Annotated in this window: 85 protein-coding genes, 1 pseudogene and 1 riboswitch (1 of these 87 running past the window's edge); of the genes and pseudogenes, 46 read left to right on the top strand and 40 right to left on the bottom strand. The window is 73.5% G+C overall.

Annotation, left to right across the window (positions count from 1 at the left end; genetic code table 11):
- From EV567_RS14695 to EV567_RS14685, 3 genes are all read right to left on the bottom strand, one after another.
- Positions 1-466: the 5' end (the start) of a TauD/TfdA family dioxygenase gene (locus EV567_RS14695; protein ID WP_130440050.1), read on the bottom strand. Its footprint begins 542 nt before the window's first position; only the first 466 of its 1,008 coding nucleotides appear in the window; its start codon is at positions 464-466; the stop codon falls past the left edge of the window.
- Positions 467-543: 77 nt separating this feature from the next.
- Positions 544-3,144 carry an amino acid adenylation domain-containing protein gene (locus tag EV567_RS14690; RefSeq protein WP_130440048.1) on the bottom strand — a complete coding sequence of 867 codons (2,601 nt, stop codon included), beginning with the start codon at positions 3,142-3,144 and terminating at the stop codon, positions 544-546.
- 6 nt (positions 3,145-3,150) lie between these two features.
- Positions 3,151-5,700: a Pls/PosA family non-ribosomal peptide synthetase gene (locus EV567_RS14685; RefSeq protein WP_130440638.1), complete on the bottom strand. Its 2,550-nt coding sequence runs from the start codon at positions 5,698-5,700 to the stop codon at positions 3,151-3,153.
- 386 nt (positions 5,701-6,086) lie between these two features.
- Here EV567_RS14685 and EV567_RS14680 point away from each other — a divergent pair, with 386 nt between their 5' ends.
- From EV567_RS14680 to EV567_RS14655, 6 genes are all read left to right on the top strand, one after another.
- Positions 6,087-7,619, top strand: a complete 1,533-nt coding sequence (locus EV567_RS14680) for an acyl-CoA carboxylase subunit beta (protein ID WP_130440636.1) — start codon at positions 6,087-6,089, stop codon at positions 7,617-7,619.
- A 75-nt stretch (positions 7,620-7,694) separates the two neighbouring features.
- Entirely contained in the window at positions 7,695-9,473 is a 1,779-nt protein-coding gene (locus tag EV567_RS14675) for a fatty acyl-AMP ligase (protein ID WP_130440046.1), read from the top strand.
- Positions 9,470-13,792 carry a type I polyketide synthase gene (locus EV567_RS14670; RefSeq protein WP_242620808.1) on the top strand — a complete coding sequence of 1,441 codons (4,323 nt, stop codon included), beginning with the start codon at positions 9,470-9,472 and terminating at the stop codon, positions 13,790-13,792. The genes EV567_RS14675 and EV567_RS14670 overlap by 4 nt, the downstream gene beginning before the upstream one ends.
- A 15-nt stretch (positions 13,793-13,807) precedes the next feature.
- Positions 13,808-14,755, top strand: a complete 948-nt coding sequence (locus EV567_RS14665) for an alpha/beta hydrolase family protein (protein ID WP_130440044.1) — start codon at positions 13,808-13,810, stop codon at positions 14,753-14,755.
- 122 nt (positions 14,756-14,877) lie between these two features.
- Complete coding sequence (locus EV567_RS14660) at positions 14,878-16,203, top strand: CdaR family transcriptional regulator (protein WP_130440042.1); 1,326 nt, start codon at positions 14,878-14,880, stop codon at positions 16,201-16,203.
- A gap of 82 nt (positions 16,204-16,285) precedes the next feature.
- Entirely contained in the window at positions 16,286-16,927 is a 642-nt protein-coding gene (locus EV567_RS14655; RefSeq protein WP_130440040.1) for a cutinase family protein, read from the top strand.
- A 69-nt stretch (positions 16,928-16,996) separates the two neighbouring features.
- On the opposite strand, the gene EV567_RS14650 is transcribed toward EV567_RS14655, so the two are convergent.
- Entirely contained in the window at positions 16,997-18,742 is a 1,746-nt protein-coding gene (locus tag EV567_RS14650) for a hypothetical protein (protein WP_242620807.1), read from the bottom strand.
- Positions 18,743-18,953: 211 nt separating this feature from the next.
- Between EV567_RS14650 and EV567_RS14645 the strand changes: the two genes are divergently transcribed.
- Entirely contained in the window at positions 18,954-21,917 is a 2,964-nt protein-coding gene (locus tag EV567_RS14645; protein ID WP_130440038.1) for an RICIN domain-containing protein, read from the top strand.
- Between the two features lie 67 nt (positions 21,918-21,984).
- Here EV567_RS14645 and EV567_RS14640 read toward each other — a convergent pair whose 3' ends face one another.
- Together EV567_RS14640 and EV567_RS14635 are read right to left on the bottom strand one after the other, a co-directional pair.
- Entirely contained in the window at positions 21,985-31,581 is a 9,597-nt protein-coding gene (locus EV567_RS14640) for a hypothetical protein (protein ID WP_130440036.1), read from the bottom strand.
- 140 nt (positions 31,582-31,721) lie between these two features.
- Positions 31,722-34,106, bottom strand: coding sequence for a CHAT domain-containing protein (locus EV567_RS14635; RefSeq protein ID WP_130440034.1), 2,385 nt, complete (start codon positions 34,104-34,106; stop codon positions 31,722-31,724).
- A gap of 156 nt (positions 34,107-34,262) precedes the next feature.
- Here EV567_RS14635 and EV567_RS14630 point away from each other — a divergent pair, with 156 nt between their 5' ends.
- The gene (locus tag EV567_RS14630; RefSeq protein ID WP_130440032.1) at positions 34,263-36,386 is read left to right on the top strand and encodes a CHAT domain-containing protein; all 2,124 of its coding nucleotides are present in this window, start codon (positions 34,263-34,265) and stop codon (positions 36,384-36,386) included.
- 86 nt (positions 36,387-36,472) lie between these two features.
- Here the strand turns inward: EV567_RS14630 and EV567_RS14625 are convergent, their stop codons facing one another.
- Positions 36,473-37,192 carry an alpha/beta fold hydrolase gene (locus EV567_RS14625; RefSeq protein WP_130440030.1) on the bottom strand — a complete coding sequence of 240 codons (720 nt, stop codon included), beginning with the start codon at positions 37,190-37,192 and terminating at the stop codon, positions 36,473-36,475.
- An 18-nt stretch (positions 37,193-37,210) separates the two neighbouring features.
- The gene (locus EV567_RS14620) at positions 37,211-38,182 is read right to left on the bottom strand and encodes an alpha/beta hydrolase (protein WP_130440028.1); all 972 of its coding nucleotides are present in this window, start codon (positions 38,180-38,182) and stop codon (positions 37,211-37,213) included.
- A 238-nt stretch (positions 38,183-38,420) separates the two neighbouring features.
- On the opposite strand from EV567_RS14620, the gene EV567_RS14615 reads away from it, so the two are divergent.
- Complete coding sequence (locus EV567_RS14615; protein ID WP_130440026.1) at positions 38,421-39,083, top strand: hydrolase; 663 nt, start codon at positions 38,421-38,423, stop codon at positions 39,081-39,083.
- A gap of 14 nt (positions 39,084-39,097) precedes the next feature.
- Here the strand turns inward: EV567_RS14615 and EV567_RS14610 are convergent, their stop codons facing one another.
- The 4 genes from EV567_RS14610 to EV567_RS28600 form a co-directional block, all read right to left on the bottom strand.
- Entirely contained in the window at positions 39,098-39,961 is an 864-nt protein-coding gene (locus tag EV567_RS14610; RefSeq protein ID WP_130440024.1) for a helix-turn-helix domain-containing protein, read from the bottom strand.
- A 117-nt stretch (positions 39,962-40,078) separates the two neighbouring features.
- Positions 40,079-41,956 (bottom strand): BTAD domain-containing putative transcriptional regulator, encoded by a 1,878-nt coding sequence (locus tag EV567_RS14605; RefSeq protein ID WP_242620806.1) that lies wholly within the window; start codon positions 41,954-41,956, stop codon positions 40,079-40,081.
- Positions 41,946-44,858, bottom strand: a complete 2,913-nt coding sequence (locus EV567_RS14600) for a BTAD domain-containing putative transcriptional regulator (protein ID WP_130440022.1) — start codon at positions 44,856-44,858, stop codon at positions 41,946-41,948. The genes EV567_RS14605 and EV567_RS14600 overlap by 11 nt, the downstream gene beginning before the upstream one ends.
- A 66-nt stretch (positions 44,859-44,924) precedes the next feature.
- A complete protein-coding gene (locus tag EV567_RS28600; protein ID WP_407071590.1) occupies positions 44,925-45,335 on the bottom strand; it encodes an ANTAR domain-containing protein in 411 nt (136 codons plus the stop codon).
- A 239-nt stretch (positions 45,336-45,574) separates the two neighbouring features.
- Between EV567_RS28600 and EV567_RS14590 the strand changes: the two genes are divergently transcribed.
- Positions 45,575-46,531, top strand: a complete 957-nt coding sequence (locus EV567_RS14590; RefSeq protein ID WP_130440018.1) for a helix-turn-helix domain-containing protein — start codon at positions 45,575-45,577, stop codon at positions 46,529-46,531.
- A gap of 30 nt (positions 46,532-46,561) precedes the next feature.
- Here EV567_RS14590 and EV567_RS14585 read toward each other — a convergent pair whose 3' ends face one another.
- A complete protein-coding gene (locus tag EV567_RS14585) occupies positions 46,562-47,650 on the bottom strand; it encodes a YihY/virulence factor BrkB family protein (RefSeq protein ID WP_130440016.1) in 1,089 nt (362 codons plus the stop codon).
- A gap of 52 nt (positions 47,651-47,702) precedes the next feature.
- Positions 47,703-47,900, top strand: a riboswitch (cobalamin riboswitch).
- A gap of 29 nt (positions 47,901-47,929) precedes the next feature.
- On the opposite strand from EV567_RS14585, the gene EV567_RS14580 reads away from it, so the two are divergent.
- The 4 genes from EV567_RS14580 to EV567_RS14565 are packed head-to-tail and all read left to right on the top strand — an operon-like array spanning position 47,930 to position 50,634.
- Positions 47,930-48,649 carry an energy-coupling factor ABC transporter permease gene (locus tag EV567_RS14580; RefSeq protein WP_130440014.1) on the top strand — a complete coding sequence of 240 codons (720 nt, stop codon included), beginning with the start codon at positions 47,930-47,932 and terminating at the stop codon, positions 48,647-48,649.
- The gene (locus EV567_RS14575) at positions 48,646-49,023 is read left to right on the top strand and encodes an energy-coupling factor ABC transporter substrate-binding protein (protein ID WP_130440012.1); all 378 of its coding nucleotides are present in this window, start codon (positions 48,646-48,648) and stop codon (positions 49,021-49,023) included. Before EV567_RS14580 ends, EV567_RS14575 begins: the two co-directional genes overlap by 4 nt.
- 7 nt (positions 49,024-49,030) lie before the next feature.
- Complete coding sequence (cbiQ, locus tag EV567_RS14570) at positions 49,031-49,780, top strand: cobalt ECF transporter T component CbiQ (RefSeq protein ID WP_130440010.1); 750 nt, start codon at positions 49,031-49,033, stop codon at positions 49,778-49,780.
- The gene (locus EV567_RS14565; protein WP_130440008.1) at positions 49,777-50,634 is read left to right on the top strand and encodes an ATP-binding cassette domain-containing protein; all 858 of its coding nucleotides are present in this window, start codon (positions 49,777-49,779) and stop codon (positions 50,632-50,634) included. Before cbiQ ends, EV567_RS14565 begins: the two co-directional genes overlap by 4 nt.
- Positions 50,635-50,671: 37 nt before the next feature.
- Here the strand turns inward: EV567_RS14565 and EV567_RS14560 are convergent, their stop codons facing one another.
- Both EV567_RS14560 and EV567_RS14555 read right to left on the bottom strand, forming a co-directional pair.
- Entirely contained in the window at positions 50,672-52,735 is a 2,064-nt protein-coding gene (locus EV567_RS14560) for a discoidin domain-containing protein (protein ID WP_130440006.1), read from the bottom strand.
- 174 nt (positions 52,736-52,909) lie between these two features.
- Positions 52,910-55,075 (bottom strand): SpoIIE family protein phosphatase, encoded by a 2,166-nt coding sequence (locus EV567_RS14555; protein WP_130440004.1) that lies wholly within the window; start codon positions 55,073-55,075, stop codon positions 52,910-52,912.
- A 228-nt stretch (positions 55,076-55,303) separates the two neighbouring features.
- On the opposite strand from EV567_RS14555, the gene EV567_RS14550 reads away from it, so the two are divergent.
- On the top strand, positions 55,304-57,349 hold the full coding sequence (locus EV567_RS14550; protein WP_130440002.1) for a SpoIIE family protein phosphatase: 2,046 nt from the start codon (positions 55,304-55,306) through the stop codon (positions 57,347-57,349).
- A 29-nt stretch (positions 57,350-57,378) separates the two neighbouring features.
- On the opposite strand, the gene EV567_RS14545 is transcribed toward EV567_RS14550, so the two are convergent.
- Together EV567_RS14545 and EV567_RS14540 are read right to left on the bottom strand one after the other, a co-directional pair.
- Complete coding sequence (locus EV567_RS14545; protein ID WP_130440000.1) at positions 57,379-58,485, bottom strand: sugar ABC transporter substrate-binding protein; 1,107 nt, start codon at positions 58,483-58,485, stop codon at positions 57,379-57,381.
- A complete protein-coding gene (locus EV567_RS14540) occupies positions 58,482-61,025 on the bottom strand; it encodes a SpoIIE family protein phosphatase (RefSeq protein ID WP_130439998.1) in 2,544 nt (847 codons plus the stop codon). Before EV567_RS14540 ends, EV567_RS14545 begins: the two co-directional genes overlap by 4 nt.
- 234 nt (positions 61,026-61,259) lie before the next feature.
- Here EV567_RS14540 and EV567_RS14535 point away from each other — a divergent pair, with 234 nt between their 5' ends.
- From EV567_RS14535 to EV567_RS14505, 7 genes are all read left to right on the top strand, one after another.
- The gene (locus EV567_RS14535; RefSeq protein WP_130439996.1) at positions 61,260-62,366 is read left to right on the top strand and encodes a sugar ABC transporter substrate-binding protein; all 1,107 of its coding nucleotides are present in this window, start codon (positions 61,260-61,262) and stop codon (positions 62,364-62,366) included.
- A gap of 73 nt (positions 62,367-62,439) precedes the next feature.
- Positions 62,440-63,222, top strand: a complete 783-nt coding sequence (locus EV567_RS14530) for an ATP-binding cassette domain-containing protein (protein ID WP_130439994.1) — start codon at positions 62,440-62,442, stop codon at positions 63,220-63,222.
- A 5-nt stretch (positions 63,223-63,227) separates the two neighbouring features.
- Positions 63,228-64,517, top strand: coding sequence for a sugar ABC transporter permease (locus EV567_RS14525; protein WP_130439992.1), 1,290 nt, complete (start codon positions 63,228-63,230; stop codon positions 64,515-64,517).
- Positions 64,518-64,682: 165 nt separating this feature from the next.
- Positions 64,683-65,216: a DUF2617 family protein gene (locus tag EV567_RS14520; RefSeq protein ID WP_130439990.1), complete on the top strand. Its 534-nt coding sequence runs from the start codon at positions 64,683-64,685 to the stop codon at positions 65,214-65,216.
- Complete coding sequence (locus tag EV567_RS14515; RefSeq protein WP_130439988.1) at positions 65,213-65,617, top strand: DUF4247 domain-containing protein; 405 nt, start codon at positions 65,213-65,215, stop codon at positions 65,615-65,617. The genes EV567_RS14520 and EV567_RS14515 overlap by 4 nt, the downstream gene beginning before the upstream one ends.
- A gap of 60 nt (positions 65,618-65,677) precedes the next feature.
- Positions 65,678-66,115 carry a DUF350 domain-containing protein gene (locus EV567_RS14510; RefSeq protein ID WP_130439986.1) on the top strand — a complete coding sequence of 146 codons (438 nt, stop codon included), beginning with the start codon at positions 65,678-65,680 and terminating at the stop codon, positions 66,113-66,115.
- A 10-nt stretch (positions 66,116-66,125) separates the two neighbouring features.
- Positions 66,126-67,763, top strand: a complete 1,638-nt coding sequence (locus EV567_RS14505; RefSeq protein ID WP_130439984.1) for a polyamine aminopropyltransferase — start codon at positions 66,126-66,128, stop codon at positions 67,761-67,763.
- Here EV567_RS14505 and EV567_RS14500 read toward each other — a convergent pair.
- On the bottom strand, positions 67,757-68,230 hold the full coding sequence (locus tag EV567_RS14500) for a hypothetical protein (RefSeq protein ID WP_130440628.1): 474 nt from the start codon (positions 68,228-68,230) through the stop codon (positions 67,757-67,759). The two genes, EV567_RS14505 and EV567_RS14500, sit on opposite strands and share 7 nt — an antisense overlap.
- Before the next feature lie 115 nt (positions 68,231-68,345).
- On the opposite strand from EV567_RS14500, the gene EV567_RS14495 reads away from it, so the two are divergent.
- A complete protein-coding gene (locus EV567_RS14495; RefSeq protein ID WP_130439982.1) occupies positions 68,346-69,878 on the top strand; it encodes a hypothetical protein in 1,533 nt (510 codons plus the stop codon).
- Positions 69,879-69,902: 24 nt separating this feature from the next.
- On the opposite strand, the gene EV567_RS14490 is transcribed toward EV567_RS14495, so the two are convergent.
- A complete protein-coding gene (locus EV567_RS14490) occupies positions 69,903-70,643 on the bottom strand; it encodes an NIPSNAP family protein (protein WP_130439980.1) in 741 nt (246 codons plus the stop codon).
- A 120-nt stretch (positions 70,644-70,763) separates the two neighbouring features.
- Here EV567_RS14490 and EV567_RS14485 point away from each other — a divergent pair, with 120 nt between their 5' ends.
- The 3 genes from EV567_RS14485 to EV567_RS14475 all read left to right on the top strand — a co-directional run bounded on the left by EV567_RS14485 (position 70,764) and on the right by EV567_RS14475 (position 75,574).
- Positions 70,764-71,741 carry a YafY family protein gene (locus EV567_RS14485; RefSeq protein ID WP_130439978.1) on the top strand — a complete coding sequence of 326 codons (978 nt, stop codon included), beginning with the start codon at positions 70,764-70,766 and terminating at the stop codon, positions 71,739-71,741.
- Positions 71,742-72,077: 336 nt separating this feature from the next.
- On the top strand, positions 72,078-74,504 hold the full coding sequence (locus tag EV567_RS14480) for a SpoIIE family protein phosphatase (protein ID WP_165430379.1): 2,427 nt from the start codon (positions 72,078-72,080) through the stop codon (positions 74,502-74,504).
- Positions 74,505-74,641: 137 nt separating this feature from the next.
- Positions 74,642-75,574 carry a ribosome-inactivating family protein gene (locus EV567_RS14475; protein WP_165430378.1) on the top strand — a complete coding sequence of 311 codons (933 nt, stop codon included), beginning with the start codon at positions 74,642-74,644 and terminating at the stop codon, positions 75,572-75,574.
- Positions 75,575-75,601: 27 nt separating this feature from the next.
- Here EV567_RS14475 and EV567_RS14470 read toward each other — a convergent pair.
- Positions 75,602-75,921 (bottom strand): annotated as a pseudogene (locus tag EV567_RS14470) (molybdopterin dinucleotide binding domain-containing protein); the annotation flags it as partial.
- Between the two features lie 126 nt (positions 75,922-76,047).
- Between EV567_RS14470 and EV567_RS28395 the strand changes: the two are divergent.
- The 3 genes from EV567_RS28395 (at position 76,048) to EV567_RS14455 (ending at position 79,193) form a co-directional block, all read left to right on the top strand.
- Positions 76,048-77,223, top strand: coding sequence for a bifunctional class I SAM-dependent methyltransferase/NUDIX hydrolase (locus EV567_RS28395; RefSeq protein WP_130439972.1), 1,176 nt, complete (start codon positions 76,048-76,050; stop codon positions 77,221-77,223).
- Between the two features lie 40 nt (positions 77,224-77,263).
- On the top strand, positions 77,264-77,806 hold the full coding sequence (locus EV567_RS14460; protein WP_242620805.1) for a GNAT family N-acetyltransferase: 543 nt from the start codon (positions 77,264-77,266) through the stop codon (positions 77,804-77,806).
- A 151-nt stretch (positions 77,807-77,957) separates the two neighbouring features.
- A complete protein-coding gene (locus tag EV567_RS14455; RefSeq protein ID WP_407071589.1) occupies positions 77,958-79,193 on the top strand; it encodes a phosphodiester glycosidase family protein in 1,236 nt (411 codons plus the stop codon).
- A 10-nt stretch (positions 79,194-79,203) separates the two neighbouring features.
- Here EV567_RS14455 and EV567_RS14450 read toward each other — a convergent pair whose 3' ends face one another.
- The 5 genes from EV567_RS14450 to EV567_RS14430 form a co-directional block, all read right to left on the bottom strand.
- Positions 79,204-79,398 carry a hypothetical protein gene (locus EV567_RS14450; protein ID WP_130439968.1) on the bottom strand — a complete coding sequence of 65 codons (195 nt, stop codon included), beginning with the start codon at positions 79,396-79,398 and terminating at the stop codon, positions 79,204-79,206.
- Between the two features lie 153 nt (positions 79,399-79,551).
- Entirely contained in the window at positions 79,552-80,634 is a 1,083-nt protein-coding gene (locus tag EV567_RS14445) for an acyl-CoA dehydrogenase family protein (RefSeq protein WP_130439966.1), read from the bottom strand.
- Entirely contained in the window at positions 80,631-81,812 is a 1,182-nt protein-coding gene (locus tag EV567_RS14440; protein ID WP_130439964.1) for an acyl-CoA dehydrogenase family protein, read from the bottom strand. Before EV567_RS14440 ends, EV567_RS14445 begins: the two co-directional genes overlap by 4 nt.
- Positions 81,809-82,804, bottom strand: coding sequence for an NADPH:quinone oxidoreductase family protein (locus tag EV567_RS14435; protein WP_130439962.1), 996 nt, complete (start codon positions 82,802-82,804; stop codon positions 81,809-81,811). Before EV567_RS14435 ends, EV567_RS14440 begins: the two co-directional genes overlap by 4 nt.
- A gap of 110 nt (positions 82,805-82,914) precedes the next feature.
- Positions 82,915-83,481 (bottom strand): helix-turn-helix domain-containing protein, encoded by a 567-nt coding sequence (locus EV567_RS14430; RefSeq protein ID WP_130440624.1) that lies wholly within the window; start codon positions 83,479-83,481, stop codon positions 82,915-82,917.
- A gap of 137 nt (positions 83,482-83,618) precedes the next feature.
- Here EV567_RS14430 and EV567_RS14425 point away from each other — a divergent pair, with 137 nt between their 5' ends.
- From EV567_RS14425 to EV567_RS14410, 4 genes are all read left to right on the top strand, one after another.
- Positions 83,619-85,157, top strand: coding sequence for an ATP-dependent DNA ligase (locus tag EV567_RS14425; protein ID WP_130439960.1), 1,539 nt, complete (start codon positions 83,619-83,621; stop codon positions 85,155-85,157).
- A complete protein-coding gene (locus EV567_RS14420) occupies positions 85,154-85,618 on the top strand; it encodes an NUDIX domain-containing protein (RefSeq protein ID WP_130439958.1) in 465 nt (154 codons plus the stop codon). The genes EV567_RS14425 and EV567_RS14420 overlap by 4 nt, the downstream gene beginning before the upstream one ends.
- A 161-nt stretch (positions 85,619-85,779) precedes the next feature.
- Positions 85,780-87,165 (top strand): NADP-dependent succinic semialdehyde dehydrogenase, encoded by a 1,386-nt coding sequence (locus EV567_RS14415; protein ID WP_130439956.1) that lies wholly within the window; start codon positions 85,780-85,782, stop codon positions 87,163-87,165.
- A 25-nt stretch (positions 87,166-87,190) separates the two neighbouring features.
- Positions 87,191-87,427 (top strand): DUF6213 family protein, encoded by a 237-nt coding sequence (locus EV567_RS14410; protein WP_130439954.1) that lies wholly within the window; start codon positions 87,191-87,193, stop codon positions 87,425-87,427.
- A gap of 135 nt (positions 87,428-87,562) precedes the next feature.
- Here EV567_RS14410 and EV567_RS14405 read toward each other — a convergent pair whose 3' ends face one another.
- Positions 87,563-88,789 carry an acyl-CoA dehydrogenase family protein gene (locus EV567_RS14405; RefSeq protein ID WP_130439952.1) on the bottom strand — a complete coding sequence of 409 codons (1,227 nt, stop codon included), beginning with the start codon at positions 88,787-88,789 and terminating at the stop codon, positions 87,563-87,565.
- 190 nt (positions 88,790-88,979) lie between these two features.
- Between EV567_RS14405 and EV567_RS14400 the strand changes: the two genes are divergently transcribed.
- Entirely contained in the window at positions 88,980-89,624 is a 645-nt protein-coding gene (locus tag EV567_RS14400) for a TetR family transcriptional regulator (protein ID WP_130439950.1), read from the top strand.
- Positions 89,625-89,631: 7 nt separating this feature from the next.
- Here the strand turns inward: EV567_RS14400 and def are convergent, their stop codons facing one another.
- Entirely contained in the window at positions 89,632-90,171 is a 540-nt protein-coding gene (gene def / locus EV567_RS14395) for a peptide deformylase (protein ID WP_130439948.1), read from the bottom strand.
- Positions 90,172-90,327: 156 nt separating this feature from the next.
- Here def and EV567_RS14390 point away from each other — a divergent pair, with 156 nt between their 5' ends.
- From EV567_RS14390 to EV567_RS14370, 5 genes are all read left to right on the top strand, one after another.
- Positions 90,328-91,566, top strand: a complete 1,239-nt coding sequence (locus EV567_RS14390) for a MurT ligase domain-containing protein (RefSeq protein ID WP_130439946.1) — start codon at positions 90,328-90,330, stop codon at positions 91,564-91,566.
- Positions 91,567-91,586: 20 nt separating this feature from the next.
- The gene (locus tag EV567_RS14385; RefSeq protein ID WP_130439944.1) at positions 91,587-92,315 is read left to right on the top strand and encodes a type 1 glutamine amidotransferase; all 729 of its coding nucleotides are present in this window, start codon (positions 91,587-91,589) and stop codon (positions 92,313-92,315) included.
- Between the two features lie 214 nt (positions 92,316-92,529).
- Positions 92,530-93,555 (top strand): 6-phosphofructokinase, encoded by a 1,026-nt coding sequence (locus EV567_RS14380; RefSeq protein ID WP_130439942.1) that lies wholly within the window; start codon positions 92,530-92,532, stop codon positions 93,553-93,555.
- 107 nt (positions 93,556-93,662) lie between these two features.
- Entirely contained in the window at positions 93,663-94,613 is a 951-nt protein-coding gene (locus EV567_RS14375) for a cytochrome c oxidase assembly protein (protein WP_130439940.1), read from the top strand.
- 69 nt (positions 94,614-94,682) lie between these two features.
- Positions 94,683-94,853, top strand: coding sequence for a hypothetical protein (locus EV567_RS14370; protein WP_130439938.1), 171 nt, complete (start codon positions 94,683-94,685; stop codon positions 94,851-94,853).
- Here the strand turns inward: EV567_RS14370 and EV567_RS14365 are convergent, their stop codons facing one another.
- From EV567_RS14365 to EV567_RS14350, 4 genes are read right to left on the bottom strand one after another with little or no spacing between them, the layout of a single operon-like run.
- Positions 94,854-96,056 carry a sensor histidine kinase gene (locus EV567_RS14365; protein WP_130439936.1) on the bottom strand — a complete coding sequence of 401 codons (1,203 nt, stop codon included), beginning with the start codon at positions 96,054-96,056 and terminating at the stop codon, positions 94,854-94,856.
- Positions 96,053-97,777: a cation acetate symporter gene (locus EV567_RS14360; protein WP_130439934.1), complete on the bottom strand. Its 1,725-nt coding sequence runs from the start codon at positions 97,775-97,777 to the stop codon at positions 96,053-96,055. Before EV567_RS14360 ends, EV567_RS14365 begins: the two co-directional genes overlap by 4 nt.
- 46 nt (positions 97,778-97,823) lie before the next feature.
- The gene (locus EV567_RS14355) at positions 97,824-98,195 is read right to left on the bottom strand and encodes a hypothetical protein (RefSeq protein WP_130439932.1); all 372 of its coding nucleotides are present in this window, start codon (positions 98,193-98,195) and stop codon (positions 97,824-97,826) included.
- A gap of 2 nt (positions 98,196-98,197) precedes the next feature.
- Positions 98,198-98,947, bottom strand: a complete 750-nt coding sequence (locus EV567_RS14350) for a LytTR family DNA-binding domain-containing protein (RefSeq protein ID WP_130439930.1) — start codon at positions 98,945-98,947, stop codon at positions 98,198-98,200.
- Positions 98,948-99,050: 103 nt separating this feature from the next.
- On the opposite strand from EV567_RS14350, the gene EV567_RS14345 reads away from it, so the two are divergent.
- The 6 genes from EV567_RS14345 (at position 99,051) to EV567_RS14320 (ending at position 106,555) form a co-directional block, all read left to right on the top strand.
- Complete coding sequence (locus EV567_RS14345; protein WP_130439928.1) at positions 99,051-99,554, top strand: Lrp/AsnC family transcriptional regulator; 504 nt, start codon at positions 99,051-99,053, stop codon at positions 99,552-99,554.
- 164 nt (positions 99,555-99,718) lie between these two features.
- Positions 99,719-100,531 (top strand): dimethylargininase, encoded by an 813-nt coding sequence (gene ddaH / locus EV567_RS14340; protein WP_130440622.1) that lies wholly within the window; start codon positions 99,719-99,721, stop codon positions 100,529-100,531.
- A complete protein-coding gene (gene rocD, locus EV567_RS14335) occupies positions 100,528-101,757 on the top strand; it encodes an ornithine--oxo-acid transaminase (RefSeq protein ID WP_130439926.1) in 1,230 nt (409 codons plus the stop codon). The genes ddaH and rocD overlap by 4 nt, the downstream gene beginning before the upstream one ends.
- Positions 101,758-101,874: 117 nt before the next feature.
- Positions 101,875-104,337, top strand: a complete 2,463-nt coding sequence (locus tag EV567_RS14330) for a SpoIIE family protein phosphatase (RefSeq protein ID WP_130439924.1) — start codon at positions 101,875-101,877, stop codon at positions 104,335-104,337.
- Between the two features lie 90 nt (positions 104,338-104,427).
- Positions 104,428-105,672, top strand: coding sequence for a PP2C family protein-serine/threonine phosphatase (locus tag EV567_RS14325; RefSeq protein ID WP_130439922.1), 1,245 nt, complete (start codon positions 104,428-104,430; stop codon positions 105,670-105,672).
- 160 nt (positions 105,673-105,832) lie between these two features.
- Positions 105,833-106,555, top strand: coding sequence for a 1-acyl-sn-glycerol-3-phosphate acyltransferase (locus tag EV567_RS14320; protein ID WP_130439920.1), 723 nt, complete (start codon positions 105,833-105,835; stop codon positions 106,553-106,555).
- 73 nt (positions 106,556-106,628) lie between these two features.
- On the opposite strand, the gene EV567_RS14315 is transcribed toward EV567_RS14320, so the two are convergent.
- The 8 genes from EV567_RS14315 to EV567_RS14280 form a co-directional block, all read right to left on the bottom strand.
- Positions 106,629-108,254: an alpha/beta hydrolase gene (locus tag EV567_RS14315; protein ID WP_130439919.1), complete on the bottom strand. Its 1,626-nt coding sequence runs from the start codon at positions 108,252-108,254 to the stop codon at positions 106,629-106,631.
- A gap of 139 nt (positions 108,255-108,393) precedes the next feature.
- Positions 108,394-109,149 (bottom strand): urease accessory protein UreD, encoded by a 756-nt coding sequence (locus tag EV567_RS14310; RefSeq protein WP_130439917.1) that lies wholly within the window; start codon positions 109,147-109,149, stop codon positions 108,394-108,396.
- Between the two features lies 1 nt (position 109,150).
- Positions 109,151-109,828, bottom strand: a complete 678-nt coding sequence (gene ureG, locus EV567_RS14305; RefSeq protein ID WP_130439915.1) for an urease accessory protein UreG — start codon at positions 109,826-109,828, stop codon at positions 109,151-109,153.
- Positions 109,829-109,975: 147 nt separating this feature from the next.
- The gene (locus EV567_RS14300) at positions 109,976-110,650 is read right to left on the bottom strand and encodes an urease accessory protein UreF (RefSeq protein WP_130439913.1); all 675 of its coding nucleotides are present in this window, start codon (positions 110,648-110,650) and stop codon (positions 109,976-109,978) included.
- A 12-nt stretch (positions 110,651-110,662) separates the two neighbouring features.
- Positions 110,663-112,384, bottom strand: a complete 1,722-nt coding sequence (locus EV567_RS14295; protein WP_130439911.1) for an urease subunit alpha — start codon at positions 112,382-112,384, stop codon at positions 110,663-110,665.
- Positions 112,377-112,688 carry an urease subunit beta gene (locus tag EV567_RS14290; RefSeq protein WP_130439909.1) on the bottom strand — a complete coding sequence of 104 codons (312 nt, stop codon included), beginning with the start codon at positions 112,686-112,688 and terminating at the stop codon, positions 112,377-112,379. Before EV567_RS14290 ends, EV567_RS14295 begins: the two co-directional genes overlap by 8 nt.
- 9 nt (positions 112,689-112,697) lie before the next feature.
- Positions 112,698-113,000, bottom strand: a complete 303-nt coding sequence (locus EV567_RS14285; protein WP_130439907.1) for an urease subunit gamma — start codon at positions 112,998-113,000, stop codon at positions 112,698-112,700.
- 127 nt (positions 113,001-113,127) lie between these two features.
- On the bottom strand, positions 113,128-113,790 hold the full coding sequence (locus EV567_RS14280) for a TetR/AcrR family transcriptional regulator (RefSeq protein ID WP_130439905.1): 663 nt from the start codon (positions 113,788-113,790) through the stop codon (positions 113,128-113,130).
- A gap of 119 nt (positions 113,791-113,909) precedes the next feature.
- On the opposite strand from EV567_RS14280, the gene EV567_RS14275 reads away from it, so the two are divergent.
- Entirely contained in the window at positions 113,910-114,944 is a 1,035-nt protein-coding gene (locus EV567_RS14275) for an ABC transporter permease (protein ID WP_130439903.1), read from the top strand.
- A gap of 57 nt (positions 114,945-115,001) precedes the next feature.
- On the opposite strand, the gene EV567_RS14270 is transcribed toward EV567_RS14275, so the two are convergent.
- A complete protein-coding gene (locus EV567_RS14270; protein ID WP_130439901.1) occupies positions 115,002-115,283 on the bottom strand; it encodes a type II toxin-antitoxin system Phd/YefM family antitoxin in 282 nt (93 codons plus the stop codon).
- Between the last annotated feature and the right edge of the window lie 60 nt (positions 115,284-115,343).

Here is a 115,343-nt window from a genome sequence, read left to right as displayed (position 1 = left end):
GGAAGCGTTCGACGAGGTCGGTGGGCAGCGCGCCGAGGACGGTCGTCGCGTCGGCGAGGGCGGTGGCTCCGCCGGCGACGGGGGCCTCGATGCAGGCGAACAGCATCAGCCCGGGGAACTCCAGGGTGTAGCTGAGTTCGTGGTGCATGCACATGGGCTGGCTGGGCGGCCACTTGGCGGAGGAGTAGACGCCGCCGGGGTAGGTCCGCCGGGCCGCGAAGGCCTCCCTCTCGGTCATGGGCGGGCCGCCGGCCAGCTCGCGCAGGACGGCCCCGGCCGTGTCCGGGTCGCCGAGCGCGAGGCCGCGGACGAGGACCGCGCCGTGCTCGGTGACGACGGCGCGCAGCGCGTCCCGGTGCTCGGCGGCCCAGCTCGCCGCGTCGCCGGTGAGGTCGGCGCGCAGGACGGGAGGTCTGCCGGGCCGCAGGTCGACGCCGGGCGGCGACAGGGGGATCGAGGACGGCATCTCGGTCTCCTTCCGGAGGCGGTGAGGCGGTGGGCTCTGTCGGTGGCGTCCGGGCCGTGTGGTCCGCGCCGTGCGGTCTACGTCGTGGTCGTACGGTCCGGGCGGCGCGGACCGGGGGAAGCGGGCGCCGGCGTGCTCTGCCGTTCGTCGACCGTGCGGGCCAGGTCGGCGAGGACCGGGTGGCGGGTGAGGTCGGTGAGGTCCACCGCGCGGTCGAGGGCGATCGCGAGCCGGACGGCGGCGAGGGAGGTGCCGCCCTGGTCGAAGAAGTGGTCGTGGCGGCGGACGCGGTGCTCGGGTACGTCCAGCACCTGGGCCCATGCTGCGGCCAGGCGCCGCTCGGTCGGGGTGCGGGGGGCGTCCCGTTCCGGGCCGCCGGCTCCGGACTCGGCGGTGGTGGGCGCGCCGGCGGGTTCGTCCGCGCCGAGCCGGGCGGCGAGCGCGGTGAGCGCCTTGCGGTCGGTCTTGCCGTTGGCGGTCAGGGGCAGTTCGTGCCGCCAGTGGAAGTCGGAGGGGACCATGTAGGCGGGCAGGGACTCGCCGAGCCGGGCGCGCAGGGCGGCGTCGTCCAGCGGGTGCGGGCCGGCGTAGAAGGCCGCCAGGCGTCCGCCCCTTCCGGCGCCGTCGGTGGCGACCACCGCCCCGTCGCGTACCCCGGGTACCCGCAGGAGGGCGTTCTCGACCTCGCCGATCTCGATGCGGAAGCCGCGGATCTTGACCTGGCTGTCTCGGCGGCCGAGGAAGTCGAGCTTCCCGTCGGGCAGCCAGCGGCCGTGGTCGCCGCTGCGGTAGAGCCGTTCGCCGGGGCGGTGCGGGTCGTCGGTGAAGGCGATCCGGGTGCGCTCGGGGTCGTTGACGTAGCCGCGTCCGACGCACACCCCGGAGAAGACGATCTCGCCGGGCGCGCCCAGCGGCACCGGCGCCAGGTGCTCGTCGACGACGTACACGCGGACGTTGTTGACGGGGCGGCCGAGCGGGACGCGGTCGCCGTCGGGCGGCCGGTCCATCACCTCGTGGTTGGTGTCGTCGGAGGTCTCGGTGAGCCCGTAGGCGTTGACCAGCGGGATCCGGGGCTGGGCCGCGAACCAGCGCTGGGCCTGCTCCTTCTTCAGGGCTTCGCCGGTGACCGACACGCGGCGCAGGGCGGGCAGGGTCCGCGGGTGGCGTTCCAGGTAGGCGAGGACGGCGTCGAGATACGAGGGGACGACCTGGAGCACGCCGACGCGGCCGCGTTCGACGGTGTCGACGAACCGGGGGACGTCGAGGATCGCCTCCTGTTCCACCAGCAGGGTGCTTCCGCCGGCCAGGAGCCCGGCCAGCAGCTGCCACAGGGAGATGTCGAAGCACTGGGGCGCGGTCTGGGCGACCACGTCCTTCTCGCCGATGCCGAGGTCGTCGATCTTGGCGTGGAGGTGGTTGAGCAGGCCGGCGTGCTCGCACATGGCGCCCTTGGGTTCGCCGGTGGAGCCGGAGGTGAAGAAGAGGTAGGCGAGCTGTCCGGCGGCGACGGGCACGCCGAGGTCGCCGGCGGGGTGGTCCTCCGCGTACGCCTCGCCCACGGGCAGCGCCCGGACGGCGGGCAGGGCGTCCAGGGCCCGGTCGAGGGTGGCGGCGGCGCCCTCCTCGGTGAGCACCAGGCGGCAGCCGGCGCGGGAGAGCATGGTGGCGATGCGGTCGGCCGGGAAGTGCGGTTCGACGGGCAGGTAGGCGCCGCCCGCTTTGAAGACCGCGAGGACGCACGCGGCCCAGTCGAGGGTGCGTTCGGTCACCACCGCGACCACGTCCTCGGGGCGGAGGCCGCGCGCGAGCAGGGCGCGGCCCAGCCGGTTGGCCCGCTCGTCGAGTTCGCGGTAGGTCCAGCGGTGGTCGCCGCGGGCGACGGCGACGGCGTCGGGGTGGGCGCGAACGCGTTCCTCGAACAGTTCGTGGACGCGGCGGTCGGGCAGCTCGCGGCGGGGGCCGGCGAGGCCGTCGAGCTGGAAGCGGAGCTCCTCGGGCGACAGCAGGCTCTGCCGGTCGTGCGGGGCGTCCGGGTCGGCGGCGATCAGCCGGAGCGCGGTGAGGTGGTAGCCCGTGATGCGGGCGGCGCTCCCGGCGTCGAGCGCGTCGGTCCGGTAGCGCAGGCGCAGCAGGGGGCGGCCGTCGTGTCGGGGGAGTTCCAGGCGCAGCACGGCGTCCTCGGGCAGTTCGCCCGCCGCGCCGGTCGGGTCGAACACGGCCTCGGTCGAGGGCCCGGTGCGGCCGAGTTCCCTTCGGAGCGCGTCCACGGGGAAGTCCTGGTGGATCACCAGGGCGACGGCGGCGCGGTGGGCGTGTTCCACCAGCGTGCGCCAGGGGCCGGGGTCGACGGTCAGCGGGCAGGGCAGCGGCCGGCCGCCCTCGGCGACGACGTGCGCGGTGGTGACCTCCCGCTCGCCGGAGAGGGCGGCGAGCACCTTGGCGTGGGCGGCCAGCAGCACCGAGCCGAGGAGCGGGTCGCCGGGCAGGCCGGTCGTCCGGAGCGCGGTGAGCAGGTCGTCGGGGATCGGGGTCTCGTGCACGGCGGTCCCGTGGGCGGCCGTGCGGCCGGCGCCGGCGGTCCGCCACCGGGGGACGGTGGTGGCCCCGCCCGAGGCCAGGACGTTCTGCCAGTGCTCCCGGCCGGCCTGGGTGATGAGCGTGGGTGTCGATGTCGCCATGCGGACCTACCTCCCCTCGCCGCTGCGGGACGGGCTCAGCGGCGTGGCCGGGTTGCCGCCCCACCGAGCGTCCTGGGGGACGAGCTCCCCCTTCATCAGGAAGGAGTCGGGGGCGAGGACCGCGCCCTCGCCCACCATGACCCCGTAGTGCACGAACGCGCCGACGCCGAGGGTGCAGCGGGAGCCGAGAGCGCTGCGGTCGGACTTGAAGGTGCCGTCCTCCTGCGAGTGGCACTGCACGACGGTGCCCGCGTTGAGCGTGCACGCGTCGCCGAGGGTGACCAGGGACCGTTCGGTCAGGTAGCAGCCGTCGTCGAAGACGCGGCGGCCCAGGCGGACGCCGAGCAGCCTCCAGACGAGGTTCTTGTACGGGGTGCCGTTGAAGATGCGCAGGTAGGTCTCTGAGGGCACCTTCCAGTAGCGCTCGTGCCGCCAGAAGCGCGGGTCGTAGATCGAGCAGAGCAGCGGGCGCAGCGGGACGACGGCTGTGAGGGCGCGCTCCAGGAGCACGAAGTACGCGACGGTGAAGACCAGGCCGAGCACGTCGGCCAGGGCGATCGCCGGCGCGCCGAAGGCGCTGTACCACTCGGTGGCGGCGGACGCGAGCAGGACGAGGCCGAAGGCGTACATCCACCGGGTCCCGAGGTACCACAGCATGGTGGAGGCGTTGTGCCGGTTCTTCGCGGCTAGGGCGGGCCGCAGCTCCTCGGGGTTCTTGAACCGGTCGCACCGGCTGTCCCTGAGGACGGTGCGGGGGATCTCGAAGCTGGGCGAGCCGAGCAGTCCGACGCCCTCGCGGACCTTCCCGTCGACGGGCACCATGACCTTCGTCGCCAGGAGGCAGTTCTCGCCGGTTCTGCCTCCGGCGGGGTAGGCGATGCGGTTGCCGAGGAAGTTGCGGGGGCCGATCTCCGCCCGGGAGACGCGGAAGGCGCTGCCGGAGTAGTCGGCGTTCATGATCGACAGCCCGTCGGCGACCATCGTGCCGCGTCCGACGCGGCTCAGGTAGGGCGTCTCGTGCTTCATCTCGGTGCCGAAGTTCGATCCGGTCTGCTCGACCCTGGACAGGTCGTAGCCGAGGCACCGCAGATAGTGGACGATGGCGGAGCTGTCACCGAACAGGCGCTTGAGGAAACGCCAGTTGGTGAGGAGCGTGATGGTCCGGTGCACCCCGTGGTGGAAGCCGTACAGGGGGTAGACCCGGTCCGGCTTCACGGCCTTGGCGAGCAGGCGGGGCACGGTGGTCATCACGAGGAGTCCGGCGGGGACGGCTCCGAAGACGAGCACGAAGGAGAAGGCGAGGGCGTCTCGGTAGAACGTCCAGTCGCCGAAGACCGCGGGTCCCGGTTCCAGGGCGGTTCGGATGTCCGGGGTCCCGGTGAGCAGCGCGTACAGGCCGCCGACCGCGATCGGCAGGTACACGGCGAGGGCGACCAGGAGTTGCAGCACGCTGTGGACCGTCCGGCGCAGCGGGCCGCAGGGGACCGGGCCCACCCTCCGGTAGTCGGCGTCGGCCGGCTGGGCCGGGGAGCCGTGCCAGTGCTCCCCTGCGGGCACGGTCTGCCCGCGGTGCAGCGAGGAGGCGTGGCCGAGCTGGGCGCCGTCGCCGAGACGGGTGTCGATGTCGAGCACCGTGGCCTCGCTGACCAGCACGTCGTTGCCGAGGGTGACGGGGCCGGTCTGGATGAGTCCGTCGTGGGCCCGGTAGCAGGTGAAGGAGGAGTCCTTGCGGACGACGGTGTCGTCGCCGATGGTGAGCAGGTCGGTGCAGACGGGCACGGTCCGGGAGAGGACGACGGAGCCCCGCCCCACCTTCGCTCCCAGGGCTCTCAGATAGACGAGGTAGAGCGGCGATCCGTGGAACAGCACGAGCGGGTCGGAGCGGATGAGCGCCTTGACGATCCAGAAGCGGACGTAGGCGAGGCTCCAGACGCGGATCTCCTGGGGCTTCCACCGGCCGACGAGCGCCCACTTGGCGACGACGGGCAGCGTGCACAGGGTCACGAAGACGGCGGCGCCGAACAGGACCGACCGCAGGTACACCTCGGCCGCCGAGGAGCCGGCGGAGATCCACTCGTAGCCCCGTTCGGCGATCAGGGCGATGAGGTAGGCGTAAACGAGGAAGGCGAGGAGCTGGAGGGCGCCGCACAGGACGTAGTGCGGGGCGCCTGCCGGGGGCGGTGCCACCGGCCCCGCAGGGGCGGGGGCGGTCCTCGGGGCCGGCTGCGCGTCCGGGGCTGCCGCGGTGGCCGCCTCTGCCCGAGCGGCGGTGGCCGTCGCGAGGCTGCGCAGCGTCGGATGGCGGTACACGTCCTTCATGGACACCGGTGGCAGGTCGCCGCGTTTCCTTATCCTGGCGCAGAAGTGGGCCATGACCAGCGAGTCGGCGCCCAGCTCCTCGAAGAAGTGGGCGTCGGCCGGTATCCGCTCCATGCGGACGACGTCGGCCAGTACGGGGGTGAACTCTTCTTCGAGTACGGCCGGGTCGCCGTACCCGTCCAGCAGGACCGTGGACTCCCGTGCGGGAGGCAGTGTCTCCACCGGCTTGTCCGCCATGTCAGCTCCGAAGGTTCCGAGGAAGTGCCGCTCGGCACTGGCCGGTTCGCGTGGCACACCGGTGTCGGCCAGGGTCGTGGTCGTACCCATGTCCTTCATTCGGCACGAAAGGGTGGGCAGATCTCCGAACCGGTATTTTTCTCGCATTCCGGACATCGTCTCGGGTGGTGGGACGGCGTCGGCGGAGCGGGCGCGCCGACGGGCCCTTGTCACCCAGGCACGAACCCCGGCCCCGGGAGACTCACCTCTCGCACACAGAACGGCCAACCACTCGGCCCCTCCCCGCCCCGCTGCCATATTCGGTAGCCACTTCGGAGGTGGCTGTGACACCAGAAGCGACGACGTCCCCGACCAGAAGCTCCCCCACGGGGACGCCCCCGCCCGCGATCCGGGCGCCCGACTGCACCGCCGAGCGCATCGCCGCCCTGGAACGGCGCCGGGCGCGGGCGCTCTTCGGGGGCGGCCCGAGAAGACGGGGCGAGTTCGGCGCCCGGGAACGGATCGGCCTGCTCCTCGACGAGGACTCCTTCACCGAGACCGGTCAGTTCGTCCGGGCCCGCGCCACCGGCGACGGCGCCGACCGCCCGTACGGCGACGGGGTGGTCACCGGGCACGGCACGATCGACGGCCGGCCCGTGTGCGTGTTCGCGCAGGATCCCACCGTGTTCGGCGGCAGCATGGGCGAGGCCTTCGGGGAGAAGACCGTCGCCCTGATGGACCTCGCCCTCAAGACGGGCTGCCCGGTCATCGGGCTCAACGACGGCGGCGGCGCGCGCATCCAGGAGGGCGTCGCCTCGCTCGCCCTCTACGCCGAGCTGGTCCGCCGCAACGTGCGGGCGTCCGGGGTGATCCCGCAGATCTCGGTCGTCCTCGGGCCGTGCGCCGGCGGGGCCGCCTACTCCCCCGCCATCACCGACTTCACCGTGATGGTCGACGGCGCCTCGCACATGTTCGTCACCGGGCCCGACGTCATCGAGACCGTCACCGGCGAGCGGGCGAGCGCCGAGGAGCTGGGCGGGGCCCGCACCAGCAACTCCGTGAACGGCAACGCCCACTTCCTCGCCGCCGACGAGAAGGAGGCTCTCGACACCGTCCGCGACCTGCTGTCGTACCTGCCGGCCAACAACATGGAGCGGCCCCCGCGCTACACCCCGGGCGACGCCCCCGCCGGCGCCGCGCTCGACGAGGTGGTGCCCGACCGGCTCGGGCAGGCGTACGACATGCGCGACGTCCTGCGCGCGGTCGTCGACGACGGGGAGCTGCTGGAGGTGCAAGAGCTGTTCGCGCCGAACATCGTCTGCGCGCTCGCCCTGGTCGAGGGCGGCCCCGTAGGCGTCGTCGCCAACCAGCCGCTGCACGCGGCCGGCGTCCTGGACATCGACGCCTCCGAGAAGGCGGCGCGCTTCGTGCGCTTCTGCGACGCCTTCGGGCTGCCCTTGCTGACCTTCGCCGACGTCCCCGGCTATCTCTCCGGCGTGCGCCAGGAGCAGGCCGGCATCATCCGGCGCGGCGCGAAGCTGCTCTACGCGTACGCCGAGGCGACCGTCCCCAAGGTCACCGTGGTGGTGCGCAAGGCGTACGGCGGCGGCTACGCCGTGATGGGCTCCAAGCACCTTGGCGCCGACGTCAACCTCGCCTGGCCCACCGCGCGCATCGCCGTGATGGGCGCAGAGGGCGCGGTCGGCGTCCTGCACCGGCGCGACCTGGCCGCGGCTGCCGACCCCGGTGCGTTGCGCGCCCGTCTGGTCGCCGCGTACGAGAACACGCACGGCACGCCCTACCTCGCGGCCGAGCGGGGTTACGTCGACGCCGTGATCGCTCCGCGCGACACCCGCGCCCATGTCTGCCGCGCCCTGCGCGCGCTGCGCGGCAAGCGCGCCCCGGCCCCGGAGCGCCGGCACGGCAACATCCCCCTCTGACTCCCCCCTCGGCCCCCTGGATCCCCCTCCGGGTCATCCCGGCAAGCGCCCCCGCGACGTGAGGAGCCCCGCTCGATGGACAACCGCCGCCCCCCGCTCGCCCCCGCGTGCAGCACTCTGCCGGAGTACGTGCGGCACTGGGCCGAGCACACTCCGCAACGCCGGGCGTTCACCTTCGTCGACCATCCCGCCCCGCACGCGCGCGGCGTCCACCGCACCCTGACCTGGCGCCGTCTGGAGCTGCGGGTGCGGGCGGTGGCCGGCCGGCTCGCCGAGGAGGCCGCACCCGGAGCGCGGGTCGCGCTGCTGTGCCCCCAAGGCCCCGAGTACGTCACCGGCTTCCTCGCGGCGCTCACGGCCGGGCTGGTCGCCGTACCGCTGTATCCGCCCGGTCTGCCGGGGCACGGCGACCGGCTCTCCGCCGTGCTCGCCGACGCGGATCCGGAGCTCGTGCTGACGTCCCGTCATGCGCTGGATGAGGTACGGGAGTTCTGTGCGGGGCGGGCGGTGCGGGTGCTCGCGGTGGACGACGTGCCCGACGCCGCCGCCGACGAGGCACGGCCGGGCACACCGGTCGCGTCGGCGGTGGCCTACCTCCAGTACACCTCCGGTTCGACCCGCACGCCGGCGGGCGTGGAGATCACCCATGCGAACGTGGTCGCCAACGCCCTTCAGGCGCTGACCGCTTACGGCGCGGAGACGGATCCGGTGACCTGTGTGGGGTGGCTGCCGCTGTACCACGACATGGGGCTGGTGCTGAGCGTCGCCGCCCCGGTGGTGCGGGGCCTGCTGTCGGTGCTCATGGATCCGGTCGCCTTCCTCCACGAACCCGCGCGCTGGCTGCGGCTGCTGGCCGCCCATCCGCGCGCGGTGAGCGCGGCGCCCAACTTCGCCTACGACTTCTGCGCCGCGGCCGTGACCGACGCGCAGAAGGCCGGCCTGCGGCTGGACGGGGTCGCCGCGCTGATCAACGGCAGCGAGCCGGTGCGGCCCGGCACCGCCGACCGCTTCCACGCCGCCTTCGCCGCACAGGGCCTCCCGCCCGGCTCGCACTGCCCCTCGTACGGGCTGGCCGAGGCCACCGTGTTCGTCAGCGCCGCCCGTCCCGGGGAGCCGTTGCGGCGGTTCGCGCTCGACCGGGACGCCCTCGCCTCGGGTAAGGCGCTGCCCGCGCGCGCCGGGGACCCCACGGCGGTCCTGCTGGCCGGCTGCGGCGCTCCGGCGGGCCAGCGGGTCCGCATCGCCGATCCGGTGTCCCGTGCGGCCCTGTCGGAGGGTGAGGTGGGCGAGATCTGGGTGCAGGGGCCCAACGTGGGACGCGGCTACCGGGGGCAGGACGGGCTGACCCGGCGGGTCTTCGGCGTGCCGCTCGCCGAGGAGGCGGGTGCCGGGGGAGGTCCGGAACGGAGCGACGGCGGTTCGGGGGGCTGGCTGCGCACCGGGGATCTGGGGGCCTTCCTGGAAGGGCAGTTGATCGTCACCGGCCGGCTGAAGGACCTCATCGTGGTCGACGGCCGCAACCACTATCCGCAGGACGTCGAGGCCACCGCCCAGGAGGCGCACCCGGCCGTGCGGCGGGACCGGCTGGCCGCGTTCGGGGTGCCGGGCGACGCGGGCGAGCGGGTCGTCGTCGTGGCGGAGCACGCGCGGACCGCGCTCCTCGCGGACATCGACGTGCCGGAGCTCACGCGCGCGGTGCGCGCCGCCGTCTCCGCCCGGCACGGACTGCGGCTGGCGGACGTGGTGCTCGTCCCGCCGGGGACCGTGCCGCGCACGTCGAGCGGCAAGGTCTCGCGGGCGCTGACCCGGGAGCGCTATCTCGCCGGCGCCTACCTGACGGAGGCGGCGGGATGACGGCGGCCGGAGCGGGCGGGCGGCGGCCGGGTGCGGGTGACTTGCGCCGGCTGGTCGCGGCGCGGGTGGCCGAGCGGGTGGCCGGCTGGAGCGGGGCGGCCGTCGCGGACGTCCCGATGGACCGGCCGCTGGCGGATCTCGGCATGTCCTCCCGGGACGCGGTCGTGCTGGCCGGGGAGCTGTCCGAGGTGGCGGGGCGGGAGCTGCCGGCGACGCTGGTGTGGGAGGCGGCCACGGGCGACGACCTCGTGGCGCGAGTGTGCGACCCGGCGGCACGGCCGGATACGCGCGTGGGCGACCCGGCGGTCCGCGTGGGCGACCCGGCGGCACGGCCGGATACCCACGTGGGCGACCCGGCGGCACGGCCGGATACCCGCGTGGGCGACCCGGCGGCGCGACCGGATACGCGCGTGGGCGACCCGGCGGTGCGGCCGGGCGCCTCCTCTGCGGGCCGGTCGGACTTCCCTGCCGTCCCCGCCGCGGGCGCGGCCGGTGAGCCGGTCGCTGTGGTCGGGGTGGGCTGCCGGCTGCCGGGCGGTGTGCACGGGCCGGACGACTACTGGCGGCTGCTGTGCGAGGGGCGTGACGGGATCCGGCGGGTGCCGGAGGACCGGTGGCGGGACTTCACCGCCTTCCCGCCCGCCGACGCGCCCGGGTACGGCGGCTATCTCGACGACGTCGCCGGCTTCGACGCGGACTTCTTCCGCATCACCCCGCGCGAGGCCGCGGTGATGGACCCGCAGCAGCGGATCCTCCTGGAGGTCGTCCACGAGGCCCTCGACCACGCCGCCGTCCCGGCCGCGTCCCTCGCGGGCACGGCGACCGGCGTCTTCGTCGGCGTCTCGGCCCCGGAGTACGGGCAGCTCACCGGCGTGGACCCGGCCGGCGTCGATCCGTGGGCTCCCGCCGGCGGGGCGCTGAGCGTGGCCGCCGGGCGGCTCGCGTACGTGCTGGACGCGCGCGGGCCGGCGATGGCCGTCGACACCGCGTGCTCCTCGTCGCTGGTCGCCGTGCACCAGGCGTGCGTCAGCCTGCGCTCGGGCGAGTGCGACACGGCGATCGCCGCGGGCGTCAACCTGCTGCTCTCCCCCGCCGTCACGGTCGCGTTCCGGCGGGCGGGGGCCCTCGCGCCGGACGGGCGGTGCAAGCCGTTCTCCCCGGCGGCCGACGGTATCGGTCGCGGCGAGGGCTGCGCGGCCGTGCTGCTGAAGCGGCTGTCGGACGCCGAGCGGGACGGCGACCGCGTCCTCGCCGTCATCCGCGCCACGGCCGTCAACTCCGACGGCCGCTCCAACGGGCTCCTGGCCCCCAACCCCGCAGCCCAGCAGGCCCTGTTGGCGACGGCGTACGCGCGGGCCGGGCTCGCCCCCGCACTCGTGGACCTCGTCGAGGCGCACGGCACGGGCACCCCGCTGGGCGATCCGATCGAGGCGGGCGCGCTCGGCGCGGTCCTCGGGGCGGGACGCGAACCCGACCAGCCTCTGCTGCTCGGCTCGGTCAAGGGCAACCTCGGGCACCTGGAGTCCGCGGCGGGCGTCGCCGGGCTGGTGAAGACGGTGCTCGCGCTGCACCACGACCTCGTCCCGCCGTCCCTGCACTGTGCCGGGGGCAGCGCCCTCACCGACGAACGGCTGCGGGTGGTGACCGAGCCGGAGCCCTGGCCGCGCTACAGCGGCACGGCCACCGCCGGGGTGTCCGGATTCGGCTTCGGCGGGACCAATGCCCATGCGGTGCTGGAGGAATGGCGTCCCGGCGCAGGGTCCGGGGGATCTGCGGGGACCGGGGACTCCGAGGCATTCGGCGTCTTCCTGGGCCCTGTCGGCTTCCTGGGCTCGCGGCCCGCGCGGGAACATGCCGCCAGGCTGCATCTGCTCAGCGATCTCGACGCGGTCCGGATCCGGGACACCGCCGCCCGGCTCGCCGTACGGCTCGGCACGCCCGAGGGGAGCGCCCTGGACCCCGCCGACGTGGCGCGCACCCTCGCCGGGCGGACGGGCCGGGGGCCCGTGCGGGCCGCCGTGGTCGCGCGGGACCAGGGCGAACTCGTCGACGGGCTGGAGGCGTTGGCGCGGGGAGACGCGCAACCGCGGGTCGTGACCGGGGAGCGGGATCTCGTCGGGCCGCGCGGGCCGGTGTGGGTGTTCTCCGGGTACGGCAGCCAGTGGGCGGGGATGGGACGCCGACTGCTGCGCGAGGAACCGGCCTTCGCCGCCGCCGTGGAGAAGCTCGACGGGCAACTGGCCGCCGAGTGCGGTGTGTCCCTGTACGGTCAGCTGGCGTCCGGGCTGCCGCTGGACCGACTGGAGGTGTGCCAACCGGTTCTGTTCGGCTTGCAGTTGGCGCTGGCGGAGTTGTGGCGCTCCTACGGCGTGGAGCCCGCCGCCGTGATCGGTCACTCGCTCGGCGAGGTGGCCGCCGCGGTGTGCGCGGGCGCCCTCGAGGTGTCGGACGCGGCGCGGATCGTCGCCGTACGGGCCCGGCTGCTCAGCGGGCTGCGCGGCGGGGCGATGGCGGTCGTCGACCTCGAAGACGGTGAACTCGTCACACTGGAGCGGGACTTCCCCGGAGTGCAGGTCGCCGTGCACTCCTCGCCCGGGCAGAAGGTCGTCACCGGGGACGAGCCGGCGGTGGACCGGCTGGTGCGCCGACTGGAACGGGAGGGGCGGGCCGCGCGTTCCCTGCGCGTGGCCGGCGCCGGACACTCACCCCAAGTCGAGCCGTTGTTGACCGAGTTGATGAGCCAGTTGTCGGATCTCCCGGCTCGGCGGCCCGAACTGCCCGTCTACTCCACGGTGCTGGACGACCCGCGCGGCGACTGCGTCTTCGACGCGGGACACTGGGCGGCGAACCTGCGGCGGCCCGTGCGCCTGGACCGGGCCGTCGCGGCGGCCGTGGCGGACGGCCACAGCGCCTTCGTCGAGATCTCGCCCCACCCGGTGCTGACCCGGGCCGTCGCCGACAACGCGCCCGGCGCCCTCGCCGTCGGGACACTGCGCCGCGACGCCGACGGCTCGGCCGGATTCCTGACCCAGGTGGGCGCCCTGTACGCGGCGGGCGGGCGGCTGCCGCTGCCGCCCGGCCGGGTCGTCGACCTGCCCGCGCCGCGCTGGCGGCACGTCCGCCACTGGTGGACGGACGGACGCGCGCCCACGACGGCCTCCCCCGCTGTCGGCGGGCCCGCCGAACCACCGCCACCGGCCGCACCGACGACGCGGACGGCGGCCGCGGCGGCCTCACGGGAGGCCGACGCGGCGCGGGACGCCTCGGTCGCCGGCCGGCTCTGTCATCACATCGTCTCCGTCACCGGCCATCCGCCGGCCCGTGTCACCCCTGCCACCGCGCTCGCCGACCTCGGCTTGGACTCGCTGATGGCGGTCCGCGTCCGTGCCGCGCTGCAAAGGGAGCTGGACATCGAGCTGCCGCTGCGGGAGCTGCTCGGCGCGGCCACCGTCGCGGAGGCGGCGGCGTCCGTCGAGCGGGCGCTGTCCGTGCGGCCGGAGGGCCCGCTGCGGGTGCTGAGCGCCGTCGGCTCGCGTGCCCCGCTGTTCCTCTTCCACGCCGCCGGCGGCAGGTGCGACGTCTACCGAGGGCTCGTCGAACGGCTCGGCTCCCGGCCCGGGGGGCGGCGGCCGGTGTACGGCCTCGACCGGCTCGACGACGTCCACACGATCGCCGGCAAGGCCCGCCGCTACGCCGACGCCATCGCCGCAGCCCACCCCGACGGGCCCTGTGCGCTGGGCGGTTGGTCCTTCGGCGGCTTCCTCGCCCAGGAGACCGCGCGGCAACTCGCCGCCGCCGGCCGTGAGGTGGAGCTGGTGGCGCTGATCGACTCCGTGCGGCCCCTCCCCCGGCCCGACCGCGCCCCGGCGGACCTGGCGCGCGACCGCTTCGAGGGGTTCGCCCGGCACGCCGCCGACGCCTACGGGGTCCGGCTGGAGCTGCCGTACGACGAGCTCGTGGCGATGGACGACGACGGCGACCGCGTCGACGCCGTGCTGCGGGCGCTGCGCGAGGCCGCCCCCGGCGTGCCGCCGGCCGCGCTGGAGCACCAGCGCGCCTCCTACCTGGACCTCGGCATCGGCGAGGCCCACCGGCCGGGACGCTACGAGGGGCGCGTCGTCCTGTACCGGGCTGCCGAGCCCGCCCCGCACACGGTGCGCGATCCCGCGTACGAGCGCGAGGACGAGGCGCTCGGCTGGGACGAGGTGTGCCCGGACCTGACCGTCGTGACGGTGGGGGGACACCATCTGTCACTGCTCGACCCGCCGCACGTCGACGAGATCGCCGACCGTCTGCACCGCGAACTCAGCCGCACCTGACCCGAGGAGAGCCGCATGTCCCACCGCACCCGCGACGGCGTGTCACGGCGCGCCGTCGCCAGAGCCGCGACGGCCGCCGGCCTGAGCGCCCTGTTCGCCGCCGGGGGCGGCGCGGCGCGGGCCGCCGCGACCCGGCTCGGGCCGCGTACCGTCGACGTGTCGGTGCCGTCCGTCGCCCTGGGGCGCAGCGCGCCGGTGCGGCTGATCCTGCCGTCGGGCTTCGACGCCAGGGCATCGCGGACCTACCCGGTGCTCTACCTGCTGCACGGCGCCCACGACGACTACACCTCCTGGACCCGGGAGACCGACATCGAGGCCTTCACCGAGGGCCGGGACCTGATCGTCGCGATGCCGGACGCGGGCCCGACCGGCATCCCCAGCGACTGGCGCGCGGGCCCCGACTACGAGACGTTCCAGCTGGCCGAGGTGCCCGCGCTGCTGACCCGCTCCTACCGGGCCTCGGGCGTGCGGGCCGTCGCCGGGGTGTCCACCGGCGGATACGGCGCGATGGCGCACGCCGCCCGCCACCCGGGGGCGTTCGCCGCCGCGGCCTCCTACAGCGGCATCCTCGACACGACCGCGCCGGGCGTGCCCGCTCTGATGGACGCCATCGTGGCCCGCGAGGGCCTGCTGCCGCCCTCCCTGTGGGGCAACCCGGTGCTCAACCTGCTCACCTGGCGGGACTTCAACCCGCGGTCCCGCGCGGAGGGTCTGCGTGGGACCCCCCTGTACGTCTCCAGCGGCAGCGGCGTGCCCGGCGGTGGCGCCGGGGACTGGCTGCCGGGGGCGCTGGAGAGTCTGCTGTGGCCCTCGGCCCACCTCTTCGCCGACGCCCTGGCGCTGCTGCGGATCCCGGTCACCACCCACTTCTACGCGGGAGGGGCGCACGACTGGGCCTATTGGAAAGGGGAGTTCACCGCCTCGTGGCCGATGCTCGCCCGTGCGCTGGGGGTGCCGGTGTGAGGCCGGCGGCGTCGGGGCACGGAACGGAGCGCAGGGGACGTCCGTCCAACCCGCAAGTCGTCCCTCGCGCCGCGGGCAACGGCCCGCGGGTGAGCCGCTTCCGGGTGAAAGGAGGGTCCGCCGTGGCCGCCCCCACCCCGCACGGCGTACCGGACGGTCTCGGAGCCGCCGCGGTGCCGCCGGACCTCGCCCTGCTGCTGCGCGATCAACTGGAGGCCGTCGCCGACGAGGTGGAGGAGGAGGTGCGCAGACAGGTCCCGGAGTACGCCCGGCCGGCCGACGGAACGTATCGCGCGCATCTGAGGGCCGGGGTGGTGCAGGCGCTGACCCTGTTCGTGGACCACATCGCCGATCCGCGCGGCCAGGGCGCCGCCATCACGACGACCTACTACGAGCTGGGGCGCGGTGAGGCGCTGGAGGGCCGCGGCCTGGACGCGCTGCAGTCCGCGCTGCGGGTGGGCGGGCTGCACGCCTGGCGGCTGATGGGCCGCACGGCGGAGGAACTCGGGCTGGACTCCTCGGTCGTGGCCGCGCTGGGCGAGCTGGCGTTCCGGACCGTGCACGAGGTCGCCGAGGCGGCGGCCGCCGGGTACGCGGAGGCCCGGCTGCGCAGCACGGACGAGCTGGAACGGCGTCGGCGGCGACTGCTCGACCTGCTGCTGAGCGACCCGCCGGCGTCCCCGGAGGCCGTGCAGGACCTGGCGCACGCGGCGCGGTGGCCGGTGCCCCGGCAGGTTGCCGTGGTGGCGCTCGCGGCCACCGCGGACCGGCGTGAGGAGGAGCGGCCGCTGGCGTCGGCGGGGGCGCTGGTGGACATGGGCTCCCGGCCGCCGCGCATGCTGGTGCCCGATCCGGAGGGCTCCGGCCGGTTCGGCGGTCGGGCGTTCACCCTGGCGCTGCGGGGGCGTCCGGCCGCGATCGGGCCGACGGTGCCGCTCGAGGAGGCCGCCCGGTCGCTGCACTGGGCAAGCCGGGCCCTCGGGCTGATGGGCCGGGGAATCCTGCCCCGGCAGGGCGTGGTGCGCTGCGCCGACCACTTGTCGACGCTGCTGCTGCACAGCGACGAGCCGATCCTCGCGAGGCTGCGGTCGCAGTGTCTCGCGCCCCTGGACTCCGTCTCGGAGGGGCAGCGCGGGCGGCTCGCCGAGACGCTGCTCGCCTGGCTGCTGAGCGGCAGCAACGTGCCCGACGTCGCCGCGCGGCTCCACGTCCATCCGCAGACGGTCCGTTATCGCCTGCGCCAGCTGGAGAAGCTCTTCGGCGACGCGCTGCACGATCCCGACGCGCGTCTTGACCTGATTCTCGCGCTGCGCGCGGAGTCACTGCACGCTCAATCGCTGCGGGCGCCGTCGCCAGGCCCGCGATCGCCTGGCACGGAATCGCCGGAAGCGAATTCATCACTCACCGCGGCAACAAAATCCGAGACGTTTATGAATTCCCGTCCATAACACTTCGACGGTCCACGCGCATACGTTCGGGGCGTCCTTTTCCGCAGGCGCTTTCCAGCGCCCCACCCCAAAGGATTCCCCCATGCGCATCCGCTTGTGCCTCGCCGCGCTGTCGCTGCTCGGCGGGGCCTCACTGGCCACCCTCTCGGCACCCGCCGCTTCCGCCGCCGCCTGCACGGCCGTCGACGTCGTCGCCGCCCGGGGCACTTTCGAGCCGGGCAATCTCGGTCTCATCGTCGGCGACCCGGTCTATTCCGCACTCCAGCGGAAACTGCCGGGCGTCTCCCTTTCCAGCTACAAGGTGAATTACCCCGCCGACCTCTCCCTGACGTCGGCGGCGCAGGGAAACGCGGATCTGGTGAACCATGTGCGTGCCCAGGCCGCCGCCTGCCCGAACCAGCGTTTCGTGCTGGTGGGCTATTCGCAGGGCGCGAACGTCGTCGACAACTCCATCGGCGTCAGCAGCGCCGGCGCCGTGGTCGGCAGCCCGATCGTGGCCACCGTCCCGGCCGCGCTGGAGCCGAGGGTGGCCGCGGTGCTGCTGTTCGGCAACCCGATCCGCGCCCTCGGCAAGAGCGTCACCGGCACCTACCAGAGCCGTACGGCGGACTTCTGCGCCGCGGGCGACCCCATCTGCGTGAACGGTGGGGACGACGTGCTGGCGCACCTCGGTTACACCGCGAACGCGGACGCGGCGGCCACGTTCGCCGCGGGCAGGCTGTGACCGGCCGTCGGTGACACGGGGCGGGCCCGGGAGGAAGTCCTCCCGGGCCCGTCTCGTGTCATGCCAGGGCTACTCCGGTGCGCGGGCGAACTCGGTGAGGGCCCTGGAGACCGGCTCGGGCCGGCCGTCGTTCTGCCGGGGCGCGGCGGTGAGCACGTCGAGGTGCTGGTAGCCGTCGGCGACCACGGGATCGAGGCCGTCCGGGACGCGGCCGGCCAGCAGGCCGTCGCCCGCGAGGACCGTCAGCGTCGGCCGGGCGGTGAGTCCCGCGGGGTGCGCGAGGAGCCGCTTCACCTGCGGTGAGTCGGCCAGTTGGAGATCGGTGACGAGTTTCGTCGGGAAGTACTGTTCCGTGAAGTCGAGCGGCTGCTCGGCCAGGCTGCGGGCGAGCTCCCGGATGGAGGTGACCTCCTTGCCGGCGCCGGTGAACGGCGTGCCGTCGGCCGACCGGTACCCGGGGTCGTCGGGGGCGCCGACGCGGTCGTAGTCGCGCCACGTGTAGAGCGGGCCGTGCGGGCGGTCGGGGATGGCCTTGTACTCGCGGCCGAACAGCGCCGGCAGTTGTCCGCTGCCGTTGGCGGCGGGGAAGCTCTTGTCGGCGATCGGCCCTCCGTCGAAGAAGCCGACGCTGCTCTGCAGGAAGGCCAGCGGCACCGAGTGGTCGTCCATCAGCGCGCCGAGCACGGCGTCGTTGGTGAGCCGGAAGTCGCGGACGGCGGGGGTTCCGGTGAGGAACGCGGCGGCGTCCTCGGAGAACAGGAAGCGGTTGGTGGCCTCGATGTTGCCGTTCCGGGGGAGATAGGAGGGCAGGTCGGCCTCGCCGCCCGGGTCCTGGAGCGCGCCGAGGCCCGCGATGGCGAGCAGGGTCATCGTCTCGGGGTTGAGCAGGACGGGCGCGGAGAGCGAGCGCGGGAGCAGTCCGGTGTCGAGACCGGCCTGCACGGCGCCGTAGCCGAGACCGATGTCGGGCAGGTCGGTGTCGTCCGGGATGCTGCCGCTGAGGTCGGCGAGGGAGGTGGAGACGGTGGTGTCGAGGGCGAAGTAGCCGGCGCACTGGTTGTAGCCGGCGTCGGCGGTGGTCCTGCGGTCGCCGTCGAAGTCGGCGGTGGCGAAGTAGCCGGTGACGACACCGCCGAGCGAGTGCCCGCCGCACAGCACCTTGCGCTGCCGCAGCGCCTGGTCGGGGAGTTCGGCGGTGAGCAGGTCGTACTGGTCGCGGACGGTCTGCTCGATGCCGAGCCTCGCCATCCAGCCGAGTTCGCCGTTGCCGGTGAACCCGGCGAAGGTACGGCCGGCGACCTGCCGGCCTCGGTAGTAGTAGTCGACGGCCGTGTGCTGGTCGCCGGAGGCGATCCCGGTGCGGTCCTCCAGGCAGTTGGAGCGCCGGTCCAGGGCCCAGAACTCGATGTGCCGGCCCTGGGCCGCCGCGCGGGCCACGGTGTTGCGGGCGACGCTGTCGAAGGCGCCGGCGCCCTCCAGGATGCCGGGCTGGGCGAGGAGGACGCGGTCGGCGTCGGCGGAGTCGGCGGGGCCGGCAGCCGACCGGTAGCGCAGGTACGACAGCCAGTCGCAGGCCGCCGGGCGCGCCCCGAAGGACGCCGGCAGGGGCGACCGTACGCGCACCACGGTCTCGGTCACCCCGGTGACCGGGCTCGTCGAGGTCACGGGCGTCTCGGTCCGCGCGCTCGCCGCACGGGCGCCCGAGGCCGTGTCGGCGTACGGGGCCGGGGTCGCGGCGGTGAGCGTCGCCGTGGTCAGCAGCGCCGCCAGGGCGACGCCGGGCCACGTTCTCCTTCTGCTGTGTGTCGTGTTCATGGGCGGACCGTAGGACCGCGCGGACCGGGTGACCGGGCGATGCTCACAGATACGCAGCGACGGGTGGCGCGTTTGTCACCGGTCGCCGACCGCGTCGTGGGAGCGGTTCCCGCCCACCGTCTTGACGTGTTCATTTCTGTCGTCAAGCATGCCCTGAGCGCGGTTCCTTCTGATCGGTTCTGTTCGCCCTCGTGTGGTGAAAGGGAGTGTCGTGACCCAACGGCAGCTCATCGTCCGGGGCTTGGCGGCCACGGTTCCTCTCGTGCTCGGCGCGGGCCTGGTCGCCGCGCCGACGGCGTACGGGGACCCGTCGCCCTCGCCGGCGGCATCGGCGGCGTGGGCCCCGTCACCGCTGAACGCGGTCACCGTGCGCGTCGACCCGTCGTACCGCCAGCAGAAGTTCGAGGGGTGGGGGACGAGCCTGGTGTGGTTCGCCAACGCCACCGGCGGCTACCCGGACGCCCTGCGCAACAGACTCGTCGACCTGCTGTTCGGCGAGGACGGGCTGCGGCTGAACATCGCGCGGTACAACATCGGCGGCGGCAACGCGCCCGACGTCCGCACGGACTACATGAAGGCCGGCGCGACCATGGAGGGCTTCTGGAAGGCCCCCGCGGGAACCACCCGGCAGGACATGGACTGGTGGAACCCCGACGACCCCGGCCATTGGAACTGGAACGCCGACGCCGGCCAGCGCTGGTGGGTGGACCAGGTCAAGGACAAGGTGACCCGCTGGGAGGCGTTCAGCAACTCGCCGCCGTGGTTCCAGACCGTCAGCGGCTACGTCTCCGGGGGCTTCGACTCCGGCGCGGACCAGATCCGCCCGGACCGCGTCGACGAGTTCGCCTCCTACCTGGTGCGCGTCACCGAGCGCCTGGAGCGCGAGCACGGCATCTCCTTCGACACCATCGACCCGCTCAACGAACCCAACACCACCTATTGGGGAACCCAGTTGGGCGTCGACGGCCAGCCGACCGGCGGACGCCAGGAGGGCGCGCACGCCGGTCCGGCGCTCCAGCAGAAGGTGATCCTCGCCCTGGACGAGGCGCTGAAGCACACCACCACCGGCGCGAAGGTCTCGGCGATGGACGAGACCAACCCGGGCATCTTCACCCAGAACTGGAACGCCTACGCCGCCCCCGCGCGCGCCGCCGTCGACCAGCTCAACGTGCACACCTACGGCACCGGCATGCGCACCAGCGCCCGCGACATCGCCAAGGGCGCCGGAAAGAAACTGTGGATGAGCGAGGTCGAGGGCACCTGGGGCGCCGGAACCGACTTCACCGGCATGGAACCCGGCCTCGGGATCGCCACCCGCATGGTCGGCGACATGCGCGAACTGGAGCCGTCCGCCTGGGTGTTCTGGCAGCCGATCGAGGACGCCCTGCCGCAGGCCGCGGCCGGCAAGAACTGGGGCAGCATCCACGTCCCCTTCAACTGCACCTCCAGGGACACCCCGCAGACCTGCCCGATCCGCACCAACTCCAAGTTCCACACGATCCGCAACTTCACCCACTACATCCGCCCCGGCGACCGGTTCGTGAAGGTCGACGACACCGACACCGTCGCCGCGGTGCGCGCCTCGGGCGACGCGGCGAGCGTGGTGCACGTCAACAGCGGCACGACGGCACGCTCGGTCACCCTCGACCTCTCCCGCTTCCGGAAGATCTCCGCGCAGGCCACCGTCACACCCGTGGTGACGAGCGCCGACGGCGCCCTCGTGCGGGGCGCCCCGGTCACGGTCGCCGGCGGCTCGGCCACGCTCACCGTCCCCGCCAAGTCGGTCACCACCTTCCTCGTCGACGGCGTCAGCGGCGTGGCGAAGGACGCCGCGCTCGTCCAGCCCGGACACGTCTATCGGCTCACCGGAGCGCAGAGCGGCAAGTCGCTCGCACCGGCCGCCGACGGCAGCGGCGTCGCCGTCCGCACGGCCGACCCGGCCCGCGCCGAACAGCTGTGGAACGTGATCCCGTCGGCCGGAACCGACCACCGGGCGCGGTACTCCCTCACCGGCGCGAGCACGGGCCGCAGGCTCGCCGTGCGGGACGGCCGGGCCGTCCTGGAGGACGCGGCCGGAGCAGCCGACGACGCGGCGCAGTGGATCATGTCGACCACCGGCGACGGCAGTTGGACGTTCGTGAACGCCGCGACCGGCCGACTGCTCGACGTCAGCGGCCAGTCCACGGCCGACGGCGCCGAAGTGTCGGTGTACACGCCGACTTCGGCGGCGAACCAGCGCTGGACGGTGACCGACGAGACGGTGCGGAGCACCGAGACCGCCGAGGCGTTCACCGTGCCGGGGCTGCGGCCCGGGCTGCCGTCCACGGTCACGCCGGTGTTCCCGGACGGCGCCCGGGGCTCCCTCCCCGTGGTGTGGCGTCTCCCGGCGGACCGGGCCTGGCGCAAACCCGGCAGCGTACGCGTCAAGGGCCGGGCGACCGACGCGCTCGGGCGTGAGATCGCCGCGACGGCGGTCGTCACCGTGGACCGGATCGTCTCGACGCTCCCCGGCGGCGCCACGACCTACGCGGGCGGACGGCCGGAGCTGCCCACGACCGTCGTCGGCGTCGGCTCGCAGGGCGGCCGGGCCGTCCTGCCGGTGACCTGGGACCCGGCGCCCGAGGGCGCGTTCGACACGGTCGGCGTCGTGACCCTGCACGGCGTCGCACGGGTCGTCGACGGGAGCACGGTCGACGCGAGCGTCCAGGTGCGGGTCACGGAGGCGGTGGAGACCAACGTGGCCCCGGACGACGGCGTCTCGGTCGACGCCACGTTCACCGAGAGCGGGTACTCGGCGGAGCGGCTGCGCAACGGCGACCTCACCGAGAAGGCCTGGTCCAACTGGAAGCCGGGGACCGCCAAGAACCCCTCCGACACGATCACCTTCACCCTGCCGAAGGCCCGCGACCTCACCCGGATCGTCGCCCGCTTCCACCGGGACGGGACCAACGCGTCCTTCCCGGAGAGCCTCAAGGTGCAGGTGCGGCCGGCCGACGGCGTCTGGAGCGACGCGAGCGACGCCGTCCCCGTCGGCACCGAGGGCGCACCGGTCGTCTCCGTACCGGTGACGGCCGCTCCCGCGACGGCCGTCCGCGTGGTCATGACCGCCCGCCCGGGCGGATACATCACCCTGAGCGAGATCGAGGTGTACGCCAAGGCGCCCCTCACCCGGTGACGTGGCCCGCCCGGCGCCGGGGGCGGGTGACCGTGGGCCCGGCGAGGCGGCGGGCCCACGGGGCGGTTCAGCCGCCCTGAAGACGCCGGCCGGCGTCCCTGAGCAGCTCGTGACCGAACTTCCGCGCGGCGGGGGTGAGGGGGGCGTACGCGGGGAGCAGGGTCAGGGGGATGTCGTCGCGGAGGACCTTGGCGGTGACGGCGCGCAGGGTGTCGTACTGCTCCTTCTGGAGGTTCCAGCGGGGGACGGCGCGGCCCCGCGCGGGCCGCAGCCCGGCGCCGAGGTCGGCGAGGGCGCGCAGGAGGGGGGAGTCGACCGGCCGCTGGCGGGTGTCGAGGACGATCCGGTCCGCCGAGGGCAGTCGTCCCACGGCGGCCAGCAGGGCGCGGGCGACCGGCGCGGCCTCCCGCTCCCCCTGCTGTCCGGCGGGCCCGCCGTCCCAGACCGCCAGACCGTAGTCGACGAGACTGCCCAGCTGGTTCTGCGTCAGCTTCGGCCGGATCTCCACCGAGCGGAGCCTGCGCCAGTCCCCGCCCGTCGCGCGGTGCCGCTCCGGGCGGGTCAGCCACTCGGTGACGAGCGCCTCCACGTGCAGCGAGCTGACGGCGCGGTCGCCGAGCCGGCTGAGGAGGTAGGCCTGCCATCCCCAGCTCAGGCCGAAGGCCTGCTGCGGAATCCGGGTGCCCAGGGAGCACGCGGCGAGGGCGGGGGCGAGGTCGACGGGGGCGTCGCGTTGCAGGACGAAGGCCCTTCCCTCCGGCGAGCGCAGCCAGTCGAGGACGGCGCGGACGGCCTGCTCGCGCACGTCGGCGGTACGCGCCGCCTCGCCCGCGTGGCCGTCATGACCGTCGTGGAGGGTCTCCGTCGCGCCCATGGCGCGCAGCAGGAGGTACGCCGGGGAGGGCGCTGGGTCGGTGAGCGCCGTGCCCTGCCGGCCCTCGTCCATCGCCGCCCCGTACTCGGCGAACCTCGGCGGGATGAGGTTCGGCTGCGCTTCCGCCTTCGCGAGCTGATGGGGGACGTACAACTCGCCCATCGAGCTGGACATCCACGCGGGCAGATCGACCACCGTCAGCCTGCTGCCCTGTTCGACGAGGCGGAGGGCGGTGCGGCCGGGGCCGCGTTCCAGGCGTGACACCTCGGCCATGAACGTCTCGCCGGGCGCCGGGAGTGCGTTGCCGTCGGCGGGCGTGTACTCGGCGAGCATGCCGAGCGGCTCGACCGAGACCAGGCAGCGGTCGGCGGCCTGCGACGCGTCGGCCGCGGCAGCGTTCTCGTCGTCGCCGGCGTCCGTGACCGGCGCGGCGGTCTCCGACAGGACGACGCGGACGTGGCGCAGTTGCCCGGGCTCCAGCCGGTCGTACTCGCGGGCGACCGGCGGGTGCCCGCACAGGGTCACCGTTCCCGGTGCGCCGCGCAGGGCGGGCAGGTGCTTCACGGCGCGCAGGTGGGCGAGGAGGACCTCACCGGGGATGCGACGGGTCCAGGCGGCCTCGCCGGCCGGCAGCCAGCACAGCTGCTGGGTCTGTTCGTCCCGGCAGACGAGACCGAGGCAGCCGTCCTGCGGGGTGTCCACTGCGGCCAGCGGGACCACGCCGGTCTCTCGCCCGTCCCGGTCCTGCGGCCCGGCCTCGGGGCCGCAGGTGAGCGTGGCCGTCTTCGGGTCCCAGTGCAGGCGGAGCAGTCCGCCCCGGGCGACGAGCGCCGCGGCGGCGGCCGACGCGGCGGCCGCCCCGCCGGGCAGGCCCCGCAGGAGCGTGCGGACGGGGACCTGGATCAGGGCGGAGCCCGACCGCACCGCCAGGTCGCCCTTGCCCAGGTCGGCGACCGGCTCGGCCAGCACGGAGCCCTTGGGCCAGGTGCCGCGCGGCTGTGCCCGCCGGGACACGGTGAGCACGGGCTCGGCCCCGGTTTCGACGCGTTCGACGGTCATGGGCACACTGCCGAGTTTCGCGAGCAGCCGGCCCGTCCCGGCGGCGACCGCCGCCAGCGCGTCGCGCAGCCACTGTGTGCGGGGTGGCCAGGCGCCCTGCGCCGATTCCGGCGCCAGCCTCACCAGCGCGGTGGGCAGTCCGAGGACGCGCAGCTCACCGGGCACGTCCGACGCGGCGACGAACACGACGTCGCCCTCGCGCACGGGCGACTTGTCCAGCGGGGTCAGCGTGTTGGCGTCGTCGAGCCACACGGCGCCCCCGGCCGGGTGGGCGTCCAGGACGTCCTGGGCCGCGGGATGGCGGACGGTCATGGGGCCCTCGCCCAGGTGCAGGGCGCCCTTGACCTCGTCGGTCTTGTCGACCGGGAGGAGCATCCGGCGGGCGGCGGACGCCGCGAAGGCGCCGCGCGGGCCCGGCCGCCACCGGGTGAGGACGAGGTGACCGCACTCGTTCACCCCGCCCTCCACCCGTCCCTGTACCAGGTCGCCCGGGCTGAACAGGGAGCAGTCGAGGTCGGCGAGGGAGCGCCCGTCGGTGAACTGGAGGAGTTCGGCGGACACTTCGGCGATCCGCCCCGGGGCCAGCTCCAGCCAGAGGCTGTCCCGGCCGCCGGCGGCGACGACCCAGCTCCCCCGGGTCCGCGAGGCGCTGTCCTGGTGGGTGCCTTCCAGGAGTTCCGCCGCGGGGAAGCCGAACTGGCGCAGGGTGTTCTTCCGGTGCCGCAGCGTCCACCCGGCGGCGGTGCGGGAGAAGAAGACCGGTTCCTCCACGGAGCGGGCGGGCTGCCTGAGCCAGGGGCGGTCGTACTTCTTCCGGGCCGGCAGCCAGGTCCTGGTCCGGGTGTCGTGGTAGAGCCAGCCCCGGTCGTGGCAGGCGGCGGCGATCTCCTCCGCGGTGACGTCCATGAACGACAGCTGGGCCCACTGCACGACCGTGTCGGAGGCGGCCGGTTCGGTGCCGGCTGCGCCCTTCCAGAGCACCCGAGCGCCCCGTACGGCCTGCCCCTTCCTGCAGGAGACCACACCGCCCTGCCCCTGCCCGAGCGGCACCAGCCGTACCTCGGGACGGCCGCCGTCCGGCCCCTCGCGGACCACTCCGGCGATCTTGGGATGGTCGCCGCACAGCAGGACCTTCGCCAGGTCCCCCGGTGCGGTGGCGCTGATGCCGGGCAGCCCGGCGACGGTGAAGCCGCCGCGACGCGTCCCCGCCTTCAGGTAGTCCTGCTCGGTCCGGAAGTCGTCCTTGGGGAACACCACGGCGGGACGCGGCCGTTCGTCGAGATAGCTGATCTCCGAGGCGATCGCCTGACGCGCGGTCACCCCGTCGGTCCCGTGGAGCCGCAGGCGCACCACGGAGCGGGGGGCGAGCCGGTACGGGGTGTGCATGCCGGCCACCGGGAAGAGCACGCCGGGACGGATCTCCACCTGTTTGCCGGTGTCGGTGACCACGGCGAAGCAGTCACCGCCGCGGCTCACGAGATGGCTGCGCAGAACGTCGAGGCGGCGTTCGGGCGCCTGTTTGGTCGCGCCGTACCAGTGGTTGTCGCCGCCGGGCCCGCGATCGGTGAGGCGGACCAGCATCTTCGCGTGCTCGTACTGCTTCTCCGCGGCGAGCCGCAGGGCGCTCTCCCGGTACGAGAAGTGCCGCCGGCTCACCGTCACCTGCAGCGGATCGCCGTCGACGGCGGTGAGTTCGGGAAGGGTGAAGGGCAGCAGACGGTCGTTGGCCGTCTGCACGATCAGGCCGGCGACCAGGTAGAGGCTGTCGCCGGCGCGCAGTCCGGGCTCGTCGCCGCCCTCGGGCGCGGCACGCGGGGGGACGAGGACGAAGCCGAGCCGCGGCCCGGACTCCCCGGCCCGCTCGGGGCGGACCCTGGCCAGGACGCGCTGCTCGCGGGCGGCGTCGGGGCCGAACAGGGCGATCAGTTTGCGCACGCTGTCTTCGTCGAGGAAGGCGCTGATCTTCACGGGTCTCACCTCGGCGTCCTCGCCGCGCCGGGCGCGCTTCGGGTTCGCCGTGTGGGCGCGCAGGACCAGGACCCGGCTCCTGGCGTGGTCGATCTCCACGTCCAGCAGATGGACGACGGGCCTGCGCTTGTCGGTGCCTTCCAGATAGAGGTGGTGCTCGTCGCCCTTGTCGATGTCCCCGGGGGCGATGTCCACGGTGACGGCTCCGGCCGTGGCGGGGTCGTCACCGGGGTGGAAGGACATGGCGTCGACGCGGTCGCCGTGGAAGAGGGTGATGCCGGTGGGGTCGACGGGTTCCCCGCCGACGGTGAGCCCGCCCCCGGGGATGTCGAGGAACCAGCCGTACCCGAACTCGAACCGGTGCACGGTGTCCTGGCCGACGGCGGTGGCTCCCACGTAGTAGGGGCGGCGTTTCCTGCCGTGCTGGTCCTTGATCTCGTGACGTCGTCCGTCGACCCGCGCTCGCGGCATGACCTCCTTCATGAACTCCGCGAGGGACACCGGCGGTACGCGCAGGAAGGACGCCCGGGCTCCGCGGCCGTGTGCCACGGGCACGGCGCGGACAGGGTCGGTGAGGTAGTCCTCGACGGCCCGCCCCGCGACCAGCGTGCGCGGCTCGTCGCACAGCGCCAGCCAGGGCTGGTGGCGGCCGTCGTCGTCAGGGGCCAGGCGGGGGGCGGGGGCGCTCGGTTCGACACGGTTCCGGGCGAGGGAGCCGGTGACCGTGGGCGCCGGTCCCGCCATGAAGAGGTTCCACTCGGAGGCCGGGTCCAGGACGCGCCGGGGCGCGGGCTTCGGCGCGGCGGACCGCGACCGGGCGGCGGGCGAGAGGAGGAACATCCTGCGGACGTCCAGGTGGCCGGCCGGCGCCTGGGACGCGGCGTCACCATGCCCGTACGCCTCCAGCCAGGTCCGCTCCACACGCACCGGCTGGAAGTCGTCCGTCAGATCGACGCCGGAGGCCTGGCCCACCAGGTGGTGGCCGTCTTGCTGCACCACCGCGGGGACACCGTCCTGCCGCTGCGTCTGCCGGCGCCGACCGGCCTTGGCCTGGGCTCTGGCGGCGGTACGGTGCTCGGACGGGGGCCCTTCGGAGAGCAGGGCGCTGTCCGAGTGCTGGTAGAGCTGGTGGAGACCCTGCTCGTCCTGGTACCGGCCCACCGGTGACCACTCGTGGAGCTTTCGCCGGCCGTCCGTCAGCTCCCACAGCGCGCGCAGCTTGAGCCGCCGGGGATGCACGTGGAAGGTCCAGCCTCGGACGGTGCGCTGTCCCGCCAGGTGGTCGCCGACGGAGGGCATGTCGTGGTCGAAGCATTCGACGGGGACGAGCGCCACGACGACCCGTGTGTCCAGGTTCAGCCAGACGCGCAGGTGCGAGAGCCGGCCGCTGTCGTCCCGGATCCGGACGGCGACCATGCCGGCCAGGTCACCGCGGTCGAGGATCGTCGGGTCGTCCAAGTCCGTGCAGTTCGCGGCCAGTTCGTGCGGTGGGAGAGGGGCCGGGGCCTGTTTGGGGCGCCACAGCGGTCTGGGCTGCGGGTCTTCGAGCACGATGGCCTGGCGCCTGGTGGTCTTCGTGCACTTGGGGAACCGGCCGGTCAGCGTCAGCGAGTCGGTGGCGGCGAAGCCGACCAGCCCGGAGGCCAGCCAGACCCGGTTCTCGCTCTGGAAGTCCTTGGTGTCGGTCCCCACGAGTTTCACCGTGGTTCCGAGCGGCAGCCGGGCCAGTTCCCTGTACCGCTGGACGTCCGGATCGTAGGCGATGCCGTCCTCCTGGAACGGCTCAACCAGCGCCACCGCCTCGCGGGCCTCGGGTTCCCTCCAGGACTGGATGCTGCACAGCAGCGACTTGCGGTGCCGTGGTGAGACGAACCCCTTGGGCGGGCGGGCTTTCACCTGCCGGGGGAATCCGTCCACGGCGGGTACCTCGATCTGCCAGACGTCGCCCTCGCGGTGCGCGAGCCGGGGTTCGGCGTCGCCGGCCGGCTCGTCGTCGGTGTCCGTGCCGGTGCCGGTGTCCGCGTCGGTCCCGAGGACCGCGAGCCAGCGCAGGTTGCGGTCGTCGAAGGCAGGGCCGCCGTCGGGGGCCGCCGCCAACCTCAGGCGGCTCTCGCCCGGCCGGAACTCGGCGTGGACGATCAGTCCGGCGGGGTCGCGCAGACACGCCTCTTCGAGGGTCTCCCAGTCCGACGGCTCCCAGGCTGTCGGGCCGAGCACGAAGCACCGGCCCGGAAGGGTGACGAAGCGGTGCGCGGGTCCGAACCCGGTGCGGTCGGTGGCGTGACCGCAGAAGACCAGACGGACCCTGGCCCGCCCGGGTTCGTCCGTCGCCGCGGCCTCCACGGCCAATTCAGGCAGGCCGGCGTCCAACGGCAGCCAGTGCTCCAGCCGGGCGTCCCACACGGCCAGCGTCGTGTGCGCCACGCATCCCCCGCCGTCGTCGGCGAAGGCCCGGGACAGGTCGGGGTCCCAGAGCCGTCGGGCCGCGGTGTCCCGGCCCGCGTCCTCCTTGGGATAGCGGTGGTTGGCTGCGCCGGTGACGTCCAACGTCAGCCAGGGGTACTCCTGGGCGGGCGCGATCCGGGCGGCGCGCACCTCTCCGTCCTCCGGCTGCGGAGCCGCGAGCGGGGCGACCTGCTTCTCCTTGGTCGCACCGGGGTGGAGGTACACGGCCAGGGTCTGACCGATACGCCAGGACCGGTCCTGGGCGGAGCGGCCGAGCTCGACGGTCACGGGTCTGGCGAGGCCGCAGTTGATCCACAGCACCCGCTGGGTGTCCTCTTCGCGGACGGCGAACACGGTGCCGACCACGAACGCGCCCCCCATCGGCAGGTCGGCATCGGTGCCGGTGGCGAAGAGGTCGTGGACCGGCCGCCGTCTGCGACCGTCGTCCGCCACGTCCAGGCGGGCGTGCTGCCGGTAAACCACGGCCTGCCCGGTGCGCCGGTCGACGGTGGCGGCCACCACCAGCCTGGGGTCGTCGGTGAGCGCGTCCGCGTCCTGACGGTGCGGCGGGAGGGGCGCGGGCTGGTGGCTCTGCCGCCAGAGCTGGTTCATGATCTCGGCGAGGGGCCTGCCCGTCGTCCGTAGCCGCTGGTCGGCCGTGTCGCGCAGGAACTGGGCGAGCGCGAGTTCGGTGCCCCGCGCGGTCACCCGGCTGCCGTACACGCCGAAGGGGTCGCCGCGCTCGGCGGCCAGCGGCCCGTGCCCCCACTTGCGGTACAGCGACCGGATCGTCAGCAGGCGCAACCGGTTGGCGCTCTCCAGGGGCAGGCGCGTGTCGGCGAGTTCCTCGAAGAGGCGTTCGTAGAAGAACTGCGCCCGGCCGCTGATGTCGACGATGGCCCTGACCACGTGTTCGAGCACGCGCAGCAGTCGCTGCTGGGAGCCCTCGCCGTCGACCGGGGACCGGAACATCTCCAGCATCCGGCCGCGTACGGGGCGCGGCAGATGGGCGGCGCTGTTGAGGGAGCCGACCAGGTCGGTCCAGGCCGTCACCCACTCCTCGTGTTCTCGGCGATCGCCGAGGTCGGGCTGCTGGAGCAGCGCCGCGAGCCGCTGGGTGCTGAGGGTGATGGGCGTGACCCCGTAGGTGTCGGTGGCGGCGACGAGGTCCCACAGCCCCTTGTCCATGCGCACCCACTCGTCCACCGAGAAGAAGGAGCGTCCCTCGTCGGCGGGGCCGCTGAGCACGAGCGCCCGGGGAAGCAGGGTGTACGAGTCCCCGGGAGGCGGGACCAGGAAGCGCGGGCCCGTCTCCTCCCAGTCCCAGCGCAACAGGCCGTCGCGTTCTTCGCCGTAGATCTCCCGGCGCAGCAGCGCCGCGTCGATGGCCGTGCGGGTGAAGGGGTGGTCCTGCATTTCGAGGGCCAGGGACAGCAGGGCGCCGGCGGGCGGCTCGTCACCGCTGAACCATCGTCCGCCGGCCTCCGTCCGGTGCGGGCCGACTCCGCCGGAGGAGGTTTCCAGCACCCACAGCAGCGCCGCGTTGAGTGCCTGTCCGTTGCGCACCAGCAGCCGTTCGAGCGCCCGCGCCCCGGGGACGTCCGGCTCCGCCGTGTAGAGGCCGGTGATGACGCGCACGATCTCGTCCGGCGGGACCATCGGGCGCTGTCCCTTGCCGATGCGGTCGACCTGGCTTCTGACGTGCAGGAGCAGCGGGGCGAGGTGACCGGTGAGCTCGCCGTAGCGGCGGGCGTCGGACTGGGCGAGGGCGAGCAGCGCGTTGCGGCGGCTCATGATGTCCCGGATGTGGACGACGAGCAGCAACAGGTGGTCGGGAAGCGGGCCGGGGCCGGCCGTGACGGTCAGGAGCCGGGCCGTCAGCATTCCGGCGGCGAGCAGTCGCACGAGCTGCTCGGGTTCGGCGCCGCCGAGCCGGAGCCGGGCGTTCTCCTCTTCCTCCCTCCGCCTGCGTTCCTCTTCGCCGGGGACGGAGTCGGGGTCCGCTTGGGCGCCCTGGGGCGCGCGGGGCGTCCAGGGCGGCGGGATGATCCAGGGCGACCAGACCGACGCGGCGTCGCGTGCCGTGGTCTCGGCGGCGGGGCCGTCGGTGAGCAGGAGGCTCGGCGGCTTCTGGTGCGGGGCGCGCAGCCGGTGCAGTCCGCCCACGTGTTTCTGTACCAGGGCGTAGTCGTCGTAGGGGACCGAGATCCGGCACGGCTGCTGGTTCTGGATCTGCTTCGGCTTCGTGGGCGGGGTGTCCGGTGCCTGCCACCAGCGGGCGAGACGGTGGGCCGTCGTCCGCGGGGCGAGTTCGGCGGACAGCGTCCACAGCGATGCCTGCCACAGCACCGACGGCATGGCCGAGTGCTGCTGTGCGCCGGTGCCGCCCAGCCGGGCGTAGGCGGCTTGCCGCGCCCGCAGAGTGTCGGCTCGCGTCGGGGCCGCCTTCGACGACCGCCACTTCTCCAACTTGCGCAGTAACCGGGTGCCTGCCAAGGCCTCGATCTCCAACGCGTCGAGGATCTCGTCCGGTACGCCGGTCTCTTCCCCCGAGTCGTCTGTTTCCAGCGGGACTTGGGAGTCCCTGGTGTGCGGGACGGTGTCGGGCGCGAACATGACCCGGGCGGCCGTCATGAGGAGGTCGGGTTCCAGGTCGAGCGCGCCCTGCGAGGTGAGTGCCAGCGCCTCCCAGACCTGGTCGGCCTCGTCCGGGGCGAGTGCCGCTCGCAGCTCCGCCGCCTGGAGCAGGGCCAGTCGGCCGTGGTCGCCGGCCAACGCCCGGTCCACCAGGGTCCCGTGTTCCTCGACGGTTTCGCGGACCGGGCGCGGGTCGAGCCGGGCCAGGAACCGGGCGACGATCAACGCCATTGTCGGCAGCGTGTGTTGTAGCAGGTCGTGGTAGGGGTGGGCGGAGCTGCTGTGGGCGTCCGCTTCCCCCGAAGCTTCCTTCAGGACGGCGGGCAGCAGCTCGGCGGCCTCCGCCGGCGTGCCGCCGGCTGCGGTGCGAAGCAGGTGCGCCGTAGCGTGCTGCTGCTGGGACGGGACCACGGAGGCGAGGTCGCGGTAGAGGTCGCCGGCGTGGTCCGCGACCTCCCTGCTGATGTCGGCGAAACGGTGGTGTGCGGCGAGGACATGGGGCAAGGCGTGCAGCGCTGTCGCCGTCCCCGCCCGGCCGAGTTGGTCGAGGGCGGCGCACACCACGTCGTCGGCGTGGTCGGCGTCGGCCGGCTCCCCGAGGGCGGCGATGACGTCGAGATGGGCGGCGGCGTCCTGGGGGGAGAGGCCGAGGGCGGCACAGAAGTACCAGTTGTCGAGCACGCGCGTCCCCTTCGCGTTCCGGCAGATCCGCGTCCACTACCAGGCGGCTGCTGATGTCTTTTGGTGATGCCTGATCAGAATATGGAGTGAACTTCCGCCAAACATCACTTTCTTCCGGATTGACCATGGGAAGCGATGTATCAGGTAAGGTGCGGCAGATCCGGCCGGAAAGCGGTCCGGCACTCGTGGAGGTCCTCCTCGAGCTGGTAGTCGTAGTCCCCGGTGTCCGGTTCCAGTCCGGCGAGACGACGCCGGGCCGGCACCATGCCCCACAGCCACGCCGCGTCCTCCTCGGTCGGCTGCCGTCGGGCCAGCAGCGCCCAACTGCCGGAGCGCAGACCTTCGGGGTCGAGTTGCCGGAACCGGTCGGGGAGGAGCCCCGCCCGGTCGAGCGCGATCGCGCGGTCCGCGTCGCTCAGGTCCTGTGCGGTCACGCGGCCCTCTTCCGCGTCCGTGGCCTCCGCCGCGATGTCCATGGCCCACCGCACGGGTTCGGACAGTCCCTCGTTCGCCCATGCGGCGAGCGCGGCCTTCCGGCCGGGGGCTTCGCCGCGGATCAGCGCGAGGGCCACCGCGTCGATGACGGTGGAGGGGACCTTCAGCCCGCGGAAGTCGTCGGGCACGGGCAGCCGGCCTTGACGCGCCGCGACCGCGCTCAGCCAGCGGTCCAGTTCCGCGTCGTCGGCGGCCGCGAGACGCAGGGAGTCGAGGAGGGCGGCTCCCGCGCGGCCGCCCCTGACGTCGTGCCCGCCCGCGCCCTCGTCGCCCGGCGTGTGCGCCTTGACGACGTACTCGGGCAGCTTCAGCTCCCGGGCCACGGTGTCGGCAGCCCGCCGGACCGTGTCGACGCGCTCGTCGGGATCGTGGAGCTGGACCACGATCATCCGCAGGTCCCAGTTCAGCTTCGGCAGTTCCTGCACAGCCCGGACGAAGCCGGGGCCCATCGCTCCGGCGGCCTTCTTCCGCACGACGAGGCCGATTCCGCGATGCGGGGGATCGTCCGGGTGCCGCTCCCTGGGGCGCGGCCGGTACGACTCCCCCAGGGCGCGGGCCAGTTCGTCATGTCCGTTCGGCAGGCGTCCGCCCTGCGCGTCGTGGTCGAACGTGTACCAGCGGCGAGGCGCGTAGCCGGGCACATCGATGTGCCCGGGCTTCGAGCGGATCAGCAACTTCTCCCACTCGTTCACCGGCCCCGCCAGATCCCCTGCCGAAGGATCGGCCAGGACGTCGTATGCGCACGGCTGCCCCTCTGCCGGAGTGAACAGAGTCCAGCGTGTCTCCAGGGAGACCCGGAACCGTTCGTCGGGAAGCGCCGGTTCCTCTGAGCCCTGAGCGACCCGGTGGGCGTCGGTGGAGCCTGGCGGTGTGGGGCGGGGTGTCTCGTCGAGTGCGACGGACATCCGCCGTCCGCGACCGCTGTACAGGACGGGCCGGGCGGTGGACCCGGCGAAGGCGTGGGCCGACGAACCGAGCGCCACGTCGATGTCCTTCTCGGCGGCGAGGCTCGCGAAGAACGAGCCGGCGAACTCCGCTGCCTGTCGGTGACTCGCCTTTCCCCGTACGGCTACGACATGGGGCACGCCGTCGCGCACCATGCGCTCGGCGAGTGGCAGACGCCGGGACGTGGACGGCGCCTCTTCGTCCTGCCCTCCGCTGTCACAGGCGAGCAGCACGGCGAGGGGCACCCTGCACTCCACGAGCCACTCGCTCAACGTGTCGCCGTCGAGCAGAGCGGCCCTGGACGATCCAGGCCCGTCGGCGACGATCAATCCGTCCTCGATGTGGTGCCCGCCGAAGTAGAAGGCGCCCGCGCCCCCCAGGAGCCGTTGGCGGATCGCTTGCTTCGACGCGGGCGACGGCAGCGTGTCGGCCTTCAACCCCGAACCTCGCAGAGCGAGTTCCACCGCGCGAATGTCCCCTGCGGCCGCCTTGGGGTCCCGAGGTTCAGAAAAGTCGAACTCCCTGGTCGGGGTCCGCACGGTTCCGTGGACGCCCGTGGCGTCGGCAACCAGGACCGACCTGTAGGTGTGGTCCGTCAGGGGTTTCCCCTGAGGCTGGAACTCCCTTACCAGGGTGAAGCGTTCGTGGCTGCCGAGTTCGCCCGACGAGGCGGGCGCCTCCTGAGAGCCGTCGACCCACGCGTTCCAGATGCCGTGCCCCGCGTCGGGCGCCGGCACCTGGACGACCTCCCAGGGCAACTCGGCCAGGGAGAAGGGCTGTCCCTCGGCCGGAGCCGGCAGACGGAGCCGGACACGCAGCGGTTGCCTGGAGCGCAGACGACTGACCGCGTCCCTGAGATGAGGGCGCGTGCTCGGCGGGAACAGCGCCTCGGTCAGATACCGGAGCGAAGTGCGGCTTCGGGACTGCCACAAGGCCAGCATGGTCTTCGCGACCGGCGCGGGGGCGTCCTGAGCATGTCGGGGAGTGTCGCCGTCCACGACGACCGCCGTGATCATGGCGAGGTCCCCGCTCCAGTCCCCGTCCCAGTCGAGTCGGATCGTCAACTCGCCGACCTGGTCCGCCACGCCTTCACCTCCCGGACACCCGACCGCGTGCACCAGCGCGGTCGCGGGGCGCAAGAGGCGAATGACACCGGTGTTGCCGCCCCGACCGTGTCATCATCCCTTCATCCGTCGGACATCGCCGCCCGATCGGCGAACCGCTCCAGGGAGTGCCGTTCCATGACCACCGTCGCGTATTCCTGGGACCCCCGGTGCGAGGACGAGGTGCGGTTGCGCGCCTTCAGGGCATCCGCCCACTGGGCCAACGAGGACGTGGAGGAAGCCGCCCGTCAGGCTCTCGAAGCGCTGCTGCACGATCCGGGCCTGTCGTCCGACGCGTTCACGAACAAGTTGAAGTGGCTCTTGCTCAGCCACGCGGGGCTGTTGGAGCGTTGGGACCTCTTCCTCGAAGAACCTCAGCAGGAACACCGCTCGGCCACCCCCGCCGACCCGCCCCTCTCCCCCGTCACCAGCACGCCGCGCCCCACCCTGGACGACCTCGACGGCTTCGACGTCGTGGGCGACGCCGCGCTCCCGTCCGAGGACACGGCCGCCGACCGCTTCCTGAACCTCTGGCTGGCCTGGCCCCTGTCCCAGGCCCGCGTCCCCGCGGACCGTTGCCTCGGCGTCGGCCGGCGTTACGAACTGGTCATGAACATCGGGGAGTCGTTGGCCGAGAGTCTGCTTTCCGAGTCGGGCCAGCCCTTCCCGGACGACCTGCTCGGCCCCGACGGCCACTGGCTCACCGTCTCCGTGTGCAGCGACGACTTCGCGGTCTCCCCCGCTCACCATCACCTCTTCCTGCCCAAGGAAGGCGACAGTTGGGTCTGCGAGTGCTCGCCCGACGGCCCGGGGCACGACTGCGAGCGGGATCACCGCGGACCGTACCTGCGCGTTCCCGTGATCGCCCCAACGGAGTCGGGCCCCGCCCGGTTGCGGCTTCTGGTCGCTCATCGCGGGCACCAACTGCAGTCAGCGACGCTCACCGCCACGGTCGCGCCCCGCGAGACGCGACTCGAAGGCGCCGAACCCGTCTCGGCGGAGATCGACTTCACGCTCACGCCCGGGTTCGCGGGCATCGCCGCTCTGCCGCCGCGCACGGCGGCCATCCGGATCTCGCAGGCGGGCGACCGCTCGCTCACGGTCGACGTCGACGGGGCGAGCGGCGTGGTGAGCACCTTCCGGCTCGGCGAGCTGCAGACCGCCGGGGCACTGGATCAGGCCCGCACGGCGCTCATGGCGGCCCACGTCGAGGTGAAGGACGGGAAACGCGTGAACCTGCTGCCCCCGGACAACCGCAAGTCCGGGGAGGCTTTCCTCACCGACTTGAAGAACCTGGCGGGCATCGGCTGGGACCTGTTCGTCCTGATCGCTCCCCGCAGCGCCCAACGACAGGCGCTGCGCGACGTCCTGGGCGGCGCGGGACAGGTGCAGATCTGCCGTCAGGAGGGCCTGGACCTGACCTTCCCCTGGGCCCTCGTCTACGACATCCCGGTCGTGCGGGGCAGCCGCTGGGTGCACTGCAAGCAGGGGCTGGACACCGACCTGCCCCTGGGCACCCGGGAGTGTCCGGGCGCGGACGGCCATCAGCTCAACACCCTGTGCCCGTTCGGCTTCTGGGGCTACCGGCACATCATCGAGCAGCCGCCGTCACGCTCCGAGGGACAACGCCTCGCGCTGGTGGCGGGGAGCGGCGAGGGCGATCCCGCCATGACGGTCGCCCTCAGCACGGCCCTCGACTTCGACGAGACGGAACGCCATGTGACGGACCTCCACCGACGGTTCGGCGGACGGCTCACCGACCACACCGCGAGGGACACACTGTTCGACGCGCTGGTCGACGCTCCGGACTGCCTGTACTTCTACTGCCACGGTCGTGAACCGGAGAAGGGCCGTGCACCCGGTCATTCCGTCCTGGAGATCGGCAAGAGCGACTGGATCGGGCCGCAGGACCTCGCCGCCCTGGACACCCACTGGGCGAGCTGGCGCGACGCGTCGCCGCTGGTCTTCCTCAACGGCTGTCACACGGTGGACAGCGGGCCCGCCACCTGGCATTCCTACGCCGACGCCTTCACCGACCTGCACGCCTCCGGTGTCGTCGGCACCGAGATCTCGGTGGCGCAGACGTTGGCGAGCGAGGTGGCCGAGCTGTTCTGGCAGTCCCTTCTGGACGGCCGGTCGGTCGGTTCGGCGCTGCACTCGGCGCGCGCCGCCCTGCTGAAGAAGAACAACCTGCTGGGGCTCGCGTACACCGCGTACTGCTCCGGTTCCCTCACCCTCAGGCCGACGGCGGCCGCCGGCTGACCGGTAGCCCGCTCGCTCCGTCCGCGGCGGTCGCGCGGTCAGCCGGTGTCGCCGTCAGCCGGTCCGCGGCCGGCCGGCGATCAGAGTCAGCTCGTCGCCCGCACCGCGTCGCGGATCAGGTCGGCGACCTGCTTCGGCCGGGAGACGGCCACGGCGTGCGAGGCGCCCTCCAGTTCGACGACCGTCGCGCCGGCCCGCTTGGCGCCGAAACGCTGGACCTCGGGGTTGATCGCCTCGTCCGCGGCGGCGACGAGGGCCCACGACGGCTTGGTCTGCCAGGCGGCCGTGGCCGCGGTCTCGTCGAACACGGCGGCGGCCAGCGGGCGCTGGGCGGCGGCGAGCACCTTGGTGACGTCCGTGGGCACGTCGGCGGCGAACACCGAGGGGAACGCGGCCTCGGCGATGGTGACCTCGACGGCCGGCTCGCCGCCGGGACCCGGATACGTCCACTCCTTGAGGTTGCTGACCAGCGGGGCGAGCGGGAAGCGGCCCTGCAGCGCGCCGAGGCTCTCGCCCTCCTCGGGGACGTACGCGGCGACGTAGACAAGGCCGACGACGTTCTCGGTGGCGCCGGCGACGGTGATGAGGGCGCCGCCGTAGGAGTGGCCGACGAGGACGACGGGACCGTCGGTCTGGGCGGCCACGGAGGCGATGTAGGCGGCGTCGGAGGCGAGTCCGCGCAGGGGGTTGGGCGGGGCGATCACGGGGATGCCGTGGCTCTGGAGTTCGGCGATGACGCCGGACCAGCTGCCGGCGTCGGCGAACGCACCGTGGACGAGGAGGACGGTGGGCGTGGTGGTGCTCATGTGAGGCTTCTCCCGGAATCAGGCGGTGTGCAGGGCGGTGCGCAGGGTGCCGACGGCCAGGGTGATGGCGGCCTCGGCGGCGAACGTCGAGCGCAGGGCGTCGAGCATGACGAAGTCGTGGATGATGCCCTGGAAGCGGACGGCGGTGACGGGCACGCCGGCGGCGCGCAGCTTGTTGGCGTAGGCCTCGCCCTCGTCGCGCAGGACGTCGGCCTCGCCGGTGATGACGAGGGCCGGGGGCAGTCCCTGGAGCTGCTCGGGGGTGGCGCGCAGGGGGGAGGCGGTGATCTGCGCGCGTTCGGCGGCGTCGGTGGTGTACTGGTCCCAGAACCACTGCATGCCGTCGCGGCGCAGGAAGTAGCCCTCGGCGAACTGGTGGTAGGAGCCGGTGTCGAAGGCGGCGTCGGTGACCGGGTAGAACAGCACCTGCTGCACCAGCGGGATGCCGCCGCGCTGCTTCGCCATCAGGGTGAGGGCGGCGGTCATGTTGCCGCCGACGGAGTCGCCGGCCACCGCGAGCCGCGTCCCGTCGAGGTTCTTCGTCGTCCCCTGGTCGACGATCCACTGTGCGACGGCGAAGTTCTGCTCGATGGCGACCGGGTAGCGGGCCTCGGGCGAGAGGTCGTACTCGGGGAAGACCACCGCCGCGCCGGCGCCGACGGCGAGTTCGCGGACCAGGCGGTCGTGGGTGTGGGCGTTGCCGAACACCCAGCCGGCGCCGTGGATGTAGAGGATCACCGGCAGGACGCCGCCGGCGCCGGCGGGCCTGACGATCCGGGCGCGGACGCTGCCCGTGGGGCCGCCCTGGACGGTGATCCACTCCTCGTCCACGGGGGGCTTGTCGATCCCGCCGGACTGCACCTCGTCGACGGCCTTGCGCCCCTCCGCCGGCGGGAGTTCGAAAAGGTACGGCGGGTTGGCGGTCGCCTCAGCGAACGCCGCGGCCTCGGGCTCCAGAACCGGCTCGACCGGTTCGACGACGTCGGACATGGGCATCTCCTGCTGTGATCGGTGTGCTGAGCGGTGGTGCGGTGTGTCGCGCCGTCACGCTAGGCGCGGTCGCAGGCCCCGGATTGCCCGTGCGTGCACGGCCGTCGTGCTCACAGCGCACACCGGGCCGTGCGCTGTGGGGAACCGTCCGGTGCGCTCCGGGAACACACGGGCTGCGGCGGCGGGGGTGGGATCGCAACGTCCCTTCACATCACCCCTGTGCCGAAAGGTTCTCACCATGGTCGACATCTCCGAGGTCACCGCGTCCCCCAGCCCCGACCTGCTCACCCCGGACAACTGCGCGATGCTGTTCGTGGACCACCAGCCGCAGATGTTCTTCGGCACCGGCAGCGGGGACCGCACCGCGATCATCAACTCCACGGTGGGTCTGGCGAAGGCCGCGAAGGCGTTCGACGTGCCGGTGGTGCTGAGCACGGTGGCCGCCGACTCGTTCTCGGGCCCGATCCTGCCGCAGCTCGCGGACGTCTTCCCCGAGCAGGAGATCGTCGACCGGACCACGATGAACGCCTGGGAGGACGTCGCCTTCGTCGAGGCCGTCAAGGCGACCGGCCGCGAGAAGCTGGTGATCGCCGGTCTGTGGACAGAGGTGTGCGTGGTCCTGCCCGCCCTGTCCGCGCTCGCCCAGGGCTACGAGGTGTACGTCGTCGCCGACGCGTCCGGCGGGGTCAGCCCGCAGGCCCACGAGCACGCGGTCCAGCGCATGGTGCGGGGCGGCGCGGTCCCCGTGACCTGGGTGCAGGTGCTGCTGGAGCTCCAGCGGGACTGGGCACGCACGGACACGTACGAGGCCACCACGGGCGTCGTGAAGGAGCACGGCGGCACCTACGGTCTCGGCGTCGTCTACGCGGAGGCCGTCCTCGGCGCCCACGCGGCGGGCTGACCCGCGTACGGCGCCTACGGGATGTCCCGCCACTGGCTGGGGGACATCCCGTAGGCGGTGCGGAAGACGCGGCTGAAGTGCGTGGCGCTGGTGAAACCCCAGCGGCCGGCCACGGCCGCGATGGTGCGGCTCCCCCGGCCGTGCCGTCTCAGGTCGCGCCGGCACTCCTCCAGGCGGCGGCGCAGGATCCAGCGGCCGACCGAGGTGCCCTCGTCCTGGAACAGCTTGTGCAGGTAGCGCACGGAGATGCGGTGCGCGCGGGCGATGCTCTCCGGCGACAACCCCGTGTCGGTCAGGTGGAGTTCGACGTACTCCAGGATGCGGCCCAGCACCGGCGGCTGTCCGTCCGGCGCCCCGGGCCCGCCCGCGCCCAGTCGCTCGGCGGCGAGGGTCGCCACGAGGTTCACCGCGTTCCAGGCGAGCATCTCGCCGACCGGCGGCCGGGCCTGCGCAGCGGTGCGGGCGAGGTCGGACAGCAGCGGCGACAGCAGTGCGCCGATCCGGGAGACGCGCGTCACCGGCGTGCGGGTGAGACGCCGTACATCCAGGGGCGTCAGCCCCAGCAGATCGCCCGGGACGAGGAACACCGTCGCCCGGAACCGCTCGGGGAAGTCCAGTGCCGGCGGGCGGTGTGCGTCGTAGAAGCAGACGTCGCCCGGGGCGAGGCGGGCGCTGACGGGCTCGGCCCCGGCGGGCGGGGCGGGCGTGCCGCGCAGGCCCACGAACAGGTACTCGCCGCCCTCGCGGGCGTGCAGCCGATGCCGAGGGGGCGGCGCGCCCTCGCCCGGCAGGGGGCCGGGGCCCCGCTCGCCGGTGAGGATCTCCACGCCGGCGGGCGTCGGCCGTACGGGGGCTTCGATGGTGCTGGTGATGGACATCTTCCGCTGATGCCTCCTGAGCGACGGTCGGTCCGGTCGCTGGGACGGTAGGTCGGCGGATGTGCAAAAGGAGTGACAGGGAAGTGACAACGCCTGGTGGGGCGGCTGCCGTTGCCGTCAGTACGGTCCGAACAGGCCGTCGGTTGACGCGAGTTCGTTGGCGTGGGCGCGCAGCAGGGGGTGCAGGGTGTAGCGGGCGGGCGCGTGCTCGGTGACGAGGTGGGCGTCGGCGAGTTCGCCGAGGAGGATCCGGGCCCGGCGCAGGGGCAGTCCGGCGAGGTGGGCGGCTGCCGTGGCGGTGAGGTCGGGGCCCGGGTGGCGGGGCAGGAGGCGGAACAGGCGCTCGCCCTGCGGGGAGAGGCGCCGGGACGAGGCGAGAAACGCCGTGCGGACGTCGGGTGTTGCGCCGGTGACGTCGTCGAAGGCGTCCAGATCGCTTTCGTGGGCGCGTAGTTGCGCCGCCAGGGCGGCCAGGGTGGTCTCCGGCTGGCGCCTGAGGCGCTCCGCGACGGCGGTCAGGGCCAGGGGCAGGCGGCCGCAGCGGGCGGTGATCTCGTCGACAGCCGCGGGTTCGGCGGCCACCCGGCCGGCGCCGAGCCGCCGGGTGAGGATCTCGCGCGCGTCGGCGGCGGTCGGCGGTTCCAGGCGCAGCGGGCGGGCGCCCGAGGCGATCAGGCCGGGGAGGGCGTCGCGGCTGGTGACGAGGGTGAGGCAGCCCGGCGAGCCGGGCAGCAGCGGTCCCGTCTGCTCGGTCCCGGCGGCGTCGTCGAGGACGACGAGGACGCGGCGGTCCGCCAGCAGGGTCCGGTAGAGGCCGGCGCGCGCGGCCCGGCCCTCGGGGACCTGAGAAGCGGGGACGCCCAGCGCGGTGAGCATCGTGCGCAGCCCCTCCGAGGGGTCCAGGGCGGGCCGTGCGGGGTCCGTGCCGCGCAGGGGGACGTACAGCAGGCCGTCCGGGTAGCGGCCGGCGGTCCGGTGCGCCCAGTGCACGGCGAGGGCGCTCTTGCCGACGCCGGCCATCCCCACGACCGCGAGTACCGTCGGCCCCGGCTCCGCCGACCGCGCGGCCAGCCAGTCCAGTTCGGCTTTGCGACCGGCGAACTCCTGCGTTTCGAGCGGTAGTCGCGCTGACGCGCGGGGGTCCGGCGAAGTCCTCAGATGGACGACGGGTGCGGCGCGGTCGAGACGCACGGTCGGTCCGGAGCGCAGCCGGCCCGCTTCCTGGCGGAGGACGCTCGTGTGGGCGGCGGCGAGTTCGGGGCCCGGGCTGACGCCGAGGTCGGCCGTCAGACGCCGGCGGACCTCGTCGTACGCCGCCAGGGCGTCCGCCTGGAGGCCGCAGGCGGCCAGGGAGAGGATCAGACGCGCGTGCAGGGGTTCGTCGAGCGGGGCGAGCGCGGTGGCCCGGCGCAGTGCGGGCAGGACCTGGTCGGCCCGGCCGCACCGCAGGGCCGCGTCGGCGGCGAGGACGGCCGTGTGCAGGAGTTCGTGCTCGACGGCCGTGAACTGCACGTGCTCGCGGGCTCTCTGGGGGATGCCCATGGCGATGACCGGGCCACGCCACTCCCGCAGCGCCTCGGTGAAGCGTCCGGCCGCCGTCTCGGGCCGCCCGGTGGCCGCCGCGCGCTTGCCCTGCCGGGTCAGTTCCCGGAAGCGCAGCAGGTCGACCTCGTCCTGGGCAGCCTGGAGCAGATAGCCGCCGGGGCGGCGCAGCAGACGTCCGCCGGGGGCACGGCGCGGCGACTCCGGTTCCAGCAGCCGCCGCAGCGCGGCCGCGTAACGGCGCACGACGTTGGGCGCGCTGGCGGGCGGCCGTTCGGCCCAGAGCACGTCGAGGATCTCGGACGTCGGCACGGTGCGGCCCGCGTGGGCCAGGAGCAGGGCGAGCAGGGCGCGTTGCTGGGGGAACCCGAGTCCGAGTTCGCGGTCCGCCCTCATCACCCTTACCGGGCCGAGCAGTTCGAAGCGCAGCTCTTCCCTGGGGTCAGCCGGCACCGGCGCGTCCGTCCCGTCCGGTGAGGCGGGCCTCGACCCGTTCGGCGTCCGGGTGGCCCAGGTCCCTGAGGAGGGTGAGCGCCTGCCGCCAGGCGGCGCGGGCGCTGTCGTGGTCGCCCATGGCCTGGTGGGTGTCGCCGACGCGGGAGAGGATGTCGGCCTCGACGTACGGCGCGCCGAGGTCGCGCAGCAGGGTCAGGGCGTTGCGGTAGCCGAGCAGGGCGTGCGAGTGGCGGCCGAGGTGCTGGTGGACGTAGGCGATGCTGTCCCAGGTCACGGCCTGGCCGTAGCGGTCGCCGAGGGCCTGGAGCATGGGCAGGGCCTCGAAGCAGTGCGCGAGGGCCTGCCGGTGCTCGCCGAGGAGGGCGTGGTACCAGCCGACCGAGTTCAGGACGCTGGCCTGCGCGGCGCGGTCGCCGAGCGCGCGGAACAGGTCGAGGGCGAGCTGGTTGTGGTGCAACGCGCCGGGCAGGTCGTCGAGTTGCTCGCGTTCCCAGCCGAGGCTGCGGTGGGTGTTGGCGCGGCCGGTGTCGTCGCCGAGCCGCGCGAACAGTCGCAGGGCCTGTTCCAGGCGGGAGACGGACTGTGTGTGCAGCCCGAGCCGGCCTTCGACGCGGGCGAGTCCGCGCAGTCCGCGGGCCTCCAGGGCCGGGTCGGCGAGCCTGCGGGCGACGGCGAGGGCGGTGCGCTGGACGGTGAGCCCGTCGTGCCAGTGGCCGCGCCGGTCGAAGAACGGCTCAAGGGACCAGGCGAGATGGCAGGCGACGCGTTCCTGCCCGGAGGCGGCGGCCGTGTCGACGACGGCCAGCAGCACGGCGTGCTCGGCGGTGAGCCAGGCCAGGGCCCGGTCGTCGTCCGCCAGGGGTTCGGGGTGCACGCCCTTTGGTGCGGGGGGCGGGGGCAGCGGGTCCGAGGTGGGGGCGAGGAGCCGGTCGGCGGTGTGCGCGGTGTGCAGGTAGTGGTGGTGCAGCCGGTGCAGGGCCGTGCGCCGTTCGCTCTCGGTGCGGTGTTCCTCGACGAGTTCGGCGGCGTGGGCGCGGAGCAGGTCGTGGAAGGAGTAACGGGCTGGGCTGTGTTCGGCGACGAGGTGCAGACCCGTCAACTCGGCCAGCAGCGGCCGTACTCGGCGTGCCGGAAGGCCGGCCAGGGCGGCGGCGGCCGGCAGGGAGAAGTCGGGGCCGGGGTGCAGCGCGAGCAGTTCGAACAGCCGCCGGGCGGGAGGTGACACGGCCCGGGAGGACCAGGAGAACACGGAGCCGACGTCCACGGACGCGTCGGAGCGGGTGAAGGCGTCGAGGCTGCCGTGCGCCTCGCGCAGTTCGGCGGCGACGGCGGAGAGGGGGAAGCGGGGGTGCGCGGCGGCGCGGGCGGCCACGCAGGCGAGGGCCAGCGGCAGGCCGGCGCACAGCTCGCCGATCTCGTCGGCGGCCCCCGGCTCGGCCTCGACCCGTTCGACGCCCAGCCGCCGGACCAGGAACGTCCTCGTCTGACCGGCGTCGAACGGGCGCAGGCCCAGCGCGTGCGCGCCGTGGCCGGCGACCAGCCCCGACAGCTCGTCGCGACTGGTGACGAGGGTGAGGCAGCCCGGCGAGCCCGGCAGCAGCGGGCGGACGTGGTCGCTGTCGCGGGCGTTGTCCAGGACGACCAGGACGCGGCGCCCCGCCAGCACGCTGCGGTAGAGCGCGGCCTGCGCGTCCAGGCCGTGCGGCACCCGGTCGGGCGGCACCCCGAGTGCGTCGAGGAACCCCCGGACGGCCTCGCCGGGCTCCATGACCGCGCCGGAAGGGTCGAAGCCGCGCAGATTGACGTAGAGCTGCCCGTCGGGAAACCGGCCGGCGACGCGGTGCGCCCAGTGCACGGCCAGCGTGGTCTTGCCGACCCCGGCCATACCCCCGATCACCACGACCCGCCCCTCCCCCGCCGCGAGCATCCCAACGGTTTCGTCCCCGCGCCCGGCGAACACGGGCACTTCGTGCGGGAGTTGCCGGGGGACGGGCGCGACGGGGCCCGGGGCGGAGGCTGAGTCGGGGGGAGCGTCCGGCGGGGACGCCGGGGCGGGGACGGGCGACGGAGTCGTGCCCGGGGCGGAGGCGTCGGCGCCCGCCCCGGAGCACGGCGCCCCGCCGACCGCGCCCCCTGCCCTCACCCCCCGTACCGTCTCCCCCGCCTCCCGGAGTTCCGGTCCCGGGTCGATGCCGAGTTCCTCGGAGAGGCGGGCGTGGACGGCGTCGTAGGCGGCGCGGGCCTCCCCGTGGCGGCCCGTCGCGGCGAGGGTGAGGATCAGCGCGGCCTGGGCGGGTTCGTCCAGCGGGTGCGCCGCCGCGGCCCGGTACAGCTCGGGCAGGACGACGTCGGGCAGCCCCGCGCGCAGCGCCGCGTCGGCGGCGGCCCGTACCGCGGTCAGGCGCTCGCGGTCGGCCGCGCCGAACGCCGGGTGGGCGCGGGCGTGGTCGGGGAGCCCGGCCGCGGCCGGCCCCCGCCACAGCGACAGCGCCTCGGTGAACAGCTCCGCCGCCCGCGCGGGCGACTCACCCGCCGCCCGCCGCCCCGCCTCGCACAGTTCGCGGAACCTCAGCAGGTCGAGGCAGTCACCGTCGGTCACGAGACGGTAGCCGCCCGCCGCCCGGACCAGCCACCGCCCCTCCGCGCGCACGGCGAGCCCCGGCTCCAGCAGGCGCCGCAGCGAGCCCGCGTGCCGCCGGATCACGTTGACCGCGCTGCGCGGCGGCTCCGCCCCCCACAGCACGTCGACGATCTCCTCGAGGCCGACCGGGTCTCCCGCCCTGACCAGCAGCAACGCAAGGAGAGCCCGCTCCTGCGGCCCTCCGGGATCCAGTTCCGTCTCCCCCCGCCACACCCGCACGGGCCCCAGGACCGCGAACCGCACGGACTCCAGCGGCACGTCATTCCCCCTCCGGTGTTCCGCTCCCCGCAGTGGACTCTACGTCAGGGAGAGCGTCACCGAGAGTCAGTGGGAGTCAGCGCGGGAGTCGCCCCGGGAGCCGACGCCCGGGTCGGCCAGGGGGCCGACGCCGGAGTTCCTACCGGAGCCCACGCCGGAGTCCTCCCCGGCACCGGATCGCGGGTCCGTGCGGCTCAGCGCCGAGACGAGCGCGTGGTGGATCTCGTCGGGCAGCCAGCCGCAGTGGGCGCCCTGCACCACGTACTCCGCGACCTCCCGCAGCTTGGTGTTGGTGTGCTGGGAGATCTCCTTGAGAACCTCCCAGCCCTGCTCGGGGCGCAGACGCCCGACGGCGATCACGACACCGATCGCCTGGTCGACGACCGCGTGGGAGGCGACGGCCCGCTGAAGCTGCTCGACCTCCGCCTCCAGGGCGGCGATCCGCTCCGCGGACTGCTCCCGGGCACCACCCGTCACGAATCGTCTTCCTCCCTCTCGCGCGCCCTCGCACCCGTCAGCCCACTCCGTCATCTTTCCCACTCTTCAGGCCGGGCAGGGCTCCGGCCGCACACAGAACGAACGACACCGCCGGGACCGTCCGAAAAACGAATGCGGTCCCGTTTGCGGGGCATCTGAGGTACGCCGGCGGCCGGCGGTCGCCGGTCGTCTCCGCACCGCGCGGGGACGTCCGACATCGAAGGGATCCGGTATCGGGGATGGACACGCTGTTCTTCGACAGTGACGACTTGGGCCGGACGGAGGACTTCCTCAGCCAGGCCTACGCCAGGATGCGGATCGGCAGCGGCGCCGCGGAGGCGGGCCGCGCGCGGATCAGCCGCAGCGCCATGCCGTCCGTGACCGTCGACGAACTCGACCTCGACTTCGAGATGAGCTACTCCGTCACCCCGCTGGGCAGGATCTGTCTCTGCCTCGTCCACGACGGGACGGTCGAGGACCATGCCTTCGACGGCGTCCAGGACTCCTTCGGCCCCGGTGACGTGGTGTCCTTCGCCCCGCCGGACCTGCCGTACTCCGGCCGGATCTGCAACGCCCGCTACAACATCACGATGCTGGACACGGACCTGCTCGCCCAGGTCGCCTCCGCCGCGCCCGGCCGCAGACCCGAGCCGGTACGGCTGACCGGCCACCGGCCCCACTCCGCCGCCGCGGCCGAGCACCTGCGGCGCACCATCGTGTACGTCCGCGACCACATCCTGACCGAGCCCGAGCTCGCCGACCAGCCCCTGGTCGTCTCCACCGCAGCCCAGGGCCTGGCCGCGGGCGTGCTCGCCGCCTTCCCCAACACCGCGCTCACCGAGCCCACCGCGACGGACCGCAACGACGCCCGCCCTGCCGTGCTGCGCCGCGCGCTGGCGTACATGGAGGACCACGCCGGCGAGCCCGTCACCGTGGCCGAGATCGCCGCGGCCGCCCATGTCACGGTCCGGGCGCTGCAGTACGCGTTCCGGCGGCACATGGACACGACCCCCCTGGCCCATCTGCGCCGGGTGCGGCTCTCCCACGCACACGCCGACCTGGTCGCCGGGACACCGCCGGCCACGACGGTCACCGATGTCGCCGCCCGCTGGGGCTTCTTCCACCCGGGCCGCTTCGCCACCCTCTACCGCGCGTCCTACGGCCGCCCGCCCCACCGCACCCTCGGCGAGGACTGAACCCCCCGGGCGGCCCACCCCCGGCGGACCCTATTCGTCGTCCGCCCGCTGCCGGTTGTCCGTCGCCCGCCGCTGGTCCTCCTCCATCCGCCGCTGGTCCTCCTCGGTCCACGCGCGCGTGTCACGCGGCGGCACGTAGGGCTCCTCGTCGTCGGGCAGTCCACCGGCGACGGCGCGCTGCCGCGCGAGTTCCGCGTCGAACTCCAGGCCCAGCAGAATGGCGATGTTGCTGATCCACAGCCACACCAGGAACACGATCACGCCGGCGAGCGTGCCGTAGGTCTTGTTGTACGAGGCGAAGTTGGCCGCGTAGAACGCGAAGCCGGCGGAGGCGATCAGCCAGATGAGCAGGGCCAGCACACTGCCCGGGGTGATCCACTTGAAGCCGCGGCCCTTGACGTTCGGCGTCGCCCAGTACAGCAGGGCGATCATGATCGTGACGAGGACGACCAGCACCGGCCACTTCGCGATCGACCACACCGTCAGCGCGGTGTCGCCGATGCCCAGCGTCTCACCCGCCCGTCGGGCCAGGTCACCGGTGAAGACCACGATCAGCGCGCTGATCACGGCCAGCACGAGCAGCGTCACCGTGACGCCGACACGGACCGGCAGCACCTTCCAGACGGGGCGGCCCTCCGGCATGTCGTAGACGGCGTTCGCGCTGCGGATGAACGCGGCGACGTAGCCGGAGGCCGACCAGACGGCGAGGACGATGCCGACGACCGCCATGATCGAGCCGACCCCGCCGCGGCCCTGGAGCTGGGTCACCGCGTCGCTGATGATGTCCCGGGCGGAGCCGGGGGCGAGCTTCCTGACGTTCGAGAGGACCTCGTCGGTCGCCGACTTGCCCGCGACGCCCAGCAGGGACACCAGCACCAGCAGGGCGGGGAACAGCGACAGGATGCCGTAGTAGGTCAGCGCCGCCGCCCGGTCGGTGAGCTCGTCGTCCTGGAACTCCTTGACCGTCCCCTTGAGCACCGCCCCCCAGGAGCGCTTGGGCAGCTGGGTGGGCTCGTCCGGTGCCCGCCGTTCCACCGACTCGTCCGGGCCGGGCTCGCGCTCCGGTCCGGTCCCGGTGGGGCCCTCGATACGGTGATCGGATTTGGATGTCCGTGCCATAGCACCGGAGTAACCCTCTGGGCAGCGGAATAACACGCCCGCTTGCCAGCGCGTTTGTATGGGCACTACTGTCACCACGCCTTGGTGAACGGGAAATCCGGTGTGATGCCGGTGCGGCCCTCGCCACTGTGATCGGGAAGTCCGGCTCCGGCCCTCACGGGCAGCCACTGGGTCCTTGCGACCCGGGAAGGCGGAGCACGGGCGGTGGTACCCGTCAGCCAGGAGACCGGCCAGGGCGCGTCAACCATCCACGAGGTGCTGGAGAGGGTCTGCCAAGCCATGCACATTGCCGAGGGTTTCCTTCCTCCGGCGCACGCGGTCGCCTGGGGTGTCGCGTCGGCGCCGTTCGTCGTCCACGGAGTGCGCTGTCTCAACCGTGAAGTGCGCGAACACCCCGAGAGCACCCTGCTCCTGGGCGCGTCCGGAGCCTTCACCTTCGTCCTGTCCGCGCTGAAACTGCCGTCCGTCACCGGGAGCTGCTCCCACCCGACCGGGACGGGGCTGGGCGCCATCCTCTTCCGGCCGCCGATCATGGCGGTGCTGGGCACGATCACCCTGCTGTTCCAGGCGCTGCTGCTCGCCCACGGCGGTCTGACCACGCTCGGCGCCAACGTGTTCTCCATGGCGATCGTCGGCCCCTGGGCGGGCTACGGCACCTACCGGCTGCTGCGCCGCTGCGACGTGCCGCTGATGGTCGCGGTGTTCTTCGGCGCGTTCGTCGCCGACCTGTCCACCTACTGCGTCACCAGCGTCCAGCTCGCGCTGGCGTTCCCCGACCCCGGCAGCGGGTTCCTCGGCGCGCTGGGCAAGTTCGGCTCGATCTTCGCCGTCACGCAGATCCCGCTGGCCGTCAGCGAGGGGCTGCTCACGGTGCTGGTGATGCGTCTGCTGGTGCAGTCCAGCAAGGGCGAGCTGACCCGGCTCGGCGTGCTGCTCGCCGGCCGGAAGACCGAGGCCGGCGTCGACACCGACACCGACACCGAGGCGGTGGCCCGGTGAAGCGCAACACGAAGATCAACGCGCTGCTGCTCCTCCTCGTCGTCGCCCTGGCCGTGCTGCCGCTGGCCCTCGGGCTCGGCGACCACAAGAAGGAGCCGTTCACCGGCTCCGACGCCGAGGCGGAGACCGCGATCACCGAGATCGAGCCCGACTACGAGCCCTGGTTCTCCCCCCTGTACGAACCACCCTCCGGCGAGATCGAGTCGGCCCTCTTCGCTCTCCAGGCCGCGCTCGGCGCGGGCGTGCTCGCCTACTACTTCGGGCTGCGCCGCGGCCGCCGCCAGGGCGAGCTGCGGGCCCTGACCCGGGCGGACGGCCCGGACGGCACCCCGTCCGAGGGCGCCTCGGCACGGTCCGCCTCCGAACCGGCCTGAGCACCTCGTGCTGCCGATCGACGCGGCGGCGCACAGCAGTCGCTGGCGCCGCCGCCACCCCGTGGACAAGGCCGTGCTCGGTCTGGGGCTGACCGTGCTGGCGATCTCGCTGCCGCCGTGGCCGGGAGCGGCGCTGGTGCTGGCGGCGGCGCTCGCCGTGCTGCTGGGCCCGGCGGGCGTCCCGGCCCGCCGGTTGTGGCGCGCCTATCGGGTGCCGCTGGGCTTCTGCGCGACCGGCGCGGTCACCCTGCTGGTGCGCGTGGGCGGGCCCGGCGGATGGGTGGGCTGGGCCGACGGCGGACCGGCCCGCGCCGGGGAGCTGATGCTGCGCACCTCGGCGGCCTCGCTCGGCGTCCTGCTGTTCGCGTTCACGACCCCGATGTCGGACCTGCTGCCCCGCCTGGTGAAGGCCGGGGTGCCGGCGCCGGTCGTCGACGTCGCGCTGGTGACGTACCGGATGAGCTTCCTGCTGCTGGACTCGGTGCGCCGGATCCGGGAGGCCCAGGCGGCCCGGCTCGGGCACACCGGCCGGGCGGCGGAGTGGCGTTCGCTCGCCGGGCTGGGCGCCACCGCGTTCGTGCGGGCCTTCGACCGGGCGACGCGGCTGCAGGCCGGGCTCGCCGGACGCGGCTACGACGGCACCCTGCGCGTGCTGGTGCCCGAGGCGCGCGTCTCCGTCCGTTTCGTGGCGGCCGCCCTCGGGCTCCTCGGGGCCCTTGCCGTCCTGACCCTGATCCTGGAAAGGCCTCTGACATGAGCGAGCTGGTCGCGCTGCGGGGCGCCTCCTTCGCGTACGAGGACGGCCCGACCGTGCTCGACGGTCTCGACTTCGAGGTCCGCGAGGGGCGCGCGCTCGCCCTGCTGGGCCGCAACGGCAGCGGCAAGACGACGCTGATGCGGCTGCTCAGCGGTGGACTGCGGCCCCGGAGCGGGGAGTTGAGGGTCGAGGGGCGGCCGGTGTCGTACGACCGCAAGGGGCTGACCCGGCTGCGGACGACCGTCCAGCTGGTGGTGCAGGACCCGGACGACCAGTTGTTCGCCGCGTCCGTCTCCCAGGACGTGTCGTTCGGGCCGCTGAACCTCGGCCTGTCCGACGGTGAGGTGCGGGCCCGGGTGGACGAGGCGCTCGCCGCGCTGGACATCGCCGCGCTGGCCGACCGGCCCACCCATCTGCTGTCGTACGGGCAGCGCAAGCGGACGGCGATCGCGGGCGCCGTCGCGATGCGGCCCCGGGTGCTGATCCTGGACGAGCCGACGGCGGGGCTCGACCCGGACGGTCAGGAGCGTCTGCTGGCCACGCTGGACTCGCTGCGGGCGTCCGGCACCACGGTGGTGATGGCCACGCACGACGTCGACCTCGCCCTGCGCTGGGCCGACGACGCGGCCCTGCTCACTCCGTCCGGCGCCCACACCGGCCCCGCCGCCGCGGCCCTGGCCCGCACGGACCTGCTGCGGCAGGCGGGGCTGCGGCTGCCGTGGGGGGTGGCGGCGGCGCGACTGCTGCGCGCGCAGGGCCTGTTGGACGCGTCCCAGCCGGGTCCGCGCAGCCCCGAGGAACTGAACGCCCTGACGGCGGCGCCCCTCGCGGCCCCGGGTCCGGCCGAATCCTGACGGCCGGACCGGGGAGGTCCGCGGCGGGAGGCCCGTGTCAGCTGCTGTAGACGCCGACCTCGTGGAGCGAGTACCCCCACTCGGTGCCGCGGGTGACGCCCTGGACGCGGACGTAGCGGGCCGGGGCGCCGGTGAAGCGGGCCGTGTCGAGGCCGCCGTCGCCGGCCGTGGTCGACCAGGCGGTCCGCCAGGTCACGCCGTCGGTGGAGAGCTCGATCCGGTACGCCTTGCCGAAGGCGCGCTCCCACTGCAGGGTGACGCGGCCGACCAGGTGGGTGGCGCCCAGGTCGACGCGCAGCCACTGGTCGTCGCTCCAGTCGCTGGCCCAGCGGGTGCCGGCGTCGCCGTCGACGGCGCGGCCCGGGGCGTAGCTGGTGAAGGGGTTGGACTCGGCCGAACTGGCCGTCGCCGCCGCCCCCTTGGCGAGGTCGACGCCGGCCTGGTGCCGCTCGGTGCCGCCCCAGGTGCCGAGATAGGACTCGGCGCCGCGCAAGAGGTCGTCCACGACGTCCCGGCCGCCGACGAGCCGGATGTCCTCGATCCAGTCGGGGATCATGCCGGCGTGGGCGGCGCCGTCGGTGTTGACGTCCCAGGTGCGCTGTCCGGTGGTCTGCCGGTCGATGACGGAGCCGCCGTCGGCGCTCCTGAAGGGGTAGACGACCTTGTCGGCCGCGTCCGCGCCGCGCGGGGCGGGATGGTCGCCGATGCCGTTGAAGTCGGTGCCGTAGCCGTAGCCGACGCCGTACTTGTCGCGCAGGGCGTCGGTGCGCTCGGCCTCGGCGCTGAACTCCTTGGAGCCGTGCATGTACTGGGCGACGAAGCCGCCGACGGCGTAGACCCGCTCGGTCCAGTCGGCGTCCATCCAGCTGTGCGAGGAGATGACGCCGGGGTAGGACTCGGCCTCCAGGATGTCGAGGACCCGGCCGGTGGCCTTCACGCTCATGTGGTCGATCTCGACCATCATCTTGCGTTTCATCAGGCCGCGCAGGGCGTACTCGCCGAGGCCGGTGAGCCCGCGGACGTTGCACCGGGCGTCGGCCGCGTAGCGGGGCGCCTCGGTGCCGGCCGGGAGGTCGGCCGCGGCCTTCGAGACCGCCACGTCGCCGATGGGGTTGTCCTTCTGCGGGCCGGTGCACTTCTCGGTCTTCCAGAAGGTGCCCGTGGACAGGAACTGGCCGACGTTGATGGCGGTTCCGAGGCCGTGCTCGTCGAAGCGGACGCCGCAGAGCGCGTTGTCGAGCTTGTGGCACAGGAACATGCTGCGCACGCCCAGCGCGTACAGCTCGTCCAGGCCCTTGTCGATGTCCTCCTTGCTGCACTGCGCGATGTCCAGGACCTGCTTGCAGCCGAACGGCTCGGAGGTCTCGACGCCCAGCACGACGGCGAGTTTGCCCTGCTGGATGACCTGGCGGGCCTGCGCGCTGTCGGTGACGACGCGGAACCAGCCCTTGCCCGTGCCGCCGTACATCCTGTCGACGTAGGCCTGGAGGTCGTAGGTCAGCTTGGCCTGGAGCCGGATGGAGGTCATCTCGTCGCAGCCGCGGTCCTTGAAGAAGTAGACCGAGCAGATCACGCCGTTGGTGACGAGGTCGTTGACCAGGACGCGCTGGCCGCCGCGCCAGGCGCGCTCGACCCAGGCGTAGTAGTTCGCCTGGTGGGTCATCGAGTCGTAGGCGGGCCAGTCCTTGAAGGTGGGCCAGCCGGCCGGGTCGTGGCGGCCGTCCCCGCCGTGGGTGATGTAGTCGAAGACGGCGAGGGTGCCGTCCGGGTAGTGCTCGGGACAGTCCTTGAGGGCGTCGGCGACGCCCGCGGCGGAGAACGGCTTTCCGCAGATGAGGCGGCCGCCGAACCCCTCGTTGGACATCAGGTGGTTGTGCGCGTCGACGAACCCGCGCACCTTGCCCTGGGCGTCGGTCCCGGTGAACGGCTCACCGGTGACGTCGATACCGGAATCCGGCGCGGGCCGGGCGGTGGGCGTCCACCAGTCGGCCGCGGCGGCCGAACTCGGGGTGGGTCCGAGCACCGTGGCGAGCACCAGGAGGAGCAGCGACACGACGGTGACGTCTTTGCGTCCGCGGTGCGGGCGTCGAGCCTTGGTCACTGCTCACGTCCTTGTGTTGTCATGACCGGTACAGATATGCGATGAGGATCACCACTGCGGCACGCCGCGTCAAGAGGTCGAAACGGAACCGGAGTTGATCGATCAGCGCGGCATGCGCGAGCCGGACCGCCCGAGGAGGCGGGCGAGCGCCGGGAAGAGCCGCGGACGGGACCGTCAGAGCCGGGAGGCGCCGTCCGGGGTGAGGTCCTGCTCGGCCCAGATGCACTTGCCGTCGTCCATGTAGCGGGCGCCCCAGCGGCGGGAGAGCGCCGACACCAGGTACAGGCCCCGTCCGCTCTCGTCGGTCTGCGCGGCGCGGCGGATGCGCGGCGTGGTGAGGCTGCCGTCGTACACCTCGCAGACCAGCGACCGGCTGCGCAGCAACCTGAGGCTGACGGGCCCCTTGGCGTGCCGGATCGCGTTGCCGACGAGTTCGCTCACCACCATCTCGGCGGTGGCCTCCAGTTCCTCGAGCCCCCACTCCGCGAGCTGGCGCCGGACGTGCCGCCGGGCCTCCGCGGCGGCCCTCGGGTCCGCCGGGAGCGGCCAGGAGGCGACGTCGCCGGGGGCGGCGGCCCGGGTGTGGACGAGGAGCAGGGCGGCGTCGTCGACGGCCCGCGGCCGGTCGCCGGTCAGCGCGGTGGTGACCATGCCGCACAGTTCGTCGAGGCGCTCGCCGGCGTCGGCGGCCTCGTCGGCGGGGCGCCCGGGCGCGAAGTAGCCGGTCCGCGCCACGGCGTCACGCACGGCCCGCGTCAGCCGGTCGACCCCGTCGTCGCTGTCCCCGCCCGCCGAGCGGACCAGCCCGTCGGTGAAGAAGACGAGCACGCTCTCCTCCGGCAGGCGCACCGCACCGGTGTCGAACGGCGGGCGGGCGGCCCCCAGCGGCGGGTTCGCGGCCGGCTCGGGGTGGTGGACGCTTCCGTCGGGGTGGACGACGACGGGCGGCGGATGGCCGGCCCGGCAGAAGGTGCAGATCCGGCCGACGGGGTCGAACACCGCGTACAGGCAGGTGGCGTAGCTGTCCTCGCCGAGCTCCTCGACGAGGTCGTTGAGGTGGACGAGCACCTCCTCCGGGGGGAGTTCCAGGTCGGCGAGGGTGCGCACGGCGGTGCGCAGCCGTCCCATGGTGGCGGCCTCGGCGATGCCGTGGCCCATCACGTCGCCGACGACCATGGCGACCCGGTCGGCGGACAGCGCGATGAGGTCGTACCAGTCGCCGCCCACCGCGGCCCCCTCGCTCGCCGGGAGGTAGCGGGCGGCGGCCGTCGCGGCCGGCAGGGAGGGCAGGAACCGGGGCAGCAGCCCGCGTTGCAGGGACTGCGCGCGGTCGTGCTCGGCGTCGTACAGCCGGGCCCGTTCCAGCGCCTGGCCGACGAGCCCGCCGAGGGCGGCCAGCAGGGTGCGCTCCTCGTCGCTGAAGGTGCGCGGCAGGGCGAAGGAGACGACGCAGCAGCCGATGTCGCGGCCGGACGCGATCAGCGGCAGGAACGCCCACGCGTTCTTGTCGGGGTGGGTGAGGGCGCGCAGGCCGGGGAAGCGGCGCAGGAACTCCTGGGTGCTCTCGACCAGCAGCGGCCGGCGCAGTCGCAGCACCTCGGCGACCAGGGCGTTGGAGTCGGTCGGCACTCCTTCGATGTGGCGGTCGAGGAAGTCCTGGCTGTAGCCGACGGACCCGACGACACGCATGCGGCCGTTCTCTATGGCCTGGATGACGAGCCCGTCGGCGCCGAACGGGCCGAGCACATGGCGGGCGACGGCGTCGACGACGTCGGTCGCGGTGACGGCCTCGGCGAGTGCCGAGGTCAGCTCCGTCATCCGGGCGGCCCGCAGCGCCCCGCCGAGCGCGGCGTACGGCCGCCGCCCGAGCCGGCCGGCCATCCAGCGCGCCACGGCGGTCAGGAAGGACCGCTGGTGGGCGTCGGGCGCCTGGGCCTGCCACAGCAGCAGGGTGAGGACGCCGAGCCGCCCGTCGGCGCCGTGCAGCGGCACGGACACCATGGCGCGGCAGCCGCTGCGCGCGCCCTTCACGGCGTCCCAGTGCAGCGAGCCGTCGCGCATGGTCCGCGCCGGGGTGGTGTCGCGGTCCGCCGGCAGGTGCGCCCACTCCTCGGTGAGCCGGTCCGGGAGACCGCCGGCCACCACCAGGCGCATTCCGGCGTCCGTGTCGCTGCGCAGATGGACGAACCCGCCGAGGGCGCCGGTCCCGGCCGTCGCCTGCTGGAGGGCCAGCGTCAGCGCCTCGTAGGGCGAGAGGTCGTGGCTCTGCGCCTCCAGGAGGGCCAGCCTGGCCGCCGCGGAGAATTCCGTGAGGGTGAGAGGTGCGTCGTCCGTCGTCATCGGGTCACCCGTCCGGGCCGCGGCTTCGCGCCGGCGTGGACGGCTGCCGGGGCATCGCGTTCATCGGACTGCTCCAGCTTACGACGGGGGGCGCGGGCCGACCCGTCCAGCGGCCGGGCGCGTGAACGTGTTGCCCCGGCGTGCGTACTGTGACTCAATCGGATAGCTGACTGCACGGATCTCGGCGGTACCCCTCGCCGCGCCGGCGTGCCGGAGGGAGCGGCTCGTATGTACGGGGATGTGACCGAGGGCGGTGACGAGATCACGGCGGCGCCCAGCGGGCTGCTGGACCTCCTCAAGGTCGCCGCGGTGGTCCTGGACGCGGTGGGGAACATCGCGCTGTGGAGCCCCGAGATCGAGCAGCTGCTCGGCTACCCGGCCGAGGAGGCGCTCGGGCAGCGCGGTGACCTGCTGCTGGTCGCTCCGGAGAACCGCCAGAAGGTCCGGGAGCTGTTCGCCCAGGTCCGCTCCGGCGCCCGGTGGGCGGGCGTGTTCCCGCTGCGGCACCGGGACGGCACCGAACGCGCCGTGGAGTTCCGCACGATGCGTCTGCTGGACGCCGAGGGGCAGCCCCATCTGCTCGGGCTGGCGACGGACGCGCGGACCGTGCGGCTGGTGGAGCGGGACCTGGCCCTCTCCCACAGCCTCGTCAACCAGACCCCCCTGGGCATCGCCGTCTTCGACAACGACCTGCGCTGGGTGGGCGTCAACCCGGCGCTGGAGCGCATCAACGGCCTGCCGGAGTCGGCCGTGGTGGGCCGCCGGGTGGGCGAGGTGCTGCCCGACCTGGACGTCGAGGCCATAGAGAACCGGATGCGGCACGTCCTGGCGACCGGCAGGCCCCTGCTGGACCAGCAGACGGTCGGGCGGACGGCGGGGGACGCCCGGGAGCGCGCGTACTCGGAGTCGTACCACCGCATCGAGGACACCAACGGCCGGGTCCTCGGTCTCGCGATGGCCGTCCTGGACGTCACCGAACGCCAGCAGGCGGCCACCGAGATCGCCCAGGCGCGGCAGCGGCTGTCGGTGCTCGCGGACGCCGGGGTGCGGATCGGCACCACGCTGGACCTCCAGCAGACCGCGCGGGAGCTCGCCGGGGTGGCCGTGCCGCATGTGGCCGACCTGGCCGCCGTCGACATCCTGGAGTCGGTCGTCGCGCACGAGACGATCACGCCCGTCAGCGGCGACGCCCCCGCGGAGTTCCGGGCGCTGGCGGTGGCGGCCGGCTACGCCACCGACGCCATCCACGCCGCCGACCCGGTCGGCGAGCTGGCCACCTACGGCCCCTCGCGGATCATCACCCAGTGCGTCCGCGAGGCCCGTCCGGTGCTCGTCGAGCGCGTGGACGGGCGGACCATGCGGCGCATCGCCCGGGACGCGCGCGCCGCGCAGGCGCTGCACGAGGCGGGCGTGCACTCGTACATGGCGCTGCCGCTGCTGGCGCGGGGCAAGGTGCTCGGCACGCTCAGCCTGTACCGCACGGTCAACGAGTCGCCCTTCGACGAGCAGGACCGTGTCCTCGCCGCGGAGATCGCCGCCCGGGCCGCGATCTCCATCGACAACGCCCGCCTCTACGGCCGTGAGCGCGCCACCGCCCTGACCCTGCAACGCAGTCTGCTGCCGTCCGCGCCGGCCCGGCGGGAGGGCCTGGACATCTCCGCCCGCTACCGGCCGGCGCTGAGCGAGGTCGGCGGCGACTGGTACGACGTGCTGCCGCTGGGGCCCGGACGGACCGGGCTCGTGGTGGGGGACGTCATGGGCAAGGGTGTCCAAGCCGCCGCGATCATGGGGCAGTTGAGCACGGCCACCCGGGCGCTGGCCCGGCTGGACCTGCCGCCGGCCGAGCTGCTGCGGCACCTCGACGACATCGCCGGCTCGCTCGGCGACGCCATCGCCACCTGTGTGTACGGGGTGTGCGATCTGCGGGTGGGCAGTTGCGCGCTGTCGAGCGCCGGTCATCTGCCGCCGGTGCTGGCCTCGGCGGGGGGCGAGGCACGGCTCGTCGATGTGCCGGGCGGCGTGCCGCTGGGGGTGGGCGGGGTGGACTTCGGCACCGTGGAGCTCGAACTGCCGCCGGGTTCGCTGCTGGCCCTTTACACCGACGGGCTGGTGGAGAACCGGGCCGAGCCGATCGACGCCGGCCTCGACACGCTGACCCGCCTCCTGCGCAGCCCCGCTCCGAGCCTGGAGCGCACGAGCGACGCCCTGCTGGACGCGCTGCGCCCGGAGCCCGACGACGACGTGGCGCTGCTGCTGGTCCGCACCCGGATCTGAGCGCCCGCCTCCCCGGGCGTGCGGAGGCCTCAGTCGAGGAGCCCCGCCCGGTCGCAGGCGGCCCGCAGCTGCCGCGTGCAGATCTGGGCGAGGGTGTAGGCGCCGGAGTCGACGAGGGCACGCTTGACGGTGCGCGCGGTCACCGGGGTGGCGTTGAGCAGCACGGCGGGGATGTCCTGGTCGGTGGGGCTGTCGATGGTCGTCGTGGCGACCTTGCTCAGGTCCCGGCCGCGACCGAGGGCGACGGCCATGGCGGCGGCCGCGTCGGCCTCCTTCTTGAAGGGCTTGTAGACCGTCATGTACTGCTCGCCCCTGACGATGCGCTGTACGGCGTCCAGGTCGGCGTCCTGGCCGGTGACGGGCGGCAGTTCGGCGACGCCGGCGCTCTTGAGCGCGGAGATGACACCGGACGCGAGGGCGTCGTTGGCGGCGAGGACGCCGTCGATCCGGGCGGCGCCTAGGGCCGCGAGGGCCGCCGTCATGTCGGCGTGGGCGTTCTGCGCGGTCCAGCCCTCGGTGTCGTACGACCGGGCGATGCGCACCCGGCCGGTGAGGACGGACAGCGCCCCCTTGCGGAACCAGGCGGCGTTGGCGCTGGTGGGGTCGCCGTTCATCATGACGACGCTCGCCTTGTCGGCGGGGCCGGCGGAGCCCGTGGGGCGCTTCGCGTCGACCGCGCCCAGCAGCGCCTCGCCCTGGAGCCGGCCGATCCGCGCCCCGTCGAAGCTGACGAAGCCGGAGATCGGGCCCTCGGCGAGCCGGTCGTAGGCGAGGACGGGGACGCCCGCCTTGCGGGCCTCCTGGATCGAGGAGCGCAGCGCCCTGGTGTCGGCGGCGTCGAGGATGAGGACCCTGACCCCCTTGGTGATCATGGAGAGCATCTGCTGCCGCTGCCGTGTGACGTCACCCTCGGCGTTGGCGTGCTCCATGGTGCAGCGGGGGCACAGCTCCTTCACCCGTTTCTCGATCAGCGGTTTGTCCTGGTTCTCCCAGCGGGGCGTCACCCGGTTGGGGAGGAGCAGGCCCACGGCGAAGCCGTCCGCGCTTGATTCCTCCTCTCCCCCGCACGAGGCCAGGGACAGGGTCATCAGCGCGGCGGCGAGCGCCGCGACGAGGTGCCGGGCGCGGGCTCTCATGGCGGGCCTCCCGGGTGCGGGCGGGTTCCGGGGCCGGTCCGGGCGGGCTCGCCTTCCGGCGACGGCGGCACGGAGATCTCGCAGTAGACCTGTTTGCCGCCTGCCACCGGCACCGACCCGAAGGACTCCGACATCGCCTCGACCAGCAGCAGACCCCGGCCGCCGGTGGACTCCCAGTCGACGATCACCGGTTTGGCGGGGGCGCGCGGGGAGGAGTCGCTCACCGAGACGCGCAGCCGGTCCCCGCGCAGCATCAGGTCCAGCCGGACCGAACCCTGGGTGTGCACCAGGGCGTTGGTGACGAGTTCGGAGACGACGAGGAGGACGGCGTCGGCCGCCTCCCCGACCTTCCAGCGGCGCAGGGTGCGGGCGGTGAAGCGGCGGGCGTGCATGACGGCGTCGGGGAGGCGCCAGACCATCCAGCCGGACCGGATCGGCCGGGTCTTCATGCCGTCGTAGCGCAGCAGGAGCAGCGCCACGTCGTCCTCGCGCCGGCCGATGTCGCCGAGCAGGTCGTCGGCCGTGCGCCCGAGGTCGGCGGGATCGGCGGCGGCGAGCGCGGCGCGGGTGCGCCGCATGCCCTCGTCCAGGGGGAGGTCGGCGGCCTCGACGAGGCCGTCGGTGATCAGGGCGAGGACGGTGCCGGGGGCCAGTTCGACGGCGGTCATGGGGAAATCGGCCTCGGCGACCACGCCCAGCGGGGGGCCGCCCTCCACCTCCACCTCCTCGGCCGTGCCGTCGGGGCGGCGCACCAGCGGGGAGAGGTGCCCGGCCCGCACGACCAGGGTGGTGCCCTCCTCCATGTCGAGTTCGACGTAGCAGCAGGTCGCGAAGAGGTCGGTCTCCATGCCGACGAGGAGGCGGTTGGCGTGGGAGACGACCACGTCGGGCGGGTGGCCCTCCATGGCGTACGCGCGGACGGCGGTGCGCATCTGGCCCATGATCGTGGCGGCGCCGGCGCTGTGGCCCTGCACGTCGCCGATGACCAGCGCCACCCGGTCCTCGGACAGGGCGATGACGTCGTACCAGTCGCCGCCGACCTGGAGGCCGCTCCGGGCGGGCAGATAGCGGGCGACTGCGGCCCCGCCGGGCAGTTCGGGCAGCCGCCGGGGCAGCAGGCTGCGCTGGAGCATCGTCGCGAGTTCCTGCTCGGCGTCGTGGGCGTGGGCGCGTTTGAGGGCCTGGCCGACGAGGGCGGCGGTGGCGGTGAGCAGGGAGCGCTCCTCGGGCACGAACTCGTGCGGCTGGTCCCAGCCGACGATGCAGACACCGGCGACGCGGCCCTTGGCGGGCAGCGGCAGGACGGCCAGTCCGCCGGCGCCGACCTCGGCGAGGCCGGGTTCCAGAGCGGCGCCGGCCGGCCACAGGTCCATGCGGCCGTCGGCGAGGGCGGAACGCAGGGTGGGCAGGGCGCGGACGGGCGCGTCGGGCCATTCGCTGCGCCACTCGGCCCGCCACGCCTCGGGCCAGGCGGCGGGCTGCGGCGGGTCGAGCAGGGCGATCATGAGGCGGTCGTCCTGGAGGGCGGCGAGCGCCACGTGGTCGGCGCCCAGCGGCTCGCGCAGGGCGGCGACGACGACCTGTCCGACGTCGCTGACGGTGACGGCCTCGTCGAGGGCGGCGGTCAGCCACTGGATGCGGGCGACGTCGTCGGTGCCGCGGGGCAGCACCGGGGTGGCGGTGACCACGCCGAGCACCCGCTCCAGCCGGTCCCCGGCGGCGGGTTCGACCCGGCAGCTCATGCTCAGCCAGCGCGTCTCCCCGGTGGGGCAGCGGACCCGGAACTCCAGTTCGCGCCGGCCGGAGGTCTGGGCGGACGGTTCGAGGACCGACATCAGCGCGTGCATGTCCTCGGGCAGGGCGTGCGCGAGGAGGCTGTCGGCCTTGCCGTCGAAGCCGTCGGGGGTGATGCCGACCAGGTCGAGGAGGGTGTCGTCGGCCTCGACCAGACCGGTGTCGGGGACCAGGGCGAAGGCGCCGACGCCGAGGCCGCGCAGGGCCGGCCCGAGCAGCGCGGGCGGCGGGCCGGCGCCGGAGGGGAACAGGTCGGCGACGGCGTCGGCGTACCGCGCCAGGAAGCGGCGCTGCTCGGGCTCGAAGCCGTCCGTGACCTCGGGGGGCGTCCCCACGACGACCAGGCAGCCCCGTCGGGTGCCGTCCCCGCCGAGGGGCAGCGCGCCGAGCGAGGCCCCCGCGCGGGGCGGGACGGGGCCGCCCTCGGGGCACAGGGAGAGCGCCTCGGGGTTCAGCCACAGCTGCCGGCCGGTGCGGAAGGCCTGGGCGGCCGGCGACCGGCCGGCCAGGGACAGCCGCTCGGGCAGGTGGGATCCGGGCAGGGGGGAGCCGGCCGTGTCGACCAGCCGGAGTTCTCCGGCGCCGGCGCCGAGCGCGTAGACCGCGGCCAGCGTGGCTCCGGCGAACTTCAGGGCCCACTCCCCGGGGCCGGTCCGCGCCGAGGGCCGGACGCCGGTGTCCGCCGGGCCGGCCTCGGACGCCCACAGCTGTGAGACCCCGGCGTGGGCGCCGCCGTCGTGAGGCATGTCCGCTACGACCTCCCGTCCATGCCGCAGGTGCCGGGTTGAGATCGGGGCACCCGCACACCAGAATCGCATATACGGACCAACCGAACATTTCCACCCTATGGCCGCCGACGGCCAGCGCCCGGCGGCCGCCCGGCACTCCTGTGAAACCGTCCCGTGAGCGCGATCCCGTCCCATGCGCCCCTCCGGCCACGCCACGCGAGGTAGGACGAGGGCGGACGAGGGAGGCATCACATGAAGGCCCGCATCCACCGCATCCCCCGCCTCAGGGTGGCGGCCGCCACCGTGACCGCGGTGTCGGCGGCCGTCGCCCTCGCGGCCTGCGGAGCGGAGACCGTGGACGGATCCGGCGGTCGCGGCGCCCCGAGGATCGCGGTGCTGCTGCCGGACAACACCACGGCCCGCTGGGAGACGCAGGACCGGCCGCTGCTGGAGAAGCGGATCAAGGAGCTGTGCGCCGACTGCGTGATCGAGCACGTCAACGCCAGGGGTGAAGTCGCCGTCCAGCAGGGACAGATGGACTCGATGATCACCAAGGGCGTGGACGCCATCGTGCTCGTCGCGGTGGACGCCCGCTCGCTCGGCGCGACCGTCGCCCAGGCCCACCGGGCGGGTATCCCCGTCATCGCCTACGACCGTCTCGCCCAGGGCCCGATCTCCGGTTACGTCTCCTTCGACGGTGTGGAGGTCGGCAGGCTCCAGGGCAAGGCGCTGCTGCGGGCCATGGGCGACAAGGTGCCCGGCGGCCAGATAGTCATGATGAACGGCGACCCCAGCGACCCCAACGCGGTGTCCTTCAAGGAGGGCGCCCTGTCCGTGCTGCGCGGCAAGGTGCGGATCGGCAAGTCCTACGACACCGCGCAGTGGCGGCCCGAGGCCGCGAACACGAACATGGCCGCCGCGCTGTCGAGCCTCGGCGCCGACGCCGTCGACGGGGTGTACGCGGCCAACGACGGTCTCGCCGCCGGGAGCGTCTCCGCCCTGAAGGCGAACAAGGTGGCCCCGCTGCCCCCGGTCACCGGGCAGGACGCCGAACTCGGGGCGGTGCGGCGGATCGTGGGCGGCGACCAGTACATGACGGTCCTGAAGTCGTTCGAGCCGGAGGCCTCCGCCGGCGGGACCATGGCGGTGGCCGCGGCGCGCGGCGAGCGCCTCACCGAGACGGCCACGGGCGAGGTCCGCACGAGCGACGGGCACAGCGTCCCCGCCGTGCTGCTCACCCCCGTGCCGGTCACCGTCGACAACATCAAGGAGACCGTGGTGAAGGACGGCGTCCACACGATCGGGCAGATCTGCGTCCCGCATCTGCGGGCCGCCTGCGAACGGGCGGGACTGACCTGACGCGAGGGCGGGACGCGCCCCGCGCGGGGGCGGCGGCGGGAGCGGCCTCGTGCGTGGACGTCCCTGAAAGGAGATGGTGTCCGTGCCGGACCCCCCTCTGCTGGCTCTGCGCGGCGTGTGCAAGCGCTTCGGCGTCGTCGAGGTCCTCACCGACATCGAGCTGGAGATCCACGCCGGTCAGGTCGTGGCACTGCTGGGGGACAACGGGGCCGGCAAGTCCACCCTGGTCAAGGTGATCTCCGGGGTCCTCCCCGCGGAGAAGGGCGTCATCGAGTGGGAGGGCCGGACGGTCCACATCCGCCGCCCGCACGACGCCCGCGACCTCGGCATCGCCACCGTCTACCAGGACCTCGCGCTGTGCGGGAACCTCGACGTCGTCGGGAACCTCTTCCTCGGCCGGGAGATCCGCCGGTACGGGTTCCTCGACGAGGTGGAGATGGAGCGCCGCACCCGGCAGCTGCTGGAACGGCTCACCAAGCGGCTGCCCGACCTGCGCGGCCCCGTCGTCTCGCTCTCCAGCGGCCAGCGGCAGACCGTCGCCATCGCCCGCTCGCTGCTGGCCGAACCGCGGGTGCTGCTGCTGGACGAGCCGACCGCTGCGCTGGGATTCGAGCAGACCACCGAGGTCCTCGACCTCGTGGACCGGCTCCGCGACCGCGGCCTGGGCGTCCTGCTCATCAGTCACAACATGGGCGACGTGAAGGCGCTCGCCGACCGTGCGGCGGTGCTCAGACTCGGCCGCAACAACGGCTTCTTCGACGTGAACACCGTCTCACAGGAGCAGATCATCTCCTCCGTCACCGGCGCCACGCAGAACGTGCCCCGCCGGCCTGCCTCCCGGGAGGCGCGGTGGTGAAGAACATGCGCGACCGGCATGAGGCCCGAGAGGCCACGGACAACGCCCGGGCCGAACCGGTCGCGGACGGCACCGCACCCCGCCGGCGGCACACCGGGCGCGCCCTGGTGCGGGCCGCCGAGGGAGCGGTGGGAGTCGTACGGCGCAAGCTGAGCGCCGGCGAAGTGGGCTCGCTCCCGGTGGTGCTGGTCCTGGCCGTCGTCTGGATCGTCTTCCAGTCCATGAACGACAACTTCCTCTCCCCGCGGAACCTGTCCAACCTCAGCGTCGACATCGTCGGCACCGGGCTGATCGCGGTCGGCATCGTCTTCGTGCTGCTGCTCGGCGAACTCGACCTGTCCGTCGGCTCGATCAGCGGCCTCGCGGCGGTCGTCTTCGCCGTGCTCAACGTGCAGCACGGGGTGCCGGAGTGGCTCGCCCTGGTCATGGGGGTGCTCGCGGGCACCCTGGCGGGCACGGTCCAGGGCTACTCCATCGCCCGGACCAGGGTGCCGGCGTTCGTGGTCACCCTGGCCGGACTGCTCACCTGGAACGGGCTGATGCTGTCCGTCCTCGGTGACAGCGGGACCGTCAACCTCGACGAGAACGGGCTCGTCGCCCGGCTGACCAACTACTACTTCACCCATGACGCCGTCGCCTACGGGGTGGCCGCCGTCGCCGCGGGCGCCGTCTTCCTGGTGGCCGACCGGGACCGGCGCCGCCGCAGGGCCGTCGGCATGCCCCACCGCTCGCTGCGGGAGATCGCGGTCCGCTCGGGAGCGCTCGCGGTGCTCGCCTTCGCGATCGCCTATCTCCTCAACCGCTTCCAGGGCCTGCCGCTCGCCCTGCTGATCTTCCTGGTGATCGTGGCCGGCCTGGACGTGCTGCTGCGCCGCACCCACTACGGACGGCAGGTGTACGCGCTCGGCGGCAGCGTCGAGGCGGCCCGCCGCGCCAGCCTGAGCGTGACCCGGGTGCAGACGGCGGTCCTCGCGATCTCGGGCACCATGGCCGCCGTCGGCGGTCTCTTCCTGGCCTCGCGGATCACGTCGGTGAGCCAGAGCTCGGGGCAGGGCGTCCTGCTGGTCAACGCCATCGCCGCGGCCGTCATCGGCGGCACGAGCCTGTACGGGGGACGCGGGACGACCTGGTCGGCGGTGCTGGGCATGCTGGTCATCCAGTCGATCGCCTCCGGCATGGCGATCACCGACACCCCGACCGCCGTCCAGTTCGTGATCACCGGCGGGGTGCTGTTCGCGGCGGTCGTCATCGACTCGCTGTCACGACGGTCGCAGGAGGCGCACGGACGGGCCTGACCCGGGGCGCGCGACAGGCGCGACGGACCTGACCGGGGGCGGTGCGACGGGCCTGACCTGCGGGTGCGGAGCCGGCGCTTCCTCACCCTGGGTGAGGGCTTTCCGCGCCCCGTGTGCCATACTCGGCGCCGCTTGTCGCAAGATCCGACCGGGGGGCTTCTCATCATGCATGCCGTTTCTCTGGATGCCCCCTACCTGGACACGGACGCGGATCAGCTCTGCTTCTCCCTGGACCTGCCCGAACGGCCCGCGCTCGCCGAACGCGAGGTGAGGGTGGGCGGACTCGACGTCCGGCTGCGCCTGCTCGGCGCCTCCCACCAGGTCTTCGCCGGCCCCGTACGCGAGACGGTGGCCTGCCTCCAGGGAGCCGACCGGGGCCTGCCGGACAGCCACACCCGCGAACTGCCCGGCTGGAGCTACGAGTTCGGCGCGCACACCCGACGGCTCGGCCCCGAGGAGTTCAGCGCCCGGGTGGCGCTCGTCCTGGACCTGGTCGCCGCCGACCCCAACAGCCTGTGCGGGGTCTTCCCCGGCTCGCCGGAAGCGGTGACGGCGGTGGTCGTGGAGGCGATCGGCCAGGGCCCGGAGAGCGCGGAGACGGGCGCGCGGGCGGCCGGCGGGCTGCTCTGGCGCACCTGGCACACGTACCCACAGCACGGCCAGATCGTATCGACGTACACCCGGCTGGAGGCCCGATGAGAAGCGCCCGACTCGTCCGCGCGGGGATGGCGGCCACGCTGTCCGCTGTCCTGCTGACCGCCTGCGGCTCCTCCGACGGACAGAACGGCGTCCCGCTCGGCTGGATCAAGAAGACGTACACCTCCAGCGGAACGGCCTGGATCGCCCCCCACAGCGCGCCCGCCAAGGTCGCCGACGCCATCCACCACAACCGCGCGGCGCTCGACCGCGCCTCGGGCGACCGCATGGAGTTCCTGCGCTACGGCGACGACATGGTCACCGTCTCCCCGTACCGCGGCGGCAGCCGCATCGAGATCGAGGACTACCGCAACGGCTACCGGCGGCACAGTCGGCACCTCGGCCTCTGGCCCGACCCGAACAGCTCCAGCTTCCGGGGCGGCGGCCCCGGCGAAGGCAAGTGACACCCGCCAGGCCCCCCTCCCGCCCCGCCCCACCGACGCGCTTCGAAGAAAGGCAACGCAGTGACCGAGATCCTCGAGTCGACCGGCCAGGCCCTGCTCTACGGAGTCGTGGGCCTCGCGGTGATGGCCGTCGGCTTCATCGCCCTCGACCTCGTCACGCCCGGCAAGCTCTTCCACGTCGTCTGGACGGACCGCAACCGGGGCGCGGCCGTCCTGCTGGGCAGCCAGTCCCTCGCCGTGGGCCTCGTCATCATGGAGGCGATCCAGGCCAGCGAGTCCGAGCAGGGAGTCGGCAGGGGTCTGCTGAGCACGCTCCTGTACGGGCTGGCCGGAGTGCTGGTGATGACGGTCGTCGGCATAGTGATCGGCCTGCTCACCCCCGGCCAGATGGGCGCCGTCGTCCTCGACGACCGTGAGGACCGTCCGCACCCCGCCGCCTGGGTCCAGGCCGGCATGTACCTCGGCACCGCCTTCATGGTCGGCGCGGCACTCTCCTAGGCAAGGCCCCATGACCGGCACCGCACCCACGTCCGCCACCGCCGCGGGCCCCGCACACGCGGCCGACGCCCCGCACGGTCCCGGCCCCGCCGGCCCTCCGGCCCCGCGTCACACCCGCGGGGCGCGTTTCCTGCTGCTGTTCGCCGTCTTCCTCTGCGCGGCCTGCGGCCTGGTGTACGAGCTGGCGCTGACCGCGCTGGGCAGCTACCTCATCGGCAACTCCGTGCTGCAGACCTCCGTGGTCATCTCCGTGATGGTCTTCGCGATGGGTGTCGGCTCGCTCGCCGCCAAACCGCTGCGCCGCCGCCCCGTGGGGGCGTTCGCGCTGGTGGAGGGGCTGCTGGCGCTGGTCGGCGGACTGTCGGTGCTGGTGCTGTACGCGGCGTTCGCCTGGCTGCGGCTCTACACCCCGGCGATGGTCGTCGTCGCCCTGGTGGTCGGCCTGCTCATCGGGGCCGAGATCCCGCTGCTGATGACGCTGCTGCAGCGGATCCGCCGGCAGGAGGCCGGCAGCGCCGTCGCCGACATGTTCGCCGTGGACTACATCGGCGCGCTCGTCGGCGGACTGTGCTTCCCGCTGCTGCTCCTGCCGACGTTCGGGCAGCTCAAGGGCGCGCTGGTGGTCGGCGCGGTCAACGCGGTGGCCGGCGTCATCGTGGTGGTGTTCATCTTCCGCCGGCAGACCCGGCGGCGCGTGCGGATCGGCCTGCTCGCCTTCGTGACGGCGGTCCTGGGGGTGCTCGGCACGGCGTACGCGTTCGCGGACGACCTGGAGGTCACCGCGCGCCAGCAGATGTACCAGGACCCGATCGTCCACGCCGAGACCACCCCGTACCAGGAGATCGTCGTCACCCGCTCCACCTCGTTCACGGGCGCGGCGGACATGCGGCTGTTCCTCAACGGCGACCTCCAGTTCAGCTCCGTCGACGAGTACCGGTACCACGAGTCGCTCGTCCACCCCGCGCTGTCCGGCCCCCGTGGCGACGTCCTGATCCTGGGCGGCGGCGACGGGCTCGCCCTGCGCGAGGTGCTGCGCTACGACGACGTACGGCACGTCACCCTCGTCGAGCTGGACCCGGCGATGACCCGGCTGGCGCGTGACTTCCGGCCGCTGCGGGAACTGAACGGCGCTTCGCTGACCGACCCGAGGGTGCGGGTCGTCAACGCCGACGCCTTCAACTGGCTGCGGGACGCGCGCGGGACGTACGACGCGGTCGTCATCGACTTCCCCGACCCCGACACGGCCGCCCTGGCCAAGCTGTACTCGGTGGAGTTCTACCATCTGCTCGGCCAGGTCCTGACTCCGCGCAGCAGGGTGATGGTGCAGAGCGGTTCGCCGTTCTTCGCGCCGAAGACGTACTGGTCGATCGACAGGACCATCGAGGCGGCGGGCTACGCGACCACCCCGTTCCAGATCGACGTGCCGAGCTTCGGCAACTGGGGCTTCGTCCTGGCCGCCCCCCGCACCGCCGCTCCCCCGCCGCTGCGGCTCGCGCCGGACACTCCCCCGCTGCGCTACCTGGACGACGCGGTCCTGAAGGCGGCCACCGTGTTCCCGCTGGACCGCCGCCGCCAGGACGTACGACCGAGCACGCTGATGGACCCGGCGGTGCTGGAGTACGTGCAGAACGAGTGGGAGAACTACTGAGCCGTCGGCCGGGGAGGCCGGTTCAGGGGCCGGGCGTCCCGTCGTCGAGATGCGTCGCCGGGGCACCGCGCGGGCACGGCGACACGGCGGTACGCGGCCCGGGCGTGGCGGAAGCGGGCCAGCGCGGTGCCGAGGAGCGTGGCCGCGCACAGGCAGCCGAGCCAGAGGGCGTCGCGCTGTCCTGCCCAGGTGAGGGTGCCCAGCGGCGGGATCGCGAAGCCGTTGAGCAGCAGCCAGCACAGCAGCGCCGTGCCGGGGGCGGCGGTGAAGCGGGCGCAGCGTCCCAGCAGCGCCGCCAGCAGGCACAGCGCGGCCAGCGCGGGCCCGGGACGGCCCGGCCCGAGCAATGCGTAGTGGGCGGCCAGCAGGACCACCGCGCCCCCGGAGGCCGTCGCCCACACCAGCGGCGTGGCCACGGGCTGGGGCACGGGCCTGGCTCCCACCCTCATCGGCACCCAGTCGACCATCTCCCGCTCCTCCTTCCGCTCCCCGGATTCTCCCACCCGCCGCCTTCCGCCCGGCTTCCTCCAACCGGTCAAAAAACAGGGGCGGTTCGAGTCCCGCCCGGGCAGGATGCCCGGCGTGGACCATGTCGTGAACGGGCTCGCCGTCAACCCCGCTCTGCCTGACGAGTTGACCGACCGGCTGATCGAGATCGCGGACGCCGACCTCGCCGACCGCCTGGCCGACCGCGAGGACCTCAGCCGCGCCCAGGCGGTCGCGCTGCTCTCCCGCGTCGACGACGGCGGCGTGTCGCTCGCGTACGGGGGCCGGTTGACGGCGGCCGATGTGGACCCGCTCCAACAGCCTCACGCGGCACTGGCATTGCTGGACCAGGAGCTCGGACACCCGGAGTGGGCCCGGCTGTTCGCGGCGGATCCGGACGTGAGCGTCCGGGAGAAGCTGGCCGCCTGCCCCGGGCTGCCGCCGGACGTGACGGAAAGGCTCGCCGCGGACCCGGACGTCGGGGTCGTGGTGGAGCTGGCCTTGTGGACGCGGGAGCCGGGCGTGGCCGCCCCGCTCGCGGCGCATCCGCACACCGAGGTGCGCCGGGCCGTCGCGGCCAACGAGGTGACGCCCCCTGCGGTGCTCGCCGCGCTGCTCCACGGCGAGGGCCTGCCCCCGGCGGAGCAGTGCCCGGTGTGCGACCGCGGGAACGCGCCGGGCGCACGGGATCCCGACGGCCCTTGTCCCGACGGCCCGTGTCCCGCCGACCGGGACACGCCGCCGGACGCCTGCTGCCACGGCTCCCACGTGTCCGCGTCGCACGACGTCCGACGGGCGGCGCTGGCGAACCCGGCCACGCCCGCCGAAGCCGCCGCCGGCTTCGCCGGCCATCCCGGTCACCGGCTGCGCCGCGCCCTCGCGGCCCACCCCGGCCTGCCCGCCGAGGCGGCCCGGCGTCTGGCGGCGGACCCCGACCCCGGCGTCCGGGCGGACCTCGCCCGGAACCCCGCCGCCGACGAGACGTCGATGCGCCGGCTGGCCGAGGACGAGGACAGGGACGTACGCCGTTCCCTCGCTCTCAGTCCGCGCGTGCCGCTCGACGTGCTCGTGTCTCTGGCGGGGGCCGCGCGGATCGCCTCCACGCTTCTGCCGCGGATCGCGCTGGCCTCGCCCGGGGAGGTCGGGCGGCTGGCCGCGTCCCCGGACGCGGCGGCGCGGATGATCGTGGCCCAGCGGCGGGACCTGCCGGCCGCCGTCCGTGACGCGCTGGCGGCCGACCCCGACGCGAAGGTGGTCAAGTCCGTGGCCCCGCACCCGGGCCTGTCCGAGGAGCTGCTGCGCGCCATGGTCGACCGGCACGGCGTCCACGTCGTCACCCCGGCCGCGCTCAACCCGGACGCGTCCGCCGCCCTGTTGGAGACGCTGGCCCGGCACGAGCCGCCGGTGCGCACGGCGCTTCGCGTGATCGCCCGGCACCCCCGGGCCGGCGCTCCGGCGCTGCTCGCCTGTCTGACGGACCGGCGGGCCCGACCCCTGGCCGCCGCGCATCCGGCGCTCCCGCCGCACGTCGTCACGGAGCTGCTCTCCGACCCCGACGAGTCGGTGGCCGAGGCGGCGGCCGCGAATCCGGCGCTGCCGCTCACCGTGATGCGGTCGCTGATCCCCTGATGCGGCCGGGCACGGGTGGGCGGGTCACGAGATCAGCGAGCGGCCCGTCGGGGACAGCAGGAGCAGCTGGGGCGGTCCCGTCTGCTCACGCTCGATGCCGGGCAGGATCTGGTCCCGGGCCCGGGGGTGGGCATGGACCGCGGTGAGGTGGCGGCGGTGCGCGTTCGCGTCGGGGTAGGAGGCGATGACCACGACGACGTTCTCCCCGGTGCGCACCGGCAGCCTGGGGAAGGTGTTCGGCGACGTCTCGGTGGTCAGGGCGGCGACCGGCGCGGGCCCCGTCTCCCGGAGCGCGGGGAGGAGTCCGTCCCGGACCAGTTCGACGCCGGCCTGCCGTGCGGGAGGGAAGGAATAGACGGTCGCGGTCACGAGCCCGGCCGGGGCGGGGGCACCGGGCCGGGGGCGCTCGGAGGGGAGGACCTCGATGCCGCTCCCGGCCGTCAGGGGCCGCAGCAGGAGGACGTCGTCGGAGTCGACCATGGTGGCGTTCGCCTGCGGACCGTGCTCGGCCCACACGGGTCCGCCGTAGAAGTCCGTCAGTGCGCGTCGGCGCGCCGCCATGTCCGGGAAGCCGCGCAGCCAGACGAAACGGTCGGGATCGCCGAGGTCCCTGAACTGTCCGAGCACGCTCATCCCGGTCTCTTCCTGGGTCTCGACGAACTCACGGTCGAACAGCTCGATGAGCTCGTCGCGTCGGCCGGGACGCAGGGTGTACTGGCGCAGCTCCAGCACGGCGGGGCTGACGACGAGGGGGGTCGGTGGCACGGGGACTCCTGTTCGGTGCTCGGCTCCGGGCGCGGCTCGCGGGTCGTTCGACGGCGGCCGGGTCGACGCTAGGACGGTCGTGTGCCAGGGGCTGTCAGGGTTTCCGAGGAGAATGCCGGCATGTCTGCCGCTCGCCTGCTGTCCCTGCTGCTTATGCTTCAGTCCCGGAGCCGTGTGTCCGCGCGGGGGATCGCCGACGAGCTTGGGGTGTCGGTGCGGACCGCCTATCGGGACCTGGCGCGGCTGCAGGACGCCGGGGTGCCGGTGTACGCGCTGCCGGGCCGCGGGGGCGGCTACCAGCTGGTCGACGGCTATCGCACCCGCCTCACCGGGATGAGCGAGGGCGAGGCGCGGGCGCTGTTCTTCGCCGGGCTGCCCGGCCCCGCCGCCGACCTGGGGCTGACGGCGGAGGTGACGGCGGCACGCCTGAAGCTGCTGGCGGCGTTGCCGGCGGACCTGCGCGAGGAGGCGACGCGGACCGCGGCGGTGTTCCACCTGGACGCTCCCGGCTGGTACCGGGAGCCCGAGGAGACGCCGCATCTCCCCCTGCTGGTGGACGCGGTGCTCACCCGGCGCGCGGTGGACGTGCGCTACCGCCGCTGGCGCGCCCCTCAGGAGGTCACCCGCCGCCTCCGGCCCTACGGCCTGGTCCTGAAGTCGGGCGTCTGGTACCTCGTCGCCGCCGGTGGGAGCGGGACCGCGACCTACCGGGTCGCCCAGGTCCTCGACGCGGTGCCGAGCGACGAGCGGTTCGACCGGCCGGAGGGCTTCGACCTCGGCGCGTACTGGGCCTCCTACCTGGACGAGTTCCGCAGCCGCCGCTACAACGGCACAGCCACCGTCCGCCTGTCCCCGCAGGGCCGCCGACGCCTGCCCGACAACGTCCCCGCGGAGGTGGTGGCTGCGGTCGAGGCCACCGCGACCCCCGAGGGCGACGACGGCTGGATCGAGGCGGTCATCCCGACCGAGAGCACCGAACACGCGTGCGGCGAGCTGCTGCGGCTCGGCGTCGACGTCGAGGTCCTCGCGCCTCCCGAACTGCGCGAGGCCATGGCGGCCAGGGTCCGGGTGCTCTCCCGGGCCTACGGACAGGGGTGAGGGAGCCGGACGAGTCGCGCTGACTCCCGTGCGCGGCTCTGGCCCGGCGGCGCGGCGCGTGACATGCTGGCGCGGTCGCTTCCACGGCGTCGCCGGGGCGCCCGAGGCCATCGGCCGAACCAGCGGGAGTAAGAGGCGGTGCAGGCGGCAGCCGCACGCGTGGCGCACGATCGGCGTCCTGAGCAGTCCCCGTTGGAACCCGGCGCCTTCCCTCCGGATCCCCGCGCCTTCCCTCCGGAGCGCCCAGCTTGGCATGAGCACGTAATCATAATCTTTTGGTTTTATAATGAGTGCCCCATGTGTCGGTTATCGTCCGCTGAGGGCAGGATGGGCGCGATGACGCGATCCGGAACCACCGGGAACGGGCCTGCGGCGCCTCCTGCGCAGGCAGACGGCGGCACGACCACCGCCAGGGCGGTCGTGGACGCGTTCGGTGTGGTGACCGGATGGAGCGAGGGCGCGCAGCGCCTGGTGGGGTACCGGGCCTCGGAGGTCACGGGGCGGCCGGCGACCGTGCTGCTCGCCGACGGCCTCACCGGTCCGGCGCTGAGTTCCATCGTGGGCACGAGCCGCTGGAACGGCACGGTGAACCTGCGGCACCGCGACGGTCACCTGCTGGCGGTCAGTCTGCTCGCCCACCGCCGCGAAAGCGGCCCCGCCGCGAGCCATGAGTGGCTCATCGTCGCGCCGATGGCCCCCTCCCGTCCCGAGTTCGACGAGGAACGCCTGCTCGGGTGGTCCATGGTCCACTCCCCGTGCACCATGGCCCTCTACGACACCGGACTGCACCTGCTGCGGGCCAACGCCGGCATGGAACGCGTACTGGGCCTGACGGAGGCCGAGATGCGGGGGCTGCGCGTCTCGGAGATCGTCCTGGACCCGGAGAGCGAGCGCGCCGAGCGCCTGATGCGCCAGGTCGTCGAGACCGGCGAGCAGCAGCACCTGCGGGCCGCCCTGCGACTGGCCGGCGACCGGCACGAGAGCGCGTGGTCGGTCTCGCTCGCGCCGGTGCGGGACGGGGACGGCACGGTGCGGGGCGTCCTGCTGTCCGCGCACAACACCACCGAGGAGCACCTGGCGAGACAGCGGCTCGCCCTGGTCGCCGAGGCCGGGGTGCGCATCGGCACCACCCTGGACCTGACCCGCACCGCCCAAGAGCTCGCCGACGTCGCCGTGGGGCAGCTGGCGGACTTCGTCACCGTGGACCTGCTGCCCGACATCGACGACGACCAGGAGCTGCGTGCGGAGGCGCTGCCCAGCCCGGTGCTGCTGCGCCGGGTGGCCAACCAGTCGGTGCTGCCCGGCTGCCCCGAGGCGGTGGTGCCGCTGGGCGCGGTGGCCGTCTACCCGTCCACCTCGCCGGCCGCCGAGTGCCTGGCCTCGGGAGAGGCCGCCATGCACCAGGTGACCGTGGCGGGAATGGCCAGGTGGGCGTCCGAGGCGCCGGAACGGGCGGAGAAGATGCGCCGGTTCGGCTTCCACTCGGTGCTGGCGGTGCCCATGCGCGCGCGGGGCATCACGCTCGGCGTGGCGACGTTCTCCCGGCACCGGCACCCGGACCCCTTCGAACAGGACGACCTGCTGCTCTGCCACGAGATCACCGCCCGGGCCGCGCTCAGCATCGACAACGCCCGCCGCTACTCACGGGAGCGGGCCACGGCCCTCACCCTGCAGAGCAGCCTGCTGCCCCAGCGGCTCCCGCGGCAGCTCGCCGTCGAGGTCGCCACCCGCTACCTGCCGGCCAGCGCGCAGACCGGCGTGGGCGGCGACTGGTTCGACGTCATCCCGCTGTCCGGGGCGCGGGTGGGGCTCGTCGTCGGCGACGTCGTGGGGCACGGCATCCAGGCCTCCGCCGCGATGGGCCGGCTGCGCACCGCCGTACGCACCCTGGCCGACGTCGACCTGCCGCCCGACGAGCTCCTGACCCACCTCGACGATCTCGTCAACCGGCTGTCCGCCGAGAGCGACGACCCGACCGGCAGCGCCGCCGACATCGGAGCCACCTGCCTGTACGCCGTGTACGACCCGGTCAGCCGGCACTGCTGCATGGCACGGGCCGGACACCCGGCGCCGGCGCTGCTCACCCCCGGCAGACCTCCGGAACTGCTCGACCTGCCGGCCGGGCCGCCGCTCGGGCTCGGCGGTCTGCCGTTCGAGGCCGCCGAGTTCGAACTGCCCGAGGACAGTCTGCTCGCGCTCTACACCGACGGTTTGGTGGAGGCCCGGGGCCGGGACATCGACGAGGGCGTCGACATCATGCTGAAAGTGCTGGGCCGGGCGACCTCCTCCTTGGAGAACACCTGCGACACGCTGCTGCGGGCGCTGCTCCCGGAGAAGCCCGACGACGACGTGGCGCTGCTGCTGGCGCGTACGCACGCCCTGGACTCCCGTCATGTGGCCGCCTGGGACGTGACGCCGGAGCCGGAGGCGGTGGCCGAGACCCGCAGCCGCGCCACCCGGCAGCTGCTCGAATGGGGCCTCGGGGACGCCTCGTTCGTCACCGAGCTGGTGGTGAGCGAACTGGTCACCAACGCCATCCGGTACGGCGAGCCGCCCATCGAGCTGCGTCTGATCCTGGACCGCAGTCTGATCTGCGAGGTGTCCGACGCGAGCAACACCTCACCGCATCTGCGCCGGGCCCGTGACTACGACGAGGGCGGCCGGGGCCTGCTCCTGGTCGCCCAGCTGTGCAGCAGCTGGGGCGCCCGGCACACCTACCGGGGCAAGACCATCTGGGCGGAGCAGTCGCTGTCGACGGACTGACTCCCGCGCGGCGCACAGCGAAACGGACAGGTGCACAGAGGGAACGGACGACGTGCGCGTAGGGTCAACCGCCGTGCGGGACAGCCGGAATGCTTTCCACCGGAACGATCCGGCCCTCCCGAAAGGAACCCCCTTCCGTGCACCCGACGAACCCGTCGACCTCGAAGCTGTCCAAGGCGTTACGCCTCGCAGGCCGCCGTCTCGCCGCCATGGTCCTGGCGCTCGCGATGAGCATCGGCCTTGCGCTCACCGCGGCGCCGGCCGCGCAGGCCGACCCCGACCACGAACTCACCATATGGTCCTGGGACATCAGCGAGCTGGAGAACGGCGGTGAGGAGGCGCACCAGAGCTACTGGAACATGATCGACGCCCTCCACCGGATCAGCGGCCACGACGTCGCGGGCCAGCCCCGACTGGACGAGACCACGACAGCGGGGGCCCACCTCATCCAGATCCGGCTGCAGTACCACGAGCAGTACTGGGGGTCGCTGTACTTCTGGGCCAACAACCTGTACTTCGCCGGCTTCTACCAGCCCGGGTTCGACGGCCGCGACGACAACCACTACAGCTTCAACAACGTCTGGCCCGGCGAGTTCAACCGCGTCCTCGGCGTGACGTCCACCCCGCTCCCCTGGGGCGGCAACTACAACCAGCTCCCGCACGGCAGCACCGTGGACCGGTCGCAGGACGCCATCACCCCGTACAACCTCGTCAACGCGCTGGGCTCGCTGCGCAACGCGCCCCGCTACATCGCGACGCCCGCCGGCCGTGACACCCTCGGCCGCAACATCGTGCGGATCATCCAGGCCACGGCGGAGGCCGCCCGCTTCTCCACGGTGTTCGACCGGATCAGGGACAACATCCGCAACTGGCGCACGGTGGCCATGGGGATGGACAACATAGAACTCCAGCAGGACTGGGACCGCATCTCCGGCTGGGTGTACCGGGCGCTGCGGCCCGGCGACCAGGCGGTCCTGCGCATCGGCGCCCATACCTTCGCCACCCTCCAGGCGCTGCTCGCCTATGTCGGGTACATGGAGCTGTACTCCGGATCCCGCCCCCGCACCTGACGGGACCGGGGCACCCCGCCGGCGGGGTCACTCACGCGCGGGCTCCGTGGCGCGGGAGACGAGGGTGATCTGGGCGGCGCCCGTCTTGAACAGGGGCTGCTTGGAGACGGGGTCCCAGTCGGTGAGCGTGGTCTCGTTGGCCGCCCGTCCGAGGCCGCCCTCGGGCGGGCGCTGGCCCTCGGGGTGTCCCAGTAGCCGTAGTGGAACGGCAGGAACACCGTGCCGTCCCGCATGGCGGTGGTTCGCAACCGGGCGCGCACCGCGCCGCGCGGCGTGGCGACGCGCACGACATCGCCGTCGCACAGTCCCTGCCGGAAGGCCTCCGCCGGGGACGGCTCCGCCCACATGCCCCCACGGGTCCTCGATGCGATCAGGTCGTTCCACCACGGGCCGTACCTGCGGGCGACGAGTACCCCGCCCCGCAACCGGTAAGAATCCCCGGGCCGTCCGCTCCCCGCGCCAGGAGGCCGCTCATGCCGCACACCCGCACACCGGACGACCCGGAGGCCGCCAACGCCGCCTGCTGGCAGGCCTACGCCACGCATCACCTGCGGCGCGGCACGGTCGTCGAGGAGGTCGAGCGGATCGACTGGGGGTTCCCGGGCGCGGGGCCCGGCGACGCGTTCCTCGGGGAGCTGAAGGGTCGGCGCGTGCTCGACCTGGGCTGTGGGACGGCCCGGCACGCGGCCCACCTGGTGCGCGCGTACGGCGCCGAGGTGGACGCCGTGGACTCCGCGTCCGGCCAGATCGAACGCGCCCGGGCCCGCTACGCCTCCCTCTCCGGTCTTCGTCTGGTGCACGCGGACGCCGTGACCCACCTGCGCACCGCCGAGCCCTACGACGTCGTCTACGCCGTGGGCGCGGTGCCGTTCGCCGACCCGCGCCGGCTGCTGCCCGCGCTGGCGACGGCCCTGAAGCCCGGAGGGGCACTGTGCTTCTCCGCGCTGCACACGAACTCGCACGGGGACGGTCCGTCCTCCGAGCTCGTTCCCCGGCCGGAGACGCTGCACTTCGCGGGCGGCGGCAAGACGACGGGCTACATGTGGGTGCCGACCGAGGAGCGGTGGCGGGAGCTGCTCACCGGTCACGGGCTGGACGTCGAGGAGGTGGTGACGGTGAGGTCACCGGACCCCGGAAATCGCGCCGAGTACCGCGTCTTCCGTGCGCGGCGGCCGGTGCGCGTGTCCTCCCGGCCGCGCTCGGAGCAACCGCCCGCCGCGCACGCCGCCCTGGGGGTGGGCGTCGTCGTGCACGGCCCGCGCGGGCTGCTCCTCGGCCGGCACCACCGGGGCACCTGGGAGCTGCCCGGCGGCACGGTGGAGCGCGGCGAGTCGCTCGAGGAGACGGCCGTACGGGAGCTGGAGGAGGAGACGGGACTGCGGGCGGCCACGGCGGACGTGCGGTTGCTGGGCACCCTCCTCGACCACAGCGAGGGCGTCGTGCGCGTGACCGTCGCGGCCGTCGTCACCGCCTGGCACGGCGAGCCCGCCGACCAGCCGGGCGAGCGCGTCGGCGACTGGCACTGGTACGCCCTGGACCGGCTGCCGCCCTCCCTGTTCGTGTGCAGCGCCCAGGCCCTCACCACCTGGCGCCCGGACCTGCCGATCGACCATGCACCGGCTCACTTCACGCCGTACGCGCGTCGGTGACGCGTGGCCGACGACGCGGCTCACGTGTTTGCATGCTGCGGTGATCTCCGACTTCGCCCCGTCAGCACCGCTCTCCCTCAGGCCGCGTGTCCCGTCCGACCTGGCCGGCTGCGTGGCCTCCCTTGCGCTGGTGCACGAGCACAGCGGCTACCCGGTCAACTGGCCTGAGTCTCCTGAGGCCTGGCTGACGCCGCCCGCGCTCCTCGCCGCCTGGGCGGCCGAGTGGGACGGGCGGATCGTCGGGCACGCGGCGCTGTGCCTCGGGCAGGACGACGAGCCGGCGACGGCCTTGTGGCGGGCGCGCCGGCCGGGAGCGGCGACCGCCTCCGTCAGCCGGCTGTTCGTCTCACCCGGGGCGCGCGGGCTCGGCGTCGGCGCGGCCCTCATGGACCGGGCCGTCGAGGAGGCCCGCTCCCGCGGACTGCAGCCCGTGCTGGAAGTGGTCGCCACCGACCCGGCGGCCGCCTTCTACGAGCGTCTCGGCTGGGAACTCCTGGGCGAGGTAGAGGACTTGTGGCCACCGGACCAGCGCGTCCGGCTCCGCTGCCACGCTGCGCCCGCCCCCGCCGAGCGGCTCGTCTAGCACGTCCTCGTCCCCGGTGCGGGGCGGCCGGCTGCGAAAGCACCCGGATCCGTGTCTTTTCTCATCCCTTCTCGTGGTGTCCGGGCCGATGGGCCCGGGTGGGGCCCGCGACCCGTGTGAGAGTTGCCGCTCGCACGAGACTGGGGGATGTGTGACACGTACTCAGAAGGGCGCGCGGGCGCGCGGGATGCGGCTGACCCTGCCGACGGCGCTCGCCGCGCTGGCCGGCGCGGCCCTGACGGGGGCGGCCTCCGCGGGTGCCGCGACCGGGGCCGGCGCCGCCGTCGTGCCCGGGGTGGTGTACCGCCAGTACGACCTGCGGGCGACGGCAGGACTGACCCATGTGCATGTCGTGAGCGTCGACCTGACGCACGCCCGGGTGCGCCTCGGTCTGCTGCACCCGGGGAAGGTGGCGGCGCGCGCTCCCCTGTCCCGGCTGGCCGCGGCGCGCAAGGCGGTCGCCGGCGTCAACGGCGACTTCTTCGACATCAGCGAGGCCCAGCATCCGGGCGTCGCCGCGACCGGCGCGAGCGTGGGCCCGGCGATCGCGGACGGCAGGGCGCTCAAGGGCGCGGTGCCCACGGCGCAGCGCTTCGGTCCCGAACTGCCGCCGGGCACGGACACCGACGCCGTGTTCGGCGTGGGCTCGGACGGCCGGGCCCACATCGACGCGCTGACGTTGAGGGGGTCGTTCACCGTCGACGGCCGGCGGCAGCCGCTGGGCGGGCTGAACCAGTACGCGCTGCCGGAGAACTCCGTCGGCGCGTACACGCCGGACTGGGGCGGCGTCTCCCGCAAGCGCGCCACCTGCGGCTCGGACGCCGACCGGGCCGCGGCGTGCGGGACGCGGACCTACGAGGTGACGGTGAAGGCGGGCAGGGTGGTGTCGGCCTCGGCCGCGCCGGGCGCCGGGCCCGTCGCGGCGGGCAGCACGGTGCTGCTGGGCCGGGAGGGGGGCGCCCGGCGGCTGCGCGGGCTGGTCCGGGGCCGGTCGGTCGCGGTGCGGTACGCCCTCGCCTCGTTGTCGGGCCGCGCCTACCGTTTCGCGGTCGGCGGCTATCCGGTGCTGTCCGGCGGACGCCCGTTGCCCGGTCTGGACGCGCGGACCTCGGCGGTGCGCACCGCCGTCGGCATCGCGGACGGCGGTCGGCGGGTGCTGCTGTTCGCGACCGACGGCGCGCCCCGGTACCGCACGGGCCTGACGATCGCCGAGGTCGCCGAGGCGCTGCGGAGCCTGGGGGCGACAGGGGGCTTCAGCCTCGACGGCGGCGGCTCCTCGACCCTGGTCGCCCGCGCGCCGGGCTCCACCCGGGCCACAGTGCGCAACCACCCCTCGGGCGGAACGGAACGCCCGGTGCCGAACGGCATCGGGGTGTTCCTCCGCTAGCCGGCGTCACTTACGGCTGGATGCTGCCGACGATCTCCGCCGTGGCCGTGAGGCCGCTGTGGATGGTGGGGGCCATGTTGGTGCCGGCCAGGAAGAAGCCGAGCAGCAGACAGACCAGGGCGTGCGAGATCTTCAGTCCGCCGGTGCGCAGGAAGATCACCGCCAGGATCAGCAGCAACAGCACCACGGAAATGGAAACGGCCACGACAACCTCCTCCGCCACGCCCGTTCGGTGGCGTTCGGCCGCAAGTGTGGCGTAAGGGAGGTTTCGTCCGTGCGACTGACCTGTCCGCCGAACGAGCGAAAAAGCCCGCCCCCGGGTGGGGTCGGGCTTTTTCCGGGGTTTCCGCGTCGCCGGTCAGGGGGCGCGCAGGTCGACCAGTTCGGCGAGGGCCTCCCGGTGGGCGCCGGCCGTGCCGTAGGCGATCGAGTCGGCCTTGGCCCGCTTGAGGGCGAGGTGGACCGGGTGCTCCCACGTCATGCCGATCCCGCCGTGCAGTTGCAGCGCCTCCTCGGCGGCCCGCACGGCGACGGGCGCCGCGTAGGCCTGGGCGACGGCCACGGCCAGGGCCGTCTCCTCGGCGGGCTGACCGCCGCCGAGCGCGTCGGCCGCGTTGCGTGCGGCGGCGCGGAGGTTGACGACCTCCAGCCACAGCTGGGCCAGCCGGTGCTTGAGCGCCTGGAAGCCGCCGACGGGCCGGTTGAACTGCTTGCGGTCCTTGAGATAGCGAACCGTCTCGGTCAACGCCCACTCGGCCAGACCGAGTTGCTCGGAGGCGAGCAGTCCTGCGCCGGCGCGCAGGGCCCGTCGGACGGCCGGTGCGGCGTCGCCGAGGCGGCGGCCGGGAGCGCCGGTGAGGGTGACCGTGGCGAGCGGGCGGGTCAGGTCCAGGGAGACCTGCGGGGTGACGGTGACCGAGGACGCCTGGACCGCGTACAGTCCGCCGTCCTCGGCGGGCACGAGCAGCACGTCGGCGATGGCGGCGTCCGCGATGCCGGTCAACTCCCCGTGCAGTGAGCCGTCTTCGATCCGTACGGAGGTGAAGTCGGCGCCGGGGGCGGTGTGCAACCCGACCGCCAGGGCTCCGATCGTCCGCCCGGAGGCCAGCCGGACGAGCAGTTCCTCGTCACCGCACTCCAGGAGCGCCTCGGTGGCCACCACGGCACTGGTCAGATAGGGCACGGGTGCGACCGACCGCCCCAACTCCTCCAGGACCACTGCGACTTCGCGGTGGGTGGCGCCCTGTCCGCCCTGCGCCTCGGGCACCAGCAGGCCGGCGAGGCCCATGCCGTCGGTGAGCGCCTTCCAGGCCGCCAGGTCGTGCGGGGCGTCGGACTCCGTGCGGGCGATCACGCCGGGCGCGTCGCAGTGGTCGGCGAGCAGGTCGCGTACCGCCGACCGCAGCGCCTCTTCCTCCTCGGAGTAGAGAAGATCCGTCATCGGGCGAGGTCCTTCCAGGCGACGTCCTTGTCGGTGCGCGGCTCGGCGGGCAGGCCCAGGACGCGCTCGGCGACGATGTTCAGCAGGACCTCGCTGGTCCCGCCCTCGATGCTGTTGCCCTTGGAGCGCAGATAGCGGTAGCCGGCCTCACGTCCGGTGAAGTCGACGAGCTCGGGCCGGCGCATGGTCCAGTCGTCGTACAACAGGCCTTCCTCACCGAGGAGTTCGACCTCCAGGCCGCTGATCTCCTGGTTGAGACGGGCGAAGGCGAGCTTCATGCCGGCGCCCTCGGGGCCGGGCTGGCCCGAGGCGAGCTGCTGGCGCAGCCGTTCGCTGGTGAGGCGGGCCACCTCGGCGTCCACCCACAGTTTCAGCAGCCGCTGGTGCAGGTCGTGGGTGCGCAGCTCGGGCCGCTCACGCCAGGTCCTGGCGACCGGGCCGATCATGCCGCCCTCGCGGGGCAGGCGCATGCCGCCGATCGCGACGCGTTCGTTGTTGAGCGTGGTCTGCGCGACGCGCCAGCCGTCGCCCGTCTCGCCGAGACGGCGGGAGTCGGGGATGCGGACTCCGGTGAGGAAGACCTCGTTGAACTCGGCCTCGCCGGTGATCTGGCGCAGCGGGCGCACCTCGACCCCGGGGTCGGTCATGTCGCAGACGAAGTAGGTGATGCCGGCGTGCTTGGGCACGGTGGGGTCGGTGCGGGCGATGAGGATGGCCCAGCGGGCGATGTGGGCGCTGGAGGTCCACACCTTCTGGCCGTCGACGACCCAGTCCTCGCCGTCGCGGACGGCGCGGGTGCCGAGGGCGGCCAGGTCGGAGCCGGCGCCGGGCTCGCTGAAGAGCTGGCACCAGACCTCCTCGCCCGTCCACAGGGGCCGCAGGAAGCGCCGCTTCTGCTCGTCGGTGCCGTATCGCAGGATGGTCGGCGCGGCCATGCCGAGGCCGATGCCGATGCGCCGGGGGTCGTTGTCGGGGGCGTCGGCGGCCTCCAACTCGGCGTCCACGACGGCCTGGAGGGCGCGGGGCGCGCCGAGGCCGCCGAGGCCCTCGGGGTAGTGCACCCAGGCGAGTCCGGCGTCGAAGCGGGCCCGCAGGAAGTCCAGGCGGTCGGTGGTGGCCGGCGGGTGCGCTTCCAGCAACTCCTTGGTGCGGCGGCGGAGTTCTGCTGCGTCGGTCATGCGGAGGCTCCGTTCTGCGCGTGCTCCTGGCTCGTCAGTCCCGGCACGACGGCGACGCGGCCGGTGGTGTGGCCGTCGCCGACCCGCTGGACGGCGGCGGCTGCCTCGCTCAGCGGCACGCGCTCGCTCACCAGCGGCTTGATCGCGCCCCGGGCGGCCAGTTCGGTGAGCTGCTCGTGGCAGTGCTGGACGAGTGCGGGGTTCTTGGTGTTGTAGAGGCCCCAGTGCAGGCCGAGGATGGAGTAGTTCTTCACCAGGGCGTGGTTGAGCGCCGGGCTCGGGATGGAGCCGCTCGCGAAGCCGACGACCACGATCCGGCCCTCGAAGGCGACGGTCTTGGCCGACTGGGTGTAGGCGTCGCCGCCGACGGGGTCGTAGATCACGTCGGCGCCCCGGCCGTCGGTGGCCTCCTTCACGGCGGCGACGACGTCCTCGGCGCGCCGGTCGATGACGGTGTCGCAGCCCAGCTCGCGGGCGACGGCGGCCTTGTCGGCGCCGCCGACGACGCCGATCACCCTCGCGCCCGCGGCCTTGCCGAGCTGCACGGCCGCGCTGCCGACCCCTCCGGCGGCGGCGTGGACGAGCAGCGTCTCGCCGGCCTCCAGGCGGGCCCGGCGGTGCAGCCCGAACCAGCCCGTCTGGTAGCCGATGTGCAGGGCGGCGGCCTCGGCGTCGTCCAGCGCGTCGGGGGCGGGCAGCACGGCGGCGGCGTCCGCGAGGGCGTACTCGGCGAAACCGCCGTGGGGCAGCGCCGGGTTGGCGATGACCCGCCGCCCGTCCTCGGTCTCGCCGCAGATCTCCACACCCGGGGTGAACGGCAGCGGGGGCCGCACCTGGTAGTGGCCCCGCGCCATCAGCACGTCCGGGAAGTTGACGTTGGCGGCGCGCACCTTCAGCAGGACCTGGCCCTCGCCGGGGGTCGGCCGCGCCACCTCCTCCAGGCGCATCACCTTGCCCGGCTCGCCGTTCTCGTGCACTTGCCATGCCTGCATGCGGAGCCTCCACGGGACTGCGTCGTCCGACTCGGGTGACCGGCTGGTCGGCGACCGGCCTCGTTCGCATACTAAGCGGTCGCTTGCCGATCAGGGAACCGTCTTCCGCGTCACGCCCGCCGGGACCGCGCCCGCACGTGCATCCGCTCCCCCTGCGGCCCGAACAGGCTGAGGAACTCCGCGGGCCCCTCCCCCGCCGACCCGAACCAGTGCGGCACCCGGGTGTCGAACTCGACGGCCTCCCCGGACCCCAGCACGATGTCGTGGTCGCCGAGGACCAGCCTGAGCCGTCCGGCCAGCACGTACAACCACTCGTAGCCCTCATGGCTGCGCGGGTCCGGCTCGTCGTGCCCCTGCGGCACCAGCACCTTGTACGCCTGGAGGCCGCCGGGCTGACGGGTGAGCGGCCAGTACGTGCGCCCGTGCCGGCGGACGGGCTGCGACCGCACCCGCGGATCGCGCACCGCCGGCGCGCCGACCAGTTCGTCGAGCGCCACCTCGTGGGCCCGCGCGATCGGCAGCAGCAGTTCCAGGCTGGGCTTGCGCAGGCCCGACTCCAGCCGGGAGAGCGTGCTGACCGAGATGCCGGTCGCCTCCGACAGCCCGGCCAGCGTCGCGCCCCGCGCCTTGCGGAGCCGCCGCAGCCGCGGGCCGACCTCCGCGAGCACGTCCTCCATAGGGTCCACCTCGCGCTCGCTCACGGGTGCGTCGCTCGCGGGGGCGTCGTTCGGGGGTCTGTCGTTCATCGGGTCGTCGTCCATGGGGTCATCGCAGCACACGTGCGATGCCCCGCGAGGCGTTGCACCATGGCTGCATGCTTCTGTCCCGGCTCGCCGACGTGTCACGGGAGGTCGCCGCGTCCTCGGCGCGCTCCCGCAAGATCGCCCTGCTCGCGGAGCTCTTCCGGGAGGCGGAGGCCGAGGACGCTCCGATCGTCATCCCCTACCTCGCCGGACGGCTCCCGCAGGGCCGCCTCGGCGTGGGCTGGAAGGTGCTGGGCCGCCCGGTCGCCCCGGCCGTCGACGCCACCCTGACCGTGCGCGAGGTGGACGCCCGGCTGACCGAGCTGGGCAAGGTGTCAGGTCCCGGCTCCCAGGCCGAACGGGCGAGGCTGGTCGAGAAGTTGATGGGCGCGGCCACCGGGGAGGAGCAGCGCTTCCTGCTCGGGCTGCTCACCGGCGAGGTCCGGCAGGGCGCGCTGGACGCGGTCGCGGTGGAAGGGCTGGCCGGGGCGACCGGCGCGGCGGCGGGGGACGTGCGGCGGGCGGTGATGCTCGCGGGGGCGCTCCAGCCGGTGGCCCAGGCGCTGCTGGCGGACGGCCCGGCGGCCCTGGAGCGCTTCCGGCTCACCGTGGGCCGCCCGGTCCAGCCGATGCTCGCGCACTCCGCGACCTCGGTGGCCGAGGCGGTCGGCAAACTGGGTGCGTGCGTGGTGGAGGAGAAGCTCGACGGCATCCGCGTCCAGGTCCACCGGGACGGCGACGCCGTGCGGATCCACACCCGCACCCTCGACGACATCACCGACCGGCTGCCCGAAGTGAGTGCGGCGGCGCTGGAGTTGCGCGGCACGCGGTTCATCCTGGACGGCGAGGTGATCGCCCTCGACGCGTCGGGGCGGCCCCGCTCCTTCCAGGAGACGGCCGGGCGGGTCGGCTCACGCGTGGACGTGGCGACGGCCGCGGCGGCCGTCCCGGTCTCCCCCGTCTTCTTCGACGCGCTCTCGGTGGACGGCCGGGACCTGCTCGACCTGCCGTTCGCCGAACGGCACGCGGAGCTGGCCCGGCTGACGCCCGAGCCGATGCGGGTGCGCCGGACGCTGGTGTCGGGACCGCCGGATCTGCCGGCGGCCGAGGAGTTCCTGAAGGAGACACTGCTGCGCGGCCACGAGGGCGTCGTCGTGAAGTCCCTGGACGCCCCCTACAGCGCGGGCCGGCGCGGCGCGTCCTGGCTGAAGGTCAAACCCGTGCACACCCTCGACCTGGTGGTGCTGGCCGCCGAGTGGGGACACGGCCGCCGCACCGGCAAGCTGTCCAACCTGCACCTGGGCGCCCGCACCGCCGACGGCGGCTTCGCCATGCTCGGCAAGACCTTCAAGGGCATGACCGACGCCCTGCTCACCTGGCAGACCGACCGGCTGCGGAGCCTCGCCGTGCGGGAGGAGCGCTGGGGGGTGACCGTGCGCCCGGAACTCGTCGTCGAGATCGCCTACGACGGCCTCCAGCGCTCCACCCGCTATCCGGCCGGCGTCACCCTCCGCTTCGCCCGGGTGATCCGTTACCGCGAGGACAAGCGGCCGAAGGAGGCGGACACGGTGGAGACCCTCCTCGCCGCGCACCCGGAGGTGCGGCCGTGACGGCGAGGCACAGCGCCGGCCTGCTGTTGTTCCGACACACCGACGACGGATTGGAGGTGTTGCTCGGGCATATGGGCGGCCCGTACTTCGCGAAGAAGGACGCCGGCGCGTGGACCGTCCCGAAGGGCGAGTACGACCCGGACGAACCCGCGTGGGACGCCGCCCGGCGGGAGTTCCGGGAGGAGCTGGGGCTGCCCCCGCCGGACGGCGAGGCGGTGCCGCTGGGCCGGGTGCGGCAGACAGGCGGCAAGATCGTGACGGTGTGGGCCGTCGAGGCGGACCTCGACCCGGCGGCCGTCGTGCCGGGCACGTTCGTCATGCAGTGGCCGCCCCGGTCGGGCCGGACGGTGGAGTTCCCCGAGCTGGACCGGGTGGCCTGGCTCGGTCTGGCACGGGCGCGTGAGGTGATCGTCACGGCGCAGTCCGCGTTTCTGGACCGGCTGGCGGAGCACTCGGCCTGAGGGGCCCTCGCACGGTGCCCGTCCGGGTCGCACGGCACCGGACCACGCGGCCTGACCGGACGGGCGCAGTGCGAGGACCCCTCAGCAGACGCGTACGCGTTGCGGCCCTCGGCGCGGCGCGCGAAGGTCGAAGCACAGGAAAGCTTTCCAGGAGGTCGGTCATGCCCATCGCGACGGTGAACCCGGCGAACGGCGAGACGCTCAAGACGTACGAGGCCATGGGCGAGGAGGAGCTCGAACGCCGGCTCCAGCTCGCCGAGGCCACCTTCCGCACGTACCGCACGACGGCGTTCGCGGAGCGGGCCCGGCTGCTGAACCGGGCCGCCGACCTCCTCGACGAGGACGCGCCGGAGATCGCCCGGGTGATGACCACCGAGATGGGCAAGCCGGTCAAGCAGGCCCGCGCGGAGGCCGCGAAGTGCGCCAAGGCGATGCGCTGGTACGCGGAGCGCGCCGAGGGCCTGCTCGCCGACGAGGAGCCGGCCGAGCCGGACGTGACGGACTCCGGCGGCTCCCGCGCCCTGGTGCGCTACCGGCCGCTCGGGCCCGTCCTCGCGGTGATGCCGTGGAACTTCCCGCTCTGGCAGGTGGTCCGCTTCGCCGCGCCCGCGCTGATGGCGGGCAACGTGGGCCTGCTCAAGCACGCCTCCAACGTCCCCCAGACCGCGCTGTACCTGGAGGACCTGTTCCACCGGGCCGGCTTCCCCGAGGGCTGTTTCCAGACCCTGCTGATCGGCTCGGGCGCGGTCGACGACATCCTGCGCGACGACCGCGTCAAGGCGGCCACCCTCACCGGCAGCGAGCCCGCGGGCCGCGCCGTCGCGGCCACCTCCGGGCAGATGGTCAAGAAGACGGTGCTGGAGCTGGGCGGCAGCGACCCGTTCGTCGTCATGCCGTCCGCCGACGTGGACCGGGCCGCCGAGGTCGCCGTCACCGCGCGGGTGCAGAACAACGGGCAGTCGTGCATCGCCGCCAAGCGTTTCATCGTCCACACGGACGTGTACGACCGGTTCGCCGAGCGCTTCGCCGAGGGGATGAGGGCGCTGAAGGTCGGCGACCCGCTGGAGGAGGAGACCGAGGTCGGTCCGCTGGCGAGCGAGAGCGGGCGCGACGACCTGGAGGAGCTGGTGGACGACGCGCGGCGCGGCGGCGCGACGGCGCTGTGCGGCGGCGAACGGCCGCAGGGGCCCGGCTGGTACTACCCGCCGACCGTCCTCGCCGGCGTCACCCGTGAGATGCGCATCCACCGCGAGGAGGCGTTCGGGCCGGTGGCCACGCTGTACCGGGCCGGCGACCTCGACGAGGCGGTGCTCCTCGCCAACGACTCGCCGTTCGGCCTGAGTTCCAACGTCTGGACCCGCGACGAGGCCGAGGTCGACCGGTTCGTCCGGGATCTGGAGGCGGGCGGGGTGTTCGTCAACGGCATGACCGCGTCCCACCCGGCGTTCCCGTTCGGCGGCGTGAAGCGGTCCGGATACGGCCGTGAGCTGTCCGGGCACGGAATCCGGGAGTTCTGCAACATCACCACGGTTTGGCACGGTGCGTGACGCTCGCGCGGCTACGATCCCGGGTGTGAACCGCGAAGTGACCCTGCCTCTGATCGTCGACGACCGCGGGACCTTGCAGGTGTCCGCGGCCGACGTGAGCAAGCTGCTCCGCACGTTGGGCGGACGGTGGCTGCACCTCGTCGAGGCGGGCACGGAGGGGCTGGACGAGGACACGGTCGCCGCGCTGACCATCGAACTGGCCAAGTTGGCGGACCGCATCGACGTGGCGTGCATCGCCCACAGCAGCGGCAGCACTCCGTAAGGGCGCGCTGCGGCTTGTCCCGCAGTTCCCTGAGCCGCTCGAGCAGGTGCACTGGACGTACCTGAGGGGCGCGGGGAACTGCGCGATCGGCCACGGACGGCCCGCAGACCGAATCGCGCAGAAGTTTCCGCCGCCTTACCGGATCGGCATGCCGGACAGCGTGCGGGCGATGACGAGCCGCTGGATCTCGCTCGTGCCCTCGAAGATGGTGTATATCGCCGAGTCGCGGTGCATCCGCTCCACCGGGTACTCCCGGGTGTAGCCGTTGCCGCCGAGGATCTGCACGGCCTGCGCCGTCACCTTCTTCGCCGTCTCGCTCGCGAACAGCTTGGACATCGAGCCCTCGGCCGCCTTGAACGGCTTGCCGTTGACCGCCATCCAGGACGCCCGCCACACCAGCAGCCGCGCCGCGTCGACGGAGGTCGCCATGTCGGCCAGCTGGAAGGCTACGCCCTGGTTGTCGATGATCGGGCGGCCGAACTGCTCGCGCGTCTTCGCGTAGTCGAGGGCGACCTCGTACGCGGCTCGGGCGGTGCCGACGGCCATCGCGCCGACCGCCGGACGCGAGGCCTCGAACGTGGCCATCGCCGCGTTCTTCACCCGCTCGCCGCCCGCCTTGGCCCGCTCCCGGGCCCGCGCCAGCCGCTCGTCCAGCTTCTCCTTGCCGCCGAGCAGGCAGGAGCCGGGGACGCGCACGTTCTCCAGGACGACCTCGGCGGTGTGCGAGGCGCGGATGCCGTGCTTCTTGAACTTCTGGCCCTGGGACAGTCCGGGCGCGCCCGGGGGGATGATGAAGGAGGCGTGCCCCTTGGAGCCCAGCTCGGCGTCGACGACGGCGACGACCACGTGGACGTTGGCGATGCCGCCGTTGGTCGCCCAGGTCTTGGTGCCGTTGATCACCCACTCGTCCTTGGCCTCGTCGTACACGGCACGCGTGCGCATGGAGGCCACGTCCGAGCCGGCGTCGGGCTCGGAGGAGCAGAAGGCGGCGACCTTCACGTCACTGGCGTCGCCGTACATCTGGGGGATCCAGGTGCCGATCTGCTCCTCGGTGCCGTTGGCGAGGACGCCCACGGCGGCGAGGCCGGTGCCGACGATGGACAGGGCGATGCCCGCGTCGCCCCAGAACAGTTCCTCCATGGCCATGGGGATGCCGAGGCCGGTGGGGTCGAAGTACTGCTGGGCGTAGAAGTCGAGGGAGTAGATGCCGACCTTGGCGGCTTCCTGGATGACCGGCCAGGGAGTCTCCTCACGCTCGTCCCATTCGGCGGCCGCGGGGCGGATGACGTCGGCGGCGAAACCGTGCAGCCAGTCGCGGACCTCCTTCTGTTCGTCGTTGAGCTCCATGGTGAACTCGGCCATGACCCCTCCAGCGGCGGCCGCACGCCTTGACGTGCGCGTTACTTGCGGTAACGCGAGTGTGTTACCGGTCGGTAGTAAAAGTCAACTCCCGACGACTGCCCGTCAGCCCGTACCGGGCGGTCGATGTCAGGCTGCTGTCAGGTGTTAGTTTGCGCAGGCGCCATCGAAACAGCACGGGTGGGGAGAGATCATGGACACCACGCAGCGGACCGAGCAGCAGCGATCCGCCGACCGCCGGCGGCGGGAGCTGCTGGAGGCCGCGGACCGGGTGGTGCTGCGTGACGGCCCGCAGGCCTCGATGAACGCCATCGCCGCCGAGGCGGGCATCACCAAGCCGATCCTCTACCGCCACTTCGGCGACAAGGGCGGACTTTACGCGGCATTGGCCAAACGCCACACGGACGCGCTGCTGGACTCGCTGCGGGCCGCGCTGGACGCGCCCGCCGACCGCCGGGACCGGGTCGAGGCCACCTTGGACACCTACCTCGCGGCGATCGAGGCCCGGCCCCAGGTCTACCGGTTCCTGATGCACCCCGCCGAGGCCGGCCAGGGCGGTGACCAGGGGTTCGACGTCGGCAAGCATTCCATTCCGCTGCTGCGGCGGATGGGTGAGGAGCTGGCCCAGGTCATCGAGGACCGGCTGGACCTCGGACCCGGGAGCCAGCAGCTCGCCCGCGTCTGGGGCCACGGGATCGTCGGGATGATGCACGCGGCGGGTGACTGGTGGCTCGGCGAGCGGCCGTGCAGCCGGGCGGAGCTGGTGCGCAGTCTCGCCGACCTCCTGTGGGGCCGGCTGGCCGCCGCGGGGGACAGGATCGGCGGCCCCGGCTTCTGACCCGCTCTCACCCCCGCCAGGGGGCCCGCGCCAGCTGTCGCGCCAGCCTGCGTCCGCGCCAGCCCGTGACCCGGTCCGCGTACACGGTGCCGTCCAGGTGGTCGCACTCGTGTTGCAAGCATCTGGCAAAGAATCCCGTGCCGTGAATGCGCAGGCGCTCACCCGTCACCGTGAAGCCCTCGACCACGGCGTGGTCGTGGCGCTCCGTGCCCGCCTCCAGGCCCGGCAGGGACAGACAGCCCTCCGGGCCCCGGAACACGAGCCCGTCCGCCTCCACCAGGCGCGGGTTGACGACATGGCCCAGATGGCGGACCTCGTCGTCGTCCGGGCAGTCGTAGACGAACACCCGCAGGGGCTCCCCCACCTGGTTCGCCGCCAGGCCCACGCCCCGGGCCGCGTACATCGTGGCGAACATGTCCTCGACCAGACGGGCGAGTTCGGGGCCGAAGTCGGTGACCTCCCGGCAGGGTTCCCGCAGAACGGGATCACCGAGCAGGATGAGGGGCCGGACCCGCCCTCGGGCGCCCGGGATGGAGCCGTGTCGCATGGCGCAAGGGTACGGTCCTTTCTGACACGCGCATGCCGCGCGTGACGTCGAACGGTGCCGGGATTCGGGAGTGCGATTGGATCTCGATAGGCTGACCACCTACCAGGTGCCGACAGGCTTCAAGCGCGGCGCGTACGCAAGGAGGATCGAGAACTGATGGCAGGCAACTCGGACCCGCTCACGCCGCGGGCCAAGCTGGCGGTGACCGCAGGCAAGGCGGTCGCGGCGGCGTCCCGCGCCGCGGGGCGCGGCAGCGGTTCGGTGATCGGCGGCCGGGTGGCGCTGAAACTCGACCCCGACCTGCTCGCCCGGCTCGCCCAGAACCTGGACGTCGTCCTGGTGTCGGCGACCAACGGCAAGACGACCACGACCCGGCTCATCGCCGAGGCGCTGCGGGCCGCGGGGCCGGTCGTCTCCAACGCGCTGGGCGCCAACATGCCGGCCGGCATCACCTCCGCCCTCGCGGGCAGCTCGGAGGCCAGATACGGCGTCATCGAGGTCGACGAGAAGTACCTCGCGGGCGTGGCCCGCGACACCGCCCCCAAGTGCATCGCACTGCTCAACCTCTCTCGCGACCAGCTCGACCGCGCCGCGGAGACCCGCATGCTCGCGGAGAACTGGCGTGAGGGGCTGGCCGGTTCCAAGTCGGTCGTCGTCGCCAACGCCGACGACCCGCTGGTGGTGTGGGCCGCCTCCTCCTCCCCCAACGTCGTCTGGGTCGCCGCCGGGCAGATGTGGAAGGACGACGCCTGGTCCTGCCCGTCCTGTGGCGGCGTGATGCAGCGTCCGGGCGACGACTGGTTCTGCGGCGAGTGCGGCTTCCGCCGCCCGACGCCCAGCTGGGTGCTCTCCGGCGACCACGTGCTCGACCCGCACGGCTCCGCCTGGCCGATCCACCTGCAGCTGCCGGGCCGCGCCAACAAGGCCAACGCCGCGTCCTCGGCCGCCGTCGCCGCCGTCTTCGGGGTGCCGCCGCAGGTGGCGCTGGAGCGGATGTACCAGGTGCAGGCCGTCGCCGGACGCTACGACGTCGTCCAGTTCATGCAGCGCGACCTGCGGCTGCTGCTGGCGAAGAACCCGGCCGGCTGGCTCGAGACGTTCAGCCTGATCGACCCGCCGCCCACCCCGGTCATCCTGTCGGTGAACGCGCGCGGCGCCGACGGCACCGACACCTCCTGGCTGTGGGACGTCGACTACACCCGGCTGACCGGCCACCCGATCTTCGTCGTCGGCGACCGCAAGCTGGACCTCGCGGTGCGTCTGGAGGTCGCGAACCAGCACTTCCAGGTGTGCGAGGACGTCGACCAGGCCGTGCAGATGGCGCCGCCCGGCCGGATCGAGGTCATCGCCAACTACACCGCCTTCCAGGACCTGCGCCGCCGCGTCGGCAACTGAGCACGAGGGACGATCACTTGATGAGCGACAACCAGCTGCGGGTCGTCTGGATCTACCCGGACCTCCTCAGCACATACGGCGACCAGGGCAACGTCCTGGTCGTGGAACGCCGGGCGCGGCAGCGCGGCCTGGACGTGGCACGCCTGGACGTGCGCAGCGACCAGCCGATCCCCACCTCCGGCGACATCTACCTGATCGGCGGCGGCGAGGACCGTCCGCAGCGGCTCGCGGCCGAGCGGCTGCGCCGCGACGGGCACCTGTACCAGGCGGTGCAGAACGGCGCGATCGTGTTCGCGGTGTGCGCCGGCTACCAGATCCTCGGCCAGGAGTTCGTCAACGACCTCGGGCAGCGCGAGCCGGGCCTCGGCCTGCTCGACGTCACCACCACGCGCGGCGAGGGCGATCGGTGCGTCGGCGACGTGCTGGCCGACATCGACCCCCGCCTCGGGCTGCCGCCGCTGACCGGGTTCGAGAACCACCAGGGCATCACCCACCTCGGCCCCACGGCGCGCCCGCTCGCACGCGTGCAGCTCGGCCGGGGCAACGGCACGGGCGACGGCACCGAAGGCGCGTACAACGACACGGTGTTCGGCACGTACATGCACGGCCCGGTGCTGGCCCGCAACCCGCTCATCGCGGACCTGCTGCTGAAGCTGGCGCTCGACGTGAACGCGCTCCCGCCGATCGACGACCGCTGGTACGAGGCGCTCCGCAACGAGCGCATCGCCTCCGCGCAGCAGCCTGCCTGAGCACTGGCGCGCGGCCACCTGTCCGACGGTGTGTTCACCTGCTCTTCAGGGCAGCGTCAGCAGCCCGTCTGACGGTGCATCCGCACAGGTGAGCGGGCACGTCCAGCAGGCGGACGTGTGCTTCGGCCCCGCCCCCTCCTGCCGCTAGGGTGGCGGGGTTCGAGCCGGACAGCGTGGTCCGGACCCGGCCCCCATGGAGAAGGTTTATCGGGCTATGCGCATTGGTGTCCTCACGTCCGGCGGCGACTGCCCCGGCCTGAACGCCGTCATCCGGTCCGTCGTGCACCGTGCCGTCGCCGACCACGGCGACGAGGTCATCGGCTTCCGGGACGGCTGGAAAGGCCTCCTGGAATGCGACTACCTCAAGCTCGACCTCGACGCGGTGGGCGGCATCCTCGCCCGCGGCGGAACCATCCTCGGCTCCTCCCGTGTCCAGCCCTCCCATCTGCGGGACGGCGTGGAGCGGGCGAAGGGCCACGTCGAGGAGCTCGGCCTCGACGCCGTCATCCCGATCGGCGGTGAGGGCACGCTCAAGGCGGCCCGGTTGATGTCGGACGCCGGGCTGCCCGTCGTGGGCGTGCCCAAGACCATCGACAACGACATCGCCGTCACCGACGTCACCTTCGGCTTCGACACCGCCGTCGGTGTCGCCACGGAGGCCCTCGACCGGCTGAAGACCACCGCGGAGTCGCACCAGCGGGTGCTCGTCGTGGAGGTCATGGGGCGGCACACCGGCTGGATAGCGCTGCACTCCGGCATGGCGGCAGGCGCGCACGCCATCGTCGTTCCGGAGCGTCCGTTCGACGTCGAGGAGCTGGCCCGGCGGGTCGGGGAGCGCTTCGAGGCGGGCAAGCGGTTCGCGATCGTCGTGGCGGCGGAGGGCGCCAAGCCCAAGCCGGGCAGCATGGCCTTCGACGAGGGCGGCAAGGACATCTACGGCCACGAGCGGTTCGCGGGGATCGCCCGGCAGCTGTCGGTCGAGCTGGAGTCCCGGCTCGGCAAGGAGGCCCGGCCGGTGATCCTCGGGCACGTGCAGCGGGGCGGGACGCCGACGGCGTACGACCGGGTGCTCGCGACCCGCTTCGGGTGGCACGCCGTGGAGGCGGTGCACCGCGGCGAGTTCGGACGGATGACGGCTCTGCGCGGCACGGACATCGTGATGGTGCCGCTGGCGGAGGCCGTGGAGACGCTGAAGACCGTGCCGGTCGAGCGGTACGAGGAGGCCGAGACCGTGCTGTGACGGCGACGCCTGTCAGAGCTGCCCCCGGTGACGGAGATCGCCGGGGGCAGCTCTAGTCTTGGGGGGCTGGAATCGTACGAACCCCCCACGAATCAGGAGCCGGCGCAATGGATCACAGCGGGCACGGCACGACCATGGATCTGCCGCCGTTCACGCTGGGGCGGGGTCTTCACTGGTCGGCGGACCCGTTCTTCCTCGTCGCCTGTCTGGTGGGGCTGGGCCTGTACGCGTGGGGCGTGCTGCGGCTGCGGCGGCGCGGGGACGCGTGGCCCGTCGGGCGGACCGTGTCGTACGTCGCCGGTGTGCTGACCATCGGGCTGATGATGTGCACCCGGCTGAACGACTACGGCATGGTCATGTTCAGCGTGCACATGGTGCAGCACATGGTGATCAGCATGCTCTCGCCGATCCTCCTCCTGCTCGGCGCTCCGATCACGCTGGCGCTGCGCGCGCTGCCGACGGCGGGCCGGGGCCGCAAGGGGCCGCGTGAGCTGCTGCTGAAGCTGCTGCACAGCCGGTACATGCGGATCGTCACCCATCCCGCGTTCACGATCCCGCTGTTCATCGCGAGTCTGTACGCGCTGTACTTCACGCCCGTCTTCGACTTCCTGATGGGTTCCAGGGCGGGCCACGTCGGGATGATGGTGCACTTCCTCGCCGTGGGCGTGGTCTTCTTCTGGCCGATCATGGGCGTGGACCCGGGGCCCAACCGGCCCGGCTACCTGATGCGGATGCTGGAGCTGTTCGCCGGCATGCCGTTCCACGCGTTCTTCGGCATCGCGTTGATGATGGCGACCGCGCCGATGGTGAAGTCGTTCGAGAACCCGCCCGCCTCCCTCGGCATCGACCCGCTCTCGGACCAGAACGCGGCCGGCGGCATCGCCTGGGCGTTCAGCGAGATCCCCTCAGTGCTGGTGCTGATCGCGCTGCTGTTCCAGTGGTACCGCTCGGAGCAGCGCCAGGCCAAGCGCAAGGACCGGGCCGCCGACCGTGACGGCGACCAGGAGCTGGAGGCCTACAACGCTTATCTGGCCTCCTTGAACGCACGCCGGGGCTGACGGGGCCGAACCGAGGCACCATGGAGGGGGACACGCCCTGAGGAGGGTGTGCCGGAGGAGGGTGCCGCGATGCCCGGTTCCACGGACGGTTCGACGAAGACCATGGGGGTGCTCACCCTCGGCGGTCTCGTCGTGGTCACCGCCTACACGGTGGCGCTCGGCAGCAACGGCTGGCTGTGGTTCGGCTGGGTCGTGCTCGGACTGGTCACGCTCGCCCTGGTGGTGACACGCGCGAGCTGATCACTGCTCGGGGCGGGCGGCGGAGTGCACGCCGGGCTGGTACTTCGGCAGCCGTGCGGTGATCTTCATGCCCGCCCCGGGCGCCGTCTCGATGACCAGGCCGTGGTCGTCGCCGTACACCTGGCGGAGCCGGTCGTCGACGTTGGACAGTCCGATGCCGCCGGAGGGGCTGACCTCCCCCGCGAGGATGCGGCGCAGCAGGTCGGGGTCCATGCCGGCCCCGTCGTCCTCGATGACGACGAGGGCCTCGGCGCCGGTGTCCTGGGCGGTGATCCGGATGTGACAGGTGCCGGCCTTGCCCTCCAGGCCGTGCTTGACGGCGTTCTCCACCAGGGGCTGGAGGCAGAGGAAGGGCAGCGTGACCGGGAGCACCTCGGGGGCGATCTGAAGGGTGACGGCTAGGCGGTCGCCGAAGCGGGCGCGGACCAGCGCCAGGTAGTGGTCGATGGCGTGGAGTTCGTCGGCGAGGGTGGTGAAGTCGCCGTGCCGGCGGAACGAGTAGCGGGTGAAGTCGGCGAACTCCAGCAGCAGCTCGCGGGCGCGTTCGGGGTCGGTGCGCACGAACGAGGCGATCACCGCGAGCGAGTTGAAGATGAAGTGCGGGGAGATCTGGGCGCGCAGGGCCTTGATCTCGGCCTCGATGAGCCGGGTGCGGGACCGGTCGAGGTCGGCCAGTTCCAGCTGGACGCTGACCCAGCGGGCCACCTCGCCGGCTGCGCGGACGAGGACGGCGGACTCGCGGGGCGCGCAGGCGACGAGGGCTCCGTGGACCCGGTCGTCCACGGTGAGCGGGGCGACGACGGCCCAGCGGACGGGGCAGTCGGGGGTGCGGCAGGTCAGCGGGAAGGCCTCGCCGCGGCCGGTGTCCAGCGGGCCGGCCAGCCGGGCCATGATCTCCCGGCGGTGGTGCGCGCCGACGCCGTCCCAGACCAGGACCTGCCGGTGGTCGGTGAGGCACAGGGCGTCGGTGCCGAGGAGGGTGCGCAGCCGGCGGGCGGATCTGCGGGCGGTCTCCTCGGTGAGGCCGGCCCTGAGCGGGGGCGCGGCGAGGGAGGCGGTGTGCAGGGTCTCGAAGGTGGCGTGCTCGACGGGGGTGCCGAGGCCGCCGAGGCTCTCGGGGCGGGCGGTGCGCCGGCCGAGCCAGAAGCCGGCGGCGAGGAAGGGCAGGATCGCGATGCACAGGCCCGCGAGGAAGCCGCTCACGCTCTCACCTCCCGCAGTTCCTCGGCGCGCAGTTCCTCGGGCAGGTGGAAGCGGGCCAGGATCGCCGCCGTACCGGCCGGGACCCTGGCCGGGGTGGCCAGGGAGACGAGGATCATGGTGAGGAAGCCCAGGGGCACGGACCACAGGGCGGGCCAGGCCAGCAGGGCGTGCGGGGTGCCGGTCACGGGCAGGCCCGCCATGGTCGCGGCGACGGCGGCGAAGGCGGAGCCGCCGCCGACGAGCATCCCGGCGGCGGCGCCGGGCGGGGTGAGCCGCCGCCACCAGATGCCGAGGACGAGCAGCGGGCAGAACGAGGACGCGGAGACGGCGAAGGCCAGCCCCACCGCGTCGGCCACCGGGAGTCCGCCGACCAGCAGGCTCGCCGCGAGGGGCACCGCCATGGCCAGTGTGGTGCCCAGCCGGAAGTGGCCGACGCCCCGGGCGGGCAGTACGTCCTGGGCGAGGACGCCGGCCACGGCCATGGTCAGGCCCGACGCGGTCGACAGGAACGCGGCGAAGGCCCCGCCGGCGACCAGCGCGCCCAGCAGGTCCCCGCCGAGGCCGCCGATCACGCGGTCCGGCAGCAGGAGGACGGCGGCGTCGGCGTCGCCGGTGAGGGCGAGCTCCGGGGCGTAGAGGCGGCCCAGGGCGCCGTAGAGGGGCGGCAGCACGTAGAAGCCGCCGACGAGGGCGAGGACCGCGACGGTGGTGCGGCGGGCGGCGACGCCGTGCGGGCTGGTGTAGAAGCGGACGACGACGTGCGGCAGGCCCATGGTGCCGAGGAAGGTGGCGAGGATCAGCCCGTACGTGGCGTACAGGGGGCGTTCCTCGCGGCCGGCGGCGAGGGAGGTGGACATGCCGCCGCCGTCGCCCCGGCCGGCGGCGGGGACGGCGGAGCCCTCGGGGAAGGTGAGGCGCGTGCCGCCCTCGACGCGGTGGACGCCGGCGGCGAGGCGGAGCTCTGCGGCCTCGTGGCGGCGGCCGTCGACGGCGCCGGTCACCGTCACGGCGAGGGGCGCCGCCAGCCGGAGGTCGAGGGTGTCGTCGACGCGGACGGTGCGCTGTTCGCGGAAGGCGGGCGGTTCGGCGAAGGCGTGCCGGGGGGCGCCGTCGCCCTGCCAGGCGAGGACCAGGAAGAGGGCCGGGACGAGCAGGGCGGTGAGCTTGAGCCAGTACTGGAAGGCCTGCACGAAGGTGATGCTGCGCATGCCGCCGGCGGCGACGGTCGCGGTGACGACGACGGCGACGATCAGTCCGCCGAGTGAGTCGGGCGCTCCGGTGAGGACCGTCAACGTCAGTCCGGCGCCCTGGAGTTGGGGCAGCAGGTAGAGCCAGCCGACGCCGACGACGAACGCGCCGGCGAGGCGTCTGACGGCCGGGGAGGCGAGGCGTGCCTCGGCGAAGTCGGGGAGGGTGTAGGCGCCGGAGCGGCGCAGCGGGGCGGCGACGAAGAGGAGCAGGACGAGGTAGCCGGCGGTGTAGCCGACCGGGTACCAGAGCATGTCGGGGCCCTGGACGAGAACCAGTCCGGCGATGCCGAGGAAGGAGGCGGCGGAGAGGTATTCACCGCTGATGGCGGCGGCGTTGAGGCGGGGGCCGACGGTGCGGGAGGCGACGTAGAAGTCGGAGGTGGTGCGGGAGATGCGCAGGCCGAAGGCGCCGACGAGGACCGTCGCCACGACGACGAGGGCGACGGCGGGCACGGCGAACGTGGGGTTCATCGGGCGACGGCCCCCCGGTCGCCCGGTGCCGGGCCGTGTCGGGGGTTCATCGGTCCTCGACCAGGCGCACCAGGTCGCGTTCGTTGCGTTCGGCGCGGCGGACGTACCAGCGGGCGAGCAGGATCAGCGGGACCTGAAGGCCGAAGCCGAGGACCGCCCACTGGAGGCGGCGGGCGTCGGGCAGCGCGGCGAACAGCAGGGGCAGTGGGCCGACGAGGAGGGCGAGGACGGCGAACGCGGTGAGGGCGGCGCGCAGTTGGGTGCGCATGAGGGAGCGGACGTAGGTGTGGCCGAGGGTGGTCTGCTCGGCTATCTCGGTACGCGGGCGGTGGTGGTCGAGGGCGCGCCGGCCGCGCCGGTTGCCGCGGCGGGGCGGGCCGGTGACGACGACGCGGCGCTCGGCGGGGTCCTGCGGCACGGCTACGGCCTCCTCATCAGCAGGTCGCGCAGCTCACGGGCGTGACGGCGGCTGACCTGGAGTTCCTCGCCGCCGGCGACGACGCTGACCGTGCCCGCGTCCAGGCGGAGCTCGCCTATGTGGCGCAGGGCGACGAGGTGGCGGCGGTGGATGCGGACGAAGCCGCGGGCGCGCCAGCGTTCCTCCAGGGTGGACAGCGGGATCCGTACGAGGTGGCTGCCGCGGTCGGTGTGCAGCCTGGCGTAGTCGCCGCGGGCCTCGACGTGGGTGATGTCGTCGACGGCGACGAACCGGGTCACGCCGCCGAGTTCGACGGGTATGTGGTCGGGGTCGGGTTCGTGGACGGGTATGCGGGGGGTCGCGTCGCGCAGTTCGGCGGCCCGGCGCACCGCTTCGGCGAGGCGTTCCCTGCGGACGGGTTTGAGGACGTAGTCGACGGCCTTGAGGTCGAAGGCCTGGACGGCGAAGTCCTCGTGGGCGGTGACGAACACGACCAACGGCGGGCGGGCGAACCCGGTGAGAAGCCGGGCCAGGTCGAGGCCGTCGAGGCCGGGCATCTGGATGTCGAGGAAGACGACGTCGACGGCCTCCGGGCCCCCGGGGCCGGACTCCAGCGCGCGGTTGATCCGGCGCAGCGCCTCGGTCGCGTCACCGGCGCCCTCCACGCTGCCGATCCGGGGGTCGGCGTCGAGGAGGTACAACAGTTCCTCCAGCGAGGGACGTTCGTCGTCGACGGCGAGGACACGCAGCATGGACGTGGAGTCTAGGCGCGATCGCGGGGCCTGGACATGGACCGGATGTGGACGTGTCCGCCGGATGCGGTTCCGGGCCGCGGCCGCTCGGTACAGTCCCCGCATGAACAGCGGACCCGCCCTCTTCGACGAGCTCGACCGGAAGATCCTCACCGCGCTGATGGCGAACGCCCGGACGAGTTTCGCCGAGATCGGTACGGCGATCGGGCTGTCGGCGACGGCGGTCAAGCGGCGGGTGGACCGGCTGCGGGAGTCGGGGGTGATCACCGGGTTCACGGCCACGGTGAAGCCGTCGGCGCTGGGATGGCGTACGGAGGCGTACGTGGAGGTGTACTGCGAGGGGGCCGCGCCGCCGCGGCGGCTGGCGGAGGTGGTGCGCAACCATCCGGAGATCACCGCGGCGATGACGGTGACGGGCGGCGCGGACGCGTTGCTGCACGTGCGGGCGCGGGACGTGCAGCACTTCGAGGAGGTGCTGGAGCGGATCCGGGTGGAGCCGTTCATCCGCAAGACGATCAGTGTGATGGTGCTGTCGCACCTGCTGCCGGAGAGCCCGGAGGCCGGCGCCACCCATGCCGCCCCGGACGACGCAGCAGAAATGCGCTGAGCGACCTCGACACGCAGTGATCGTGCGTTGACACGCAGCACTCGTCGCTTGTCGGGCGTCCCTCTCGCTTCCTACCGTGGTGTCAACCCCACGTCGACACCGGCGACGCCGGTGGAGCGCCGTGGGAGACAGCGAAGCGGAGGGACCCCTCTGTGACCGACACCGTGACCGGCGCCCGTACGCCCCGCTCCAGGCGCTTCCTGGTCTGCGAACCCAGACACTTCGCCGTGCGGTACGCCATCAACCCGTGGATGCGTCCCGACACCCCCGTCGACGTCGACCTCGCGCGGGAGCAGTGGCAGTCGCTGATCCGCGCCTACCGCGCCCACGGCCACACCGTGGACTCCGTGGAGCCGGCCCCCGGCCTGCCCGACATGGTCTTCGCGGCGAACTCCGCGGTCGTCGTCGGCGGCCGGGTGTTCGGCTCGCTGTTCCACGCGCCGGAGCGGCGCGGCGAGTCCGCCCACTACGACACCTGGTTCCAGGCGGCGGGTTACGAGGTCCACCGGCCCCGGTCCGTGTGCGAGGGCGAGGGCGACCTGGTGTGGACGGGCCGGTACGTGCTCGCCGGCACCGGGTTCCGCACGACCCGGGAGGCGCACCGGGAGGCGCAGGAGTTCTTCGGCCACCCGGTGATCAGCCTGACGCTGGTCGATCCGCACTTCTACCACCTGGACACGGCGTTGTTCGTCCTCGACGACGAGAACGTCTCCTACTATCCGGAAGCGTTCTCGCCGGGCAGCCGGGCGGTGCTGGCGCGGCTGTACCCGGACGCGGTGCTCGCCACCCGTGACGACGCGTTCGCGTTCGGCCTGAACTCCGTGTCCGACGGCCGTCATGTGTTCATCGCCCCGCGGGCCGAGGCCCTCGCCGCGCGTCTGGAGGAGCGCGGTTACGTCCCCGTCCCCGTCGACCTGTCCGAGTTCCAGAAGGCCGGCGGTGGCATCAAGTGCTGCACTCAGGAGATCCGTTCATGACCGCTCCCGCCCGTGTCACCGCCCCCGCGCGCACCTCCGCCGAGCTGATCAGGGCCGAGGAGCCCGTCCTCGCGCACAACTACCACCCGCTGCCCGTGGTGGTGGCCCGCGCCGAGGGGGCGTGGGTGGAGGACGTGGAGGGCCGCCGGTATCTCGACATGCTGGCCGGCTACTCGGCGCTGAACTTCGGCCACCGGCACCCGGCGCTGGTGGAGGCGGCGCACCGCCAGCTGGACCGGCTGACGCTGACGTCCCGCGCGTTCCACAACGACCGGCTCGCCGAGTTCGCCGAGCGGCTGGCGGGGCTGACCGGGCTGGACATGGTGCTGCCCATGAACACCGGCGCGGAGGCCGTCGAGAGCGGCGTCAAGGTGGCCCGCAAGTGGGCGTACGAGGTGAAGGGCGTGCCGGCCGACCGGGCGACGATCGTGGTCGCCGCGGACAACTTCCACGGCCGTACGACGACGATCGTGAGCTTCTCGACGGACGAGACGGCGCGGTCGGGGTTCGGTCCGTTCACGCCGGGCTTCCGGATCGTGCCGTACAACGACCTCGCGGCGCTGGAGGAGGCGGTCGACGAGACGACGGCGGCGGTGCTGATCGAGCCCATCCAGGGCGAGGCCGGTGTGGTGATCCCCGACGACGGCTACCTGACGGGGGTGCGGGAGCTGACCCGCCGGAAGGGCGCCCTGTTCATCGCGGACGAGATCCAGTCGGGCCTCGGCCGGACGGGGCGGACGCTGGCGGTGGAGCACGAGGGGGTCGTCCCCGACGTGGTGCTGCTGGGCAAGGCGCTGGGCGGCGGGATCGTGCCGGTGTCGGCGGTGGTGGCGCGGCGGGACGTGCTGGGCGTGCTGCGTCCGGGCGAGCACGGGTCGACGTTCGGCGGCAACCCGCTGGCGGCGGCCGTGGGCACGGCGGTGGTGGAGCTGCTGGAGGCGGGGGTGTTCCAGCGGCGGGCGGCGGAGCTGGGGACGGTACTGCGGGAGGGCCTGGCCGCTCTGGTCGGCCGGGGCGTCGTCGGCTTCCGCGCGCGCGGGCTGTGGGCGGGGGTCGACGTGGACCCGGCGGTGGGGACGGGACGGGAGATCGGGGAGCGGCTGCTGCGGGAGGGCGTCCTGGTGAAGGACACCCACGGTTCGACGATCCGGCTGGCCCCGCCCCTGACGATCACCGAGGAGGAGCTGACGGCGGCGCTGGGATCACTGGCCAGGGTGCTCGCATAAGGGCTCCCCACCGGAAGGGAATCTTCCACTTCTCTCACCTGGCATGCGGCGCCGGTGAGCAGGGTGAAGACGGGGGCCGGAGATGGTAGACCACTCTCAGCGACAGAGAGGTCAGCCGTGGGCTCACACGACGAGGACGGCGCCGCCCGTCGGGGATTCGACGTGGCGGACGCCGCGCCGCTGCTGCTCGACGCGCGGGGCGTGGTGACCAGTTGGACCAGGGACGCCGAGCGCCTGCTGGGGTACACGGGCGACGAGGCGGTGGGCAAGGACCTGGCCGGGCTGCTGACCGTCGGGGACGCCGGGCGGGTGCCGGACGTCCTGGAGCGGTGCCGGCGGGACGGCGGGTGGGCGGGGCTGCTGTCCGCCCGCCGCAAGGACCAGGAGCCGCTGCCGGTGATGGCGCGGATCACCTCGGCCGACGAGCCCGGCGGCCCGGTCCGCTGGCTGGCGCTGCTCAACGAGATCGGGGGCGCGCCCGGCTGGAGCATGAGCCGCCCGGTGCTGGAGCAGATGGTGGACGGTGCTCCGGTGGGCATCGCGGTCGTCGACACCGATCTGCGGTTCGTGTGGTCGAACGCGGCGCTCAGCCGGTTCGGCGGCGGGCCGCCCGAGCGCCGGCTCGGGCTGCGGCTGGCCGACGTGCAGCCCGGCTTCGACGCCCGGGCGGTCGAGGCGCAGATGCGGCACGTCCTCGACACCGGTGAGCCGGTCCTCGGGTACGAGCACGTGGGACGGCTGTGCGCCGCCCCGCACCGGGAGACGGCGCACATGCTGTCGTTCACCCGGCTCGACGACGAGCACGGCCGTCCGATGGGCGTCTACTACACGGTCGTGGACATCACCGACCGCCATCGCGCCCGGCAGCGTCTGGCGCTGCTGGACCGGGCCGGCCGGCGCATCGGCCGCGGTCTGGACATCGCGCGGACGGCCCAGGAGCTGGCCGAGGTGGCGGTGCCGGGGTTCGCGGACGCCGTCGCCGTGGATCTCCTGGAGGCGGTGTTCCGGGGCGCGGAGCCCGGTGCGCGGCAGACGGCGAGGCCCGGCGGGTCCGTGGCCCTGCGGCGGGCCGGACGGCGGCCGGGCGGCGCGCCCGGCGAGCGGGAGGGCGCGGCGGAGGCAGCCGGGGACGTGGTCGTCGTCTACCGCGGGGACTCGCCGCCCGTGCGCGCTCTGGCCTCGGGGCAGCCGTGGAGCGTCGAGCGGTTCACGGACGAGGACGACGCGTGGGGTCCGGCACTCCCGGCGGTGGGCGGCGACGGGGGACCGCCCAGCGTGCTCGTCGTACCGGTGCGGGCGCGCGGCGCCACGCTCGGCGTGACCACGTTCCTGCGCCGCGGCACGCAGGAACCTTTCAGCAAGGACGACGTCGCCCTCGCGGAGGACCTGGTGTCGCGGGCGGCGGTCTGCGTGGACAACGCCCGCCGCTACAGCCGTGAGCGGGACGCGGCGTTGGCGCTCCAGCGCAGTCTCCTCCCCCACCGGCTGCCCGGGCAGGACGCGGTGGAGGCGGCCGCCTGCTACCGGCCGGCCGACGAGCTGACCGGCCTGGGCGGCGACTGGTACGACCTGATCCCGTTGTCGGGGGCGCGTGTGGCCCTCGTCGTGGGCGAGGCGCCGGGGCACGGCATCGACGCTGCCGCGGCGATGGGCCGGCTGCGCACCGCCGTGCGGACGCTGGCCGCCCTGGACCTGCCGCCCGAGGAGGTCCTGGCCCGGCTGGACGACCTGGTGGGCAGCCGGGCGCACGAGGAGGACGGCGACGCGGACGCCGACGACGGGGGCGGCGGGCAGACGGTGGGATCGGGGTGTCTCTACGTCGTCTACGACCCCGTGGACGGGCGGTGCGCCATGGCCGCCGCCGGGCACCCCGCGCCGGCCCTGGTGGGGACCGACGGGAGAGTCACCTTCGTCGACCTGCCGCAGGGGCCGCCGCTCGGCGTGGGCGGCCCGCCGTTCGAGGCGGCGGAGCTGGTGCTGCCGGAGGGCACCACGCTGGCGCTGCACACGGACGGGCTGATGGCCCGGGGCGGCGAGCGGTGGGCGCTCGACACGGACCGGACCAGGCTGCGGCAGGCCCTTCAGGTGCGGACGGCGTCCCTCGACCTGAGCTGCCGGAGCGTGATCGACGCGCTCGTCCCGGCCCGCCCGCACGACGACGTGGCCCTGTTGATGGCCCGTACCCGGCGGCTGCCGGCCGACCGGGTCGCGGTCTGGGAGCTGCCCGCCGACCCGGTAGCCGTCGCCGACGCCCGCAAGGCGGCGACGCGCCGGCTGGCCGACTGGGAGCTGGAGGAGCTGTCGTTCACGACCGAACTGGTCGTCAGCGAGCTGGTCACCAACGCCATCCGGTACGCCGTCGGCCCGATCCGGCTGCGGCTGATCCGCGGGCGTGCGCTGGTGTGCGAGGTCCACGACGGCGGCGCGACCGCGCCCCGCCTGCGCCATCCGCGCACGACGGACGAGGGCGGCCGTGGGCTGCTGCTGGTCTCTCAGCTCACCCGGCGCTGGGGCACCCGGTTCACCCCCGAGGGGAAGATCATCTGGGCGGAGCAGCCCCTGACCTCGCCCGACGCGTGACCTGACGCCGCCCCGGCCCTTCTCTGCCCGGGAACCCGTGTCCCACTCCCATGAGAAAATGACGCAAAAGCGGCAGATGGGGCACGGGTGATGAACGACACGGAGATCGACTACGCGGCGGTGTTCCAGGCCCTGCCGGGGATGGTCGCCCTGCTGACCCCGCAACTGGTGTACGCCGACGCCAACGAGGAGTTCCTGCGGGTGGCGGGGCGCCGGCGCGAGCAGATGATCGGCCGCCATGTCTTCGAGGTCTTCCCGGACAACCCCCACGACCCCGCCGCGAGCGGCATGCGCAACCTGGAGGCCTCGCTGCACCGCGTGCTGGCCACCGGCGAACGCGACGCCATGGCCCTCCAGCGCTACGACGTCGAGTCACACGACCGGCCCGGGGAGTGGGAGGAGCGCTACTGGAGCCCCGTCAACGCGCCGGTGCTCGGGCCCGACGGGTCCGTGGCGCTGGTCGTGCACCGAGTGGAGGAGGTGACGGAGCTGATCCGCGCCCGCGGCGGCCGCGGGACCGACGGCCGGGCCCCGACCCGGTCCCGGGTGCTGGAGGCCGAGCTGTACACCAGGGCCCGCGAGCTCCAGGAACTCAACGAGCGCCTGCGGCTGGCCCATGCCCGCGAGCGCGAGGTGGCCCTAGCCCTCCAGGAGGCGATGCTGCCCGCGCACACCCAGGTACGGCACATCGGAGCCGCCGTGCGCTACCGGCCCGCGGTCGGCGCGCTCAACGTCTGCGGGGACTGGTACGACCTGGTGGACCTGGTCGGCGGACGCCGTGTCGGCGTGTCCGTGGGGGATGTCGTGGGGCACGGCCTGGAGGCCGCCGGGGTGATGGGCCAACTGCGCAGCGCGCTGAGCGCCACCTCCCGGGTCGCCGTGGGACCCGCCCAGGCTCTGGACGTCCTCGGCCGGTACGCCCATGTCGTGGACGGCGCCGAGTCGGCCACCGCGGTCACCACGTTCATCGACTTCGACCACCACACCATCGCCTACAGCAGCGCCGGCCATCCCCCGCCGGTGCTCGTACACGCCGACGGCCGGGTGGAGTTCCTCGACCGGGCCACCGACCCCCCGCTGGACGCCCGCCCCGACCCGGTCCCCCGCCCTCAGGCGACCACCTCCTTCGACCCGGGCGCTACCCTCGCGCTGTACACCGACGGCCTGGTGGAGCGCCGCCACGAGGACCTGGACACCGGCCTGACCCGCCTCGCCGACTCCCTCGCCCGCCACCGAGCCGAGGACCCCGAGACCCTCGCCGACGCGGTACTCCTGGAACTCCTCCCCCACGGAGGCGCGACGGACGACACGGCGCTGGTGATCGTGCGGTTGTGACCCTTCGTGACGGGCCGTTCGGCCTCGGCCGGGCCGTCGGCGTCGGGGGGTCTCACGTGACCTGGAAAGTCCCGTGGCGTTCCCGGGGTTGCTGGGGGGCGGGCGGGAGCAGGACCCTGTTCAGATGGCCGTTCGCCGATCCGCGGAGTGAGGAGCAACCTTGTTCTATCGCGTGCTCAAGTACGTCTTGCTCGGGCCCCTGCTGAGACTGGTCTTCCGGCCGCGGATCGAAGGTCTTGAGCACGTGCCGGACTCCGGAGCGGCCATCGTCGCGGGCAATCACCTCTCGTTCTCCGACCACTTCCTCATGCCGGCGATCCTCAAGCGGCGCATCACGTTCCTCGCCAAGGCCGAGTACTTCACCGGCCCCGGGATCAAGGGGCGGCTCACGGCGGCCTTCTTCCGCAGCGCGGGGCAGATCCCCGTCGACCGCTCCGGCAAGGAGGCCGGGCAGGCGGCGATCCGTGAGGGGCTGGGGGTGCTGAGCAAGGGCGAGCTGCTGGGCATCTACCCCGAGGGCACCCGCTCGCACGACGGCCGCCTCTACAAGGGAAAGGTCGGCGTGGCGGTGATGGCCCTGAAGGCGGGGGTGCCGGTCGTGCCGTGCGCGATGATCGGCACCTTCGAGGCGCAGCCGCCCGGCAAGGTGATCCCCCACGTCCACCCGGTGGCCATCCGCTTCGGCGAGCCCCTCGACTTCTCCCGCTACGCCGGGATGGAGAACGAGAAGGCCGTGCTGCGCGCGATCACCGACGAGATCATGTACGCGATCCTGACGCTGTCCGGGCAGGAGTACGTCGACCAGTACGCCGCCGTGGTCAAGGCGGAGGAGGCCGCGGCGAAGGAGAAGGCGCGCAAGTTCCCGCGGCTGCCGCTCAGCTGACCCATCGTGAGGCACGGAAGAGGGGCGGCCCGGATCACTCCGGGCCGCCCCCTTCCGTGTCCGCGAGCGGTGCTTACGGCTTGGGCGTGGCGTGCGGGGCGCAGGTCACGTCCGCCCCGTCCAGCTCGCCCGTGAGGAGGTAGGCGTCCACCCGGGTGTTGATGCAGGAGTTGACCAGGCTGGTCACACCGTGGGAGCCGGCGTTCTTCTCGGTGATCAGGCGCGAGCCCTCGAAGCGCTTGTGCAGTTCGACGGCGCCGCCGTAGGGAGTGGCCGCGTCCCGCTCGGACTGCACGATGAGCACCGGCGGCAGGTCCTTGTGGCTCTTGACGTTCACCGGGGTCTGCTGCTTGGCCGGCCAGAAGGCGCAGGGCAGGTTCATCCAGGCGTTGGCCCAGGTCATGAACGGGTGGTCCTTGTGCAGCCGGGTGTTGTCCCGGTTCCACGTCCGCCAGTTCGTCGGCCACTTGGCGTCGGCGCACTCGACGGCCGTGTAGACGGCGTTGCCGTTCTCGGAGGTGATGTTGCCGGCGGTGTCCGTGAGGTCGGGGGCCGCCGCGTCGACGAGGGCCTGGGTGTCACCGGCGACGTACTTGCTGAAGACGGTGGCGACCGGGATCCACGAGGAGTCGTAGTACGGGGCGCTCTGGAAGAAGGAGATCAGCTCGGCCGGGCCGACGACCCCGCCGATGGGGCTCTTCTTGGCGGCGGCGCGCAGGGAGAGCCACTTGGCCTGGACGGCGTCGCGGGTGGCGCCGAGGTGGAAGGTCGCGTCGTTGGCGGCGACCCAGTCCTGCCAGTCCTTCCAGCGGCCCTCGAAGGCGACGTCCTGGTCCAGGTTGGCCTGGTACCAGATCTTCTCCTTGGACGGGTCGACGACGCTGTCGACGATCATCCGGCGGACGTGGCCCGGGAACAGCGTGCCGTAGACGGCCCCGAGGTAGGTGCCGTAGGAGACGCCGAGGAAGTTGAGCTTCTTCTCACCGAGGGCGGCGCGGATGACGTCCATGTCGCGCACGGTGTTCGGCGTGGTCATGTGGGGCAGCATCTCGCCGCTGCGCTCGGCGCAGCCCTCGGCGTACTCGCGGGCGAGCTTGATGTGGGCGAGCTTGTCGGCCTCGCTGTCGGGGACCGGGTCGCCCTTGGGCGCCTTGACGAACTCCGTCGGGTCGGCGCACGAGATGGGCGCGGACTTGCCGACGCCGCGCGGGTCGAAGCCGACGAAGTCGTAGGCCTTGGCGACGTTGGCCCACACGGGCGCCTTGGTGGTGACCCGGCGCGGGAAGCGCAGGCCGGAACCGCCGGGGCCGCCCGGGTTGTAGACGAGGGCGCCCTGGCGCTCCTCCTTCGTGCCGGTGTTGCCGATGCGGTCGACGGCCAGCTTGATCTGCTTGCCGTCGGGCTTGGCGTAGTCGAGCGGGACGGTGACCCAGCCGCACTGGATCGGCTTCTCCAGGCCCCAGTCGGCGGGGCAGTCCCGCCAGTCGACGCCGGCCGCGGCGGCGCGCTCCGCGGCGATGGCGGCGCCTCGCATCTCCCGGTCCTGACCGGTCTGACCGGTCTGCGCGCTCTGCCCGCTCGCCGTGCCGGCCGCGCTCGCGGTGGGCGCTGCGACCGCGCCGGCGATCAGCGTGGCGGCGACGAGCGCGCCGGCCGAGCCGAGTGCCGCGGTCCGCCTGTTCGGTCGTATGTCCCTCAAGTGGGAATCTCCCGTGTCTGGTTGTGACAGTCACCGGGGATCCTCGCGGCTGTGAGGCCGCTGGGAACAGGTGTCGCCGACGTTCTTTGCCAATCCGATAACCGGAGAAGCGCGCCCGCTGAACGGATGAACGCCCGGATCAGACAACCCGGTTGAGGGCTTCGTCCAGCAGCCGCCGCAGGCGCAGGCCGTCCGGGGCGACGGCGGTCACCAGCGCGGCCGGCCCGGCGAGCGGCATGAGCGCGGCGCCGTCCCCGAGGCTTTCCGCCGGCACCGGCCGATCCGCGAACTCCGGCCGCACCAGCACGATCTGTCCGACCGCTCGGTTGCCACCGAGCACCGCGGGTCCGTCCCAGCCACCGGGCGCCCCGGGCCCGCAGGCCAACTCCTGGTCGAGCACGGCCCGTCCGCCGACCCGTACGACGAGACGGCTGGCGAGCCGCCCCGGTTCCTCCCCCGCCCGACCGAGCACCTGCTCTTCACGCAGCACCAGCCGCGCCCCGGGCGCGAGGTCGGCGCGGGTGACGACCTGCAGGTCGCTGCCCCGGGCGGAGATCAACGGCTCGGGCAGCCAGTGCAGTTCGCCGCCGTCGGCGACGTCGATCCGTACGTCGTACCTGGCCTCGTCCTTGGTCTGGCCCGGCAGCGCGATCGTGGCGGCGGCGGAGCCGACGCGCAGCCGGGCGCCGCTGTCGACGACGGTCTCCACCGCGAAGCGGTCACCGCCGAGTGGCCCGCTCATCGCCCCGACGAGCACGACCCGGGCCTCACCTCCCGGGTCCGCGCGGGTGCGCCGCAACGCGAGCGGACCGTCGCTCTCCAGGACGGGCAGCGAGGTCCCCCCGCGGCCGTCTGCCACCGCCCGGATCCGCGCGGTGGCACGTACACCGCTCATGTCACGCCGTCCACGCGGCGAGCCGCGCCCGCACCCACGCGGCCACGTCGGCCACCCCGGTCTCGCTCCGCAACGACTGGAAGACGACGGGCAGTTCGGCGCGCTGCGCCTTGGCGTCGGCGGCCATCCGGGCGAGGTCGGAGCCGACGTACGGCGCGAGGTCGGTCTTGTTGACGACGAGCAGGTCGGCGGTGGTCACGCCCGGGCCGCCCTTGCGGGGGATGTCGTCCCCGCCGGCCACGTCGATGACGAAGATCTGCGCGTCCACCAGCCCCTTGGAGAAGGTGGCGGTCAGATTGTCCCCGCCGGACTCCACCAGCACGAGGTCGAGCGGCCCGACCGCGTCCTCCAGGTCCTCCACCGCTTCGAGGTTGGCGGAGATGTCGTCCCGGATCGCGGTGTGCGGGCAGGCTCCCGTCTCGACGGCCGTGATCCGCTCGGGCGGCAGCACCGCCTCCCGCAGCAGGAACTCGGCGTCCTCACGGGTGTAGATGTCGTTGGTGACGACGGCGAGCGCCAACTCGTCCCGCAGCGCCCGGCAGAGCGCGGCGACGGTGGCGGTCTTCCCCGACCCGACGGGACCACCGAGCCCGATCCGCAGAGCCCTGCGCCCCCCGTCGGCCCGCCGGGCGTCGGCACTGACGGCGGCAGGACCGTCATGAGAATGATCAAGATGCATGTACGACTCCTCCTAGGCGAGTTTTCCAGCCCGTCTGGGGGTCCCCCCTCTGGGGGAGTTTGAGGACGAGGCCCGTCCAGGGCCGACAGCGGGGGGTTCGGGGGGCGCAAGCCCCCGAGGGACGGGACGGGCGGGGGCGAAACCCCTCTACGAGGCGAACAACCGCACGGACCACTCCGCATGCACCTCCGCCCCGATCTCCAGCAGCGGCGCGGAAGCAGACGGAAGCACCCCCACCCCCTCCCCCAGGACGGCCGCCCCCGCGGACACGGCCAAATCCACCACCCGGTCGAGCGACGGCGCCAGCCGCGCCAGCACCCCGGTCGCCTCGAACGGATCCAGACTCAGCAGCCGCACCACAGCCGACGCCGGCCCGCTCACACTCTCGTACACCGCGCAGTACGCGGCGTCCTCGGGCCCCAGCCCCGCCGAGCGGGCCGCAAGCCCGAGCACCACCGCCTGGTGCGCGCCCCTGGGGAACTGACGTGCCACGGCGTCGAGTTCGGCGCCGGGCCAAGCCGCGCGAGCGGCCCGCATCAACTGGCGGCCCAGCTTCCGGGCGACCAGCCGCAGCGCCGGCGACGGCGTCCGCGCGTCCGCGGCGGCGTCCAGCTCCGCCGGGTCCGCCCCGGCCGCAGCCGCCGCGGCGAGCGCCGCCGCCACCAGGCCCGCCGTGTGCAACCGCCCCCGGCAGAAGGCCTCCAGAGACGCCGCGTCGGTGATCCGCCCCGCCTTCACGGCCTCCTCCGCCCCGCCGGAGTGGGCGTGCCCGCCGGCGGGGAAGCGGCCGTCGGCGAGGACCAGAAGCGCTGCCCGTGTCATGTCGTCACACCGTCAGAAGAGGAAGTAGCGCTGGGCCATGGGCAGTTCGGCCGCCGGTGCTGCCTCGACGAGTTCGCCGTCGACGCGCACGGCGAAACTGTCGGGGTCCACCTCCACGCGCGGCCGGGCGTCGTTCTCCCGCATGTCCGCCTTGGTGACGCCGCGCGTCGAGTCGATGGCGACGAACCTCTTGCCGAGCTGAAGCCGCTCCGGCAGCCCGTCCTCGATCGCGAGCGGCGCCACGAAGTTGAACGAGTTGGCCGCCGGGGCCCGCCCCGTCGCCCCGTACATCGGCCGGGGCAGGATCGGCTGCGGGGTCGGGATGGAGGCGTTGGCATCGCCCATCTGCGCGTACGCGATCTGCCCGCCCTTGATGACGAGGTGCGGCTTGACGCCGAAGAACGCGGGCTCCCACAGCACGAGGTCGGCGAGTTTGCCGGTCTCCACCGACCCGATCTCCCGCGCGAGCCCCTGCGCGAGCGCCGGGTTGATCGTGTACTTGGCGACATAGCGCCGCACCCGCCGGTTGTCGGCACGCCCGTCGCCGGGCAGCGCGCCCCGCCGCCGCTTCATCACGTGCGCCGTCTGCCAGGTCCGCATGACGACCTCGCCGACCCGTCCCATGGCCTGGGAGTCGGAGGAGATGATCGAGATGGCGCCGAGGTCGTGCAGGACGTCCTCCGCCCCGATCGTCGAGGGGCGGATGCGGGACTCGGCGAAGGCGAGGTCCTCGGGGACGGCCGGGTTGAGGTGGTGGCACACCATCAGCATGTCGAGGTGTTCCTCGGCGGTGTTCACCGTGAACGGCCGTGTCGGGTTGGTCGAACTGGGCAGCACGTGCGGTTCGGAGACGACGGTCATGATGTCCGGCGCGTGCCCGCCGCCCGCGCCCTCGGTGTGGTAGGCGTGGATGCCGCGTCCGGCGATCGCGGCGAGCGTGTCGCCCACGAAACCGGCCTCGTTGAGGGTGTCCGTGTGGATGGCGACCTGGATGCCGGTCCGCTCGGCGACGGTCAGCGAGGCGTCGATGACGGCCGGCGTGGACCCCCAGTCCTCGTGCAGCTTCAGGCCCAGCGCCCCTCCCCGGATCTGGGACAGCATCGCCTCGTGCGAGACGGTGTTGCCCTTGCCGAGGAAGCCGATGTTCAGCGGGTACTGCTCCATCGCCTCCAGCATGCGGGCCAGATGCCAGGGGCCCGGCGTCACGGTCGTCGCCTTGGAGCCCTCCGCCGGTCCGGTGCCGCCGCCGACCAGCGTGGTGACGCCCGAGGCGAGGGCCTCGTCGGCGATCTGCGGGCAGATGAAGTGGACGTGCGCGTCGATCGCGCCGGCGGTGAGGATGCGGCCGTTGCCGGCGATGACCTCGGTCTCGGGGCCGATGACCAGGTCGGGGTGCACGCCGTCCATGGTGTCGGGGTTGCCGGCCTTGCCGATGCCGGTGATGCGCCCGTCGCGGATGCCGACGTCGGCCTTGACGATCCCCCAGTGGTCGATGACGACGGCGCCGGTGACGACGGTGTCGGGCGTGCCCTCCGCCCGGGTGGCCCGGGACTGGCCCATGGACTCGCGGATGACCTTGCCGCCGCCGAACACCGCCTCGTCGCCGGCGAGTCCGGGCCCGCCGCAGCGGTCCTCCTCGATCTCGACGAGCAGATCGGTGTCGGCGAGCCGGATGCGGTCGCCGGTGGTCGGGCCGAACAGGTCGGCGTACGCGGGGCGGGAGATCTCAGGCATCGAGGGGGCCTCCGGTCTCACCGCGCAGACCGGGCACCACTCGGGCGCCGGTGAGCGGTACGAGGGTCACGTCGACGGGCAGGCCGGGCTCGAAGCGCACCGCGGTCCCGGCGGCGACGTTCAGCCGCTTGCCCCGGGCGGCGGCCCGGTCGAACTCCAGGCCGGGGTTGGCCTCGGCGAAGTGGTAGTGGGAGCCCACCTGCACGGGCCGGTCGGCGGTGTTGAGCACGGTGAGCCGGGTGACCTCGCGGCCCTCGTTGTACACGATCGGGTCCTCGCCGAAGAGGATCTCGCCGGGAATCATCGAGCCCCCTCAGACGATCGGGTCGTGGACGGTGACGAGTTTGGTGCCGTCCGGGAAGGTCGCCTCCACCTGGACGTCGTGGATCATCTCGGGCACGCCGTCCATGACGTCGTCGCGGGTGAGGATCTTGCGGCCGGAGGCCATCAGCTCGGCGACCGTGCGGCCGTCCCGCGCGCCTTCGAGGATGTGCGAGGTGATGAGGGCCACCGCCTCGGGATGGTTGAGCCTGAGTCCGCGGGCCCGGCGCTTCTCGGCGACGTCGGCCGCCACGTGGATCAGCAGCCTCTCCTGCTCGTGCGGGGTCAGTCGCACCTTCCCACCTCACATCCTCGCTCCGGACCGTGCGGGGCCCGGCTGCCGCGGCCACGGGCGACGCGCCTGGTGGCGTGGAGGGGCAGGCTAGTTGGACCGCGTTTCGCGGACGTTAACCATGCTGTGATCATCCGGCGTCCGGCGCGGCGCCTCGCGTGGCGTCCGGCCCGCTCCCGCCGCCGGGCATGCTCATCAGCGCGCGCAGTCCGTCCCGCAGGACGTCCACGGGGGCGGGGCCGAACAACGACTGCTGCGCGATGAAGCCGAGCACGCAGGCGATCATGGTGCGGGCCACGCGGTCCGGTTCGACGTCCGCGCGCATCCGTCCGTCCTTTTGGTACGCCTCCGCGACACGGCCCCATGCCGCGCGCACCGAGCTGTAGCCCTCGCTCAGGACGGCGGCGAGGTTCTCGTTGCGCGGGATCTCCGACCACACCTGGACCACCAGACGCGGGAAGGCGGGGACGCCGTCGAGGACGAGGCCGGCCCGCGCGGCGAGGGTGCGCTCCAGGACGACGGCGACGAGGGCGTCGGGGGGCGGGGGCGGGCCCTGTTCGGCGGCCGCCTCGAAGGCGCCGCGGACCTCGCCGAGCACCTCGGAGACGATCGCGGCGATCAGCTCCTCCTTGCCGCTGAAGTAGCGGTACACCGCGCCGGCCGACAGGTCTGCCTCCTTCAGCACGTCCTGCATCGACGTGGCGTGGAAGCCGTTGCGGGCGAAGCAGAGCGCCGCGGCGTCGAGGATCTGCCGGCGGCGGGCGTCGAGGTGGGCCTGGGATACACGTGCCATGGCCACAAGGTAAAACGAACGTTCCTTCTTGACAAGCGGTGACCCGGAGTCGCACGGTGGGAGCGGAAACAAAACGAACGATCCTTCTTTTTATCCGCCCCGTCTCCAGAGGTGACCCCATGTCCACCGCAACCGCACCCTCCCCCCGGCTCTCCGGACCCAGCGGGCCGTCCGCCCGGCGTGTGATCGCGGTCGTCGTCCTCGTCCCGCTCCTCGCCGCCCTCGCCCTGTGGGCCTTCGCCTGGCCCGCCGCCCGCACCGCGCCCCGCGACCTGCCGCTCGGGGTGGCGGGACCGGCGGCCGCGGTGACACAGATGGAGAAGGAACTCGCGGCGCACCAGGGCGCCTTCGAGATCCACCGCTACGCGGACGAGGCCGAGGCCCGAGCCGCAGTCGAGGGCCGCACGGTGTACGGCGCGGTCGTCGCGACCCCCCGGGGCCCGGAGCTGCTCACCGCGTCCGCCGCGAGTCCGGTCGTCGCCCAGCTGCTCCAGCAGGCGGTGACGCGGCAGGCCGCCACCCATGGGGCCGAGGCGCGGGTGGTGGACGTGGTCGCCGCCCCGGCGAAGGACCCGCGGGGCGCAGCCCTCGGCGCGAGCGTGCTGCCGCTGGCGCTGTCCGGGATCGCCGCGGGCGCGGCGGTGACCGTGCTGGGGCTGCGCGGGGTGCGAGCGGCGACCGCCCTTGTGGGCGCGGCGGCTCTGGTCGGCCTGGCCGGGGCGGGGATCGCGCACAGCTGGCTCGGAGTGCTCGCAGGCGACTGGTGGGCGGAGGCCGGGACGCTCGCACTGTCGACGCTGGCGGTGAGCGCGGGCGTCGCCGGGTGCGCCGCCCTGCTGGGCCCGGCGGGGATCGGCCTCGTGGCACTGACGGTGATGTTCATCGGCAACGCGTTCTCCGGCGCGGCGTCGGCCCCGCAGATGCTGCCCGAGCCGGCCGGGGCGATCGGCCGTTGGCTGCCCCCCGGGGCGGGGACGACGATGCTGCGCTCGGTGTCGTTCTTCGACGGAGCCGCGGCGACCGGGCCCGCCCTGACGCTCACATGGTGGGCCGTGCTGGGGATCGGCGCGGTGCTGGTCGGCGACCTGCTGCGCAACCGGACGGAGCACCGCACTCCGGCCGCGGGCGAGCGGGAGCCCGTCCTCGCGAGCTGACGCCCCGTCCGCCGCCCGGGTGCGAGCACCCTTGAGGCCCGGTCTTCCTGGAAGTTCTCAGGAGGCGCCGGGCCTTCGGTGTTCCGCGGCGATGCCGAACCGTCGCTGTTCGCGGGGAGCGGACGGCGCCGGGTCGCGGACGGTGGAGACCGAGCTGATCACCTGCTCCTCGGCCGGCGCGTCGAGCGCGTCCAGCCGCTCCAGATCGGCGGCGGAGACCAGGGCGACCAGCGGCTTCCCGTGCCGCGTCACGACGACGCGCTCACCGCCGTACACCACCCGGTTGATCAGGTCGGCGAGTTCGGCCCGGGCTTGTGTCACCGGAATCTCGTAGGCCATGACCCCATTCTAACGTCACGTACATGCTGTACGTTCTGTACAGAACAGAAGGAGGGGCAC

Source organism: Streptomyces sp. BK239 (assembly GCF_004217285.1).
GTDB lineage: Bacteria > Actinomycetota > Actinomycetes > Streptomycetales > Streptomycetaceae > Streptomyces.
The sequence above is the reverse complement of the archived record's forward strand: the minus strand, read 5'-3'. Positions and strand labels throughout refer to the sequence as shown.

Bases quoted from the DNA above. Each gene is read 5' to 3' on its own strand.
- EV567_RS14690 (WP_130440048.1), bottom strand. From the start codon at position 3,144: ATGGCGACATCGACACCCACGCTCATCACCCAGGCCGGCCGGGAGCAC.
- EV567_RS14685 (WP_130440638.1), bottom strand. From the start codon at position 5,700: ATGGCGGACAAGCCGGTGGAGACACTGCCTCCCGCACGGGAGTCCACG.
- EV567_RS14675 (WP_130440046.1), top strand. From the start codon at position 7,695: ATGGACAACCGCCGCCCCCCGCTCGCCCCCGCGTGCAGCACTCTGCCG.
- EV567_RS14670 (WP_242620808.1), top strand. From the start codon at position 9,470: ATGACGGCGGCCGGAGCGGGCGGGCGGCGGCCGGGTGCGGGTGACTTG.
- EV567_RS14665 (WP_130440044.1), top strand. From the start codon at position 13,808: ATGTCCCACCGCACCCGCGACGGCGTGTCACGGCGCGCCGTCGCCAGA.
- EV567_RS14655 (WP_130440040.1), top strand. From the start codon at position 16,286: ATGCGCATCCGCTTGTGCCTCGCCGCGCTGTCGCTGCTCGGCGGGGCC.
- EV567_RS14650 (WP_242620807.1), bottom strand. From the start codon at position 18,742: ATGAACACGACACACAGCAGAAGGAGAACGTGGCCCGGCGTCGCCCTG.
- EV567_RS14630 (WP_130440032.1), top strand. From the start codon at position 34,263: ATGACCACCGTCGCGTATTCCTGGGACCCCCGGTGCGAGGACGAGGTG.
- EV567_RS14625 (WP_130440030.1), bottom strand. From the start codon at position 37,192: ATGAGCACCACCACGCCCACCGTCCTCCTCGTCCACGGTGCGTTCGCC.
- EV567_RS14620 (WP_130440028.1), bottom strand. From the start codon at position 38,182: ATGTCCGACGTCGTCGAACCGGTCGAGCCGGTTCTGGAGCCCGAGGCC.
- EV567_RS14615 (WP_130440026.1), top strand. From the start codon at position 38,421: ATGGTCGACATCTCCGAGGTCACCGCGTCCCCCAGCCCCGACCTGCTC.
- EV567_RS14610 (WP_130440024.1), bottom strand. From the start codon at position 39,961: ATGTCCATCACCAGCACCATCGAAGCCCCCGTACGGCCGACGCCCGCC.
- EV567_RS14590 (WP_130440018.1), top strand. From the start codon at position 45,575: ATGGACACGCTGTTCTTCGACAGTGACGACTTGGGCCGGACGGAGGAC.
- EV567_RS14585 (WP_130440016.1), bottom strand. From the start codon at position 47,650: ATGGCACGGACATCCAAATCCGATCACCGTATCGAGGGCCCCACCGGG.
- EV567_RS14580 (WP_130440014.1), top strand. From the start codon at position 47,930: ATGCACATTGCCGAGGGTTTCCTTCCTCCGGCGCACGCGGTCGCCTGG.
- EV567_RS14565 (WP_130440008.1), top strand. From the start codon at position 49,777: ATGAGCGAGCTGGTCGCGCTGCGGGGCGCCTCCTTCGCGTACGAGGAC.
- EV567_RS14555 (WP_130440004.1), bottom strand. From the start codon at position 55,075: ATGACGACGGACGACGCACCTCTCACCCTCACGGAATTCTCCGCGGCG.
- EV567_RS14550 (WP_130440002.1), top strand. From the start codon at position 55,304: ATGTACGGGGATGTGACCGAGGGCGGTGACGAGATCACGGCGGCGCCC.
- EV567_RS14545 (WP_130440000.1), bottom strand. From the start codon at position 58,485: ATGAGAGCCCGCGCCCGGCACCTCGTCGCGGCGCTCGCCGCCGCGCTG.
- EV567_RS14540 (WP_130439998.1), bottom strand. From the start codon at position 61,025: ATGCCTCACGACGGCGGCGCCCACGCCGGGGTCTCACAGCTGTGGGCG.
- EV567_RS14535 (WP_130439996.1), top strand. From the start codon at position 61,260: ATGAAGGCCCGCATCCACCGCATCCCCCGCCTCAGGGTGGCGGCCGCC.
- EV567_RS14530 (WP_130439994.1), top strand. From the start codon at position 62,440: ATGGTGTCCGTGCCGGACCCCCCTCTGCTGGCTCTGCGCGGCGTGTGC.
- EV567_RS14525 (WP_130439992.1), top strand. From the start codon at position 63,228: ATGCGCGACCGGCATGAGGCCCGAGAGGCCACGGACAACGCCCGGGCC.
- EV567_RS14520 (WP_130439990.1), top strand. From the start codon at position 64,683: ATGCATGCCGTTTCTCTGGATGCCCCCTACCTGGACACGGACGCGGAT.
- EV567_RS14515 (WP_130439988.1), top strand. From the start codon at position 65,213: ATGAGAAGCGCCCGACTCGTCCGCGCGGGGATGGCGGCCACGCTGTCC.
- EV567_RS14505 (WP_130439984.1), top strand. From the start codon at position 66,126: ATGACCGGCACCGCACCCACGTCCGCCACCGCCGCGGGCCCCGCACAC.
- EV567_RS14500 (WP_130440628.1), bottom strand. From the start codon at position 68,230: ATGGTCGACTGGGTGCCGATGAGGGTGGGAGCCAGGCCCGTGCCCCAG.
- EV567_RS14485 (WP_130439978.1), top strand. From the start codon at position 70,764: ATGTCTGCCGCTCGCCTGCTGTCCCTGCTGCTTATGCTTCAGTCCCGG.
- EV567_RS14480 (WP_165430379.1), top strand. From the start codon at position 72,078: ATGACGCGATCCGGAACCACCGGGAACGGGCCTGCGGCGCCTCCTGCG.
- EV567_RS28395 (WP_130439972.1), top strand. From the start codon at position 76,048: ATGCCGCACACCCGCACACCGGACGACCCGGAGGCCGCCAACGCCGCC.
- EV567_RS14445 (WP_130439966.1), bottom strand. From the start codon at position 80,634: ATGACGGATCTTCTCTACTCCGAGGAGGAAGAGGCGCTGCGGTCGGCG.
- EV567_RS14440 (WP_130439964.1), bottom strand. From the start codon at position 81,812: ATGACCGACGCAGCAGAACTCCGCCGCCGCACCAAGGAGTTGCTGGAA.
- EV567_RS14435 (WP_130439962.1), bottom strand. From the start codon at position 82,804: ATGCAGGCATGGCAAGTGCACGAGAACGGCGAGCCGGGCAAGGTGATG.
- EV567_RS14430 (WP_130440624.1), bottom strand. From the start codon at position 83,481: ATGGAGGACGTGCTCGCGGAGGTCGGCCCGCGGCTGCGGCGGCTCCGC.
- EV567_RS14425 (WP_130439960.1), top strand. From the start codon at position 83,619: ATGCTTCTGTCCCGGCTCGCCGACGTGTCACGGGAGGTCGCCGCGTCC.
- EV567_RS14415 (WP_130439956.1), top strand. From the start codon at position 85,780: ATGCCCATCGCGACGGTGAACCCGGCGAACGGCGAGACGCTCAAGACG.
- EV567_RS14405 (WP_130439952.1), bottom strand. From the start codon at position 88,789: ATGGCCGAGTTCACCATGGAGCTCAACGACGAACAGAAGGAGGTCCGC.
- EV567_RS14400 (WP_130439950.1), top strand. From the start codon at position 88,980: ATGGACACCACGCAGCGGACCGAGCAGCAGCGATCCGCCGACCGCCGG.
- def (WP_130439948.1), bottom strand. From the start codon at position 90,171: ATGCGACACGGCTCCATCCCGGGCGCCCGAGGGCGGGTCCGGCCCCTC.
- EV567_RS14390 (WP_130439946.1), top strand. From the start codon at position 90,328: ATGGCAGGCAACTCGGACCCGCTCACGCCGCGGGCCAAGCTGGCGGTG.
- EV567_RS14385 (WP_130439944.1), top strand. From the start codon at position 91,587: ATGAGCGACAACCAGCTGCGGGTCGTCTGGATCTACCCGGACCTCCTC.
- EV567_RS14380 (WP_130439942.1), top strand. From the start codon at position 92,530: ATGCGCATTGGTGTCCTCACGTCCGGCGGCGACTGCCCCGGCCTGAAC.
- EV567_RS14375 (WP_130439940.1), top strand. From the start codon at position 93,663: ATGGATCACAGCGGGCACGGCACGACCATGGATCTGCCGCCGTTCACG.
- EV567_RS14370 (WP_130439938.1), top strand. From the start codon at position 94,683: ATGCCCGGTTCCACGGACGGTTCGACGAAGACCATGGGGGTGCTCACC.
- EV567_RS14360 (WP_130439934.1), bottom strand. From the start codon at position 97,777: ATGAACCCCACGTTCGCCGTGCCCGCCGTCGCCCTCGTCGTCGTGGCG.
- EV567_RS14350 (WP_130439930.1), bottom strand. From the start codon at position 98,947: ATGCTGCGTGTCCTCGCCGTCGACGACGAACGTCCCTCGCTGGAGGAA.
- EV567_RS14345 (WP_130439928.1), top strand. From the start codon at position 99,051: ATGAACAGCGGACCCGCCCTCTTCGACGAGCTCGACCGGAAGATCCTC.
- rocD (WP_130439926.1), top strand. From the start codon at position 100,528: ATGACCGCTCCCGCCCGTGTCACCGCCCCCGCGCGCACCTCCGCCGAG.
- EV567_RS14325 (WP_130439922.1), top strand. From the start codon at position 104,428: ATGAACGACACGGAGATCGACTACGCGGCGGTGTTCCAGGCCCTGCCG.
- EV567_RS14310 (WP_130439917.1), bottom strand. From the start codon at position 109,149: ATGAGCGGTGTACGTGCCACCGCGCGGATCCGGGCGGTGGCAGACGGC.
- ureG (WP_130439915.1), bottom strand. From the start codon at position 109,828: ATGCATCTTGATCATTCTCATGACGGTCCTGCCGCCGTCAGTGCCGAC.
- EV567_RS14300 (WP_130439913.1), bottom strand. From the start codon at position 110,650: ATGACACGGGCAGCGCTTCTGGTCCTCGCCGACGGCCGCTTCCCCGCC.
- EV567_RS14295 (WP_130439911.1), bottom strand. From the start codon at position 112,384: ATGCCTGAGATCTCCCGCCCCGCGTACGCCGACCTGTTCGGCCCGACC.
- EV567_RS14290 (WP_130439909.1), bottom strand. From the start codon at position 112,688: ATGATTCCCGGCGAGATCCTCTTCGGCGAGGACCCGATCGTGTACAAC.
- EV567_RS14280 (WP_130439905.1), bottom strand. From the start codon at position 113,790: ATGGCACGTGTATCCCAGGCCCACCTCGACGCCCGCCGCCGGCAGATC.
- EV567_RS14275 (WP_130439903.1), top strand. From the start codon at position 113,910: ATGTCCACCGCAACCGCACCCTCCCCCCGGCTCTCCGGACCCAGCGGG.
- EV567_RS14270 (WP_130439901.1), bottom strand. From the start codon at position 115,283: ATGGCCTACGAGATTCCGGTGACACAAGCCCGGGCCGAACTCGCCGAC.